Source organism: Dyella silvae (assembly GCF_026421305.1).
In the GTDB taxonomy this organism is placed as follows: Bacteria; Pseudomonadota; Gammaproteobacteria; order Xanthomonadales; family Rhodanobacteraceae; genus Dyella; species Dyella silvae.
Map to the genome: position 1 here is coordinate 743925 of NZ_JAPJBQ010000001.1, position 114419 is coordinate 858343.

At 62.8% G+C, this 114419-nt stretch carries 109 protein-coding genes, 1 tRNA gene and 1 other RNA gene (2 of these 111 cut by a window edge); 45 read left to right on the forward strand and 66 right to left on the reverse strand.

Annotation, left to right across the window (positions count from 1 at the left end; genetic code table 11):
- The 5 genes from OQE56_RS03390 to OQE56_RS03410 all read right to left on the reverse strand — a co-directional run.
- A protein-coding gene (locus tag OQE56_RS03390; protein WP_267221536.1) for an amidohydrolase crosses the window boundary here: on the reverse strand, nt 1-1803 show its 5' portion. Its footprint begins 78 nt before the window's first position; only the first 1803 of its 1881 coding nucleotides appear in the window; the start codon lies at nt 1801-1803; its stop codon lies off the left edge, out of view.
- On the reverse strand, nt 1800-2075 hold the full coding sequence (locus OQE56_RS03395) for a XapX domain-containing protein (protein WP_267221538.1): 276 nt from the start codon (nt 2073-2075) through the stop codon (nt 1800-1802). The genes OQE56_RS03390 and OQE56_RS03395 overlap by 4 nt, the downstream gene beginning before the upstream one ends.
- 82 nt (nt 2076-2157) lie before the next feature.
- On the reverse strand, nt 2158-2811 hold the full coding sequence (locus OQE56_RS03400; protein ID WP_267221540.1) for a hydrolase: 654 nt from the start codon (nt 2809-2811) through the stop codon (nt 2158-2160).
- A 68-nt stretch (nt 2812-2879) separates the two neighbouring features.
- Nucleotides 2880-3701 carry an alpha/beta fold hydrolase gene (locus OQE56_RS03405; protein ID WP_267221542.1) on the reverse strand — a complete coding sequence of 274 codons (822 nt, stop codon included), beginning with the start codon at nt 3699-3701 and terminating at the stop codon, nt 2880-2882.
- Nucleotides 3702-4161: 460 nt separating this feature from the next.
- On the reverse strand, nt 4162-4794 hold the full coding sequence (locus OQE56_RS03410; RefSeq protein WP_267221544.1) for a response regulator transcription factor: 633 nt from the start codon (nt 4792-4794) through the stop codon (nt 4162-4164).
- Between the two features lie 221 nt (nt 4795-5015).
- Between OQE56_RS03410 and OQE56_RS03415 the strand changes: the two genes are divergently transcribed.
- From OQE56_RS03415 to OQE56_RS03425, 3 genes are all read left to right on the forward strand, one after another.
- Nucleotides 5016-8066, forward strand: a complete 3051-nt coding sequence (locus tag OQE56_RS03415; RefSeq protein WP_267221546.1) for a sensor histidine kinase — start codon at nt 5016-5018, stop codon at nt 8064-8066.
- Between the two features lie 129 nt (nt 8067-8195).
- Nucleotides 8196-9272 carry a catalase family peroxidase gene (locus OQE56_RS03420; RefSeq protein WP_267221548.1) on the forward strand — a complete coding sequence of 359 codons (1077 nt, stop codon included), beginning with the start codon at nt 8196-8198 and terminating at the stop codon, nt 9270-9272.
- On the forward strand, nt 9272-9940 hold the full coding sequence (locus OQE56_RS03425; protein ID WP_425601589.1) for a cytochrome b: 669 nt from the start codon (nt 9272-9274) through the stop codon (nt 9938-9940). Before OQE56_RS03420 ends, OQE56_RS03425 begins: the two co-directional genes overlap by 1 nt.
- Before the next feature lie 14 nt (nt 9941-9954).
- Here the strand turns inward: OQE56_RS03425 and OQE56_RS03430 are convergent, their stop codons facing one another.
- Complete coding sequence (locus OQE56_RS03430; RefSeq protein WP_267221550.1) at nt 9955-10908, reverse strand: LysR family transcriptional regulator; 954 nt, start codon at nt 10906-10908, stop codon at nt 9955-9957.
- 117 nt (nt 10909-11025) lie between these two features.
- Here OQE56_RS03430 and OQE56_RS03435 point away from each other — a divergent pair, with 117 nt between their 5' ends.
- From OQE56_RS03435 to OQE56_RS03445, 3 genes are all read left to right on the forward strand, one after another.
- The gene (locus tag OQE56_RS03435) at nt 11026-11463 is read left to right on the forward strand and encodes a DoxX family protein (RefSeq protein WP_267221552.1); all 438 of its coding nucleotides are present in this window, start codon (nt 11026-11028) and stop codon (nt 11461-11463) included.
- A gap of 61 nt (nt 11464-11524) precedes the next feature.
- Nucleotides 11525-12151, forward strand: a complete 627-nt coding sequence (locus OQE56_RS03440; RefSeq protein WP_267221553.1) for a glutathione S-transferase family protein — start codon at nt 11525-11527, stop codon at nt 12149-12151.
- Nucleotides 12152-12206: 55 nt separating this feature from the next.
- A complete protein-coding gene (locus OQE56_RS03445; protein WP_267221555.1) occupies nt 12207-12572 on the forward strand; it encodes a nuclear transport factor 2 family protein in 366 nt (121 codons plus the stop codon).
- Nucleotides 12573-12599: 27 nt separating this feature from the next.
- Here the strand turns inward: OQE56_RS03445 and OQE56_RS03450 are convergent, their stop codons facing one another.
- Complete coding sequence (locus OQE56_RS03450) at nt 12600-14114, reverse strand: HD domain-containing phosphohydrolase (RefSeq protein WP_267221557.1); 1515 nt, start codon at nt 14112-14114, stop codon at nt 12600-12602.
- 412 nt (nt 14115-14526) lie between these two features.
- On the opposite strand from OQE56_RS03450, the gene OQE56_RS03455 reads away from it, so the two are divergent.
- Nucleotides 14527-15321: an alpha/beta fold hydrolase gene (locus OQE56_RS03455; protein ID WP_267221558.1), complete on the forward strand. Its 795-nt coding sequence runs from the start codon at nt 14527-14529 to the stop codon at nt 15319-15321.
- A 107-nt stretch (nt 15322-15428) separates the two neighbouring features.
- Here the strand turns inward: OQE56_RS03455 and OQE56_RS03460 are convergent, their stop codons facing one another.
- The gene (locus tag OQE56_RS03460; RefSeq protein ID WP_267221560.1) at nt 15429-16352 is read right to left on the reverse strand and encodes a bestrophin family protein; all 924 of its coding nucleotides are present in this window, start codon (nt 16350-16352) and stop codon (nt 15429-15431) included.
- 158 nt (nt 16353-16510) lie between these two features.
- Here OQE56_RS03460 and OQE56_RS03465 point away from each other — a divergent pair, with 158 nt between their 5' ends.
- Nucleotides 16511-16738 carry a hypothetical protein gene (locus OQE56_RS03465; protein WP_267221562.1) on the forward strand — a complete coding sequence of 76 codons (228 nt, stop codon included), beginning with the start codon at nt 16511-16513 and terminating at the stop codon, nt 16736-16738.
- A 9-nt stretch (nt 16739-16747) separates the two neighbouring features.
- On the opposite strand, the gene OQE56_RS03470 is transcribed toward OQE56_RS03465, so the two are convergent.
- Genes OQE56_RS03470 through OQE56_RS03480 form a run of 3 tightly spaced genes read right to left on the reverse strand, consistent with a single transcriptional unit; the run spans nt 16748 to nt 20840 of the window.
- On the reverse strand, nt 16748-18046 hold the full coding sequence (locus OQE56_RS03470) for a c-type cytochrome (RefSeq protein WP_267221564.1): 1299 nt from the start codon (nt 18044-18046) through the stop codon (nt 16748-16750).
- A complete protein-coding gene (locus tag OQE56_RS03475) occupies nt 18043-20316 on the reverse strand; it encodes a xanthine dehydrogenase family protein molybdopterin-binding subunit (protein WP_267221566.1) in 2274 nt (757 codons plus the stop codon). Before OQE56_RS03475 ends, OQE56_RS03470 begins: the two co-directional genes overlap by 4 nt.
- 44 nt (nt 20317-20360) lie before the next feature.
- Entirely contained in the window at nt 20361-20840 is a 480-nt protein-coding gene (locus tag OQE56_RS03480) for a (2Fe-2S)-binding protein (protein ID WP_267221568.1), read from the reverse strand.
- Nucleotides 20841-21083: 243 nt separating this feature from the next.
- Between OQE56_RS03480 and OQE56_RS03485 the strand changes: the two genes are divergently transcribed.
- Nucleotides 21084-22178: an XdhC family protein gene (locus tag OQE56_RS03485; protein ID WP_267221570.1), complete on the forward strand. Its 1095-nt coding sequence runs from the start codon at nt 21084-21086 to the stop codon at nt 22176-22178.
- Nucleotides 22179-22189: 11 nt separating this feature from the next.
- On the forward strand, nt 22190-22807 hold the full coding sequence (locus tag OQE56_RS03490; protein ID WP_267221572.1) for a nucleotidyltransferase family protein: 618 nt from the start codon (nt 22190-22192) through the stop codon (nt 22805-22807).
- A gap of 263 nt (nt 22808-23070) precedes the next feature.
- Here OQE56_RS03490 and OQE56_RS03495 read toward each other — a convergent pair whose 3' ends face one another.
- On the reverse strand, nt 23071-23544 hold the full coding sequence (locus OQE56_RS03495; protein WP_267221573.1) for an Lrp/AsnC family transcriptional regulator: 474 nt from the start codon (nt 23542-23544) through the stop codon (nt 23071-23073).
- A 161-nt stretch (nt 23545-23705) separates the two neighbouring features.
- Here OQE56_RS03495 and ald point away from each other — a divergent pair, with 161 nt between their 5' ends.
- Nucleotides 23706-24824, forward strand: coding sequence for an alanine dehydrogenase (ald, locus tag OQE56_RS03500; RefSeq protein ID WP_267221575.1), 1119 nt, complete (start codon nt 23706-23708; stop codon nt 24822-24824).
- Between the two features lie 115 nt (nt 24825-24939).
- On the opposite strand, the gene OQE56_RS03505 is transcribed toward ald, so the two are convergent.
- On the reverse strand, nt 24940-25524 hold the full coding sequence (locus OQE56_RS03505) for a Dps family protein (RefSeq protein ID WP_267221577.1): 585 nt from the start codon (nt 25522-25524) through the stop codon (nt 24940-24942).
- Between the two features lie 201 nt (nt 25525-25725).
- Here OQE56_RS03505 and OQE56_RS03510 point away from each other — a divergent pair, with 201 nt between their 5' ends.
- Nucleotides 25726-26607: an AraC family transcriptional regulator gene (locus tag OQE56_RS03510; RefSeq protein ID WP_267221579.1), complete on the forward strand. Its 882-nt coding sequence runs from the start codon at nt 25726-25728 to the stop codon at nt 26605-26607.
- Nucleotides 26608-26622: 15 nt separating this feature from the next.
- On the opposite strand, the gene OQE56_RS03515 is transcribed toward OQE56_RS03510, so the two are convergent.
- Nucleotides 26623-27216 carry a TetR/AcrR family transcriptional regulator gene (locus OQE56_RS03515; protein ID WP_267221580.1) on the reverse strand — a complete coding sequence of 198 codons (594 nt, stop codon included), beginning with the start codon at nt 27214-27216 and terminating at the stop codon, nt 26623-26625.
- A gap of 230 nt (nt 27217-27446) precedes the next feature.
- On the opposite strand from OQE56_RS03515, the gene OQE56_RS03520 reads away from it, so the two are divergent.
- The 4 genes from OQE56_RS03520 (at nt 27447) to OQE56_RS03535 (ending at nt 31566) form a co-directional block, all read left to right on the forward strand.
- The gene (locus OQE56_RS03520) at nt 27447-27848 is read left to right on the forward strand and encodes a nuclear transport factor 2 family protein (protein WP_267221582.1); all 402 of its coding nucleotides are present in this window, start codon (nt 27447-27449) and stop codon (nt 27846-27848) included.
- A gap of 27 nt (nt 27849-27875) precedes the next feature.
- Nucleotides 27876-28634, forward strand: a complete 759-nt coding sequence (locus tag OQE56_RS03525) for an SDR family oxidoreductase (protein ID WP_267221584.1) — start codon at nt 27876-27878, stop codon at nt 28632-28634.
- A 224-nt stretch (nt 28635-28858) separates the two neighbouring features.
- A complete protein-coding gene (locus OQE56_RS03530) occupies nt 28859-30214 on the forward strand; it encodes a glycoside hydrolase family 2 (protein ID WP_267221586.1) in 1356 nt (451 codons plus the stop codon).
- A gap of 785 nt (nt 30215-30999) precedes the next feature.
- The gene (locus OQE56_RS03535) at nt 31000-31566 is read left to right on the forward strand and encodes a lipocalin-like domain-containing protein (protein ID WP_267221588.1); all 567 of its coding nucleotides are present in this window, start codon (nt 31000-31002) and stop codon (nt 31564-31566) included.
- A gap of 15 nt (nt 31567-31581) precedes the next feature.
- Here OQE56_RS03535 and OQE56_RS03540 read toward each other — a convergent pair whose 3' ends face one another.
- The gene (locus OQE56_RS03540; protein ID WP_267221590.1) at nt 31582-32436 is read right to left on the reverse strand and encodes a LysR family transcriptional regulator; all 855 of its coding nucleotides are present in this window, start codon (nt 32434-32436) and stop codon (nt 31582-31584) included.
- Nucleotides 32437-32770: 334 nt separating this feature from the next.
- Between OQE56_RS03540 and OQE56_RS03545 the strand changes: the two genes are divergently transcribed.
- From OQE56_RS03545 to OQE56_RS03565, 5 genes are all read left to right on the forward strand, one after another.
- On the forward strand, nt 32771-33334 hold the full coding sequence (locus OQE56_RS03545) for a TetR/AcrR family transcriptional regulator (protein WP_267221592.1): 564 nt from the start codon (nt 32771-32773) through the stop codon (nt 33332-33334).
- A 57-nt stretch (nt 33335-33391) separates the two neighbouring features.
- The gene (locus OQE56_RS03550) at nt 33392-34252 is read left to right on the forward strand and encodes an SDR family NAD(P)-dependent oxidoreductase (RefSeq protein ID WP_267221594.1); all 861 of its coding nucleotides are present in this window, start codon (nt 33392-33394) and stop codon (nt 34250-34252) included.
- Nucleotides 34253-34457: 205 nt separating this feature from the next.
- Entirely contained in the window at nt 34458-34787 is a 330-nt protein-coding gene (locus tag OQE56_RS03555) for a hypothetical protein (RefSeq protein WP_267221596.1), read from the forward strand.
- 148 nt (nt 34788-34935) lie between these two features.
- A complete protein-coding gene (locus OQE56_RS03560; RefSeq protein WP_267221597.1) occupies nt 34936-35244 on the forward strand; it encodes a HigA family addiction module antitoxin in 309 nt (102 codons plus the stop codon).
- Nucleotides 35245-35426: 182 nt separating this feature from the next.
- On the forward strand, nt 35427-35798 hold the full coding sequence (locus tag OQE56_RS03565) for a VOC family protein (RefSeq protein WP_267221599.1): 372 nt from the start codon (nt 35427-35429) through the stop codon (nt 35796-35798).
- Between the two features lie 89 nt (nt 35799-35887).
- Here OQE56_RS03565 and OQE56_RS03570 read toward each other — a convergent pair whose 3' ends face one another.
- From OQE56_RS03570 to OQE56_RS03680, 23 genes are all read right to left on the reverse strand, one after another.
- Nucleotides 35888-36100 carry a KTSC domain-containing protein gene (locus tag OQE56_RS03570; RefSeq protein ID WP_267221601.1) on the reverse strand — a complete coding sequence of 71 codons (213 nt, stop codon included), beginning with the start codon at nt 36098-36100 and terminating at the stop codon, nt 35888-35890.
- A 13-nt stretch (nt 36101-36113) separates the two neighbouring features.
- Nucleotides 36114-37940, reverse strand: a complete 1827-nt coding sequence (locus OQE56_RS03575; protein WP_267221602.1) for an ATP-binding protein — start codon at nt 37938-37940, stop codon at nt 36114-36116.
- The gene (locus OQE56_RS03580; protein WP_267221603.1) at nt 37940-39199 is read right to left on the reverse strand and encodes an SIR2 family NAD-dependent protein deacylase; all 1260 of its coding nucleotides are present in this window, start codon (nt 39197-39199) and stop codon (nt 37940-37942) included. Before OQE56_RS03580 ends, OQE56_RS03575 begins: the two co-directional genes overlap by 1 nt.
- A gap of 54 nt (nt 39200-39253) precedes the next feature.
- Nucleotides 39254-39487 carry a hypothetical protein gene (locus OQE56_RS03585; RefSeq protein WP_267221605.1) on the reverse strand — a complete coding sequence of 78 codons (234 nt, stop codon included), beginning with the start codon at nt 39485-39487 and terminating at the stop codon, nt 39254-39256.
- 339 nt (nt 39488-39826) lie between these two features.
- Nucleotides 39827-41131, reverse strand: a complete 1305-nt coding sequence (locus OQE56_RS03590) for a hypothetical protein (protein WP_267221606.1) — start codon at nt 41129-41131, stop codon at nt 39827-39829.
- A gap of 226 nt (nt 41132-41357) precedes the next feature.
- On the reverse strand, nt 41358-42143 hold the full coding sequence (locus tag OQE56_RS03595; protein ID WP_267221608.1) for a hypothetical protein: 786 nt from the start codon (nt 42141-42143) through the stop codon (nt 41358-41360).
- A 727-nt stretch (nt 42144-42870) separates the two neighbouring features.
- Nucleotides 42871-43164 (reverse strand): hypothetical protein, encoded by a 294-nt coding sequence (locus tag OQE56_RS03600; protein WP_267221610.1) that lies wholly within the window; start codon nt 43162-43164, stop codon nt 42871-42873.
- Nucleotides 43165-43707 carry a hypothetical protein gene (locus OQE56_RS03605; RefSeq protein ID WP_267221612.1) on the reverse strand — a complete coding sequence of 181 codons (543 nt, stop codon included), beginning with the start codon at nt 43705-43707 and terminating at the stop codon, nt 43165-43167.
- A gap of 288 nt (nt 43708-43995) precedes the next feature.
- Nucleotides 43996-44085 (reverse strand) — tRNA-Ser (locus OQE56_RS03610).
- A 120-nt stretch (nt 44086-44205) separates the two neighbouring features.
- Nucleotides 44206-44565 (reverse strand): LrgA, encoded by a 360-nt coding sequence (locus OQE56_RS03615; RefSeq protein WP_267221614.1) that lies wholly within the window; start codon nt 44563-44565, stop codon nt 44206-44208.
- Between the two features lie 10 nt (nt 44566-44575).
- Entirely contained in the window at nt 44576-45856 is a 1281-nt protein-coding gene (serS, locus tag OQE56_RS03620) for a serine--tRNA ligase (protein ID WP_267221617.1), read from the reverse strand.
- Nucleotides 45857-46142: 286 nt separating this feature from the next.
- On the reverse strand, nt 46143-46715 hold the full coding sequence (locus OQE56_RS03625; RefSeq protein WP_267221619.1) for a hypothetical protein: 573 nt from the start codon (nt 46713-46715) through the stop codon (nt 46143-46145).
- A gap of 69 nt (nt 46716-46784) precedes the next feature.
- A complete protein-coding gene (locus OQE56_RS03630) occupies nt 46785-48134 on the reverse strand; it encodes a replication-associated recombination protein A (RefSeq protein WP_267221621.1) in 1350 nt (449 codons plus the stop codon).
- A 79-nt stretch (nt 48135-48213) separates the two neighbouring features.
- Entirely contained in the window at nt 48214-49509 is a 1296-nt protein-coding gene (locus OQE56_RS03635; RefSeq protein WP_267221622.1) for a TolC family protein, read from the reverse strand.
- Nucleotides 49506-49817: a DUF3240 family protein gene (locus tag OQE56_RS03640; protein WP_267221624.1), complete on the reverse strand. Its 312-nt coding sequence runs from the start codon at nt 49815-49817 to the stop codon at nt 49506-49508. Before OQE56_RS03640 ends, OQE56_RS03635 begins: the two co-directional genes overlap by 4 nt.
- A 10-nt stretch (nt 49818-49827) precedes the next feature.
- A complete protein-coding gene (locus OQE56_RS03645; protein WP_267221625.1) occupies nt 49828-52893 on the reverse strand; it encodes an efflux RND transporter permease subunit in 3066 nt (1021 codons plus the stop codon).
- Nucleotide 52894: 1 nt separating this feature from the next.
- Nucleotides 52895-53920: an efflux RND transporter periplasmic adaptor subunit gene (locus OQE56_RS03650; protein WP_267221627.1), complete on the reverse strand. Its 1026-nt coding sequence runs from the start codon at nt 53918-53920 to the stop codon at nt 52895-52897.
- A 97-nt stretch (nt 53921-54017) separates the two neighbouring features.
- Nucleotides 54018-54093, reverse strand: a non-coding RNA gene (locus OQE56_RS03655) — sX9 sRNA.
- 90 nt (nt 54094-54183) lie between these two features.
- The gene (locus OQE56_RS03660) at nt 54184-55569 is read right to left on the reverse strand and encodes a sensor histidine kinase (RefSeq protein ID WP_267221630.1); all 1386 of its coding nucleotides are present in this window, start codon (nt 55567-55569) and stop codon (nt 54184-54186) included.
- A complete protein-coding gene (locus OQE56_RS03665) occupies nt 55553-56218 on the reverse strand; it encodes a response regulator transcription factor (protein WP_267221632.1) in 666 nt (221 codons plus the stop codon). The genes OQE56_RS03660 and OQE56_RS03665 overlap by 17 nt, the downstream gene beginning before the upstream one ends.
- A gap of 112 nt (nt 56219-56330) precedes the next feature.
- Complete coding sequence (locus OQE56_RS03670; RefSeq protein ID WP_267221634.1) at nt 56331-56993, reverse strand: YoaK family protein; 663 nt, start codon at nt 56991-56993, stop codon at nt 56331-56333.
- Between the two features lie 7 nt (nt 56994-57000).
- Nucleotides 57001-57660, reverse strand: a complete 660-nt coding sequence (gene lolA, locus OQE56_RS03675; RefSeq protein WP_267221636.1) for an outer membrane lipoprotein periplasmic chaperone LolA — start codon at nt 57658-57660, stop codon at nt 57001-57003.
- Between the two features lie 234 nt (nt 57661-57894).
- A complete protein-coding gene (locus tag OQE56_RS03680; protein WP_323748552.1) occupies nt 57895-60222 on the reverse strand; it encodes a DNA translocase FtsK in 2328 nt (775 codons plus the stop codon).
- 559 nt (nt 60223-60781) lie between these two features.
- Between OQE56_RS03680 and trxB the strand changes: the two genes are divergently transcribed.
- Together trxB and OQE56_RS03695 are read left to right on the forward strand one after the other, a co-directional pair.
- The gene (trxB, locus tag OQE56_RS03690) at nt 60782-61747 is read left to right on the forward strand and encodes a thioredoxin-disulfide reductase (RefSeq protein WP_267221638.1); all 966 of its coding nucleotides are present in this window, start codon (nt 60782-60784) and stop codon (nt 61745-61747) included.
- A gap of 168 nt (nt 61748-61915) precedes the next feature.
- A complete protein-coding gene (locus tag OQE56_RS03695) occupies nt 61916-63058 on the forward strand; it encodes a GNAT family N-acetyltransferase (protein WP_267221641.1) in 1143 nt (380 codons plus the stop codon).
- A gap of 4 nt (nt 63059-63062) precedes the next feature.
- On the opposite strand, the gene OQE56_RS03700 is transcribed toward OQE56_RS03695, so the two are convergent.
- Nucleotides 63063-64460 (reverse strand): serine hydrolase domain-containing protein, encoded by a 1398-nt coding sequence (locus OQE56_RS03700; protein ID WP_267221643.1) that lies wholly within the window; start codon nt 64458-64460, stop codon nt 63063-63065.
- A 109-nt stretch (nt 64461-64569) separates the two neighbouring features.
- On the opposite strand from OQE56_RS03700, the gene aat reads away from it, so the two are divergent.
- Nucleotides 64570-65301 carry a leucyl/phenylalanyl-tRNA--protein transferase gene (gene aat / locus OQE56_RS03705; protein ID WP_267221646.1) on the forward strand — a complete coding sequence of 244 codons (732 nt, stop codon included), beginning with the start codon at nt 64570-64572 and terminating at the stop codon, nt 65299-65301.
- Here aat and OQE56_RS03710 read toward each other — a convergent pair.
- Nucleotides 65287-65925: a cysteine hydrolase family protein gene (locus OQE56_RS03710; protein WP_267221648.1), complete on the reverse strand. Its 639-nt coding sequence runs from the start codon at nt 65923-65925 to the stop codon at nt 65287-65289. The two genes, aat and OQE56_RS03710, sit on opposite strands and share 15 nt — an antisense overlap.
- A 114-nt stretch (nt 65926-66039) precedes the next feature.
- Here OQE56_RS03710 and OQE56_RS03715 point away from each other — a divergent pair, with 114 nt between their 5' ends.
- The gene (locus tag OQE56_RS03715; RefSeq protein ID WP_267221650.1) at nt 66040-67008 is read left to right on the forward strand and encodes a GlxA family transcriptional regulator; all 969 of its coding nucleotides are present in this window, start codon (nt 66040-66042) and stop codon (nt 67006-67008) included.
- Nucleotides 67009-67059: 51 nt separating this feature from the next.
- Here the strand turns inward: OQE56_RS03715 and OQE56_RS03720 are convergent, their stop codons facing one another.
- The 8 genes from OQE56_RS03720 to ispG all read right to left on the reverse strand — a co-directional run bounded on the left by OQE56_RS03720 (nt 67060) and on the right by ispG (nt 73060).
- The gene (locus tag OQE56_RS03720; protein ID WP_267221653.1) at nt 67060-67731 is read right to left on the reverse strand and encodes a MarC family NAAT transporter; all 672 of its coding nucleotides are present in this window, start codon (nt 67729-67731) and stop codon (nt 67060-67062) included.
- A gap of 64 nt (nt 67732-67795) precedes the next feature.
- Complete coding sequence (locus OQE56_RS03725) at nt 67796-68905, reverse strand: glutathionylspermidine synthase family protein (protein WP_267221655.1); 1110 nt, start codon at nt 68903-68905, stop codon at nt 67796-67798.
- Entirely contained in the window at nt 68905-69381 is a 477-nt protein-coding gene (locus OQE56_RS03730; protein WP_267221657.1) for a hypothetical protein, read from the reverse strand. The genes OQE56_RS03725 and OQE56_RS03730 overlap by 1 nt, the downstream gene beginning before the upstream one ends.
- 6 nt (nt 69382-69387) lie before the next feature.
- Nucleotides 69388-69789 (reverse strand): DUF350 domain-containing protein, encoded by a 402-nt coding sequence (locus OQE56_RS03735; protein ID WP_267221660.1) that lies wholly within the window; start codon nt 69787-69789, stop codon nt 69388-69390.
- Nucleotides 69790-69873: 84 nt separating this feature from the next.
- Nucleotides 69874-70692, reverse strand: coding sequence for an HD-GYP domain-containing protein (locus OQE56_RS03740; RefSeq protein WP_267221663.1), 819 nt, complete (start codon nt 70690-70692; stop codon nt 69874-69876).
- 113 nt (nt 70693-70805) lie between these two features.
- On the reverse strand, nt 70806-71099 hold the full coding sequence (locus tag OQE56_RS03745) for a DUF1905 domain-containing protein (RefSeq protein ID WP_267221665.1): 294 nt from the start codon (nt 71097-71099) through the stop codon (nt 70806-70808).
- An 11-nt stretch (nt 71100-71110) separates the two neighbouring features.
- Complete coding sequence (locus OQE56_RS03750; protein ID WP_267221666.1) at nt 71111-71794, reverse strand: class I SAM-dependent methyltransferase; 684 nt, start codon at nt 71792-71794, stop codon at nt 71111-71113.
- A 9-nt stretch (nt 71795-71803) separates the two neighbouring features.
- The gene (ispG, locus tag OQE56_RS03755) at nt 71804-73060 is read right to left on the reverse strand and encodes a flavodoxin-dependent (E)-4-hydroxy-3-methylbut-2-enyl-diphosphate synthase (RefSeq protein WP_267221668.1); all 1257 of its coding nucleotides are present in this window, start codon (nt 73058-73060) and stop codon (nt 71804-71806) included.
- 324 nt (nt 73061-73384) lie between these two features.
- On the opposite strand from ispG, the gene OQE56_RS03760 reads away from it, so the two are divergent.
- Nucleotides 73385-74002: a helix-turn-helix domain-containing protein gene (locus OQE56_RS03760; protein WP_267221670.1), complete on the forward strand. Its 618-nt coding sequence runs from the start codon at nt 73385-73387 to the stop codon at nt 74000-74002.
- 46 nt (nt 74003-74048) lie between these two features.
- On the opposite strand, the gene OQE56_RS03765 is transcribed toward OQE56_RS03760, so the two are convergent.
- On the reverse strand, nt 74049-76022 hold the full coding sequence (locus tag OQE56_RS03765) for an acetyl-CoA hydrolase/transferase C-terminal domain-containing protein (RefSeq protein WP_267221671.1): 1974 nt from the start codon (nt 76020-76022) through the stop codon (nt 74049-74051).
- A gap of 122 nt (nt 76023-76144) precedes the next feature.
- Here OQE56_RS03765 and OQE56_RS03770 point away from each other — a divergent pair, with 122 nt between their 5' ends.
- The 6 genes from OQE56_RS03770 (at nt 76145) to OQE56_RS03795 (ending at nt 85165) form a co-directional block, all read left to right on the forward strand.
- A complete protein-coding gene (locus tag OQE56_RS03770) occupies nt 76145-77611 on the forward strand; it encodes a phospholipase D-like domain-containing protein (RefSeq protein ID WP_267221673.1) in 1467 nt (488 codons plus the stop codon).
- Nucleotides 77612-77727: 116 nt separating this feature from the next.
- Nucleotides 77728-79089 (forward strand): exodeoxyribonuclease VII large subunit, encoded by a 1362-nt coding sequence (gene xseA, locus OQE56_RS03775; protein WP_267221675.1) that lies wholly within the window; start codon nt 77728-77730, stop codon nt 79087-79089.
- A 94-nt stretch (nt 79090-79183) separates the two neighbouring features.
- On the forward strand, nt 79184-80827 hold the full coding sequence (locus OQE56_RS03780) for an acetolactate synthase large subunit (RefSeq protein ID WP_267221677.1): 1644 nt from the start codon (nt 79184-79186) through the stop codon (nt 80825-80827).
- A gap of 15 nt (nt 80828-80842) precedes the next feature.
- Nucleotides 80843-82273: an aldehyde dehydrogenase family protein gene (locus OQE56_RS03785; protein ID WP_267221679.1), complete on the forward strand. Its 1431-nt coding sequence runs from the start codon at nt 80843-80845 to the stop codon at nt 82271-82273.
- Between the two features lie 103 nt (nt 82274-82376).
- Nucleotides 82377-83960, forward strand: a complete 1584-nt coding sequence (locus OQE56_RS03790; RefSeq protein WP_267221681.1) for an inorganic phosphate transporter — start codon at nt 82377-82379, stop codon at nt 83958-83960.
- A 176-nt stretch (nt 83961-84136) separates the two neighbouring features.
- Nucleotides 84137-85165: a TraB/GumN family protein gene (locus OQE56_RS03795; protein WP_267221683.1), complete on the forward strand. Its 1029-nt coding sequence runs from the start codon at nt 84137-84139 to the stop codon at nt 85163-85165.
- Nucleotides 85166-85245: 80 nt separating this feature from the next.
- Here OQE56_RS03795 and OQE56_RS03800 read toward each other — a convergent pair whose 3' ends face one another.
- Entirely contained in the window at nt 85246-86799 is a 1554-nt protein-coding gene (locus OQE56_RS03800) for a S10 family peptidase (RefSeq protein WP_267221685.1), read from the reverse strand.
- 198 nt (nt 86800-86997) lie between these two features.
- Here OQE56_RS03800 and OQE56_RS03805 point away from each other — a divergent pair, with 198 nt between their 5' ends.
- From OQE56_RS03805 to OQE56_RS03825, 5 genes are all read left to right on the forward strand, one after another.
- Nucleotides 86998-87642 (forward strand): RNA polymerase sigma factor, encoded by a 645-nt coding sequence (locus OQE56_RS03805; protein WP_267221688.1) that lies wholly within the window; start codon nt 86998-87000, stop codon nt 87640-87642.
- Nucleotides 87639-88271, forward strand: a complete 633-nt coding sequence (locus tag OQE56_RS03810) for a zf-HC2 domain-containing protein (RefSeq protein ID WP_267221690.1) — start codon at nt 87639-87641, stop codon at nt 88269-88271. Before OQE56_RS03805 ends, OQE56_RS03810 begins: the two co-directional genes overlap by 4 nt.
- Nucleotides 88272-88339: 68 nt before the next feature.
- Entirely contained in the window at nt 88340-89545 is a 1206-nt protein-coding gene (locus OQE56_RS03815; RefSeq protein ID WP_267221692.1) for a S8 family peptidase, read from the forward strand.
- Between the two features lie 9 nt (nt 89546-89554).
- A complete protein-coding gene (locus tag OQE56_RS03820) occupies nt 89555-90253 on the forward strand; it encodes a TorF family putative porin (RefSeq protein ID WP_267221694.1) in 699 nt (232 codons plus the stop codon).
- 197 nt (nt 90254-90450) lie between these two features.
- A complete protein-coding gene (locus OQE56_RS03825) occupies nt 90451-91536 on the forward strand; it encodes an NHL repeat-containing protein (RefSeq protein ID WP_267221695.1) in 1086 nt (361 codons plus the stop codon).
- A gap of 82 nt (nt 91537-91618) precedes the next feature.
- Here OQE56_RS03825 and OQE56_RS03830 read toward each other — a convergent pair whose 3' ends face one another.
- Both OQE56_RS03830 and OQE56_RS03835 read right to left on the reverse strand, forming a co-directional pair.
- On the reverse strand, nt 91619-92227 hold the full coding sequence (locus OQE56_RS03830) for a hypothetical protein (protein WP_267221697.1): 609 nt from the start codon (nt 92225-92227) through the stop codon (nt 91619-91621).
- A 327-nt stretch (nt 92228-92554) separates the two neighbouring features.
- Nucleotides 92555-93493: an AraC family transcriptional regulator gene (locus tag OQE56_RS03835; RefSeq protein ID WP_267221699.1), complete on the reverse strand. Its 939-nt coding sequence runs from the start codon at nt 93491-93493 to the stop codon at nt 92555-92557.
- A 171-nt stretch (nt 93494-93664) separates the two neighbouring features.
- Between OQE56_RS03835 and OQE56_RS03840 the strand changes: the two genes are divergently transcribed.
- Nucleotides 93665-94726 (forward strand): NAD(P)-dependent alcohol dehydrogenase, encoded by a 1062-nt coding sequence (locus OQE56_RS03840; protein WP_267221701.1) that lies wholly within the window; start codon nt 93665-93667, stop codon nt 94724-94726.
- A gap of 20 nt (nt 94727-94746) precedes the next feature.
- Here OQE56_RS03840 and OQE56_RS03845 read toward each other — a convergent pair whose 3' ends face one another.
- Together OQE56_RS03845 and OQE56_RS03850 are read right to left on the reverse strand one after the other, a co-directional pair.
- Nucleotides 94747-96510: a chloride channel protein gene (locus tag OQE56_RS03845; protein ID WP_267221883.1), complete on the reverse strand. Its 1764-nt coding sequence runs from the start codon at nt 96508-96510 to the stop codon at nt 94747-94749.
- 172 nt (nt 96511-96682) lie between these two features.
- The gene (locus OQE56_RS03850; protein ID WP_267221703.1) at nt 96683-97438 is read right to left on the reverse strand and encodes a YdcF family protein; all 756 of its coding nucleotides are present in this window, start codon (nt 97436-97438) and stop codon (nt 96683-96685) included.
- 140 nt (nt 97439-97578) lie between these two features.
- Here OQE56_RS03850 and OQE56_RS03855 point away from each other — a divergent pair, with 140 nt between their 5' ends.
- The 6 genes from OQE56_RS03855 to OQE56_RS03880 all read left to right on the forward strand — a co-directional run bounded on the left by OQE56_RS03855 (nt 97579) and on the right by OQE56_RS03880 (nt 103638).
- Entirely contained in the window at nt 97579-99012 is a 1434-nt protein-coding gene (locus tag OQE56_RS03855) for a phospholipase (protein WP_267221704.1), read from the forward strand.
- 131 nt (nt 99013-99143) lie between these two features.
- Nucleotides 99144-99644, forward strand: coding sequence for a hypothetical protein (locus OQE56_RS03860; protein WP_267221706.1), 501 nt, complete (start codon nt 99144-99146; stop codon nt 99642-99644).
- A 170-nt stretch (nt 99645-99814) separates the two neighbouring features.
- Nucleotides 99815-100369 (forward strand): RNA polymerase sigma factor, encoded by a 555-nt coding sequence (locus OQE56_RS03865; RefSeq protein ID WP_267221898.1) that lies wholly within the window; start codon nt 99815-99817, stop codon nt 100367-100369.
- Nucleotides 100366-101211: a hypothetical protein gene (locus OQE56_RS03870; protein ID WP_267221708.1), complete on the forward strand. Its 846-nt coding sequence runs from the start codon at nt 100366-100368 to the stop codon at nt 101209-101211. The genes OQE56_RS03865 and OQE56_RS03870 overlap by 4 nt, the downstream gene beginning before the upstream one ends.
- Entirely contained in the window at nt 101204-101800 is a 597-nt protein-coding gene (locus tag OQE56_RS03875; protein WP_267221710.1) for an IMPACT family protein, read from the forward strand. Before OQE56_RS03870 ends, OQE56_RS03875 begins: the two co-directional genes overlap by 8 nt.
- Before the next feature lie 68 nt (nt 101801-101868).
- Nucleotides 101869-103638, forward strand: coding sequence for an ABC transporter transmembrane domain-containing protein (locus OQE56_RS03880; RefSeq protein ID WP_267221712.1), 1770 nt, complete (start codon nt 101869-101871; stop codon nt 103636-103638).
- Between the two features lie 39 nt (nt 103639-103677).
- Here OQE56_RS03880 and OQE56_RS03885 read toward each other — a convergent pair whose 3' ends face one another.
- From OQE56_RS03885 to OQE56_RS03935, 11 genes are all read right to left on the reverse strand, one after another.
- The gene (locus OQE56_RS03885; protein ID WP_267221714.1) at nt 103678-104424 is read right to left on the reverse strand and encodes a copper homeostasis protein CutC; all 747 of its coding nucleotides are present in this window, start codon (nt 104422-104424) and stop codon (nt 103678-103680) included.
- Between the two features lies 1 nt (nt 104425).
- Entirely contained in the window at nt 104426-105460 is a 1035-nt protein-coding gene (locus OQE56_RS03890; protein ID WP_267221716.1) for a glycosylasparaginase, read from the reverse strand.
- Nucleotides 105461-105564: 104 nt separating this feature from the next.
- Nucleotides 105565-105768 carry a cold-shock protein gene (locus OQE56_RS03895; RefSeq protein ID WP_114826723.1) on the reverse strand — a complete coding sequence of 68 codons (204 nt, stop codon included), beginning with the start codon at nt 105766-105768 and terminating at the stop codon, nt 105565-105567.
- A 161-nt stretch (nt 105769-105929) separates the two neighbouring features.
- On the reverse strand, nt 105930-106673 hold the full coding sequence (locus tag OQE56_RS03900; RefSeq protein WP_267221720.1) for an S-methyl-5'-thioinosine phosphorylase: 744 nt from the start codon (nt 106671-106673) through the stop codon (nt 105930-105932).
- A gap of 18 nt (nt 106674-106691) precedes the next feature.
- On the reverse strand, nt 106692-107252 hold the full coding sequence (locus OQE56_RS03905; protein WP_267221722.1) for an NADPH-dependent FMN reductase: 561 nt from the start codon (nt 107250-107252) through the stop codon (nt 106692-106694).
- A gap of 50 nt (nt 107253-107302) precedes the next feature.
- Nucleotides 107303-107851, reverse strand: a complete 549-nt coding sequence (locus OQE56_RS03910) for a hypoxanthine-guanine phosphoribosyltransferase (protein ID WP_267221723.1) — start codon at nt 107849-107851, stop codon at nt 107303-107305.
- Nucleotides 107848-108870, reverse strand: coding sequence for a beta-N-acetylhexosaminidase (gene nagZ / locus OQE56_RS03915; protein ID WP_267221725.1), 1023 nt, complete (start codon nt 108868-108870; stop codon nt 107848-107850). The genes OQE56_RS03910 and nagZ overlap by 4 nt, the downstream gene beginning before the upstream one ends.
- Nucleotides 108864-109391 carry a CYTH domain-containing protein gene (locus OQE56_RS03920; protein ID WP_267221727.1) on the reverse strand — a complete coding sequence of 176 codons (528 nt, stop codon included), beginning with the start codon at nt 109389-109391 and terminating at the stop codon, nt 108864-108866. The genes nagZ and OQE56_RS03920 overlap by 7 nt, the downstream gene beginning before the upstream one ends.
- Nucleotides 109392-109456: 65 nt before the next feature.
- A complete protein-coding gene (gene rlmD / locus OQE56_RS03925) occupies nt 109457-110770 on the reverse strand; it encodes a 23S rRNA (uracil(1939)-C(5))-methyltransferase RlmD (RefSeq protein ID WP_267221729.1) in 1314 nt (437 codons plus the stop codon).
- A 73-nt stretch (nt 110771-110843) separates the two neighbouring features.
- Entirely contained in the window at nt 110844-111449 is a 606-nt protein-coding gene (locus OQE56_RS03930; RefSeq protein WP_267221732.1) for a YdbL family probable chaperone protein, read from the reverse strand.
- Between the two features lie 48 nt (nt 111450-111497).
- Nucleotides 111498-113519 (reverse strand): translocation/assembly module TamB domain-containing protein, encoded by a 2022-nt coding sequence (locus OQE56_RS03935; protein WP_267221733.1) that lies wholly within the window; start codon nt 113517-113519, stop codon nt 111498-111500.
- A gap of 44 nt (nt 113520-113563) precedes the next feature.
- Here OQE56_RS03935 and OQE56_RS03940 point away from each other — a divergent pair, with 44 nt between their 5' ends.
- The gene (locus OQE56_RS03940) at nt 113564-114319 is read left to right on the forward strand and encodes a response regulator (protein WP_267221735.1); all 756 of its coding nucleotides are present in this window, start codon (nt 113564-113566) and stop codon (nt 114317-114319) included.
- 16 nt (nt 114320-114335) lie between these two features.
- Here the strand turns inward: OQE56_RS03940 and recO are convergent, their stop codons facing one another.
- Nucleotides 114336-114419: the end of a DNA repair protein RecO gene (gene recO, locus OQE56_RS03945; protein WP_267221737.1), read on the reverse strand. 630 nt of this gene lie beyond the right edge of the window; the window shows 84 of its 714 coding nt (coding positions 631-714); its start codon lies beyond the right edge, outside the window — the gene reads right to left on this strand; the stop codon is at nt 114336-114338.

The window sequence follows — 114419 nt, forward strand, 5'->3', positions numbered from 1 at the left end:
GGTCGCATGATCGTGGCCGTGTACACCGCACGAGTGGCTGCATCCGCACGCCACGGGCGCCACCACCGGCGACGCGTTGCGCTGCTGAACCCATGCGCCATAACCGCCATAGGCGCGCACGGGCGACCACTCGGGCATGGCAGGCGGCACGGAGATATCCTCGTACTGGCTGAATCCACCGCTGCCGTACACCACGCGGCCACCGACGATGGTAAGCAGCGAGGTGGTGTCCGCAATATCCGCTTCCGGGCAGCCGAAGAAATCGCGATCCGGCACGATCAGGTCGGCCAGTTGCCCGATCTTGATCTGGCCCTTTTTGCCCTCCTCGTTGGAGAACCAGGTGACGTTTTCGGTCCACATGCGCAGCGCCGTTTCGCGATCGAGACAGTTGCTGCGCGGGTACATCGACAGGCCGCCCACGGTCTTGCCGGTAACCAGCCAGGACAGCGACACCCACGGATTGTAGGAAGCCACTCGCGTGGCATCCGTACCGGCCGAGGTGCGCAACCCCTTTTCAAGCATGCGCTTGACGGGCGGAGTTGCCTGCGCAGCGGCTGCGCCGTAGCGCTCCACGAAATACTCGCCCTGATAAGCCATGCGATGCTGCACCGCCACGCCACCGCCCAATGCCGCGATGCGATCGATGGAGCGCTCGGAAATGGTTTCGGCGTGATCGAAGAACCAGTTCAGGCCCTGCAGCGGGATATCGCGATTGACCTTTTCGAACACGTCCAGTGCACGACTGATCGTTTCGTCGTAGGTGGCATGCATGCGCCACGGCCAGCGATTTTCGGCGAGCACGCGCACCACTTCTTCCAGGTCGCCTTCCATCTGCGGCGGCATGTCGGGGCGCGGCTGGCGGAAGTCTTCAAAGTCCGCGGCCGAGAACACCAGCATTTCGCCGGCGCCGTTATGACGGAAATAGTCATCGCCCTGCTTGTACTTGGAAGTACGCGTCCAGTTGAGGAAGTCGTCCTTCTCCTGCTTGGGCTTCTGCGTAAACAGGTTGTAGGCAAGGCGAATGGTCAGCTGATTGTCCGCTGCCAACTTCTCGATCACCGCGTAATCATCGGGGTAGTTCTGGAAGCCGCCGCCGGCGTCGATGGCACCCGTGACACCAAGACGATTCAGCTCACGCATGAAATGACGCGTGGAGTTGAGCTGGTAGTCAAACGGCAGCTTCGGCCCCTTCGCCAGCGTGGCGTAAAGGATCGCGGCATTCGGCTTCGCCAACAGCAAACCTGTGGGATTGCCCGAGCCGTCGCGCGTGATTTCGCCACCCGGGGGCTCCGGAGTGTCCTTGGTGTAACCCACGGCGCGAAGCGCCGCGCCGTTGAGGATGGCGCGATCGTAAAGATGCAGCAGAAATACCGGCGTATCCGGCGCGACAGCGTTGAGCTCGTCGATCGTCGGCAGGCGCTTCTCGGCGAACTGATGCTCGGTAAAGCCACCCACCACACGCACCCATTGCGGCGCCGGTGTGATCGCCACCTGCTGCTTGAGCATCGCCATGGCGTCGGCGAGCGAACGCACGCCATCCCAGCGCAGTTCCAGGTTGTAATTGAGCCCGCCGCGAATGATGTGCAGATGGTTGTCGATCAGCCCCGGCAGTACGCGCTGGCCCTTGAGGTCGATCACGCGCGTATGCGGGCCGGCCAGGGACATGACATCCGCATTGCTCCCGACGGCGGCGAAGCGACCGTCCGCGATGGCGACAGCCTCTGCTTCGGGGTGGCCGCGATCGAGGGTGGTGAAGCGCCCGCCGCGGAGAATCAGATCAGGATGCTTGTCGGCGATGGTCATGTTTGAGACTCCTCGGCATCTTTTGTCTTGCTGACGACATGTGCCTTAGGCAACTCGCCGCACATATGGGGTTTCACTTGCTGCGTCCAGACCGTCGAAACGGTCTGTCGCTGCCACAGGTTTTTCACCAGCGGCGGCAGTTGCTCGCCCACCAGGATGCCTAGCAGGCCCACCAGCGCCACGATGGGCGGCGCCGGCGAGCGGACATTCAACAAGCTATAGATGACGCCGACCAGAACGCCGGTAGCCAGTGAAATCAGGTAGATCTTCATATCCAACTCCTAGGGGTGCCCTGATCAATTCGACATGGGCAACATGATGTCGAATTGATCAGGGCACCCCTAACACCAGCAATCAGCCTTCGTGCGCCCCGAACATGCTCTTGGCATAGGTGATGCCCAGGCCGTACGAACCGCCAAACCGCTTGGCGACGCCGGTGGTGCTGTCGTAAGTCTCGGTGCGTGCCCAGTCGCGCTGAAGTTCCAGCAGGTACTGCAAAGAGGTCATCGGATGCGCGCCCACCTGAATCATGCGATCCACGGCGCGGTTGTGTGCTTCTTCAGACACGTCGCCACAGGCATCGGTGATCACGTAGACCTCGAAGCCCTGATCGATCGCTGACAGCGCCGGACCGACGATGCATACCGACGTCCAGAGGCCCGCGAGCACGATGCGCGTCTTGCCGATCTCGTTGATGCGCTTGATCACGGCCGCGTCTTCCCAGGTATTCATCGAGGTGCGGTCCAGCAACGCCTGACCCGGGAACGCATCAGTGATTTCACTGTACATCGGGCCGGAAAAGCTCTTCTCAGCCACGGTGGTGAGGATGGTCGACACCTTGAAGCTCGCAGCAGCGTTCGAGACGAGCGCCGCGTTGTTGCGCAACATGATGGCGTCGATGGAATTCGTGGCAAACGACATCTGAGACTGGAAGTCGATCATGATCAACGTGTGATCTTTCGGCGTAAGCAGCTGCTTGCCCGGGGTCGGCGTGGCGGTAATGGACATGAGGGGAGCCTCCAGGGTGAGGATGAGTGCGCGCCACCGGCAAAGGGCCAGTGGCGCGCCGGAATGAATTACGAACGGATGAAGTCGAGCAGATCCTTGTTGACCTGCTCCGCGTGCGTCGACGTCAGGCCGTGCGGCGCGCCCGGATAAACCTTTAGCGTGGCGTGCTTGACGATCTTGGCGGTGAGGCGGCCGGAGTCGTCAATCGGCACGATCTGGTCGTCGTCGCCGTGAATGACCAGCGTGGGCACCTCGATCTTCTTCAGGTCGTCGGTGTAGTCGACTTCGGAGAACTGCTTGATGCAGTCGTACTGCCCCTTGAGGCCGCCCATCATGCCCTGCCCCCAGAATGAGTCGCGCATGCCCTGGGTGGCCTTGGTGTTGGGGCGGTTGGCGCCGAAGAACGGACCGGACAAATCCTTGAAGAATTGCGAACGATCGGCCAGCGTCTTCGCGCGAATGTCGTTGAACACATCGATCGGTAGGCCGCCGGGATTGTTGGCAGTCTTCACCATGATGGGCGGCACGGCGCCAATCAGCACCGCCTTGGCGACGCGCGCGTTGCCGTGACGACCGATGTAGTGCGCCACCTCGCCACCACCGGTGGAGTGACCCACCAGCACGACGTTCTTCAGATCCAGCTTTTCGATCAGCGCGGCAAGATCATCGGCATAGGTATCCATGTCATTGCCGTTCCACGGCTGGCCCGAACGGCCATGACCGCGACGGTCATGCGCAATGGTGCGGAAGCCGTGCGAGCTGAGAAAGAACATCTGCGCATCCCACGCATCGGCGCTCAACGGCCAGCCGTGCGAGAACACAACAGGCTGCCCCTGCCCCCAATCCTTGTAGTAGATCTCGGTGCCGTCTTTCGTGGTGATTGCGGTCATGTTGTTTTTTCCAGGTGACGGGTGCGTAGGCGCCGCCGCAGTGGCGGCCATGGAAGGCATCGAGATTCCTGCGATGGGCAGAGCCAGCGCCGCTGACGCAGCGGCCATGCCACCAAGGAAGGCTCGCCTGGCCGGATCGATGTCCGCTCCAGGATCTCTGTTCGACATACGGACTCTCCTTGTGCACGGCTTGAGCACGGCACGCGATGCGCAGCAGTGCCGCATCTGCATCGCCGTGCGATGCAGCCATGACGTGGTAGTGGGGTGAACCGGGCCGGCCCTGATGTCCGTTGCCCAGGAACATTCTGGTTCACCTCACCGCGGAGACGTACACCAATCGTGGCAAATCTTGCCTACCCGATCAGGTAGATGGTGTGAAGCGCGCGTCTGTCGCGCGTGTGCGCCGACTTTTGCTAAAGGTCGGTGTGTCGCACCTGTTACAACGGCGTGTCGCGCAGACTCAGCCTTCGAAGAAACCACGGTTTCGCGCAAGCGTGACGGCATGCGTGCGATCGAGCGCGCCAAGCTTGGTCATGATGTTCTTCAGACGCGCCTTTACCGTGTCCTCGGATACGCACAGGATGTCGGCGATACGTTTGTTGGTGTGTCCGGTGGCCACCAGACGGAGCACGCTCAATTCGCGGTCGCTCAACATTTCCGACCACGCATGCGAGGCGATTTCACCAGCAACCTCGGCGGCAACCACCCGGCGCCCGCCCCTGACCGACCGGATGGCCGCCAGAATCTCGTCACGGCTGGCCGTCTTCAGCAAGTAAGCGGTAGCGCCGAAGCTGAGCGCCCGCTTGACGCGAGCGTCGCCGGGGTACGACGTGAGCACGATGATCCGCGCCTCGGGAAACTCGGCACCCAGCGTTGAAATGGCCTGCAAGCCGTCGACCCCTGGCATCTGCAGGTCGACAAGCGCCACATCGGGGCGCAGCTCGCGGTAGCGCACGATCGCTTCGGCGCCGTCGGCCGCCTGGCCCACCACGGCCATGTCCGGCGCGGTCTCAATCGCGGCGACGATACCGTCACGCATGATCGGGTGATCGTCCGCAATGAGAACGCGGATGCGTGTTGCATCGACTGTCACGGTTTATGCTCTCGGCGCATGGCTGCTTTCCCCGCACGGACGGAGGCGGGGATTCGTCCGGCATCGTGCGCCACTATCCCGAGCCGCCTTGCGACGATCAATGCCCATTCGGGTGAATCTGTGTTCACGCGGCGATACCTATGGTGGACGCGCGCAGAAGGATATGCTGCAAACTGTTACGACGCACCATGCTATGTGCACTTCCTGGGAACCTTATGCCGATGCTCGGATGGCTCGCCTTTGCCGGCCGTCGCACCTTGTCATTGCTGGCTGCAACGGTGCTGGCGTGCGCCTCCATGGCAAGTCAGGCCAGCGACTCACCGGGCTTTCGCCACCGGCTATGGACGACCGAAACGGGCACGCCCGCCGATATCTGGTCCATGACCCAGGGCAAGGACGGCTACCTGTGGCTGGGAACAGGCGGCGGACTCTATCGCTTTGACGGTTTCCGCTTTGAGCGCTTTCAGCCACCCGCCGGCGAGCGCTTCGCGTCCAACAACATCACGGCCCTGGCCACGCTGGACGGCGGGTCGCTGTGGATGGGTTTCTATTACGGCGGCGCCAGCGTCATGCGGAACGGCCACCTGCACCACTATGCCGAGCGGGACGGATTCCCACGCGGCATGGTGCTGGCCTTCGCCCAGACCCCCGACGGCACCGTGTGGGCCGCCACCGAAGGCGGCCTTGCGCGATTCGATGGCACCCGGTGGCAGACCGCGGGCGCTGACTGGGCTTACCCGACGGAACGAGCGGACTGGCTCATCGTGGGGCGCGACGGCACACTCTGGGTCACCACGGGCGAGTCGCTGATGTACCTCCGCCCGGGGGAGCGGCACTTTCAGCGCACAGATCAGCCCGTCGCCAAATACGGCATCGTTGCCCAGGCCCCGGACGGCACACTCTGGCTTTCCGATCACCTGCATGGCACGCGCGCCTTGCCCGGGCTCACTGCCGAGCACCCCGAAAGCTCGGCTCGCGAGCGCCCGGCTGAGACAGAATTCGCCTGGGCCAATCGCCTGCTGTTCGATCGCTACGGCAATTTGTGGGGCACCTGCGTCGACAAAGGCGGCATCTACCGCGTGGCCTCGGTGAAACAGCTCGCTACTGGGCGCTCGCTGCGCCCCGGCGACTTTGCGGAAGTGATCGGCCGCACCAATGGGCTCGTTTCCGAGCGCGCCGTGCCCATGCTGGAGGATGCGGAGGGAACAGTATGGGTCGGCACCAACATGGGCCTGGCCAGTTTTCATCACAACAGTTTTCAGACCCCCGCACTGGTCTTGCCCGGCACGGCAGCGAACTACGCGATGGCCAGAGATGCCACGGGCGCGGTGTGGATCGCCAATGGCGGCACGCTGTTCCGATTCGATGGCGATGAGGGCAAGGTGGTGCGGCGCGACCTGCATGACGCGGATGGCATGTTGTTCAATCGCGCAGGCGATCTATGGGTGGTCGGCAGAAGCCATCTCTACTGGCTGCACGGCAATGTACTGAATGCCACCGACTGGCCTGTCTCGCCGGATATCACCCGCGTCAACGCGTTCGCCTTTGACAGCCGGGACCAGCCCTGGATGGCGCTTGCCGAGCACGGTCTGTACCACTTGCAGGAAGGCCGGTGGCAACAGGTGATACCCATTGCCGCTGTCGCCCATGAAACCCCTACATCACTGGCCAGCGACAGCCACCATGCGCTCTGGATCGGCTATGCCGGCAACCGCCTTGTGCGGCTCGACGACAGCGGCGCGCAGCTGTTCACCGAAGCGAACGGCCTGCACGTAGGCACCGTCACAACCATCGACGCGCGTGGCAACGATGTGCTGATTGGCGGCGAACAAGGGCTTGCCCGGTGGAGCGACCACCATATCGCCACGATGAACGTAGCCGACGACGATGCTTTCAGCGGCATCACCGGCATCGAGCGTGCAGCTAACGGTGACCTGTGGCTCAACACCGGCAAAGGCGTGGTGCGCATCGACGCCGCCGAGGCATCGGAAAGCTTCGGGGAGCAAAGCCATCGTCCTGTCTATCGCCTGTTTGATTACCGCGATGGGCTGCCCGGCATCGCCAAACAAGCGGCGGTGCTACCTACCACCCTGGCCGACGGAGACCAGCGGCTGTGGTTTCTCACCAATCAAGGCCCGGCATGGATCGAACCCGGCATCTTGAGCGAGAACCCCCTGCCGCCACCGGTAGCCATTGTCGATATGGTCGCCAACGGCAAGCATTACCCCGCCGGTAGCCAGATCGATCTGCCCAAGGGCACTACCAATCTGCAGATACGCTACAGCGCGGCCAGCCTGGCCATTCCCGATCGCGTGCATTTCCGCTATCGGCTCGACGGTGCGGATACCGGCTGGCAGGACGCCGGGAACCGGCGCGAGGCGTTCTATTCCAATCTTGGCCCGGGGACCTATCGCTTCCGAGTCATCGCCGCCAACGACGACGGCATCTGGAACACGCAAGGTGCAGAAACCCGCCTGACCATCGCACCCTGGTTCTACCAGTCGGCATGGTTCTACGCCTTTTGCTTGCTCAGCTTTGTAGCGCTCATTGTTGCGTTCTTCATCTGGCGCACGCGGCTGGCCGCAGACCGCGTGCACCTGCAGCTGACGGAGCGCATGAACGAGCGAGAGCGTATTGCCAGGGAGATTCACGACACCCTGCTTCAGGGCGTGCAGGGACTATTGCTTCGCCTGCAGGCGCTGATGGCCACGCCAGCCAGAAACGAAACCCATGACGATGTTCTCAAGGCATCGATCGATCAGGCCAGGGAGATGGTGATCGAAGGCCGCGGCAAGATCATTGCGTTGCGGGGCGAGCCACCCCGGTACAACGAACTGGTGCAGTCGATTCTGGCGGTCGGCGAGGATCTGGCCTCGTTTCACCCGCAAGTGACGTTTCGCATGACGACCGATGGACAGCCACGACACATCCTTGCCAGCGCCCGCGACGAGATTCTGGACATTGTCCGCGAGGCGATTCGCAATGCCTTCCTGCACGCGCAGGCCAGCCATGTGGATGTGCATGTCGACTATGAGCAACGCGCACTGCGCGTACGCATTACCGACGATGGCATCGGCATCGACGAAGACGCACTGAAGGCGGCAGCCGAGTCGGGCCATTGGGGCGTCGTAGGTATGCGCGAACGCGCCGTACGCCTGGGCGCAAAACTTTCCTTGCGGCGCTTGCGCCCGTACGGCACCGAATGGCAGCTGAGTGTGCCCTGCCGCGCGGCTTACCATCCACGCGGACGGCATAGCTTCGGCATGTCATGACAGTGGCGGTGCTCTCAAGGGCTCCCTGAAAGCGGTGCCGGAGGTGAAGGCCGGCACTGCCTCATCGTGACGTAACCTTCGGCTACGTGCAGCGAAGATAGTTGGGTACCCTCGCCCACTGGAGCGCACATGTCCGAACCCGCCCCCAAGCCTCAACACCTCCTCTGGCGTTGGTGTGCCATCGGCTCTGCCGTCCTGTTGCTTGCGGTGGCCTTTGGCTATGTGGGCGGATGGCTGGCCCCAAAACGGCTGACAGCGCAGCGCATCGTCGATGCCTTGCAGCACAACGGCGGCGTCCACCCCGGCTATCGCCGCAACCACGCCAAGGGCATTTGCGTGGCCGGTTATTTCGAGGGCAATGGCGCGGGATCGGAATTTTCGCGGTCCGAAGTGTTCACTGCGGGCCGCACGCCGTTCGTCGGGCGCTTTGCGGTTCCCGGCGGCAATCCGTATGCGCCGGATGGCAGCGTGCCGATACGCAGCATGGCGTTGCGCTTTTCATTGGCCAACGGCCAGCAGTGGCGCACCGGCATGAACAGCATGCCGGTGTTTCCGGTGTCGACGCCACAGGCGTTTTATGAGCAACTGCAGGCGAGCCAGCCCGACCCGGCCACCGGCAAGCCCGACCCCAGCCGCCTCAAAGCGTTCTTTGGCCAACACCCCGAAACGGCCGCGTTTCTTGCCTGGGTCAAGACAGCAAAGCCGTCGGCCAGCTACGCCACCGAGAGCTACAGCGGACTGAATGCGTTCTACTTTGTCGAAGCGAAGGGTGTGCGTCACGCAGTGCGCTGGCAGGTGGTGCCGGAAGCAAAAGACGCCGCGCCGGGCCCCGCGGGCGACACGGATTATCTGGCCAACGATCTGCGCACACGCCTCGCCGCGGGTCCGCTGCGTTGGCATCTGATGGTGACGCTGGCCGCGCCCGATGACCCTGTCGACGACGCCACCAAGGTGTGGCCTGCGGATCGAAAGACCCTTGATGTGGGCACGCTGGTCATCGAGAGCGAGCAGGCACAAGAAAGCGGCCCTTGCCGCGACATCAACTACGATCCGACCGTGCTGCCCGATGGCATCGAAGTGTCTGGCGATCCGTTGCTTCCTGCACGATCCGCCGCCTATGCCGACTCCTATCTGCGCCGCACCGGTGAGGAAGCGCATGTCCCCGGCGCTGCTCATGCAGACCCGTCCAGGCAGGAGCACCCGTGATGAACGCGCCACACGCCTTCCATCCGCTGGCACGCCTGCTGCACTGGACCATGGCCGTGCTGATCCTCGCCATGCTGTTCATCGGTGTCGGCATGGTCACGACCGTCTCCGGCAAACATCAATGGCTGTTGGCCATTCACAGGCCACTCGGCGCCACCTTGTTTGTATTGGTGCTACTGCGCCTGTGCGTAAGACTGCGCTTCAAGCCACCCGCCCTGCCCGCTGATATGCCGGCGTTGATGCAGTTCGTCGCGCACGCATCCCACTGGGTACTGTACGGACTGATGCTGGCCATGCCTCTGGTTGGCTGGGCCATGCTGTCGGCCGGCGGCTATCCGGTCATGCTGGGAAGCGCATGGCACCTGCCGCCTTTGTTGCCGGCCAACGGTGAGGTGTTTGCCTGGCTGCGCCTGACGCACCGCTATCTTGCTTATCTGCTGTTCCTCACCATTCTGGGGCACATGGGCGCCGCGCTGTATCACGCATTGATTCGCCGCGATGACGTCTTTCCGAGCATGACGTTTCCATCGCTCGCACATGCTCCGTCGCCGGAGCCAGTCATCACCGCAGACGATGCTTCATCGATTCCTGCCAATGAAGCGGAAGGGCATATTGTTGAGCCTGCGGCGCCGGCGCCAACGCGCCCACCAGCCGCTCCCGAAGAATGATCTCGCTGACCGGACTATTTCCTGCGCCGGCCTGGTGACTTCCAACCGATAAGTTTTTTCGCACTCCACTCGGCCTCGCTGAGCTTCGATATGAAGAACTCAGCGAGCGCCGTGACTTTCGCCGGCCGTGTGCGGGCGGTAGGCGTCACGAAGTACAGGCCTCCCTCGGGCAGACGCCAGTCGGCCAGAATCGGTTCGAGCTGTTTGTCCAGAAAATAAGGCGTTGCGACGAATTCCGGGAGCTCCGCCACCGCCAATCCCGCGAGCACCGTGGGCAACAACGCTTCCACACTCGTCCCTCGCAAGACACCGGTGGGTGCAACGGTGCATTCCTCGCCGCCCGGGTGGGTAAAGCGCCAGATATCGCGCTTACTCCGATTGGCGTAACTGACGCACTGATGAGCAGCCAGCTCATGCGGATGCTGCGGACGACCGTGGCGTGACAGATAGGAGGGAGACGCCACGATGAATCGGCGCACGGGAGCGATGAGTCGCGCAACCAGTGATGAGTCTTCCATGACCGCGATGCGAAGCGCCGCATCGAAGCCTTCGCCAATCAGGTCCGCATGGGCATCCGTGAGATGAAGGTCGACGGAGATCTCCGGATAGGCCCGAAAGAATTCAGGAAGCAACGGAGCGACCCAGCGAGTGCCAAAGGAAAGCGGCGCCGCGAGCTTCACCAGGCCGCGCGGCCGGCTTGAGGTTTCGCGCGCAAAATCTTCGGCCTCTTCCGCATCGGCACAGATCTTTGTAGCGCGCTCGGCAAGCGCGTGGCCGTAGTCGGTGAGTGCGAGCCGTCGCGACGTCCGGTTGAACAGCCGTCCACCTAATCGCTCCTCCAGCCGGGTGACGGCTCGGGAAACCGTGGCGACCGAGACGCCCATGGCAGTGGCCGCGGCGGCGAACGATCCCTCCTCCGCGACCTTCGCGAACATCGCGAGCCCTTCGAAATCTGGCAGCTTCGACATCGACAATCCTGCAACGATGGTTTGCATTCATTTCTATTTCGAAAACAAGCATGCCGCCATAGATTGGTCTCCGTCAAACCCCGCCGCCAACGGCGATCAATCACTGAGGATATTCGTATGAGCAACCAGACCTATGCTGCAACCGAGGTCCTCCCCTCGGCCCTCCCCAGCGCCCTCACCACCATCGTTCCGGCCATTGGCCGCGCGTTGATCAGCACTCTGTTCATCCTTGCCGGGCTTTCAAAGCTCGCCGCCCCGGCCATGACCATCGGCTATATCCAGTCGGTCGGGCTGCCGCTGCCATCCATCGGTTTCGGCTTGGCGGTGCTCGTTGAGCTCGTCGGCGGCATCACCCTTTTGCTCGGCTACCGCACGCGCATCGTTGCAAGCGTTCTCTTCGTATTTGCGCTCGCAACCGCGGCGCTCTTTCACCACAACTTCGGTGACCAGGACCAGTTCATCCATTTCTTCAAGAACGTCGCGATGGCTGGAGGTCTTCTGCATGTGGTCGCCTTTGGCGGTGGTCCGCTGAGCCTCGACGGCCGCCGCTCCTGACAACCCGACTGGAGCGACTTCCGTCGCTCCAGTGTTCTCTCCGCCAGTAAAGGGCACCACCATGCTTGAAGTACTTGCCTTTGCCACACCCAACAGCGTCAAAGTCCCCATCGCACTGGAAGAAATGGGACTCGACTATCGACTCGTTCCGGTCAATCTGCGGCGGGGCGAACAGAAAACTGACGCGTTCAGAGCCTTGAATCCCGGCGCCAAAGTGCCGGTGCTCATCGACCGCTCCGCACCAGGCGGCGATACAGTGATCAGCGAATCTGCGGCGATCCTGGTCTACCTCGCGGAAAAATCCGGGCAGCTGCTGCCGAAGCATGGTGCCCATCGCAACAAGGTGTTCGAACAACTGTTCTTTCACGCCTCGGGCCTGAGTCCGGCGTTTTTGCAGGCATTCCTCGTTTCCATGCAGCCGTCGCCACCGGCGGAGGCCAGGTCAAACGCGCTATCGGAAGTCGATCGCGTGCTGGGGCTGCTCAATCACAGCCTCGAGCACCATCCGTACGCTGCCGGCGACACCTACAGCATCGCAGACATCGCTCACTTCGGTTGGGTGTGGCGCCACCAGGCCGTGGGCGCATCGCTCGACAAGTTCCCGCTCGTGACGCGTTGGTATGACGACATTTCGGCGCGTCCCGCAGTCGTCAAGGCCATCGGAAAGACGCTCGCCCTCGCCGCGTAGCAGCACCCCACAACGTCCTACCCCACCGATATCACGTCCATCCAGGAGACATACCGTGACCAACCGTATCCATGAACTGCTCTATCGCAATCTGCAGGAAGTCTTTGGCGAAGGCGATGCCGCGCGCCGCCGGGCTGCCATCGACGAGCTCTATACCGAAGACTGCGCACTCTACGTACCCAATGGCATTTTTGTCGGGCGGGATGCCCTGGACAAATTTGCAGGCGATCTTCGCGCGACGCATCCTCACTTTGCCTATACACCCCATGGCGAACCTCAGGCCCTGCACAATGCCGGCCGCCTCGGCTGGGGCTCGGGTCCGCGCGGTGCGGCACCTGACTATACGGGGCTGGATGTGATCATTGTCCGGGACGGAAAGATCGCGGCGCTTTACGTGTTCCTCGACGCCATGCCGTCATGACATCCCGTTGAGATAGCGCGCGCCCATCTAACTTCCGAACTCTTTGAGACGTTCATCCGGTAGTGTCACCGGCTCAAGCAGGCCAAGCTGTGCGGCTTTCAATGTCGCGGCGGCGCGGGTGGTGCACTCCAGTTTGCGAAACACACTCTCGACATGCGTGCGAACCGTACTCGCGCTTATCGACAGCTTGAGCGCGACCGCTTTATTGCTTGCGCCAAGACTTATGTAGCGAAGCACTTCCCTTTCACGATCGGTGAGTATGGAGGGGGCTGAGAACGTTGCCGGTTTAGCCATCAATCCTTGTTGTTCCTCAGGAAGCAGTGCCCGCACGACGCTCTTTTCAAAGCGCCCGTTGTTTGCTTCGGCCAAAAGCAGTTCGCCCGCCTGACGCGATGTGAAAGCATCGCGCCATGGGCGTGGTCCGCGAAGCGCGGCCATCGCAACAGCCGCCGCCAGAATGCGGCCTTCCAGCGGGATGTCAGGCGCCGTCAATCCACGGAAGTAACCGGAGCCATCCAGCCGCTCGTAGGCGAACGACGCAAGCCGAACTTCATCTTCCAGCGACCGAAGCAACTTTCCCGCGCGCGATGTCCAGTAAGGCACGAGGCGCACACGCTCCCACGCGGACTCGGAAAGTTTCGCGGGGGTATCCCAGATCATGTTCGGCACGGCCGTCCGCCCGATGCCATGAATCAGCCCGGCGCCATAGAGCCGCTGCTGCATACGTTCGTTCAGACCCAGCCGCCGTGCGGCATCCCGCGCGAGGGTTGCCGCAAGCCGTGAATGCCCAGTCAGCCACGGCAACTTAAGGTCGACCACATCCGCCAGAACCTCCAGCGGCGCCCTCGTTGCCGGCAATGAATGCGCAAAGAACTGTGCTTCTTCATGCGCCCCATCGGCTTCCAGCTCCATAAGCCACTCTCGCGCATGCGCCATCGCAGCCTCCGCCACGTGGTGCGGATACTGGCGGCCCGCTCGCTGACCGATCAGATAGCAGGCCTGCTGCAGACCATAAATGCGATGGAAGATCTCCAGATCACCTGCAGCCGCCGCGAGATAAACGGCAGGCGGAACCGCGTCACCTGCCAGTCCGTCAGGCGCTCCGTGGCCATCAAAACTTTCAAACAGATGCCTCAGCGCGAATTGTGTGGACTCGCTGAGGCCGAGTAGACCCGCAATATCCCCGGCCACTTCACAATGAATTTTGGACAGTGCAAAAAATGCGGCGACGTTCTCCTGGGTGCTTTGGCGAAAACCGCTCCCGGATGACGGTAAGGCGAGCAGCGACTCGCGCTGCGCCACATCGTCGCCAAACAACTGAGCAAACTCGTGCGCATTCGCGGTGCAGCCCGACCAGCGGAGCAAGGCCACGATCGATGCTTCCGCGCAGAGCTCGTCACTGCCTCCAGTGACCCGGGCGAGTCGTCGGGCCAGGCAACTTGCGCGCCACGAATGATCGGTCGGCTGACCCATGGCCAGATCGCCGACGAAAGCAATCGTCCGGATGGCTTCCAGTACTGATACAGCACACGTGTCGCTCATTCAGCAGGTTATAGCCCCGTTGGGTGTGTCAGAAAAGTCTACGGGGGTCTTGCGCCGTGCCGGCATCGGATATTTGACCGATGCCAGTCCAGGCCTGGGCCTAGCAAGCTTGTCCCCAACGCGGGACCCGATGGCGATGCAAAGCCACCACCTCGCACAGACCTCCAACGCCCTACCCGGCGCCATGGTGTTCATGGCCACCGAACGTTGTCCCCTTTCAACAAAAAGGCAGTCCCTTTCAGGCAAGACCCGATAACCGGCAGGGAAAACACTAGCGTCGCGGGGGCGTAAGCCACACCAGGCACCACTTGCCGCGTCGCAGGAATACCGGGCACCTCAAATGGGCCACGTGCGGACAGCGCAGCAGCGCCGTTGGCCGTACACACCATGTCGCGCTGCAGGAGTTTCGTTTATGAATCTCGGTAAATACCTGGCGGGTGCCGTCGTTGGCGGCGCAATGCTCATGGGTGGTGCGTCGGCTTTGGCGGCCGATGCCAAGCCTGCCGTTGTACTCGTCCATGGTGGCTTCGTCGACGGCTCGGGCTGGGAGGGGGTGTACAACATCCTCAAGCACGACGGCTATGACGTGACGATTGTGCAGAACCCGACCACCTCATTGTCGGATGACGTCGCGTTCACCAAGCGCGCGCTTGAGAAGCAGAACGGCCCCGTCGTTCTGGTCGGCCACTCTTACGGTGGCGCGGTTATTACGGAGTCCGGCAACGCGCCCAACGTCAAGGCGCTGGTCTACATCACCGCGTTCGCTCCGGACGCTGGCGAGTCGGTGCAATCGCTTATCAAGGACCCGCCGCCGGGCGCGCCTGTGCCGCCGATCCTGCCGCCGCAAGACGGATTCCTGCTGCTGGACAGCAACAAGTTTGCCGCGTCGTTCGCTGCCGACGTGCCGCCGCAGAAGGCCGCGTTTATGGCGAACTCGCAGGTTCCGTGGGGCGTGAGCGCGCTGGCAGGCGCCATTACGCAGCCGGCGTGGAAGAGCAAGCCGAGCTGGTATCTGGTGGTCACCGATGACCACATGATCCCGGTGGCCGCACAGCGCTCGATGGCGAAGCGAGCCAATGCAACGGTCAAGGAGACCAAGGGCAGTCACGCCATTTACGTGTCCAACCCCAAGGTGGTCGCGGCACTGATCGAGGATGCGGCGAAGAAGGTCGGGAGCCAGCCGGCGGTCGCCATGCAATCGCGCTGAGTATCGGCCGTTGTTGAAGAAGGCCCCATAAGGGGCCTTCTTTTTGCCATATCGGTGATCTCAAAGGGCGCGTTACCGACTCGCTGCATCAGGCGCCGTGCTCAGCACTAGAAAAGCACGCCATGCTTGGCTTGCAAGGGCTCCGGCAGGTCGGTATCGCCGAGCAGGCTGCAGAGATTGATTTCAATCCCCCGGCTTATCGCATCCAGCGGCAGATCATTGGGCAGCAGATCGAATGGATCTTCGATCTGCGCACCAATGGCGTCCAGACCAAAAAACGTATACGCCAATATGCCGACAGCAACGGGTGTCAGCCAACCCAATGTTCCGAACAGGCAAAACGGCAAGATGAAGCAGTAGACGTGTACCGTGCGATGCAGCAGCAAGATGTAAGCGAACGGGATCGGCGTGTTCTTGATCCGTTCGCAGCCGCCAAGCACGTGGGACAGCTGATTGATCTCGCGATCCATCGAGGCAAGCAACATGCTGTCGGTTCCGGCCTCACGCGCGCTTCGCGCATACGCATCGCCAATGGCACCCAGAATGGTGTTCGGACGGTTTGGCGATGCCATGGCAGCGGCACACACCGCGGGCGGCAACCATTTCTGCAGATCCATGTCGGCGTTCGTATCGCGCAGATGGTGCCGCAAGGCATGCGTAAAGCCGATCAGGTGGCGCACCAGCTCGCGCTGCTGAGCCGCCGCCAATCCGGGCATGAACGCCAGGGCCTGACGTGTGAGGTTGCGGGTCGAGATCACCAGATCACCCCACAGGGTGCGCCCTTCCCACCAACGCTGATACGCCACCGTATTTCGAAAGCCGAGAAAAATGGCCAGCGTCAACCCGAGCAAGGTGAGAAAAGCCGCATTCAGCGAGAACTGGAGACTCACGCCTCGCTGCTCTGCAATCACCACCGCCAGCGACAGCAGCATGGTGTACAGCACGCGCGGCCAGATGACCGGAATGATCGAACCCTTGAGCGCAAACAGCAGGGTGAACACGGAGTGGGCATTGTGGGGGCGTACGATCATGGCGTGGCACTTATCATCGGAACTGACGGGCGTAGCTTGCGACTCGCACCACCCGCCAGAGGCGGCATGGCGTTCCCTGGGAGGGTGGCGCATTCACGTTCTTCCGCGGTGCGCCGCGGTACGTTGGTCGCGCAGCCACTCTCGCGGAAAATCATCTTATGAACGCGAACACCATGCATCTCGGACAGGGTGACATCGAGCCCCTCATTCTACGGGCACTGGTACGCAAGCTGATCGCCAAGAACGTACTTTCACCCGACGACCTCAAAAGCCTGCTGCTCGACGCGGCCAGACACTCCGATCTGGTGGTGGGCAACAACCTGACCGAGCAGGAAGCGCTTCACATCGTCGAAGGCGATCTGCTGCCCACCTTCCTCAGCCCTTGATCCACCGCGCTACCGCCGCGCTGCCACATCCGCCGCGCTCAGCGCACCCTGCTGTCCGCCAAAGTGTTTGACGATGTAATTGGAGAGCGCGGCGATTTCCGCATCGGAATACGCCTGGCCGAACGACGGCATGGAGACCGGTTGGTGCCCCACATTCAACTGCGAGCCATGCAGGATGATCTGCGTGAGATTGGTGGCATGTGGATCACTCACCGCCCGCGTACCCATCAAGGCCGCATAGTCGGTCTGACGTCCCTGCCCGTTGTCGAGATGACAACTCGCGCACGCGCCGACAAACAGCTCCTCGCCAAGACCTGCTTCGGTACCGCTCGCCGCCACCGTGTTGCCGGGCTGACCCGATGATACGGGCGCACCGATGGGCTGCGGTTTGACATCGCGAAGATAGGTGACCAGCGCCGAGATATCGGAGGGTGTCAGATACTGAAGACTGTGTTCCACCACTTCGCCCATCGGCCCGGAAGCCGTGCCGCGTCCTGCAACATGCCCTTTGGACAGATAATCAGCAAGCTCCTGATCACTCCACCCGCCAATGCCATGCGTCTTGTCGGACGTGATGTTGTAGGCCCGCCAGCCTTGCAGCTCCTCGCCAGCCAGCGCTTCGCCGTCTTTCATGGCAAACGCCGCATTTCTCGGCGTATGGCACTCGCTGCAATGCCCCAGGGCGGTTGCCAGATACGCGCCGCGATTCCACGCCTCAGACTTGCCATGCTCGGGCTGGAAACGCTCCTTTTTGAGAAACATCACGTTCCACAGGCTGAGCGCCCAGCGTTGGTTGTACGGAAACGAAAGGTCATTCGCACGTGCCGGCGATTGCACCACCGGCAGGCTGAAGAGATACGCCTTGATCGCCAGAATGTCGTCGCGGCTCAGCGCCGTGTAGGACGTATACGGGAACGCCGGATACAACAGATGGCCTTCCTTATCGACGCCGGCATGCATGGCGCGAACAAAATCCTCGTCGCTCCAGTCACCAATGCCGGTCGCCTTGTCCGCCGTGATATTGGGCGAATAGAGCGTGCCAAAGGGCAGCTTGAACGCTACACCGCCCGCAAAGTCCGCCCCTCCGGGCACCGTATGGCACGCCGCGCAATCGGCGGCGCGCGCGAGGTATTCGCCGCGGGCAAGCACTTCCTTGACAGCGAGATCCGGCGGTGTGCCGGTGCCTTGCGTCTGAGCCGTGCGCTCGTCGCCGGTATGGCTCGCCGTCATGAATGCATAGCCGCCGAAGATGATCGCCGCCAACACGACGATGCCGACCACCCGGCCAAGCGCGCGCCCGATCTTCATGAGAGGTTCCTCGCATTAGCCGGCGCACCATCCACCGGCGCCGTTGCCGAAAGCACCTCGTTGAGGGCGCCCTTGTCCTTCACCAGCAACGAGGTGTCGATGGGCAGCTTTCTGAGGCGCACGCCAGTGGCGGCGAAAATAGCGTTGGTCAGCGCCGCCATGGCCATGACGGTACCGGGCTCGCCGATGCCGCCGGGTTTCTCCTTGCTCGGAACGATATGCACCTCGATCGGCGGCGTCTCGTTGAGGCGCATGACACGGTAGTCGTTGAAGTTGCGCTGTTCGACAGCGCCCTGCTTCAGGGTGATGCCGCTGTAGAGCGCAGCGCTCCAGCCAAATACCAGCCCGCCCTGAATCTGCGCTTCGACTGTGTTCGGATTGACCACGATGCCGCAATCGACCGCAGCGACAGCGCGCTTGAGGCTGACGACACCCTGTGGCGAGACTTCTACATCGACGATCACGCAGAGATAGCTGCCAAAGGGAGCGGCAAGCGCGATACCACGACCGTGGCGCGGCGGCAGTGTTTCCTTCCCCCAGCCGGCTTTCTCGGTGGCCAGATCGAGCACACCGCGCACACGCGGATCTTCGCCAAGGATCTCGCGGCGGTACGCCACGGGGTCCTTGCCGGCGGCGTGAGCGAGTTCGTCCACAAAACTCTCGACGACCATGACGTTGTGCGTGGGCCCGACGCCGCGCCACCAGCCGACTCTCATGCCCTCCGGAAAATCATGGCGCACCCATTCCGAACGCAAATTCGGAATGGCGTAGGGCAAGTCGGCCGCGCATTCCACCAGATCCGGATCGAGACCGTTCTTGCCCATGGCAGGCGGCGCAAATGAGGCCAGCACCGATGCACCGGTGGTGCGATGGGTCCACGCCACGGGCTTGCCGTTGTCGTCCAGCGTAGCCGAAATTCGGTCGTAATACGCCGGGCGATAACAGTCCTGCGCAATGTCTTCTTCGCGGGTCCACACGACCTTGATGGGATAGTCCACCTGCTTTCCAAACGCCACGGCCTGCCCCACCGACTCTTCGAACAGGCGACGCCCGAAGCCGCCACCGAGGTATTGGTTATGGATGGTGATGCTTTCCGGTGGCAATCCGGTCACTTTCGCAGCGATGTCGGCGCAGCGCGCCACCACCTGCGAGCCGACCCAGACATCGCACGCATCAGGCCTTACATGCACGAGCGCATTGATGGGCTCCATGGTGGCGTGTGCGAGCAGCGGGAGTTCATAAGTGGACGAGATGGTTTTGCCTTTCGCACCGTCAGGGTGCCCCACCTCTTTGGCCACAATCGGCTTGCCATGTTCAGACGCATGCGCCATGTCAGCAAAGAATTGCTCCGTGCTGAGATGTGCGTTGGCCCCGCGATCCCATTGGATAACCAACGCATCCAGCCCTTGCTTGGCCGCCCAGTAATGTTCGCCGACCACCGCGACAGCGTTGTCGATCTTCAGAACTCTCAACACACCGGGAATGCTGCGCGCATGCGAGTCGTCGACCGAGGCGAGGCGTCCGCCAAACGTAGGGCACGCACGCACAGTGGCGATCTTCATGCCCGGCACGCGCACATCCAGGCCAAAAATCAGCGAGCCATCCACCTTGCCCGAGCTATCCACCCGGCGCATTGGCTTGCCGATGAGCTGGAAATCCTTAGGATCTTTCAGCGGTGCCTTCTCGGGTGGCGTTACCTTGGCCGCCGCATCGGCGAGCTCGCCGTACGGCAACGTGCGACCGGTGGGCGCATGCGTAACCACCCCACGAGCCACCGTGCATTGCGAGGGGTCTACCTTCCAGCGCTGCGCAGCTGCGTTCACCAGCATGTAGCGAGCCGCCGCGCCGGCATCGCGCAACGCAGTCCAGCAGTACCGCACCGTGGTCGAGCCACCCGTGGCCTGATCACCGAGCAAGGGATTGAGATACAGCTTGCGGTTCGGCGGTGCATGTTCGACGGTGATCTGGTCCAACCCGACATCCAGCTCTTCGGCCAGCAACATCGCCTGCGCCGTGTAAACGCCCTGCCCCATCTCCACATTCGGCATGACCAGCTGCACGCTGCCATCGTTGCCGACTCGCACGAAGGCATTGGGGGCGAACAGCGGATGGTTTTCGCCAATGCGCGTACTGTTATCCAGGCCCAGCACGCGTGTGGCGCCACCCAGCCACATGAACGCCACCACCAACCCGCCGCGCTTTAGCAGCTCTCGCCGGGAAGGGTTTGGCAGATCGGCATCATCGTGAGCGGGACGGACGAATGAAGTCATGACGGTCTCTCGATCGATAAACGATGAACGTGCCGGTCAAACCCTCAGGCGATGGTTTGCGGCAACGTGGCCTGACCTGTGGCGGCTTGCTTGATCGCCGCGCGAATGCGTACATACGTGCCACAACGACACAGGTTGCCCGACATGGCCGTGTCGATATCCGCGTCGGTCGGCGAAGGCTTCTCCGCAAGCAAGGCCGTGGCAGACATGATCTGTCCGCTCTGGCAGTAACCGCACTGCACCACCTCGATGCCCAGCCACGCCTGTTGCACGCGCTTGCCGATGTCGGTGGCGCCGATGCCTTCAATCGTCGTGATTTTCTTGCCTACGGCGCTCGCCACGGGCAACACGCACGAGCGCACCGGCTGGCCATCCAGATGCACAGTGCATGCACCGCATTGGGCGATGCCGCAACCGAATTTGGTGCCGGTCAAACCGACGATGTCGCGCAGCACCCACAACAGGGGCATCTCGTCGGGTGCATCGATCTGCCTGTCCTGACCGTTGATGGTAAGAACAATCATGCGGATCTCCCTCGCATAGGATTTTCATCATCCCGCATCTAAGGCCGCAAAAGGGCGTAGACGCAGAATCGTCGTTTCCCGCGCTGTGTGCAGCTCACAAGGCCGCATTCGCAAGGCTGCATGTTGACTCATGCCGACGAAAATACAAGTGAAGATGCTGCAGTTTGCCCGGCTCACGATCCGCTGGCGTTTCAGCCCCCTGATGACCGAACATCGCGCTCGAACCACGTGCAAAGGCCAGCCATGAACGTCACCCAGGAGTTCGAGCCGCTCTACCGGGCCGCCATGGCGCTGGCATCGGTGCGCGGCTCGGTGGAAGCAGCCCTGGTCACCATTACCCAAACGCAGGGCTCCACCTTCCGTCGTGCCGGTGCAAGCATGCTGGTGCTGCGCGACGGGCGCCTGATTTGCGAACTGTCCGGCGGCTGTCCCCAGCGCGATATTGCCTTGCGCGCCCAACAGGTCATGGAAAACGACCAGCCTGCGCTCGTGGCGTACGGGCGTAACTCCAACTACGACGTGATGATCGAAACCGGCTGCGGCGGCGAGCTGCAGGTCCTTATCGAGCCCTTGCGTGCCGGCGACGACCTTCGCTTTCTTGAAGCCGTCGCCACACTGCGTGCCTCCCGTCAGCGCGGCACGCTGGTGACCCTGTATGCGATGGATGACGCACCCTTGTCGCCGCGTCCCCAACGCTTGCTGCGCGGCACTCGGGACCTCTGGAACGACATTGCCGACAGTGCGCTTCGACAGCTCATCGACAGCGAACTTGCCTCCATGCCTTTCGGCGCACCGGCATCCCGCCGGCAGGTGGTGCATCAGGGCAAAACGTACGACCTGCTGCTCGAATCGCTGGGGCCGCCGCATTCGCTGGTCATCGTCGGTGACAGTGCGGGCGCACACCTGCTGGCCGAACTTTCTCTCCAGCTTGGTTGGGAAACGACGCTGGTGGATCCCTCGCAACCCATGGCAAACCTGCCCGAGGGTGCGCGGCATATCATTGCTCCGCCGTCATTGCTTGCATCCCAACTGATGCTCGACAACACCACCTCCGCCGTCGTGATGACCCATCGGCTTGAGCGCGATATCGCTTACCTCGGCGCGTTACTGCAAACACCCGTGAGCTACCTGGGCGTGATTGGCTCGCGCCAGCGCGCAGCGCAAATCAAAGCCGCATTCCCTCAGGCCAACGGCCGCCTGCACGTGCCGGCCGGCCTGGATATCGGGTCGGAAACGCCACAGGAGATTGCCGTAGCGATTGCGGCGGAAATCCTCGCCTTCCGCAGTGGCCGCCAGGGCGGGCCGCTATCCCACACGCAGCGCCCTATTCACCCGTGATGCACAAGACCATGGACACCGGTGTCGTGCTTCTCGCCGCAGGTAACGCCAGCCGCTTCGGTTCCGCCAAGCAGGTGCTTTCGATCGATGGCTTGCCGATGGTCCGACGCGCCGCCGTCACGGCCCTGGCGGCGGGTCTTGCACCCGTCGTCGTGGTGGTCGGCGCGCACGCGCAGCAAGTGCTCGAAAGCCTGAGCGGTTTGGACATCCATCTCGTCCACAATCCCGACTGGTCCGGCGGCATGGGTGGCTCACTGGCTTGCGGTGTCAGGGCGGCCTTGAAGCACTCACCTTCGCTACGGGCGGTGATGGTGCTGCTTGCCGATCAGCCGGCCATTCAGGCGGCCGACCTGCATACGATGCTTGAGCAACAAGCTCATAGGCCCGATCGCATCCTGGCCGCCTACTACGATGGCCACACCGGCCCGCCGTGCATTTTTCCGGCCGGCATGATTGAAGAGCTTGGCGCGCTGAGTGGGTCGGAGGGCGCACGGCAGGTGCTCAAGCGTCACGCCGATGCGGTCGACACCTGTGCGATGCCATCCGCCGCGCTTGATATCGACACACCAGCCGATCATGCCGTGTGGTTGGCGAACCATCGAACGAGCGAGCCCGGCGACGGTGGGTAGCGGGGGCGCCTTCGCAGCCCTCGCGGGGCCACGCTGTGCCTGTTGAAAATCTTCGTATCGTCTAGTTTTTTCCTCACCGTCATCCCCGCGAAAGCGGGGATCCAGTGCCTTTTAGGCGCTACGCCAGGCCGAAAGGCGCTGGATTCCCGCTTTCGCGGGAATGACGGTGAGGTACCAACAAACGGTGGGATACCAACAAACGGTGAGGTAGCAACAAGCGACGCCAGCATCTAGAGCAACTCCGCAGCGCCCCTAAGCACCCCTCACACCGGCAGCGCCGTCGTCTTCTTCACCGTGCGCAACGCCAGCGTCGACTGCACCCGCACCACACCGGGCAACTGAGTCAGGATTTCCGTGTGGATACGCTCAAAGTCCGCCGAATCCGCATAGGCCACCCGCACCATGTAATCGGCGGCGCCGGCCAACAAGCAGCACTCCGTCACCTCCGGATGGTCCTGAATGGCCGCCTCGAACGCATCGAGCGCCGCGCGTCCCTGTTGGTCCAGCGTTATCAGCACAAACGCCGTGCCCGGAAGGCCCGCCACCTTCTCGTCCACCAGCATCACGTAACGCGAAATCAGTCCCCGCTCCTCCAGCAACTTCACGCGGCGTAGGCACGCCGAGGGGGACAAATTGATCTGTTGCGCCAGCTCCAGGTTGGTCAGTCGCCCGTCCTGCTGGAGCAGCCGCAGGATTGCCCGATCACGGTCGTCGAGGGTGGTTTCTGGATGCAGCATAAAATTTCACGATTGAGGGTGAAAGTCGCCAGATATTCTACATCCAAGCCCTTGGCGGCGTTAAATCAGCACGCTATTGCTTGATATCTCAATCATACTGCTGCACCGGCGCCCACCCCATCGGGCCCGAAAACCTTCCCTACCTAGAGAGCATTCAAGCCATGCGCATCGGTGTGCCGAAAGAAATCAAGAACCACGAATACCGCGTGGGCCTTATCCCGTCGTCCGTGCAGGAACTGGTGCACAACGGCCACCAGGTGATGGTGCAGGCTGGCGCCGGTCTGGGCGCAGGCATCACCGACGCCGACTACGTCGCGGCGGGTGCCTCCATCATCGACAGCGCCGACCAGATCTTTGCCGAAGCCGACATGATCGTGAAGGTGAAGGAGCCGCTGGCCGTCGAGCGCAAGAAGCTCCGCAAGGGCCAGATTCTCTTCACCTACCTGCATCTCGCTCCGGATGCCGAGCAGACCCACGACCTGATCAACTCCGGCGCCATCTGCATTGCCTATGAAACGGTCACCGCGCCCAACGGCTCGCTGCCGCTGCTGACGCCGATGTCCGAAGTGGCCGGCCGTCTGGCTCCGCAGGTGGGTGCGCACTCGCTCGAAAAGGCTCAGGGTGGCCGCGGCGTGTTGCTCGGCGGCGTACCGGGCGTGTCGGCCGCTGAAGTGGTGATCCTGGGTGGCGGCGTGTCCGGCACCCATGCAGCCACCATCGCCGTGGGCATGGGCGCGAAGGTGACCGTGGTCGATCGTTCGGCCGACGCCCTCAAGCGCCTGGCCTCCCAGTTCGGCACCGCCATCTCCACCGTGTTCTCCACCCGCTCGGCCATCGAAGAGCTGGTGCGTCGCGCCGACCTGCTGATCGGCACCGTGCTGGTGCCGGGCGCTGCTGCGCCGAAGCTGGTGACCCACGACATGGTGCGCACCATGAAGCCGGGCTCGGTCATCGTGGACGTTGCCATCGACCAGGGCGGCTGCGTGGAAACCTCGCACGCCACCACCCACTCCGACCCGACCTACGTGGTCGACGGCGTGGTGCACTACTGCGTCGCCAACATGCCGGGCGCCGTGGCCCGCACCTCCACCTTCGCGCTCAACAGCGTGACCCTGCCCTTCACCCTCGCTCTGGCCAACAACGGCTGGAAGAAGGCGCTGCAGCAGGACGTGCACCTGCGCAACGGCCTCAACGTGAGCGAAGGTCAGGTGACCTGCGAGCCGGTGGCCCAGGCTCACAACCTGCCGTACGTGAAGGCGGAAACCGCGATCGGCATGTAATGCCTCGCCAACGCTGCCTCTCTTCGCGCTACGACAGAGAGGCAACGATCCAAAAAAGCGGGCACCTCAGGGTGTCCGCTTTTTTATGGGCGCAAAGATACTTTTGATAAAGGCGTCATGAGCCGCCTTCACTATCCCGGTCCGGCATGCGGGAAATCCCGCCACTCAAGGAAGGCATCGCAGAATCGATAGCGCCACTCGAATCATGCAGATGCCACAAGCGCGCTTCGGCCTCATCGATCCACACACCCAGCAGGCTCATCGTCGCCACATCACCGTAGCCGTCACACAGTCCGTGCGCTTCGCGCAGGCAGCAAAGCAACTGCTGATTGTCGTCGCGAAGCACGGCGAACATGCGCTGCGCACTGATGTCCGTCACCTGACTTTTTGAGATGCGTTGACGGCGAACGATGTCCTCCACGGAAAACAGGGATGTGCCGCCAAGCTTCCGCACTCGCTCACCGAGCGGGTCGATTACTTTGAACAGGCCGGCCGCATGCGCCGCGAGCAAAGTGCGGTGCTCGAGGAAGTTCGGCCCGGTGACATGCCAGCAAAACCCTTTGGTTTTCACGAACAGCGCAAAGTAATCAGCCAGCAAGCCGTTCAATGCTTCCGTCAGCTCATGGGTCGCTAAAGCACTGAACTCCGGATGGACATAGCTGGACGTCCTTCCTGGCTCAAAGGGCGGGCGATCGGACATGGCTGAAATCCATGCGGTCTGTGTCAATCCCGAGCTTCCGCCAAGGCCGATGCGATGTATGTCAGGATTCGGACGGCTTTGGATCGTTTGCGCCAAGCGCCAACACCCGCGGGATTGACCCACCCGCCGCGAAGCCTATGATGCCCCACGTTGCCGCCGATGGTGGCTGCCGCTGGTTCCGCCCCACACGCCGGAGGATCCATGCAAGCGTTTCGCCTTCCCGAAGCACCAAGGCTCGTACTCGGCTCTTTTCAGCAGTCAGCTGTGACCTTTTGTGAGGTTCAGGGTGAAGCACCCCACGAGCTGACGACCGTCATTCCGCGAGACGATTCGTTTCTCATCCAGCTTCGCCTGATCGACTGCCCGCGCGTGGAGTATTTCGCCGAGGGGCGACATCTCGATGGTATTGAACGAAATGCCGGGGTTATCCAGATCCACGACCTTCGGCGGAATCCCGTCGCCGTCATCCGCGATCCGTTCCACATCCTGCACGTCCACCTGCCACTGCTCGCCATCAACGCGGTGGCCGAGGAAATGCAGTCACCGTGGATTGACGAGCTGCAACTGAAACCGAGCCAGACCTTGCGCGACTCGGTGTTGCGGAACATGTTTCTTGCACTGTGGCCCGTGCTGAAGAGGCCACAGGAAACCAATGCGCTCATCGTCAGCCATATGGCGCTCGCCATGACAGCGCACATTGCGCAGCGTTATGGCGGCGCATTCGACCGGATGACGTTTCAACGGGGCGGACTGGCCGGTTGGCAACGGCAACGGGCGATGGAACTGCTCGACGCCTCGCTGGACGGCGATCTCTCCATGGGCCAACTGGCCGTGGAATGCGGTTTGTCGACTCGTCATTTCGCGCGGGCTTTTCGCCAATCCATGGGTATGCCGCCGCACCGATACCTACTGAAGCGACGGATCGAACGCGCCAAGCATTTACTCGAGCGCGGCGCCCTGTCGTTGCCGGAGATCGCGCTCGCCTGTGGTTTCGCGGATCAAAGTCATTTCACGCGGGTGTTTCACGCCAGCGCGGGCATCCCGCCCGGCCAGTGGCGGCGCCTGCGTTCCGGCGCCAAGTAAAGCAAGCCGCCCTGCTCAGCCGCCGATGTCCCGCCGCAATTGCTGGCGTCCTTCTTCGAGTATCTCGTCGGCGAGCGAAGGATCGGCCTCGGCTACCGCGCGCGAAAGCACCAGTGAACCAACCATCTGACTAAAGAGCACCACCGCCTTCTTTCGTTTCTCGTCCGCGTTGTCGCCTTCGATCACACCCGCAAGCTGATCGAGATTCCACGCCAATCCCTGCGCATACGACTGTCGCGCCTCCTCGCCGAGCCGCCGCACATCACCGGCGTACGCGGTCAACGGACACCCCGTCTCGATATTGGCGAGGTGCGCCGGCGACAGATACCACTGGGCATGCTGGCTCATGGGGTCGGCGTTCGCTGCCTTCGACGCCTCGAGCCCGGCGAGAAGCTGGGCCGCGCCATCTTCCATCGCCTTTTCCATGACCGCGGCAACAAGGGCGTCCTTCGACTTGAAGTGGTTGTAGAAGCCGCCCTGAGTGAAACCCGCCGCCTTGGTCAGCTCGGCCAGACCCACGTCGGCCACCCCGCGCTCCCGAAACAGCTTTTCGGCGGCGGCCACAATAGCTTCTTTATTTTCAACGGCTTGCTGCTTGGTGACGCCCATGGGCTCGCTCCTGTTTTGCGGCTGAGTGCCAGCATACCCGAAAACAATGGTGATCACCATTGACATTTGATCTCGACGGGTCCAGTCTGTGCTGCGTCAATGGCGATCACCATTGTCATTGAACCCCCTAAGGGCAGCCGTTGAACGCAGGGCGCAAGCGACTCCATCCGCCACCCCGCATCCAGGTACACCGCTGCCGAAGCCATCAGCCATCGAAGAGGAAAACGACCATGTCCAAGACCTCGCCCGAACAGAACAAAACCCTCGTCCTCGAAGCGTTCCACACCCTGTTCAACAAGCGTGACTACGCCACTGCCGAACGCTTCTGGTCCAACAAGTACATCCAGCACAGCGCGCACATCGAGCCCGGACGCGACGGGCTGTTCAATCTGATTCGCAGCATCCCCGACACCCTGCACTACGAGCACGACCTGATCATGGCCGAAGGCGACTACGTGATCGTGCACGGGCGCTTCTCCGGCCACGGCCGTCCGGCCGCCTGGATCGCCGCGGATGTCGTGCGTATCGAAGACGGCAAGCTCGCCGAGCATTGGGACGTATTGCAAGACGAGGCAACGCAAGCCGAATCCAAGAGTGGATTGCCCATGTTCGGCAATCACTTCCCTGCTTGATCCCCATCCCTTCTCAGGAGAATCCTCATGAAACTCACCGGCAACACTATCTTCATCACTGGCGGCGGCTCTGGCATCGGCCGCGGACTCGCTGAAGCCCTGCACAAGCGTGGCAACAAAGTCATCATTGCCGGCCGGCGGCGCAGCCATCTCAACGCCGTGGTCGCCGCCAATCCCGGCATGGAAGCGATTGAACTCGACATCACCGACCCCGCGAGCATCGATCGCGCAGCGGCCAAGCTGATCGCCGATCATCCCGAACTCAATGTGTTGATCAACAACGCTGGCGTCATGCAGCCCGATAACGTGGGCGGAAAAATCGACGACGCGGTGTTGACCTCAACGATCACCACCAATGTGCTTGGGCCGATTCGCATGACATCGGCACTCATTGAACACCTGAAGGGCAAGAAGAACGCTGTCGTTGCCTATACGAGTTCAGTGCTTGCCTTCGTGCCGATGGCAGTTACCGGCATCTACTCGTCCACCAAGGCGGCCATTCATTCGTACGTGCTGTCGCAGCGCTTCATGCTCCGCAACACCGGTGTCCGCGTTCTCGAAATCGCCCCGCCGTGGGTGCGAACCGAACTGATGAACAGTCAGGAAGCCGAACAAGCGATGCCGCTGGATCAGTTCATCGCCGAAACCATGACGGTACTGGGCACCGACGCGGATGAGATCCTGGTCGACGGCGCCAAGCAGTTCCGCGCCAACGTCGGCCCGGACGAGCATGCGCTGGTCAACGGTTTTAATGAGCACGCGCTTGCGCTGTTTGCTCCAGCCTGAATGAAACGAGGAAACGGGGCCAGGTTCACTTCCATGCTTTCTATGGGTGAACCCGGCCCCGCCGCGCATGGATGGGCGATGGATTCGCCCAAGAGAGGCGCGGTCAGCAGCCCGATATCGGTCGGCAACACATCATAGGACCATCGTTCCGGAACCAGACTCTTGAACGTTCTCAGTCCCGATGCCGTCACGTAGACTCCCCTGAGGAACCAAGGGGAAGTGGCATGACGCGACGCTCAGGGCTTCTGATTTCCATTTACATGCTGATGGCCCTGATGCTCTGGAGCCCTCTGGCATCGACAGAGCCCGCACCCAATGCACGCATCACCCTTGGTCATTCGACCATCGCCATCAACGGACCGTGGCGATTTCATGTCGGCGACGATCAACGCTGGTCCTCACCCGACTTCGATGACAGCGCGTGGGAAACCGTCGACCTTACGCCTGCACCAGGCGCGCATGACGGCGATGTCGGATTACCGGGCTACGTATCCGGATGGAGCCGACGTGGCCATGCGGGGTACACGGGCTACGCGTGGTATCGCATCAGAGTCACCGTCGATAGCGACAAGGGCACGCCGCTCGCATTGGCCGGGCCGACCTTGGTCGATTCCACCTACCAACTTTACGTAGACGGAAAGCTGCTCGGCGAAACAGGTGAGTTCTCGGGTACGGTGCCAACCGTGTTCGGCGTGCGGCCACGTGTATTTCCGCTGCCAGCTTCATCACCGGCAGGTGCGCAAACTTACGTTATTGCCTTTCGGGTATGGATGGATCCCCTCGATGCCGGCGAAGACAACGGCGGCATTCATGTCGCGCCGACCATCGGCGATGCCGATGGCATCGACCGTCTGCATCAGGTGCAATGGCTGCAAACCTTCAAGGGTTACGTGGTAGATGCGATCGAACCGATCGCATTCGTTCTGCTTGCGCTCATGGTGCTCGCACTGATTGCGAGCCGAACGAATGACGCCCATTGCTGGCTGGTGGTTGCGCTGGTTCTCCTTGCACTTCTGCGCGTCAATCAGGTGCTGTTTTACTGGACTGACGTTGTGAGTTTGCGCAGCTATGACATGGCAACAGCCGTGCTACTCAAGCCCCTCAACCTCGCAGCATGGACGTTGGCATGGCGCGACTGGTTTCGCTTGAGCAGGCCATCATGGCTGCGCTACGTCATCAGCGTACTCACCGTGAGCTACGTGGTCCTCGCATTCATGGGCCGCCCGTGGTTTGCGCCGGAAGCAACCCACGGCCTCAAGGCAGCCACCGACATCCTTGTCGAAGGCGTTCGCCTGACTTTCGCCGCGCTCTATCTATGGATTATTGGGTTGGGCGTGACCCGATCAGCAAAGCCTTCCACCTGTCTGGCCGCCCTATCCGCGATGCTGGTCGGCGTCGGACTGTTCGCGCCGGAGCTCAGCACCCTGGGAGTCCCGGGTATCTGGTTTCCTTTTGGTGTGGGCGTATCAAGGAGCCAGTACGCGTATGCCGCCTTCATCGCACTTATGTTCTTGCTGATTTTGATGCGGTCTGTGGGCTACGCACGAAGAAAGCTGAACGCCGCGTGCGTGAGCGGCTGAGTAGCCTTTCGGACCCGCCCAAAGTCTGGGGCACAGCGAAATAACCGGGCGAAGGGGGAGTAAGCTACTAAAGGCTTCGCGGAGATTAACGTCCCTCCGCCCGGCCTCTCATGATGTTGTCCAACCTGTCACATGGCGGATTCCCTAGGAGGACCCAGTGGATCACGGACAATTCTCACCAGCTAAGAACGTAGCGACCAACTGCCGTTTGCAAATAGGCATAGCCGCGATGGCATTGGTCATCGGCATGTCTTCCGCGGCTGCCGCCCCGAGTACGCAAGCGCCACAGACCCCTGCGGCCCAAGGGGCGAGTTCGAACGTTGAGGATGGCATTCCCAGCCGCTGCAACACTTACACCATGGACGAACGAATCAAGCACGAGCTGCCCCACGTCTTCAATCGTGCCGGGAATGCTACGACCGTCGACAATGTGGAATTCTTGACGGACGCCCGGCGCACGACGTATGCCCCGGCTGCGGGTCAGGGACCGGAACTCCACATGCTGCAATGCCCGGTTCGCATCACCTGGAACACTGGGCATCAGGACTTCGGCTATTACACGGAGTGGGAGGACCACCACCAACAGGTGCGTGCTTCATTTACACCGAGACCGACGCAACCGCCTGGGCAGGATCAGTGAAACAAAAACCCCGCTTCGGCGGGGTTTTTCATACGCCCATGCATCATGTCGAATCGCAATCACTGAAATAGCGCTCTGCCCTCTTTTGCCAGCCCTTCCGCGCGAATAGGCTGCTCACGCACGTTGTGCCTAAAGAGGAATCCCCATGCATCCCCGTAAGCAACTCTTCGTGTTGGGCGCATGTGCGCTCGCATTGGCGGTATCCGTTGCTCCGGCGGCAACCTCGCCGCAGGAAAAAGAACAAGCACGCGCCGACATGGCAACCAAGACCGACAACCCGCAGGTGCCCGCATGGTTGGTCGGCACATGGACGCTCGTGCGTTGCGACAATGTCTACCCCGACGGGCACCGCATTGAACTCTATGGGCCGCACCCGCAGGGCCTGTGGATGATCGATGCCCGTGGTCATTACCTGATGCAGATCGCTCGAGCGCAGCGCACGCCCTTCGCTGCCGGTGACAAATCGAAAGGCACGCCCGAGGAATATCGCGCGGCGTCACTGGACAGCAACGCGCACTTCGGCACCGTCAACATTCAGAACAACCAGCTCGCGACGCATATCGACCAAGCCTCTTTCCCCAACTGGAACGGCCGCGATGGAAAGACCAGCTACACGCTCAACGACAACCAGCTCACCTACATTGTCGCCAAACCCAGCAGCGGCGCCTCGGAAGGTGCGCACGGCGAAGTGGTCTGGCAACGCGTGAACTAAGTTCGACAGCTCGCCTCAGGCCGCGGAAAGACTTTTGAACGCCGCAGCCAGCGTGTTGAGTGCCTGACGCGAACGGCGATCGTTCAGCGCCGAATACAGCACGACCTCCTGCCGCGGCAAGGCGGGCAAGGACAACAGCGCTCCCATATCGACGGTACCGCCCGGCGCTGTGCGCCGGGCAATCACCGCAATCGCAAGCCCGGCAGCGGCAGCCGCGCCTACCACGGCTGCGCCCTTGCCGATAAACACCTCGGTCCAGCCAATGCCCGCCTCATCGAGCGCCTGCACGGCCGCCGCGCGAATACTGCAAGACTCGCCCTGCGTCGCCAGCGGCAGCGGCTGCCCCGCACCCGGCATCCAATCGGCAGCACCGATCCATGCAAAGTTTTCAGTAAAAATCGTCTCGCCTTGATGGCGACGATTTTCCGGCTGAATCACCAATGCCGCATCGAGCGTGCCTTCCTCGTAGGCCTGCATGACCTCGCGCGAACCCGCCACGCGCATCTCGATAAGCAGTTGAGGATCGTGCTCGTTCATCCGGCGCAACAGCGCCGGCAATTCACTGCCGACCAGCTGATGACTGATGCCAATGGTCAACCGCCGCTGCTCAATGAGGAAGGAAGAAACCGCACGCTCATGCGCACCCACGAGCGAACGCGCCGCCTCCAGAAATACGGCCCCTTCCGCCGAAAGACGCACCTGCCTCGGCGTACGCTCCAGCAACCGCCGGCCCAGGTGATCCTCCAGCCGCCGCAACTTCAGGCTTATCGCGGACTGGGTGCTACCGAGCGCCTCCGCCGCGCGCGTGAAGCTCTGCAGGTCCACGACAAAGACGAACGCTTTGACTGCATCGAGATCCAGGGCTTTCATATGCCTGCATGCCTTGATGGGGTGATGGCCATCTATCGCTAGGGGCCGAAGGCGGACATTTCTAGCAGATATCCGTCAAGGCAACGGAGAGCGTTTCGCCCTGTCAGGGGTTACATAACCATCACGCGAGCCATGCTGATGGCCCCAGAAGCCGTGAAAGAAGTGTCGGATTCGCCTTCTCGCAGTAGAAGTGAACCCGATCCCGTTCTGGACCACCCCAGCAAGGGCCCCTGCAAATACGGCCCATACACGGCGATGCCCATCTGTTGACGAGCGGTTCCGCCGGGCGTATAAATGACTACTCACTCATTTATAGCCTGAAACCCAACGAGCCATGGCACGCGCGAAAAGTGAAGATCGACGTCAGGCCATTCTGTCGGCGGCTACCACCCTCATTGCCAGTGAGGGGCTAGGGGCGGCAACGGCAAGTATCGCCAAGGAGGCGGGGGTCCCAAGCGGATCGGTATTCACTTATTTCGAGACCAAGAATGATCTGATCAACCAGCTCTACCAGGAGTTGAAACTTGAACTGGTTTCCGCGGTGTTGTTCCAGCTGCCAAAGAAAGACCCCAAAAAGCAGCTCCACCATATCTGGACCCAATGGACCAACTGGGGCGTCGCTTTTCCTGAAAAACGACGAGTCCTGGCACAGCTAATGGTTTCGGATGAGATCTCTGCGGCGTCACGAGAGCACGCCTTGAAGGCTGCCTCGCCGACGCTAGGCGTCATTGATCAAGTTCGGCATCAAGGCGTTTTGAAAAACAGGAGTTTGGCTTTTGTTGGTGCCATCGTCGAAGCCACGGCGACCACCACCATGGATTTCATGATACGCGAGCCCAAACAAGCGGCTAACTATCGCGAAGCAGGCTTCGAGACCCTCTGGAAAGCCATTAGCTAATGGCTTTTTTTAAACATCATTAAATGACTGCCTAGTCAGTTGTTATAGGAGTATTTCATGTCGAAAGTTTGGTTAGTAACAGGAAGCGCAAGCGGCTTGGGTCGTGACATCGTCGAGGCAGCTTGCGCGGCCGGCCACAAGGTTCTCGCTACCGCGCGAAACACGGGCCCGCTCGGGGAGCTGTGCGCGCAATACGGCGACAACATCCTTACCACGCAGCTCGACGTTACGAATGAAGCCCAGGCGCAGGCGGCCGTCGCCTTGGCGGTTGAGCGTTTTGGACGTCTTGATGTGCTGGTGAACAACGCCGGCTACGGCGACGTTCGACCTTTTGAAGAAACCAGCTCGTCTGATTTCAAGACACTGGTCGATACCGTCTTTTATGGTGTCGTCAATCTGACTCGCGCCGCGCTGCCGATCATGCGCACGCAGCGCAGCGGAACCATCATGCAGATCTCCTCCGTGGGTGGGCGCCTTGCCACCGCCGGCTCGGCGTCGTATCACGCGGCGAAATGGGCGGTCAGTGGGTTCACGGAGAGTCTGGCGCAGGAGACTGCACCCTTCGGCGTCAAGGTGGTTGCACTGGAGCCCGCGGCCATTCGAACCAACTGGGGCACGCGTGCGACGCAGCAGCGGCCGGCGGTCATGCCGGACTATGAGCCGTCTGTCGGGGCTGCCATCAAGTCCATGGAAGGCCTGTGGGGTAACGAACCCATCGATCCCGCGCGCATCGCGCAAATCATGCTTCGCCTTGCTGACGCCGAGCAGGTGCCCGCGCATCTGCTCATCGGCACCAGCGCTCGTGACTACTACGCAATGGTTGAGGGTCATCGCTCCAGCGAGGCTGAGCGTTGGCGCGATATCAGTGAATCTGCCGACTTCAACGCAGGACCCATCCCGCTGCTGCCTGCCACCTGACGCTGATGGTGGCCGCCACAGGGGGGCGCGTCGGGGCAAATCCCTACAGCGGGCGGTAGCCGTCCTGAGTACTCTCGAGGGGTCGCTCGCGGTGTCTGTGAACCGGTTGCCGCGAGTGACCATGGCAGTGATGTCATGAAGCGCGGGCCGTGAGTGTAACGAGCACTCACGACCCGCTGACCAAAACCAACGTTAGGAGTTGATCTTGGCTACCCACGATCATACGGCACGCGCACGCCTGCCCGTTCCCGCCGGCAGCACCCACACTCCTCCACCCGACACCCTCACGGGGTCGGCGTCGGCACTCCCCTCCTCGCTCGTGTACACCCGCGAAGACCTCGCGCTGGCCGCGTATGCCCTGACGCGGCTACGCATCGATCACGAGCAGTGCCTGCACGCCCACGCCCAGGGGTTTCCCCACAAGTCGTTGGAATGGCCGCTTTCGGCCTCCGTGGCCATTGCAGTGGCCACCGCTATCCAGTGCCTTGAACGTCTGGTGGATGGGTACGGTGAGGCGTTGAGAGTGAACGCTTAGCCCCGTCCTGTGATCGTTCCCCGTGGCGCGTCGATCTCCATCGATGCGCCACACCTGGGCGATCACGCACACAGTCGCAGGACATTCCCCGACACGCATCGATGTCATCCCTGATGCGTCGCCTTGCCGTGCCTGACCGGAAAATCCGATGAACCTGATTCGCCCCGACCCGCATCTGCGGGTGGACCCTTCATGGCGCCCACGCACACCGGGCGAAGTGCTGCGGGACGACTACATGCTGCCCCGAGCCATGACCCTCTCCGCCCTCGCCCGCCGCACGGGGATCAGAGCGCCACGCCTGCGTCGGCTCGTGCTCGGCGAGGTACCCATGTGCGCCAATGTCGCCCTTCGCCTCGCCGTGGTACTCAACACCAGCGCGCTCTACTGGATGCTGCTGCAAGTGCAGTGCGACCTGGAACGGGAAAGACGCGGACGCGAATTCGGGACCGTGGGTTAAGGTGCCTCATGAAACCGCCCGTGACATCGGGGACTTCGGTGGACAAAGAGGTGATGCGTGCTTAATTAACGTGCTCGAAAAAGCCGGGCCATCGCAACCTGACCCCGTTCCCGGCTCTCCTTTGCGAACGGCCAGCGACCGGCACACAATGCTCCCCGGTGTTTGAACTGAGGGCATGCGACATGACCAAGTTTCAGCCAGACGGATGGCACACCGTTACACCCCGAATCGTCGCGCGAGATCCGGAACGCCTCATTGCCTTCATCAAGGCAGTCTTTCAGGCGCAGGGAGGACTCCATCCCGGGCGACCTGCCGAAATAAGAATCGGCGATTCCGTCGTGATGATCAGCGATGGTGGCGGCATGCGCGAAACCATGCCGGCGTTTCTGTATGTCTACGTTGAGGATGCAGACGCGACCTATCAACGCGCGATGGCCGCAAATGCAATTTCACTCGAAGTGCCGACGGACACGCCATACGGCGATAGGCGGGCCATGGTGAGAGATGCGTGGGGGAATACGTGGCAGATTGCAACGCACGGGCGCGATGCTTGATTGAGGCGGCCGTTCGATATTGACTGGAAATAGCGGGGTCAGGCTCACTTTCTAAAAGGCAGAAGTGAACCTGACCCCGTTCTTTGTCGTCAGCCGACCCTGGAATACGGGTAGGCGTTCTTAATGTAGACATTGAAGAACTGCCCTTTGGAAGACGCGGCGAGGAACTCGTCATAAGTTCCTTGGGAGATGTTGTAGAACTGATACACAGTGCCGTTTGAAAACTCGACTTCCAGAGTTTCGGAGGGCGCGTCATAGCCCACCGATGAAATATTTGACGAAGCCACCGGTTCTCGGATCATGCCGCTCCCCTTCCTATGCCTCTTCGTCCGCAACGGGCGAACGTTGAATGTTGACCTCGTTGACGACCGCCGTCGTACTCTGACTACGCCAGGACGCCACAACGCGGTCATAGCCCTCTGCCACTCGCCGGACGGCCCATGCCTCAGTCACTTGAGGGTCGGAGCTTCGGGGAAGATGTTCCGCACCCGGCAGTGTTATCCGACAACGAACGGGGAGTCTCGCCGCTTCGCCAGTGATGATGGCCTCTCCCGTGCGCAGTACTGGCAGGAGATCCATGAGCCCAGCCAAGTTATCTGGAAGCGTCCCTTTCACCCGGCTTCGGTCCACTGGATTGGAAAGCCGCAACGCAATGACCGTTCCACATTGTGAGAGCACGGTTTCGTCCACTTCGGCTGGGCGCTGGGATACGACCATGGCACCAACGCCGTATTTGCGACCCTCCTTGGCGATACGTTTAACCACCTCAACGGCATCGGTGCCCGCATCCGGGCCGAGATATCGGTGTGCTTCTTCCATGACGACCAGTAATGGCCGCTGCACGCCCCCCTCGGACTTTTCTCTGCTCCAGAAAAGAGCCTCATACACGACCCGGAGAATCGAACCGATCAGTTGAGTGAGCACCGAACTTGGTACGCCTGACAAATCCAGAATGGTGATTTGGCGGTCATGCCCGAGCCAACCCCGCAAGAGTTTGTCCAAATCGGAATGGACGCTTCCATCTAGCGCAGGCTCCCATTCACCCGGATGCAACGCAAAATCGTATCGGCGGTCCAATAGCCTCGAACGGAGCAAGTTCAATGGCCGCCGTATTCCCTTGGCAGCGCTATTCATGAATGGGCCAACGGCACCCATCGCATGAGGTGTATATCGAGGAGCAGCGAGCGTATCGGCGCTCCCAGAGTCTTCACGAGCAGGAACATCTCGCTGAGGCCCAGTAAACGTCATTGTTTCGAAATCAATTAGTTCGTACCAAAGTTGTTTCAGACTAAACGGGACTGGGCTGTCTACCGTCAATGACTTCGGGTCAAGGCCTGCCAGCGGCTGCGCCGCAAGGCTCTTTGCCTTCAACTCAAAAATCTTGTCCGTGAAGGCAATCTCGTGCGCGTCTGACAGTCCCCCTACTGTGAAATCCAGCAACTCCCTAGCCTCCAGGGCCCAGTAGGGCACAAATAGCGGCTCCTCCCCGGGGGCCGGCGTCGCGCTAAATACCCTTGCCAAATCGCCCAGAGCCTTGGTGTATTCGCCGTGGATATCCAGCATGAGGATTCGCGCTGCGGGTGAACCGTTGGACTCACCGTTTCGGACGATAGAGCGGAGGAGACTCGCTACCGTCGTTGACTTACCCGCTCCGGTTGAGCCAAGAATGGCTGAGTGCCGCGTGACCAAAGCGTCTAGCGATAGCCGAACGGTGACGTTCTCGGCGCTCGCCAGACTTCCTATTACCACCTGGTCATCGCCGCCGGCGCCATAAATGCGGCGCAAGTCCGATTCGGTCACCAAATGGACGGAGTCGTTGATGTTGGGGTGCTGGCTCAACCCACGCTCGAACATTCCCCCGATAGCCTCGCCCGCCAGTTGAACCTTCATCCAGCGGCCTGAATCAATGCCCTGTGCTGCAGATGTTTCCGGGGCTGCGGTCGCGCCAACCTCAGAAACAATGCCGAATAAATCCTGGTACCCCTGCGGTATACGAACGAAACTGCCGACTTGGCCAACCCGATAGGTATGTCCCTTGATGACGGCAAGGCCCGAATCCAAGGATTCGGCCAACTTGATAGTAAGCGTCGCGCCAGTGACTGCGCTCACCACACCGAGAAAAGTAGGGTCGCTCCCGGTCATTAGCCGGCGCCCGCTGTCGGTTCAAGAGCGACGGGATGTTGCCCGCCATCGCCCTCCGAACTGTCATTACCAACGCCATTGGTCGATGCCTTTGTGTTTGCTAAGTCAGTCGCCTGAGCTAGCGCGCAGAACCGCGCAAATTCCACAAAGTCTCCCAGCAGGAACACAGGAGGCAGGTCGTGCTTTCGTCGCCCCCAGAAACTGCGTCGGATGCTCTCCCAGTTCTTTGGTAGTTCACCCGGCACCCATTTCCCGTGAACACCACCAATGACCGCACCATCGGAAGCATAGACGCTCAGGTTAGGTCGGTCGCCTGCGAGTTTGACTGCTGGCGCCTCTTTCTCAAGACTTTGATACTGGAAAGCAAGCACCGCGCTATTGGCATTCATCGCCAGGCTTTCGTCTAGAACGGCACAAATGTGCGCATCCCGAAATGAAAATCCAACAGCCAACAAGAGCGAGTCTGGCGTCAGCAAAAAGTTCTTGAGCCTCTCAAACAGAGCCGAATAAGGCTGTTTTTGGGTCAGGTCGTACTTGAGATGGTCCGGGTACACAAGTTCGGCGGCGTCTTTCCCCTTACCGCGAACCACCATGCCATCTTCGACACCCCATCCCAATGAACCATGGAGTTTCCACAACCTTGTCCAACGTGGGGGTAAGTCATCACTTGCCACGGACACTGGGTCGAAGAAAGGCGTACTCCCGCCCGAGAATCCATCGAAATACGGAAGCCTCGCCCGCTCAAACGCCTCTTCGAACAGGAGGTCATAGTTGGTCGTAAACACCTCGACCGCGTGCGTTCGAACGGCGCCACCTATCCATGACACGAGTTCGGAGTACGCATTTCGCTGTTTTGGCAAGGCGACGCCGACTACTTTGCCGATACGACTACAGATTTCGTTAGCGAGCCCCTTAAATCCGTTGCTATCGAGACCGTGGACCTGCACTCCACCCAGTGCCTGATGGAGTAGACGCACACGAGACAATATTGACTCAACGTTTGCTCCAGCGCCGAGTTCCTGCTTGATGGCTTCAATTGCAGGTTTTAGATTCGCGGGCACGTCGGCAGTGGCCAGTTCCGTCAGGTCGTCTACGCCTGGCATCAATGATTTGCCGTTTTGGTCCAGTTCCCCCTTCTCGTTCACGCGGATTGCCATCGGCGCACCTGCGCCGACAAGCAAGCCTATGCGCTTCCGTCCCTGCGAAATCACCTGTCGAAGATCCGACATGAAGCGGTCAGGATTGTGGTACGTCTCCATATGCAACTGCTCCTTGCTTTTTCATCGAACTGACAAGCACTCAATCCAAGGCGACTATCGCTGTACTGGATATACCAAGAGCTGCCAGTTAATGGGGCCGTTCAACGGATTGTGTTGGCGATGGTTCTGCGGCGGAAGAATGTGTCCGCCCGCAATTGCAATCTCGTCGCCACAGTTGGTGCAGCGGTAGATGCCGGGATGCGGCGCAGCGGTGCCGGGAGTGTGATTCGCATCAAAGGCTGGATCATTGATTAATTCCAGCCGGGCTCCGTACTTGTAGAGTGCCATTGGTTGCTCTCCCCTGTATCGAGCAGCACTACGGTCTTTTTCACATCAAATGAAGATTGAACGATGATGCCTCGCCCAGAGGCAAGTCAGACGAATGGCCTAAAGGGTAGGCAACGTTTGATAGCCATCTACGGCCGAGAAACTAACGAACACTCATTCTCATAGAACTTGATGACCGAGGCTGATGAGATCAAAACCCGAGTCAGAGTGCACTTTCTACTCCACCCCGCCCCCTAAAACAAAACCGCGAAAAGGGGACGGAGGTAGTTAATTCCCGATTTTACTACCTCCGCCCCCTTTTTCCGCTCTAAGATGCCCCCCCTTTTATTGCGTCACGCACTACTCCGTCGACGTGAGCACGGGCGCAAAACCTCCGCCCGGCGTTCTGAAATTGGTGGTCTGCCCCTGATACAAGCGTGCTGCGTACAGCAAGGGCTGCCCTTGATAGGCGTAGACCCGGATATCGGATTTCAGAGGTCCGTTGTCACCGCGGGTATGCCGCTCGCTGGGTGGCACTAGCTCTTGGGCGATGTACGCACTTACGCCGATGTCTTCCCACACGCGCCGGGTCAGTTTGTCGCCGCGGTAGCTTGCCTTGCTACCGAAGCCTGCGGCGGGCTTGAAAAATAGTCTGCGGCGCTGACGCCAAAGTTCGTCGCGGTTCTCGATCGTCACCAGCGTGGTTGTGGGTACCGCGGAGGTCAGCGTATCGATGACGTCGAGGGTGGCCCCGGCACGGCTCAGAAATTCCCGATCACCCAGCAGAGCGAGATTTCGTTTGTCGGCATACAGCGCATGTGCTCGCGGGTGAGGCGTTACTACGACCTCGCCGGCCAGATAGCTCGCACGGATCGTTTCGTGCGTGGATGCGGCCAAGGGAAAATCGGTCAGACGGTTGTAGATCATGTCCACCGCCTTGCCGTGGACCCACAGGCGACCATGCCGACGCTCAAGCTCTGCGGGATCGCAGATCGTAGCGTCGATTCCGTGGCGCATGAAAAGCTCGCGGAACAGCAGGAATTCGGGATAGAGGTACTGGGTCGCAGGGGCCTCATCGACGATAGCGACCGAGACGAGCGGCCGGCTACCGGCCTGATGCATCCACTCCTGCCGCATTACCTGCAGAACGTGTTCCTCCGCCTCCTCCATATCAGTCGGGGAGGTAACGATATCGGGCATGCATGAGTGCAATGCCTGGCCGACAAGTGCGTTCAGCAGTGCGCCACCGGGATTGGTGTTGATCTCGATGAGCCGAGGACCGTCCGGCGTGATGTGAAAGTCCAGTCCAAGCATCCCACCGGGTGTTCCGGGGTCGAACTGCGCAATCTCCGGTGCCCAGGCCAACACCGCTGCCTGGTAGTCAGGCAACACCACCGTCGCGTGCACCGCAGCGACGACACGATCCAGCTCCGCCAAGTGCTCCCGGGACACATAGACGGGCAACGCAGCAAACAGATTCTGGTGCGAATCCGTAAACGTGCTTGGCAGTCCATGAGCGCCGACAGCCAACGCCAGCGCCTCATGCATCGCTTCGGGCGCTACGGCAACGCAGTGGCAGTCCCGATTAAGGGCCTCCATGGAGCGCACGTTCGCGCACATGGCGTCACAGGCAAGCGGTTGTGGAGATGACGGATCGACGATCATGGTGGCTAGAAGATACGGCTGGTCTCTCTTCAAGTTGCCGGTGCCACCTTAACGAAGGACCAGATGCGATGCGTCACGTCAGGTGAATGCTTCGGTCGAATGACGATGCTACACCAAGGTCATGGCGGGCATGGACGCGAATGACTTCTTTGCGGAAGGACCAAGCAAGACGCTCACCGAAACAGGGAGCGGAGATGGTTAATTCGCGACTTAACTACCTCCGCCCCTATTCCGGGACTGTTCCGCTTTTACGAGCAGCGAGCTCTTCGGCGACTAGCTTGCCAAGCCCTTCCAACAATCCATCGCTATTCATGCTGTGCGCTCGCCAGTCGAAGAACGGAGAGACCACAAGCGTTGTGATCTGGTCACGGTATATGGAACACGTCCTGCTTCTACTTCCGTCGACAATCGACTTCATCTCTTCGCGTGAGGTGTTGTAGCCAAAGGCTTCTGCAAACAAGCGGCGAAGTGTCCTGCCGGTTCCAATGATGACCGAAGGCTTATGGCGCTCCTTCAGTGATCGTAGTTCGGGAAAACGGACTTCCCTGCATAACTGAATATAGCTCTTACGCGTGGCAATCTCGGGGACGCCACCATAGGTTTGTGCCCAATCAGCTGCGCTGGTCGATCGCACAGAAAGTGGGAGAAGGTTCAATTTGAAGCTAGAGCCTTGAGGCTGATATAGGTGGTTCAGATGGTAGTTCCGCCAACCATCAACGCTCGCCGACCGCGTTGGGTCGTCTTGCACACTCTCAATGGCCGTCATGAGCTTGGCCACTTTTTGATGATACGGCCACGACTTCCATTCCTGTCCCGGCTTTTCGTGATCTTGTTTGAATTGAGGGGTCCAATAAGACATTACCGACTCAGGTTCGAGCTGAGAGACGTCGAACGCCTTGTCGCCATCATCCGGGCCGCCCCCATGTTCAATACCGCATACCCACACCTTTGCGTCGGGGTTGCCGCCATCATGCCCGGCATAGGATTTCAAGTAGGCCTGCAAATTGCTCATAGACCCCCTCACTTGCCAACACTCCAGACCTTGAAGTTCGGGCTTAACTGCATTTGGTGATCCTTGGCGTACCAGTCTCGAGCGGAAACGGGTTTGGCCACCCGGCCACTGCCAACACTTGCTCTAAGTCAAAGCCTTCGTGGTCGCGGCATTGCTTGTCATACACGCTAGCGCACCGCGCATTCTGCTCCTCGGTATCCAAGAACGGACGCGTCAGAGCGTCGAGCATATCCTCGAAATACTTCGAGACGGAAGCTTGCCCTTCAAATCGATAGGCTGGCCATTGGCTTTCGTCCGCTGGTACGCCGACGAGGTCGCACACCCTGTCCCAGCCAAGCTTCTTTGCAGTGCACACGCTTGAAGTGAGCAACACGGTGTTCTCCGCGCTGTAGCCCTCGAGGCGGTACAGCCGGCTCAATGCGTAGGCCGACCGCACGCTTAGGGGCGGCGTGTCTGTCGGAACCCCTGCAATCCACCTTCGCATTTCACCGGTGCCAATGGCAGGGTGCACGTGCCACCTTCGCAGGTTCGCCCACCTGAAGTGGTGAATCTGTTGCTGCACCCACGGCCGGCGATTTGGTTTCACCTTCTTCCCTTGGAAGTTGCACCACCATTTTTTACGTCTTGTGCGTCTCGTAGTCAGAGACGGTACTTGCTGTCCGGCGATAGCGCACCCCGCACGCGCGCGTCCTCTTTTGGTCGGAAGTGGACCTCCCGAAATGAAGCTCTACTGATCAAAAAATGTGACCGGAGCAACATCGTCTGGCGAACCAATGAGTGCTTTTACTTGAGCATCTGCAGTAGGGAAAATGGTCGAGTAGTCGGCGGCAAGAAAATCGATTACCGCCTCGGCTTCCCAGGGGCCAAGAGACGTCTTGTACCCTGGATATTCATTCTGGATTTCACGCCAAGATGAATACGCATCCTTCGACAGAAACATGCCTTCTTCCGTGTAGATGACGTACAACTGCATCGCAATTGCTCCGATGACCAAAGGTTTGCTCTGGGTCGCAAGCGTCATTCAGTGAACTACTGATGCCGAGCCCCTTGGCCTGCATGGATTCCCATTCGGCGCATCCGCCAATTCGGAGTCCAGCGGGACCATTCCGCCGAACTTCTTGCCGACGGGCGCTCCACTATTGCCAATCTGCTGATACACCCAGAAGACCACGAATCCGTGGAGATCCTTGATTCTGCCAAGACCGAGAAAGTAGCCATCGAGAGCAATTCTGCCGGCAACGTTCCCTCCGCCAGGAATTGTGTAGATCTGTTCCGGAAAGTCCTCGACCGGATAGACCTGTTCCAAGGTTTTGCCAGAGAAGGCGTGATAGATAACGAGTCCTCTGCCAAGTGATCCACCCCAAGGCAGATAGACGCCGTCCACGCTGATCTGCTTGTCCGAACAATTCCAGACCAGCATGTCCAAATTGAGGTGGCCTCCGATTCTCTCGACTCCCCTGGCCTCCACTGCAATTGGATAGCCCGAATCAGGCTCCTTCGCAGATGCCACACATATGGACGACGCCAGAAGCAGAGCCGCACACGCAAGTGTCCATAGTTTCATCGCCACTCCATAGCCAATGATCGAGCAAAACCCGGGTCAGAGTGCACTTTCTACCCCATCCCCTCTTCCAAAACAAAACGCCTTATCAAGAACCCACTTTGAACTCGACGGAGAGAGTGGGATTGTTGGGTGCATCCATGCACCCAACCCTTCCGCGCTTCGCGCTACAGGGCCAGCCTGCGGCTGTCCGAATTCGTTCCAGACGAATTCGTCGAACCAGTGGGTTCGTCCACACCACTCTCTCCGCCAGATACGCAAAACGCCCCACTAGGGGGCGTTTTGCGTATCTGGCGGAGAGAGTGGGATTCGAACCCACGGTAGGCTTACACCTACGGCAGTTTTCAAGACTGCTGCCTTAAACCGCTCGGCCATCTCTCCGGGTTTGGTTGTTCCAGCCATTGAAAGGCGCTGGATGACCAGCCTTGCGGCTGTTTTGAAGCTCTTCCCGCCTTCGCAGGAATGACGAGCAAGGAGCTCGCCATTGGGGTCGTCATCCTATCAGGAATGAGGGGCTATGCCCCGCCCTTTCTTCGACAAAGCGATCATGGCCCACAGCATGATGCCCACGGGAATCGCGGCACCAACCAGCGGCAGCAGCAACACCGGCTGGCGGATGACCATGGGCACCAGCTGCGTTGCGGCGGCGAAGCCGATGATGCTGAAGCGCAACGCGCGGCTTTGCCGGGCGAACCAGAAGGCGCCGATGACCAGCACGGTGGCGATGATGCTGAGCACCAGGTCCACCGTGGGTACGGGGAACATGGTGATCAGGCCGAGTCGCGTCAGCAGCTCCGTGGCGAGAATCGCCAGCAGCGTGTAGCTGGCGGTGAGCTCGACCTTGTCCCAGCGTGTGCTCATGCCGATGGCCTCAGGCGATCTGTTCCAGGCCACGCATGAACGGGCGCAGCGCTTCGGGCACGGTGATGGAGCCGTCGGCGTTCTGGTAGTTCTCCATCACGGCGACCAACGTGCGGCCGACGGCGAGACCGGAGCCGTTGAGCGTGTGCAGCAGCTCGGGCTTGCCGGTTTCCGGGTTGCGCACGCGGGCCTGCATGCGGCGGGCCTGGAAGTCTTCGCAGTTGGAGCAGCTGGAGATTTCGCGGTACGTGTTCTGGCTGGGCAGCCACACTTCCAGGTCGTAGGTCTTGGCGGCGGAGAAGCCCATGTCGCCGGTGCACAGCATCACTTTGCGGTACGGCAGGCCGAGCAGCTGCAGCACTTTTTCGGCGTGGCCCACCATTTCTTCGAGCTGCGCGTAGGAGTCGGCCGGGCGCGCGAGCTGCACCATTTCGACTTTTTCAAATTGGTGCTGGCGGATCATGCCGCGCACGTCGCGGCCGTAGCTGCCGGCTTCGGCGCGGAAGCACATGGAGTGCGCGGTGAGGCGCATCGGCAGTGCATCCGCTTCTTGAATGGTGTCGCGCACCAGGTTGGTCAGCGACACCTCGGCGGTGGGAATGAGGTAGCGCTTGGTGTCGCCCACCTGGGTGGAGAACAGGTCTTCTTCGAACTTGGGCAGCTGGCCGGTGCCCTGCATGCTGTCGGCATTGACCAGCAGCGGCACGTTGCATTCCAGATAGCCGTGCTGGCTGGTGTGCAGGTCGATCATGAACTGCGACAGCGCACGATGCAGCTGCGCAAGCTGACCGCGCATGACGGTGAAGCGCGAACCGGAGAGCTTGGCGCCCGCCTCGCCATCCAGCCAGCCGTGACGCTCGCCCAGGTCGACATGGTCTTTGACCGGGAAGTCGAACGTGCGCGGCGTGCCCCAGCGCAGGATTTCCAGGTTGTCGTTTTCGTCCTGGCCGACCGGCACGGACTCATTGGGGATGTTGGGCAGACCCAGCGCGATGTCGGCAAGCCTGGCCTGTACGTCGGCAAGTGCGTGCTCGTTGGCCTTGAGCTTGTCGCCGATGCCGGCGACTTCGGCCATCAGCGGCGCGACGTCCTCGCCCTTGGCCTTGGCCTGACCGATGGCCTTGGACCGCGTATTACGCAGGTTCTGCAGCTCCTGCGTTTCCGTGGACAGCTGCTTGCGCTGGTTTTCGAGCGCCTCGATGGCAGCCACGTCGAGCACGTAGCCACGGGTCTCCTTGAGTCGCCCGGCGGTTTCGGCCAGGCGCGAACGCAGCAATACGGGGTCCAGCATGATGGGTCCAGGTGATGACTCAGAACGCCGGATTATCGCTGCCGGGGTGGTTGGGGGGCAATGCGGTGGGCTCCCCGCATGGGGTCGCCTCGGTTTCCACTGCCGTCATCCCGGCGCAGGCCGGGATCCAGAGCCTTAGTTATCAGTTGTCGCCGGGCGCCACAGGGTCTCTTCGCAAGAACGGCGGGCACTCAGACGCCTCAGGCCCCGGCGTGCCGGGGCGACAGACTGAGGCGCTGGATCCCGGCCTGCGCCGGGATGACGAGCAAAAACGGGGGCGCTCCCGTCATGCTCTCCGCCCATCCCGCCCCAGCCACCAGGCCATCACCGCGCCGGCCAGCAGCCAGCCGACCAGTTGCTCGATGAGTGCGGCCACGGTGAAGTCGGTGGGGAACCGGTACCAGTTCCAGTACGGCACAACGCTGGTGAGCCACGCGAACACCGCGCCGGCCAGGGCAATGCTCAGTCGCGTGATGAAGCTGAACGAGGCGAGCCCCATCACGAACGCCAGTGCGAGCGCGGCGAGCGTGTCCGAGGCCCATTGGCGCGGTAGCTGCCCGCTCATGTCGGAGAGGTCGTCGCCTTGCGGCAGGTAGACCACCCAGGCGTAGGGCGATGCCTTGGCCTTCGCCCCATAGGCTTCCATCACGGCCTTGTCGTGCATCTTCGCGGGTTCGACGGAAGGGAGGATGTAAACGCCGGGGCGGTCACCCAGCCCCTGATGCAATGTGCTGAGCACGGTGTCTTCATTGGCGGGCTGGCGGATACCCACGTTCCCCAGGCTCAGCGCGACATGGGCGATGGCGCCCCAGAGAAACATCACGATACCGCCCATCAATGCTGCAACGAGTACCCGCATGACTGCACTCCCCGCTTAGCTGTCGGTGGAGCGAATCTATGCCTGTGACAGTGGAGCCAGCAAGGGCCGCTACTTGCGCCCTGCCCGCTCGCGCGCTTCGCGGCGCATCTCGCGCAGGCTCAGCAGCTTCTCGCGCAGCTTCAGCTCCAGACCACGCTCGACGGGCTCGTAGAACACGGTGCCCTCGATCGCCTCGGGCAGGCATTGTTGATCGAGCGCGACACCGCCTTCGGCATCGTGGTCGTACTGATAGCCCTGGCCGTAGCCCAGGCCTTTCATGAGTTTGGTGGGCGCATTGCGCAGGTGCATGGGTACGTCGAGCGTACCGGTGCTGCGCACGAGATCGCGGGCCTGGTTGTAGGCCTTGTAGGCCGCATTGCTCTTGGGGGCGATAGCCAGCCATATCGCGAGCTGGGCCAGGCCAAGCTCGCCTTCGGGGCTGCCCAGGCGCTCGTAGGTATCCCATGCGTCCAACGCCATGCGCCACGCGCGCGGCTCGGCCAGCCCGACGTCTTCCACTGCCATGCGGGTCATGCGCCGCGCGAGATAGAGCGGGTCCACGCCGCCATCGAGCATGCGGCACAGCCAGTACACGGCGGCGTCGGGGTCGGACGAGCGCACCGATTTGTGCAGTGCCGAGATCTGGTCGTAGAACTGCTCGCCGCCCTTGTCGAAACGGCGCGTGCGGTCGGCCAGTACCTGGGTCAGCGTGGTTTCGTCGATGCGGCCGTCTTCGGCGAGTTCGGCAGCGATTTCCAGCAGGGTCAGGCCGCGGCGCACGTCGCCGTCGGCAGCCTGTGCGATGAGGCGCAGCGATTCATCGGCGATGTCCAGCTGCATGCCGCCGAGCCCGCGCTCGCCGTCTTCCAGTGCGCGCCGCAGCGCCACGGTGATGTCGTCTACCGTCACCGCCTCCAGCACGTGCACGCGGCAGCGCGAGAGCAACGCGGAATTGAGCTCGAAGGACGGGTTTTCCGTGGTGGCGCCCACGAAGATGATGACGCCGCGCTCGATATGCGGCAGGAACGCATCCTGCTGCGCTTTGTTGAAGCGATGCACTTCGTCGACAAACAACACGGTACGACGGCCTTGCGCAAAGTTCGCTTCGGCCTCGGCCAGTGCCTTGCGTACTTCGGGCAGGCCCGACAGCACGGCGGAGATCGCCCGGAAGTCGGCATCGGCGTAGCGCGCTACCAGCAGGGCCAGCGTGGTCTTGCCGCAACCGGGCGGCCCCCACAGCACCATGGAATGAACGCGCCCGGCCTCCAGCGCCCGCCGCAACGCCTTGCCGGGCGCGAGTACGCGCTGCTGACCGACAATTTCATCGAGGGTGCGCGGCCGCATGCGTTCGGCCAGGGGTTTCAACTCGTCGGACTCGGCAAAAAGGCCCGGAGCGTCGTACATATCGCGGCGTGACATGGGGCGAATGATAGGACATCAGGGCCTGGCGGGCCTGAGGGCGCGTTCACGTGCGCCAAAAACCCCGTGTCGGCCGCGATCAGCCGCCCATGTCGGGCAGCCGCGGCAAGTCCGTGCGGGTGGCCGGTGGTTCGTCGTCATCATGGCGATGCCAGAGCTCATGGGCATCGACCTGGACTCGCGTCACCGCATTCAGCGCATCGATGGCCGTCTGTCGCTCAGCCAGCGATGCCTCCTGTTCCACGCGCCGCGCTGCCAGCAGTTCGGCCATGCCGCTTTCGCCCAGTGCGTAGGCTCGCGCGGCTTTCGCTGCGTTGTCGCGGGCGGCGCTCAAGGCCTGCCGCTGACTGATCCAGATCTGGCGGTGGGCACGGGCCGCGGCCACTTCCGCTCGCGCTTCGCGCTGGATATCACGCTGCACCACGGCGAGATCAGCCTCCGCTGCCATGGCGTCCGCACTCGCCGAGGCGGCCTCCGCGCGCCGGTACGACCCACCGAGCGGCACGCCAAGCACCACACCATAAGCGCGCTCGCGTCCACCAAGGTCGTTGAGCACGCGTATGCCGACACTGGGATCCGGTACGCGATCAGCCCGTGCGCGACGTGCTTCCGCATCCTTCTGACGCGCCAGTGCGGCGCTGACGCCGATCTCATGACTGCGCGCCACGATCTGATCGACCCACATGGCGTCCCCGCCTTCGAGCGCCGGCGGCGAGTAATCGTCGACGGGGTCGCGCTGTGGCAGGGGCAGCGTTGGAAACAGGCTGGTCCAGGTGAGTTCGGCCTGCGTCTGCGCGGATTGCGCACTCACTAGTAACGCCTGTACTTGTGCCAGTGCGGCATCGGCGGCCACGCGCTCGCGCTCGGCGGCGTCACCCAGGGTGACCCGCCGCGCCACCGCGTCGCGGTCGCGACGGGCGATGTCGGTCAGTTGCTCAAGACGCCAGCGTTGCGCCCGTGCGCGTTGCCAATCCGTCCATGCCCCAAGCAGTCGTCGCGCGGCGGCGTGATGGGCATCTTCCAGCCCGAGCTGCGCGGCTTCTTGCCCTCGTGCGCCAATCTCCCGATCAAGCCGCGCCTTGTTGGGCAGGCGAATGGAGCGCGTGAGATCGAGCTCCCATTCGTTATAAGTGCGGTCGCCTTCCACCTTCCTCCGCTGCGGAATGACGGTGGCCTGCGCCTCATAGCTGCCTGTGGTCCGCATGCGCGCCTGCGCATCGGCACGGCCGAGATTGGCCTCGGCAAGGCGCACTTCGGGCGTCTGGCTGATGGTACGCAACACCAGCTCCTGCGGAGGCAGCATGGCGTCGTTCGCCTCGTCCGCCCAGGAGGGCATGCACGCAAGTGCCAGCCAGAGAGCAAGCTGACGCTTCATGCGAGCCTCCCCATGGTTTCGACTGGCTCGATCCACCACACCACGTCGCTGTTCGGCAGCGTGCCGGTAAGCGTGGTCACCACGCGCATCACCGCATCGGCGGGCAGCACCAGCCAAAGCAACACGCGATCGATGCGGCCACGCACGCGCTCGTGCACGCTGGCGCCATCGAAGTTTTCGCCATGACCCGCCACCGGTGTGGTGGTGAATCCGGGCAACGCCGGCTGCATGCCGAGCAAGATCGTCACCAGTTCTTCTTCCAGATTGCGCGGAGCCACCAGGGTCAGGCGCTTGAGTTCAGTGGGCATGGCTCGGTCCTCAGCGGGCGCAGAAGCGCCGGAACAACACGGGTAGCAACAACAAGGTCAGCGCGGTCGACGTGACCAACCCGCCGATCACCACCACGGCAAGCGGGCGCTGCACCTCTGAGCCAGGGCCACTGGCGAACAGCAAGGGCACCAGCCCCAGCGCAGTAATCGAGGCCGTCATCAACACCGGACGCAGGCGGCGCAGTGCGCCTTCGCGCACCACCTCCGGCAACGCCATGCCGGTGGCGAGCAACTGATTGAAGAACGACACCAGCACCAGACCGTTGAGCACGGCGATGCCCAGCAACGCGATAAAACCCACCGACGCCGGCACCGACAGGTATTGCCCAGACAGCCACAGCGCCACCACGCCACCCACCAATGCAAACGGCACGTTGCAAAGAATCAGTACCGCCTCGCGAACGGCACCGAACGTGAAGAACAACACCAGGAAGATCATGCCGAGCGCGATGGGCACGACCAGACCCAGACGCCCCGCGGCACGCTGCTGGTTTTCAAACTGCCCGCCCCAGCTGATGCGGTATCCCGACGGAAGATGCACGTCCCGTTCTACGGCGGCGCGCGCCTCATCGACAAAACCCACCAGATCACGTCCGCTCACGTTGGCCTGCACCAGCGCGAAGCGCGATGCGTTCTCGCGGCGCACCTGCACGGGGCCGCTGGTTGGCTTCAGCGATGCCAGGCTTTCCAGCGGCACCGCGCCGCCGTCGCCACGCGCGACGCTGATCTGGCCGAAAAGCTCAGGCGCCGCCGCAATCTGCTCCGCGCCACGCACGACAATCGGAATGCGGCGTTGCCGCTCGATCACGGTACCTGCCTGACTTCCCTCGAGTTGTGCGCGCAGTTCGTCCTGCACCGCACTGACATCGAGTCCGTAGCGCCCGGCGGCCTGACGGTCAATCTGCACGCCGAGGTAACGCATGCCCTCCTGCGTTTGCGCCAGCACGTCCTGGCTGCCGGTCGTGCGCTCCAGAATGGACGCCACCTGATTCGCGAGACTGTTGAGCACGCTCAGGTCCGGCCCGAACACTTTCACCGCGATATCACCACGACTGCCTGTCAGCATCTCCGATACGCGCATCTGGATCGGCTGGGTGAAACCGAATTCCACCTCGGGAAAAGCCTTCATCACATCGCGCAGCTGTTCTTCCAGCCATGCCGTATTGGGCTTGCGCCACTGTGCGCGAGGCTTGAGCTCGAGGAACATGTCGGTTTCGTTGAGCCCCATCGGATCAAGGCCGAGCTCGTCGGAACCGAGGCGTGCCACGATGTGCTCCACCTCGGGCAGCTTCGCCTTGACCGCGCGCTCGATCTTCAGATCCAGATCGCGCGATGCATCGAGCGAAATCGATGCGGGCTTGACCAGCTGCATCAACATGTCGCCTTCATCCATAGTCGGCATGAAGGTCTTGCCGGTATGGAAGTAAGCCGCCGCGCCCAGCACCAGCCCCACGGCAGCCAGCACACCCATGGTGCGGCCGTGCGCGAGGGACCAGTCGAGCATCGGGCGATAGCCACGCTCGATCTGACGCATCAGCCACGGATCACGATGCGCGCTTTCGCGGAGCATGAGCGAGCACAACACCGGGATGACGGTCAGCGACAGCAACAGCGAAGCGGCGAGCGCGAACACAATCGTGATCGCCACGGGCGCGAACAGCTTGCCCTCCAGCCCTTGCAAGCTGAGCAGCGGCATGAAGACCAGAACGATGATGACGATGCCGGCCGTCACCGGTGCGGCAACTTCGCGCGTCGCGCGGTAGACCCGGTAAAGCTTCGGCAGCTCCGCCGTGTCGCCAGCATGAGGCGCGAGGCGGCTGACGGTGTTCTCTACAACCACCACGGCCGCATCGACCAGCATGCCAATGGCAATCGCCAGCCCGCCCAGACTCATCAGGTTGGCGCTCATGCCAGCAACATGCATAAGCAGGAAAGTGAACAGGACGGCCAGCGGCAACGTCACCGACACCACCACGGCAGCCCGCACGTCGCCCAGAAACAGCAACAGCAAAATGACCACCAGCACGCTGGCTTCCACCAGCGCATCCTGCACGGTGCTCACGGCGCGCTTGATCAGGCTGCTGCGGTCATAGAACGTTTCGATGCGCACGCCTGCAGGCAGGCTGCGCTGCAATTCGGTGAGACGCTGCTGTACAGCCGCAACGGTTTGCGAGGCATCGGCACCGCGCAGGCCCACCACGAGCCCCTCCACGGCTTCGCCCTCACCATCGCGCGTGACGGCGCCGTAGCGTGTCAGTGCGCCATAGCTGACCTTGGCTACGTCGCCCACGCGTACCGCAACGCCATCGCGCACAGTCACCACCACCTGGCGCAGGTCGTCCAGCGTCGCGATTGCGCCGGCGGCACGCACGATCAATGCGCTGTCGCCATCACGAAGACGCCCTGAGCCGTCGTTGCGATTGTTGCGCTCGATGGCATCCGCCACGTCACGAAAATGCAGTCCCGCCGCAGAAAGTTGGGCCCGGTTCGGCGTCACAAGAAAACTGTGTACTTCGCCACCCAACGCATTGAGATCGGCCACGCCCGGAATCGTGCGCAACGCGGGGCGGATGGTCCAGTCGAGCAAGGTGCGCCGCTCGGCAAGCGACAGACCGCCGCCTTCGATGGTAAACATGAACATGTCCGAGAGCGGCGTGGAGATGGGCGCCAATCCGCCGGAAACGCCGCCCGGCAGATCGCCCGCGACGCCGGCGTAGCGCTCGGAAACCTGCTGCCGCGCCCAGTAGATGTCCGTGCCTTCCGCGAAATCGAGCGTGATATCCGCAATGGCGTACTTGGCAGTGGAGCGCAGCATCACCGCCTTCGGGATGCCGAGCAATTCCATTTCCAGCGGCACCACCACGCGATTCTCGACCTCTTCCGGCGTCATGCCGGGGGCCTTGAGAATCAACTTGACCTGCGTCGGCGCAATATCGGGATAGGCATCGATGGGCAGCCGCAGAAACGCCCACACGCCCGCGACGATCAAGCCCAGAGCGGCCACCAGTATGAGCAAGCGTTGCGCCAGCGAAAACGCGATCAGCCGGTGCAACATGTCAGCGCCCTTCCGTCGCGGCCTGAGCCTGCAGCACGTCAAGCGAACCGGTGGCGATGTTGTCGCCTGGCTTCAGGGCGCCACGCACGATACGGCGCGCGTCGCCATCCCGGGCCATTGACACGACCTCTACCGCGCGGAAGTTCGCACCATGGCGCACATACACGCGCGCGCCGCCGTCCTCGCCTTGCAGACTGTTTGCCGGTACCGAGACCACGTCGGCCGGCGCTGGCATCCACAGCGTGGCGCTGGTTTGCATGCCGGGCAGCAGGCTGCCGGCTTCGCCTTCGGCGCGCACCAATACCGTCTGACTCGCCGGATCGAGTACGCCGCCGGTTTCACTGACCCGCGCGACTTCGCCTTCGGGTGTGCGCACTTCTTGTCCGCGCCGCACGCTGCCCGCCCATGAGGCAGGCACGCGCATTTCCAGCAGTACCTTGGTACCTGCCGTGAGCACAAACGCCTTGGCCAGCGCCTCTGTCGTTGCGCCAGGCTGCAGCGCGCGCTCCACAACGCGCCCTTCCTGCGATGCACGCAGTTCGTAGACGCCCGCGCCTGCGCCGCTGGCAGGTGCCCACGCCCGCGCTGCCTCCAGCTCACGCAAACGCGCGGCCGCCGCGTCGCGCGCGGCCACACTGGCCTGCACCCGCGCCTGCGGCACGATGCCTTCCGTCAGCAATTGTTGATCGCGCGCCGCCTGCGCGGCGGCCACTTTGTACGCGCCCTGCGCCGCGACGAGATCGGCGCCGAGCGTCATCGCATCACGGCTCTGCAGGCGTGCCAGCGGCTGCCCCCGTTTGACGACATCACCTTCGCGCACCAGCACGCTCACTACGACACCAGGCAGCGGCGTGGTGACCACTGCGGTGCCCTCAAGCGGCAATCGCACCGTGACGGGCAGCTGCTCCAACGGCATGCGCTCGACGCGCGTAACGGCCGCCACGGGTATGGGGGGCGCCGACTCCGCCGCGAAGGCCGTGGCTGACGCCAGCGCAAACCAACTGAAACCCGCAAGCCAACGCCGCATTCCAACGCCTCCCATGTCACATGAGCGGCGAGTATCGGAAGACGGAGCTTTGGCTCTGCTTAAGAATGCTCGGGTATTTGCGGCTGCGACTAAGAGCCGCTAACAAGACGTAGCGAGCGGCCGGCTGGTGGGCGTGGGCGGCGCGCAGGAACCGGAGTGTACTGGTCGTACATGAGGATTCCGAGCACCGAACGCGCCCGCCAGACGGTCGCGCAGTAGTTTTGTTAGTGGCTCCAACCGCCACGTCGCGGGCAACCCGCGCATCACATCTCGGTCAGCGCGATGGAATCGATATCCGGCATGGCATCGAGCGTGGCCCACAGCAGGCCATCACTCAGTTGAAAGCTCAGGCGCAGGCTCAGCACATTGGCGAGCGTGCCGGCCAATGCCAGACCTAGCCCGCCATGTCGGTTGGCCTCGCGCGCGGGCGATTTGCGCCAGAAGCGCTGACCAAGATGAGCGAGATCGCTTTCGTTCAAGTCGGGTGCGGCATTGCCGATGCGCAGCGTCCATGCTCCCGCTTGCCGGGCGAGCACCACCTGCACCGCGTCGCCCGCCGGGGCGTACTCCATGGCGTTGAGCATCAGATTGTCGATGATGCGTTCTAGCAAGGCAGGATCGGACTGCACCCAGGCTTCGACCGGGAGTTGCGCCTGCACCCGGGGGTCTGCGCTTGCAGCGCGGCGAATCAGCGGCACCAGATTCATCGGCTCGAGTTCGGGCACGGCAAGGCCCGACTCGTAGCTCGACACCGCCAGCAGGCTATCGATGCAACGCTGCATGCGGTCGATGGCCTGATTCACCCCATCCAGCCTCGCTGGCGAGACAGAGTCCCGCTGCGCCAACTCCACCGCCGAACGCATTTCCGCCAAGGGCGTGCGCAATTCGTGCGCGACATCGCGCGAAAAGCGACGCTCTCGCTCCATGCCCGCCTGCAATTGCGCCAGAGCATCGTTGAGCGCCTCGGCAAACGGAATCAGTTCTTGCGGCAACTGCTGTGGCGGCAACTGCAATGCTTCGTTGGGCTGGCGCGCCGCCGCGCCGAACGTCAGCAAGGGGCGCAAGCCCCGGCGCACTGTGACGATAGCCAGCAGCGCGGCTGACAAGGCCGTGCCCAATACGCCGCCCAGCAAGGCCACATGCACGCCGCGCTCAAAGCGGTCGACATGCTCACGCTCTTCGGCCACCGCGATCATGGCGGGCCGATCGGTGCCCGGGAACAACAACTGCAAGGCCGCGGCGCGGCCATGGTGGTTGTCCGGCAGGGCCAGGTCGTAGAACAGCGGATGGTTGGCGGGCACCTGGCCAGGCGGCGTCAGTCGCCCGGCCGCATTGCTGCCGGACACCAGCAGTGTCTTGCCGCCCGCATCCCACACTTGCAGAAATTCCGTGTGGCCGCCGCCGGCGTAGGCTGGATGCAACGTTTGCAGACGCGCCATGGCCACATCGGCGGGCGGTGTTTCGAGCAAGGCCACGATACCGCGGGCGCGCTGCAGCAGATCTTCGTCGAGCCGGCGATAGATGCGTTTATCGATGTTGTAATCGAGGCCGACGAACATGGCGGCCATCAACACGCTCAGACCGACACACAACGTGAGCAGCAGACGCCCATGGATGGAGCGGAACAACCAGTTACGCAGCGATGACATAGCCGAAGCCCCGCCGCGTTTCGATCAGATCAGGCAAGCCGGCCCGCGCCAGCTTGCCTCGCAATGTGCTCACCAGTACCTCGATCACCTTGTCCGAGGCCTCGCTGTGTGCGTCGTACAGGTGTTCAAACAAGGTGCCGCGTGCGAGTACCGTGCCCCGCTGATTGAGCAGGGTCTCCAGCAGCGAGTATTCCTTCGGGGTCAGTGCCAGTACCTGCCCATCGACGCGTGCAAGACGCGCACGCGGATCCACCTGCAAGGCGCCTGCGCGTAACAGTGGCACCTGCCCGCTACTGCGCCTCGATACGGCAAGAATGCGTGCCAACAACTCGTCGTAGGAAAATGGCTTGACCAGATAGTCGTCGGCACCCAGATTCAGCGCTTCGACACGGTCTGCGACCTGATCGCGGGCGGACAGCACCAGCACACCGGGCGCGCCCGCCCCTTGCTTCACCCGCTGCAGCACCGACCAGCCATCGACCTTGGGCAGCATCAGATCCAGCACGATCACGTCGTAGACGTACGACGTGGCAAACGCCAGCGCCTGCGCGCCATCGGCAGCGAGATCGACGGCATGCCCATCCCTTATCAGCGTCTCGCGCAAGTCGCGCCCGAGGACGGGCGAGTCTTCGACAATCAGCAGGCGCATGGCGGGAATGCGCAAACCAGCCCGACGTCGCGCGAGGTCCACGCAACCGGATCAGGCGTCAGGGTCAAGGAAGCGTCGAGAAGCATCCACGCATGATAGGGCATGCGGCGCGTCAGGCCCGGCTCCGATGCCGATAGATCGCGTAGCCGACGCCGACCAGCCCGGTAAGCGTGGCTGGCACCAGCAAGACATGCTCCTGCCATGCCATGAAACCGATGGCACCCAGCGTGGCGCCGATAATGAAGTTGCTCGCCACCAGCAGGCACACATGGATGCGCAGCATGTCCACTTCGAGCCCGCGCAGCCGCTGGCCGAGATAGATGCCAAGATCGGTGAAGATGCCTGACAGGTGCGTGGTGCGGAACGTGGCGCCGCTATACGTGCTCACCATGGCGTTCTGCAGGCCGCAGGCTGCAGAGGCGAGATAAAGCCCCAGATCCTGCTGCTGATGAATGAGCGGCGTGGCGGCAAACAACAGTGCCGACTCGATCATCAGCACTACGCCATAACGGCGGCCCAGTTGCAGCGTGCTCTGCTGCACGATGAAACCGCTGAGCACCGCGCCGAGCAGAAAGGACAGGATGGCGAGACCCCAGTGCGTGATCTCGCCCATGTCCAGCCTGGCCAATGCCAACCCGAGCTCGGTGCTGGTGCCGGTCAGATGTGTGATGGGCTGATGCCGGAAGCACAGATAGCCAACCGCATTGATGCTGCCCGCAATCAGCGCCAGCAGGCCACCGCCCACCCAGGCCCAGCGTGGCAACTGACGCAGCATCGCGCGATCAGTTCTTGATGGGTTGCGTCTGGATCACCGGCAGATCGCCAATCACATCGGCGCCCGGCGGCGGCACGAAGTTGAAGGTTTCCGCCGGAATCGGCACGTTGCGCTGCCAGCTGGAGAAACGGATATCGGTGACGGCACCCAGTTGATCGCGAAACATCATGCGCGCGAGACCGTTCGCATCAAAGCCAAGGTCGGCGTAGTCGAACTGCGGATCTTTCGCTTTGGACGTCAGACGCAGCCAGACCAGGCCATCGTGCTCGCCCTGCTCCACCGCGTTGAAATCCTTATCCATCTGCTTGACGTCGGTGAGCACGGTCAGCGGACTGTGGGATTCCTCGCTGCTCTGCATGCGCACGGTCACCTGCTGCAGATCCGGGTCGTACAACCACACGCGACTACCGTCGGCCACGATGGTCTGCTTGGACGGCGCCAGCGTTTCCCAGCGGAACTGGCGCGGCGCTTCGAGCGCCAGAGTGCCATTGCTGGGCTTGCCCGGGTTGCCGTTGGCGTCCTTCAGGGTCTGGCTGAACTTGCCGGAGAGCGAATGCAGGCCACCGGCAAAGGCGTCAAGCCGGGTACGCGCAGGGCCGGCGGCCATGGCGAGGCTGCTCAGGGATAGCGCGAACGTGGCGGTGGCGAGGAGGAGCAAGCGTTTCATGGGTGCCCTGAGTGGGAGGCGGGTAGGTGAATTTTGGAGCGTGACGGCTTAATGGCAAGCAGCCAGTTTCTTTTGACCGTCATTCCGGCGCAGGCCGGAATCCAGTAGCGGAGCGGTCAGGTTGTCGCGACAAAGCTCGTCGTTGTTCACACTGAGGTGAAAACCGCACCTTGTCTCTACTGGATTCCGGCCTGCGCCGGAATGACGATCAAGAACATTGGCAGTGCTGCCCAATCAATTTTTCGGCGGCGGCGGCGCCAACACTTCCCGGTTGCCGTTGTGCTGCGGCGCGCTGACCACCCCATCCTGCTCCATCTGTTCAATCAGACGAGCGGCGCGGTTGTAACCGATGCGCAAATGGCGCTGCACGCCGGAGATCGAAGCACGGCGCGTCTCGGTAACGATGCGAACCGCCTTGTCGTACAGCTGTGCGTCGGCATCGCCGCCTTCTTCGCCTTCCTGCGGCAGGCCGGAGTCGTTGATGAACTTGCCGTCGCTGGTGGCCTGCACCTCTTCAAGCACGCCCTCGATGTACTGCGGCGCGCCCTGCGCCCTGAGCCAGTTCACCACGCCGTGCACTTCATGGTCGTCAACGAACGCGCCGTGCACGCGCTCAGGCGTCGCGGTACCCGGCGGCAGGTAGAGCATGTCGCCGTGGCCCAGCAGCGCCTCAGCACCTGACTGGTCGAGGATCGTGCGAGAGTCGATCTTGCTCGACACCTGGAACGCGATACGGGTGGGGATGTTGGCCTTGATGAGACCGGTGATCACATCCACCGACGGACGCTGCGTGGCCAGCACCAGATGCACGCCAGCTGCGCGGGCCTTCTGGGCCAGACGGGCAATCAGCTCTTCGACCTTCTTGCCGACGATCATCATCATGTCGGCGAACTCGTCGATGATGATCACGATGTACGGCAGCGGCTCCAGCGGCTCGGCCGCCAGATTCGGCATCTCGGGATTGGGGCGGAACAACGGATCCAGCAGCGGCTGGCCGGCGTTCTCGGCTTCCTTCACCTTTTTGTTGAAGCCGGCCAGGTTGCGCACGCCCACGGCCGCCATCAGCTTGTAGCGGCGCTCCATCTCGGCAACGCACCAACGCAGCGCGTTGGCGGCTTCCTTCATGTCGGTGACCACCGGCGCGAGCAGGTGCGGGATGCCTTCGTAAACCGAAAGCTCCAGCATCTTCGGGTCGATCATGATCATGCGCACGTCTTTGGCGCTGGCCTTGTACAACAGGCTGAGCACCATGGCGTTCACGGCGACGGATTTACCTGAGCCCGTGGTACCCGCCACCAGCAGATGCGGCATCTTGGCCAGATCGGCCACTACCGGGCGGCCAGCGATGTCCTTGCCCAGCGCCAGCGCCAATGGCGACTTCATGGCGTCGTACTTGTCCGAACGCAGAATCTCGGACAGATAAACGATCTGCTTCTTGGCGTTGGGAATTTCCAGGCCGATGACGTTCTTGCCCGGAATCACATCCACCACGCGGACGCTCACCACCGACAGGCCGCGGGCGATGTCCTTGTCCAGGCTCGACACCTGCGAGCCGCGCACGCCAGCGGCGGGCTCCAGCTCGAAGCGGGTGATGACCGGACCCGGATAGACGCCAACGACCTTGGCTTCGATGCGGAAGTCTTTGAGCTTCAGCTCGACCTGGCGCGAGAGCACCTCGAGGGTTTCTTCCGAATAACCCGGCCCCTGCTCCGGCGCTTCGTCCAGCAGCGACAGCGGCGGCAGTTCGCCCGGCGCCGCGGCGCCGGTAAACAACGGAATCTGGGTTTCCAGCTTGGCGCGTTCGCTCTTCACCACCGGCGCGGGTGGCGTCTCGATGCGCACGGGTTCGCGCTTGGCCTGTTTCACGGCCTCGGTCTTCTTGACCACTTCGCGCTCGGCACGCGCCTGACGGGCGGCGAGCACTTCCGGTGCCTCGCGCAGCTTGCCGCCAAACCACCCGGCGATCCTGAGCACGCCCTGGCCAGTCACGTCCATTACCCGGAACCAGGACAGACCGGTGGCCAGCGTCACGGCCACCAGGAACAACGCAAGCAGCAACAACGGTGCGCCCTTGTCGCCCAGCCCGTGCAACAGGCCGCGACCCACCCACATGCCGATGATGCCGCCCACGCCCTGCGGCAGGATCGGTGCATCGTTGAAATTGAGGTATAGCAGCGCCGGCGCGGTGATGAAAAAGAACACCGAACCGATCAGGCGCAACGAAGGCTCCCACGGCTGCACGCTGCGCTCGCCGCGGTTGCGCAGCACCTGTACGCCCAGCGCCAGCAGCAGCAACGGGAAGCAGTAGGACACCAGCCCGAAGATGTAGCGCAACACGTTGGCGATATTGGCGCCGATCGAGCCACCAAAATTACGGGCGTGGTCGACCGTGCCGGCATGACCCCAGCTCGGGTCCTGATCGTTGTAGCTGAACAGGCAGACCAGCAGATACAAGGCCAGCGGCAGCAACAGCAATGCCCCTGCTTCACGCAGACGGCGCTTCAGCTCCTCGCTGAGGCCTTCGCGCTCCTTTTCCTTCTTGACGTTCGCGCTACGCGCCACCGTGATCCTTATCCCGTTCTGTTGCCAAAGAGCGGCCGCCCTGCTGGCGCCCGCCCGTACCGTACCCGCCAGAGCGGAGGGCTGACCTTAAATCATGCCCATAAGCGCTGGATGAACCAGCGCGACGCACTGGCCTGGATGCCCCTGCTCCACGGGTGGAAGGATAGCGGCAGAGTACGTCACCGACGAGGTCCAACCTGCAGTTCCTGATTCGGCTGGCGCAAACCGTCCCCCGATCTTGAATCAGCCGGGTCACTTCCCCATGCTTGCCCGTTCGAACGCCGCATGGCTATCCGTGTGGCACCGGGAAACCCCTACGGGGGACGGAGCGAATGACACTATGAAGCCGAGACCCAGCCTGCGGGCCGCTGCCACATGGCGCATTGCCTGAAAACTCAACAAGATAGCCACGATCCCGGTGAAAACCGGCTGTCCAGCCCCCATCTGGGTCGTTGCCTGCGTACCATTTGCCGGGTCGCGGCCGTCCCCCACGGATGACCCGCCCCATCCACCCGAACACTACCGATACCACCGCCACCAACGCGGATAGAAGGAACGCATGAACACAGCCACCAAGCACAGCCGCCTGCTGATCCTGGGCAGCGGCCCCGCCGGTTACACCGCCGCCGTCTACGCTGCCCGCGCCAACCTGAAGCCGACGCTGGTTACCGGCTTGCAGCAGGGTGGCCAGCTGATGACCACGACGGAAGTGGACAACTGGCCGGGCGACGACAAGGGCGTGCAGGGTCCGGAGCTGATGCAGCGCATGGCGCAGCATGCGGAGCGTTTCGAAACCAACATGGTGTTCGACCATATTCATAGCGTGGACCTCAAGCAGCGCCCGTTCCGCCTGAAGGGCGACTCCGGCGAATACACCTGCGACGCGCTGATCATCGCTACGGGCGCCACGGCCAAGTACCTGGGCATCGCCAGCGAAGAGCACTTCAAGGGTAAGGGCGTGTCCGCCTGCGCCACCTGCGACGGCTTCTTTTTCCGCGAGCAGGAAGTGGTGGTGATCGGCGGCGGCAACACGGCGGTCGAAGAGGCGCTGTACCTGTCCAACATTTGCAGCAAGGTTTATCTCGTGCATCGCCGCGACAAGCTGCGCGCCGAGAAGATCATGCAGGACAAGCTGTTCGACAAGGCGGCTGCCGGCAAGATCGAGCTGGTGTGGAACCACAGTGTGGACGAAGTGCTGGGCGACAACTCCGGCGTGACCGGCGTCCGCGTCAAGGACGTCAACACGGGCGCCACGCGCGACATCGCCGCCACGGGTTTCTTTGTCGCCATCGGCCACACGCCAAACACTGGCATTTTCGAGGACCAGCTCGAGATGCACGACGGCTACATCAAGATCCGCAGCGGCCTGAGCGGCATGGCCACCATGACCTCGGTGCCGGGCGTGTTTGCTGCCGGCGACGTGGCCGACCATGTTTATCGCCAGGCGGTGACCTCCGCCGGTTTCGGCTGCATGGCCGCGCTGGATGCCGAACGCTGGCTGGATCAGCAGGGTCCGGCGAGCTAAAGCGTTTGCCCGTCATTCCGGCGCAGGCCGGAATCCAGTTTCCGCACCACCCAGTTGTCGCGATGAGATACAGCTTTTTCGACCACATCGCGAAAACCTAGCAATGTCGATACTGGATTCCGGCCTACGCCGGAATGACGATCAAAAAGCACACCGCATCATCATCACGTGATCGAAGCACGCTTCCACGACAGTATCGAGCGCATCTCCGCCACGGCGTGGGATGCGCTGCGCCCCGACGACAACCCCTTCGTCTCGCACGCCTTTCTCGCTGCGCTGGAACGCACGGGTTGCATCCGCCCCGACTGGGGCTGGCAGGCGCATCATCTCGGTCTTTATGAGAACGATCAGCTAATCGCTGCGGCGCCGCTTTACCTCAAAGGCAATTCGCACGGCGAGTTCGTGTTCGACTGGAGCTGGGCCAGCGCGTGGGAGCGTGCGGGTGGCGACTACTACCCCAAGCTGCTCAATGCCGTGCCCTATTCCCCCGTACCCGGCCCCCGCCTGCTGGCCGGCACAGGACCGCAGGCACCCGCGCGCCGGGAGGCGCTGGTCTCAGCCATGCGTGCGTTCGCAGAGCGCATGCAGCTCTCTTCGGTGCATGCCAACTTTCTGCGCGATAACGAACTGGCAGCGTTCGACGACCACTGGCTCACTCGTTCCGATGTGCAGTTTCACTGGCATAACCGCAACTACACCGACTTTGCGCAGTTTCTCGGCACGCTCAATCACAAGAAGCGGAAGAACATTCGCCACGAACGCAACCAGGTCGCCGGCAGCGGTCTGGACATCGGCCTGCACGGTGGCAGTTCACTCAGCACGCAGGAATGGCGGCGCATCCACGCGCTGTACGAATCCACGTTCGATGCCAAGGGCAATCACGCCGCGTTGACGCGCGAACTCTTCCTCGCGTTTGGCGAAACCCTTGGCGACCATGTGCAAGTGGCTCTTGCGCGACATCATGGCGACATCATCGCCATGGCGCTGTTCCTGCAGAGTCATGACACCTTATACGGCCGCTACTGGGGTGCCGCGATGGATGTACCCGGCCTGCATTTCGAGCTGTGCTACTACCAGGGCATCGAGCATGCGATTCGCCACGGGCTTCAGCGTTTCGAGCCCGGCGCGCAGGGCGAGCACAAACTGGCCCGCGGCTTCCTGCCCGTGCGCACCCATTCGCGCCACTATCTGGTGAACGCCAGCTTTCGCACGGCGGTGCGTGCTGCTTTGGCCCAGGAGGCCGAAGCCATGGACGACTACGCGCGGGAGCTACTGCTGCACAACCCCTACGCGCACGTCCAGAGCCCCTGATTTTCTAGCCAATGGAAATGCCGACCACCTTGCCCTCGGCATCCAGCGCTACGCCGAACTGCAGATTGTTTCCGGGCCCGAACTCAATCCTGTAATCGCTCCAGGTCTTGTCCTTGTCCTGCCGCTGCCCCTTGAAGATGAAGGACGAGGGTTCGCCGAACACTGACAGCTGTTTGGCCAGGCGGCCGGACAAGCCGGCGCTCATCTTTCCTTTCAGCTTGTCGCCGAACAGGGAGAGATCCTCGTTCCCTCCTTGCAACTGGGCAAAGACTTTGCGCGTTACTGCCGTTGTTGCCGGGTTTTCGCCGGCAGCAGACGTGCGGGCCGCCGTGGCAATGTCCGGATACAGCGCTTCGAACGTCGACGTCACCAGCATCTGGCCGGGCTCGGGATTATCGCCGGAGTTGGTGAACGCGATGATCTGAATGCCCTGCTTGGGGAAGTACTGGTTCGACGTCGTAAAGCCGAACGAACCGCCGGTATGGCCAACGCGCGGCTGATCGTCCAGCGAATCGATGAACAGGCCAAGACCATAATCCGTACTGCCCTGCACGGGTGTCGTCATCAACGCATAGTCCGCGGGACGAATGACCTTTCCGCTGCGGAGCGCCACGTTCCAGCGTTCCAGATCGTCCACCGTGGACACCAGATTCCCCGCCGCCCAGCCCACCGTGGCATGGATGACCGGCGCAGGCTCCAGCTTTCCTTCCGTGTGGCGATAGCCCTTCGCCATGCCCGGCAGGCGTGACTCGTCGGCGACGGTGTATGTGTGAGTCATGCCGGCTACCGTCAGCAGATGCGTCTTCACGTAGTGCTCGTAGGACTCGTGCGATGTCACCTCAATCACCCGGCCCAGCAATGCATAGCCGGTGTTGGAGTACGACCAGCGGCTGCCCGGTGGAAAATCCAGCGGCTTGTCCTTGATGCGAGCCATCAGTTGGCCGAACGTCGCTGGCTTGACCGCCCATGGCTCGACATCCGGTCCATCCAGATATTCCGGCATGCCACTGGTGTGCGACATCAACTGTTTCAGCGTCACTTCCTTCGCGTGCGGCGCGTCCGGCAGGTAAGTGGTCAGCGTGGCGTTGATGTCGAGTTTCCCGGCCTCTTGCAACTGCAAGATGGCAGCGACCGTGAATTGCTTGGTGATCGAACCAATCTCAAACCAGGTATCCAGCGTGGCAGGCAGACGGCGCTCCCGGTCGCGATAGCCATAGGCCTGGCTGAAGACCAGCCGCCCATCCTTGTAGATCGCCATGACGGCGCCCGGCGTACCCGTACGCTGCAACAGTGCGCCTGCGTCGGTGTCGATGCGTTTGGCGGTGGCCGGATCGAGGGCGTTCGCAACGGCCGGCGCCAACGCAACTAGCAACAACGAGGAGACCAGGGCAAACAGGCGCATCGTCGTCCATCCATGGCTGAAAGAGGTGCGCCATCCTAATCACAGCGACATACCATTAGCATGTGTCCCGCGGCTCTCACCCTGCCCCCGGTATCCGTACCCGCTCTCAATGATTCGACTACCCCTGCTCGATACGACCAAGCCGGACCATTTTCCCGATCCGCGCAAGGCGCTGATGGACCCGAATGGCCTGCTGGCCTTCGGTGGCGATCTATCGCCCAGACGGTTGTTGGCGGCCTACGCACAGGGCATCTTCCCCTGGTTCAATGAGGACGAGCCTCTGCTGTGGTGGTCACCCGACCCTCGTTGCGTGTTTCACACAGCGTTGCTGAAGGTCAACCGCAGCCTGCGGCGCCGGCTGGCCGAGGTGTCATGGCGGGTCACGGTGGATCACGCCTTCCGCGACGTAGTGGAAGCCTGCGCGGCGCCGCGGCCCGGCCAGGCGGGCACCTGGATCGTGCCGGCCATGATTGGTGCGTACACCCACCTGTACGACATGGGGCACGCGCACAGTGTCGAAGTATGGCAAGACGATCAGTTGGTAGGCGGCATCTATGGCATCGCCGTTGGCCGCCTGTTTTGCGGCGAATCCATGTTCAGCCGCGAGAGCGGTGGATCGCGGGTTGCGCTGACTGCGCTTGGCCAGCTGCTGCAGCACTGGGACTTTCCCCTGATCGACGCCCAGGTCACCAATGCCCACCTGCTTCAGCTAGGCGCGGTGGAATATCCCCGCACCGAGTTTCTGCGCATGGTGGCCCAGCTGGCCCACCTGCCAGGTCAACCCGGCAGCTGGGCCGGGTTCACCCATCTGGCGCAACTGCCCGGGTTACGCGGCAGCTGAACGACGCTGTTTGGCGGCACGGTAGGACTCGAGAATGGTCTCGCGTACCGGTGACTCTCCGGTAGCCAGCACGTGTAGCCATTCGGTCGTACTCAACACCGCAGCGAACCGCGACTGCTCCACCACGCTGAACACGCGATGGATTTCTTCCGCAGTCGCGTAACCCGCATGATTGGCATAGGAGACGGACCCCGAGGCGTCGTGCACAAACTCCACCTGCATGCCGCGATCGAAGGCGTGTTTGATCGTGGTGTCGTTGCAGTTGTGCGTCATGTAGCCCACCACGGTAAGCGTGTCGATGTCATGTGCGACCAGCCAATCGGCGAGGCCGGTTTCGCTGAACGCACTCGGCAGCGGCTTCTGGAAGAACGCATCGCGATGGCGCTTATCCACCGTTTCATGCAAGCGCCAGCCGTCAGTACCCTGTGCGAACGCCGGCGCATCGGCGGGCGAGTGTTGCTGGATCACGATCACCGGCACACCGGCGGCCGTAGCGGCATCCATGACGCGGCCGATGTTGGCCAGCGACTGCGACGGCGGCGGGTATTCGATCTGCAGGTTGCCGGTGAAGTACTCGTTCTGCACATCGATCACGATAAGGGCGCGGCGCGGCTTCTGGGACATGGCACAACTCCTGTCGGGTGAAAAGGTGTGCACATGGTGCCCGCCGGCACTCTTGCGAACGAGTGGCCCGAAGGACAATATTCGATGGTATCGGGCCACGCAGGAAACATCGCCATGAAGTGCATTCGCATCGCCGTGGTTGCCTTCGAGGGCATCCTGCCCTTCCACTTGTCCGTGCCGTGCGCGGTATTCCAATATCCGTCGCCGGGCCAATCCTCTCCGTTTCGGGTACGCGTGTGCTCGGCCGAAGGTCCGCAGATCAGCACATCCGCTGGCTTCACCATCGGCACGCCCTACGGCATGGAAGAACTGGCGCGCGCTGACCTGATTGTGGTGCCTTCGTGGCGCGATCCTGCAGAATCGCCGCCCGCCGCTTTATTGGCGGCGCTGCAGCGCGCATCGCGGCGTGGCACCCGTATCGTCGGGTTGTGCCTGGGCGCATTTGTACTCGCCTACGCAGGTCTGCTCGATCATCGGCGTGCCGCCACGCACTGGGGCTGGTCACAGGAGCTGGCGGAGCGATTCCCCGAGGTCGAGGTCGACGCCGACGTGCTGTATATCGACGAAGGTGCCGTCGTGACCTCGGCCGGCGCAGCGGCCGGCATTGATTGCTGCCTGCACCTGGTGCGCCAACTGCTTGGCAGCGAAGTAGCAAACCGCATCGCACGCCGGATGGTCGTGTCGCCGCTGCGCCGGGGTGGCCAGGCCCAGTTCATCGAGCAACCGCTACCGGAGATGCCCGCCGACCGGCGGCTGGCTCGCTTGCTGGAGAACGTGCAGCGACACCTGCACGAGGATCACCACCTCGACGACATGGCGACCAAGCTGGCGATGAGCCGGCGCAGCTTCACCCGGCATTTCCGTCAGCTCACCGGCAGTAGTTTCGGCGACTGGTTGCTTACCCAGCGATTGAGCCAGGCTCAACGCTTGCTGGAGACAACCAGCATGCCATTGGAGCGCATCGCGCAAAGCATCGGCCTCGGATCGCCGGTCACGCTGCGCCAGCATTTTCAGCGGGCGTATCGCACCTCGCCGGCCAATTACCGTCGCAGCTTCAACGCGGCGCGGGCGGAAGCCGGCTAAGGGACGCTGACAAAACCCGATAGCACCAACGAGGCCCCCGTGTTTCGGGTCTCACTGCACAAGGAAACCCCATGCCTTCAACAGCTCGTGCACGCCGTTGATGACGAACTGCACGCCAATGCACACCAGCAAAAAACCCATCAGCCGGGAAAGCGCGTCGATGCCCGTTTCGCCGAGGAAATGCATGATCCTGGTGGCGCCGCGCATGCAAACCCAGAACACCAATGCGAACAGCAGAATGGTGGTCACTACCACCACATGCACCATGGGCGTCAGCGCGCCCCCGGGAATTCCAGCGGCCGCACTGATGATGAAGGCGATGGTGCCGGGGCCGGTTGTGCACGGCATGGTGAGCGGAATGAAGGCAATGTCCTGCAGTTTGGTCGTGTGCTCCTGCGAAGCCATTTCCGCCTGCACTTCGTCTTCTTTTCCATGCGCGGGAGGAAACAGCATGCCGAAGCCGATGTACGCCACAATCAGGCCGCCCGCCAGGCGCAGGCCGGGAAGGGAAATACCAAATCCGCTCATGACCGCGTTGCCGGCGTAGAAACAAATCAGCAACACGATGCTCACATAGATCGTCGCGCGATTGATCTGCCGGTTACGTTCTGCCTCGGGGTAACGGCCGGTCAGTGCCAGCAGCACCGTGGCGCTGGTGATCGGGTTGGCAATGGGCAAAAGTCCCAGCAACCCGAAACCTACGTAATCGAGGAAGGCGTGCATGGGCATCCGTTCTCGCGCGGGAAGCCCATAGCCTACCCCCATGCATGCCCGCAGAGAAGCGTTTCTACGCCGGCTGAAACAGGTGTGGCACGAAGCAACTCGTGTTGCGGGTGATGCGATCAGCATCCTCGCGTATGCCCATGCCGACTGCCGTGTGCCCCACCACCCACGAGCCCACCAATGCATGACGGTTGTCGTAAACGGGCAGCGGTGCAAATGCCTGGTAGATGCAGGACTCATCCGTAGCGGGACCCGCGTCGCCACGATCGAGCACGATGACACCCGCGCCCTCCCTGCCCCAGCACGGCTTGCGTACCGCCATGCCATCGATGGCGTCGCGCCGTCGGCTGGCCGGCAACAGATTGGGATGCCCGGGAAAGAACTCCCATAACAACGGCAGAATCGCTTTGTTCGACAGCAGCATCTTCCATGCCGGCTCGATCCAGCGCAGCCGCACGTCAGGCAAGTGGGCCGCAAACGATTCGGCGAGCATCCATTCCCACGGATACAGTTTGAACATCCGCTCGATCGGATTGTTTTCCATATCGATGAAGTCGCGCCCCGACCAGCCTACCTGCTCGATATCCAACGCCGTCGTGCGATGCCCGGCCTGCATGCAGGTGTCGAGCAGATAGTCGGTGGTTACCGCATCTTCGGTGTTGTCATAGCACGCAGCGAAATGCACGTGAGATACGTTGGGCCACACCTTCCATCGTTCGACCAGCGCCTCGTGGATCGCGTTGAACTGATCCATGTCGGGCGCGACGTCCTGCAACCAATACCATTGCGCCACCGATGCTTCGAACAGCGCCGTGGGTGTATCCGCGTTGTATTCAAGCAGACGCGGCGGAGCGCTACCGTCATAGACCAGATCCATGCGGCCGTAGAGCGCGGGCTCGCGATCCCACCAGCTGCGCTCGACCAGCGTGGCCGCGCGGGTGTCGAGACCAAGCTCGGCATATCGCCCGGCGCGTACGATCCGGTCCACCGCCTCCAGGCATAGCGCGTGCAATTCGTTGGTGGCGGCTTCGATCTCATCGATCTCCCGCGCTTCGAACACGTAACGCGCGTCCTCTCGCCAGTAGGGCTGCCCATCGATGGTATGAAAAGCAAAACCCAGCGACTCGAGCCGCGTACGCCAGTCGGCGCGTGGCACGCATGTTTCGCGGCGCATCAGCTGCCTCGCGCGGAAACGCGGCCGCTCGAGCCGAAGCCGCCACGCGTACCCAGCTCGACCGACTGCGGCCCGCCGGCGAAGCCGCCCATCGGCACGCTACGCGCTGCCGAACCCAGGGTGCGTCCCGCCCCGGGATCAGAAGCACCGCCACGTCCGTCACTGCGATACCACGGCCCGTAGTAATACAGGGCGCCATGACCGGTGGAGCCGACCTGGTTATCGATCTCGCATTGACCGGTGGAGTAGTCGTGCACGCAGTCTTCCAGCGAGCCGTAGCGATTGCGCTGCACATCGTGGCCGCCACTGAACATCGACAGCCCCACCACCGCCGCACCGCCCAGCGCGAGCAAAGGCACCGCCATGGAGCGCTTTTGTGGCCGCAGTGCCGAAGCGCTGAAGTGCGCGTCACGCCGGGGCGTGGTGCCGGCATAGTGTGGCGTTATCGGGTTATCAGGTTTGCGCGGAGAATTCATGGCGAGTTACCACGTCATCGCCGCGGCATTGATCAGGCCCACGCCGATCGCCACAGCGGCCGCAAGCACGGCGACGGCGCGATTGTCTTCTTCGACGTGCCTGGCCAGATCATGGATGACCAAGCGCACGGCACTGTGTGCCAGCCATTGCACGACCATGGCCACCACGCCCCACAGCGCGAGGTCCGCGAGACTGACGCTATGCGCGATGGCACTGACCAGAGGCGCCACGAAACCGATCAGCGCACCCGCCAGACTGATGGCCGCCGCCTGATTGCCATGACGGATCAACAGCATCTCGCGCTGAGGCGTGAGCCAGATATGCACCGTGCAAAACACTGTGAAAAACAGAACGCCAAGCCCAAAGTACGCCGCGAACGCTGGCAGCGTGGAAAAGTCCGGCCACACGGTGCTGTCCCCTGTCGATACGCCTGCTGCAGGCGCCGCCTCAGTTTAGCGTGAAGGTGGCTGGCGCCGTCCAGCCGTTCGCAGTCAGTCCGGTTCCATGCCATCCACGCCGATCACTTTCAGCGCGTCGTAATGTTCCAGAAACAAAGCGACGATCTGCGGATCGAGCTGCCCGCCGGCTGCATTGCGCAGATAGTCCAGTACTTCTGGCTCGGGCCACGCGTGTTTGTAGACGCGTGGAAAACTCAAGGCGTCCCACACGTCCACCACGCTGAAGATACGCGCGGCCAGTGGGATAGCCTCGCCGCTCAGGCCGCGTGGATAACCGGTGCCATCCCAGCGCTCGTGATGGGCATAGGGGATATCGATAGCGGAACGCAGAAAGGCGGTGCGCATCAGCAGGTCCCTGCCCAGAACGGGATGCGTGCGCATCACTTCTGTTTCGTCCGCCGTCAGTGGGCCAGGTTTGATCAGGATGGTATCCGGCAAGGCCAGCTTGCCGATGTCATGCAGCAGCGCACCGAAACGCACGTGCCGCAGCGCATCGCCGTCGAGGCCCGCATGGCGGGCCAGCGCTACAGTCATGCGCATCACGCGCTCGGAGTGATCGCGCGTTTCCTTGTGGCGCACATCCATCGCCGACACCAGCGCCCGCAACGATTGCTCGTTGCCGTTGAGCAGCATGTGATTGAGGCGATCCAGACGGCGCACGTCGCGGCCGATCAGCCAGTACAACAGCAGCCCGGTGCACAGCACATAGAAGCTGCCCTTGACGGTGTGCAGCATGCTCAGCGTGTGCTTATCGTAGCCGAGCGAAAACAGCAGGCGATCCGAAAAGAACACCCACACCCACGCGAGCAACATGTAGATAGCGGCAATGCGAACTTGCGGCTTGAGCGTCACCCAACCTCCCCCACCGCAGACGCAGGGAACGATTCATCTGCGGACTTAACGACACCCCGAGCATACCCGCAGAATGGCGTGCCGTAAGCGCTACTGGCTCACGCCCGGGGGTATCAGGCGTCTTCGGGCTCGATCAGCACATCCACAGGCTGGCCGGCATCCAGACCCGCAGCGGTGGCCGGCGATTCTTCCAGCATCAGCCAGAACCCACCTCCGCGTTCGACGACGGCTCCATGAAAGTCCTGGCCATTCAGGCTGCCGCGAACGCGATGCCCGTGCCCGCATTTCCACAAAGGACGTGCAGGCGTCGACCACTGCGTGACCGGATCAAACGGCAGCGGCAACAGCCAAGGCTTCTGGCCGCTCTGGATGGTGGTGCGAAACGCTACGGCACGGTGCCTGTTCATGCCCGCTCCCCTTAAGAGCCTGCCCTTAGCCCCGCCATGAAGATAACGGAGGCCGGCCGTTCTGTGTGCGGATGCAACGGTTCGATCATACGCTTAAGTTGCAACCCGGCAGCCTCGAAGGCCGCCACCCAGCTACCAAGGGTGCGGAAGTACCACGGGGCAGGCTCACCAAAACCATCGCCGCAACCGATCCATGAGCCCTCGCGCCAGCCATCGCGATAGGGCTCCACCCCTGTCGCCAGCGGGTGCAGCGTCTGCACCACCAGTGCGCCGTCAGCTTTAAGCAAGCCAGGCACGGCGACCAGCAGCGCATGCACCGACGACTCACCGAGCAAGGAGAAATTGCAGATCACCACATCGGCGCGCTCTTGCAGCGCACCGCCCGACACATCCGCGTAGGACATCACCTGGAACGTCCCGCCGCCCTGCGCCTGTGCCGCATCGACCAGCGCGGGTATCGCATCGATCCCGGTCACCTGAACACCGGCCTTTGCCAGCGCTCGCGCGAGCCAGCCTTCGCCACACCCCAGATCAATGGCCGTGCGTGGCGCTTGCGACAGCACGGCATCGATGATGGCCTGATCGGTGACCAGCCGGCGGCTTTCGATTTGGCCACTGCGCACGGCACGTTCCCATGCCTGCGCGTTGGCGTGCCAGGCATCGAGGATCTGTGATTCACCCGAGCCGGCGGTCATGCGGAGATCTCAGCCCGCGCGACTGGCGTACTTGTTGGCAACGTAGTTGTCGAGAATGCCGATGAACTCGTTGGCGATGTTGTCGCCACGCAGCGTCATGGCTTTCTCGCCATCGATAAACACGGGCGCCGACGGCGCTTCGCCATTGCCCGGCAGCGAGATGCCGATATTGGCATGCTTGGACTCGCCGGGACCGTTCACCACGCACCCCATCACCGCAAGCGTGAGGTTCTCAACGCCGTCGTACTTCACCCGCCACAGCGGCATCTGCTCGCGCACATGCGACTGCACCGTGCGCGCCAGCTCCTGGAAGAACTCGCTGGTGGTGCGGCCACAACCGGGACATGCGGTGACGAGCGGCGTAAACGCGCGCAACCCCATGGTCTGCAGCAGTTCCTGCGCCACGATCACCTCGCCCGTGCGCGACGCGCCCGGCTCCGGCGTCAGCGAAATACGGATGGTGTCGCCAATGCCTTCCTGCAGCAGCACCGCCAGAGCAGCCGACGATGCCGTGATGCCCTTGGAGCCCATGCCCGCCTCGGTGAGGCCCAGATGCAACGCGTAGTCGCAGCGCCCCGCGATATCGCGGTACACCGCAATCAACTCCTGCACGCCCGACACCTTGCAGGAAAGAATGATGCGATCGCGCGGCAAACCGATTTCTTCGGCGCGATGCGCCGAATCCAGCGCTGAGCGAATCAGTGCTTCGCGTGCGACGTGCGACGCGTCCCAGGGTTCGGCGCGCTGATGGTTTTCATCCATCAGCGTGGCGACCATGCTCTGGTCCAGCGAACCCCAGTTGGCGCCGATGCGCACCGGTTTGCCGTAACGCAACGCCATCTCGATGATGGAAGCGAACTGACTGTCCTTCTTCTTGCCGAATCCGACGTTGCCGGGATTGATGCGGTACTTGGCCAGTGCTTCGGCACAGGCAGGCTCCGCTTCGAGCAGCTGGTGACCGTTGTAGTGGAAGTCGCCGATGATCGGCACATCCACGCCCATCATGGCCAGCTTGTCGCGAATACGCGGCACTGCGGCAGCGGCAGCCGGCGTATTCACCGTGATGCGCACCAGCTCCGAGCCCGCGCGCGCCAGTTCCGCAATCTGCCGGGCGGTGCTGGACGGGTCCTCGGTGTCGGTGTTGGTCATCGACTGTACGACGACAGGCGAGCCACCGCCCACCGTGATCTTTCCGATCTGGACGCCGACGCTGGGGCGGCGCGGCAACGGCTGGGCGGGACGCGGAGTGGATTTCGAGTCGCTCATGGGTGATGGGTTCGCGAATCAGTGCCCGCCGGCGGCGGAGCTAATAAGGAGAAGGATAACCGAATGGCTATTGCCGCCCTAGCAAGCTTTCCGCCCCTTGTTCCATTGCGGCAAAACCGCGCAGCGTAGCCATTCCAGGCCCGTAAGCGAGGATCATGGACGCCATGGTAACGATCAAAGGCTAAGGAGGCCTCACCTACCATGCTCACGACACTACAACGCCAGGATGGCGTACATCGCATGTCCCCCTCTCCCTCATGCGCCGGCTGCGGGCACGCGTCCGTCTGCCAGGCCAGTGGCTACGACCGCCCGGAGCTTTCCGGGATGCGTCATATTGCTGAACGCATCGGGCCGCTGCGCACCGGAGAGTATCTCTATCGCCCCATGTCGCCCTTCCGCGCCATCTACTCGGTGCAGTCCGGCATGGCCAAGACGGTAGCGGTGGATATCGCCGGCCGCGAGCAGGTGGTGGCATTTCATCTGCCCGGCGAGATGATCGGCCTGGACGCCATCGATCGCGAAGTGCATGAGAATGCCGTCGTTGCCTTGGGCAAGACGCAGTTCTGCCGCTTCCCGTTCACCGCGGTGAAGCAGATCTCTGTCGAACAGCCGGACGTGCCCTGGCACCTGGTTCAGGCAGCGAGTCAGCGCATCTCGCGCCTGCAACTGACCGGTGGCAATTACCTCGCGGAAGAACGCTTTGCCGCCTTCCTCGTCGACCTGCGCGACCGACGCGCCACCCTCGGCCTGTCGGCTGACTATCTGCCGCTGCCGATGTCACGCGCCGATATCGGCAACCACCTGCGCCTGACCACGGAAACGGTGAGCCGGCTGCTCGGCCGCTTCAAGCAGCGCGAACTGATCGCGCTCGACCGCCACGGTCTGTACGTCAAGGACCTGGATGCCCTGCGCGAGCTCGGGCAGTCGCTGCTGGTGCAATAAGCGTTACCAACATTCAGGAGCAGGCCGCCTGGCCTGCCCCTGAAAATTAAGCCTCGCGAGCCGATGAAGCCAGCGTGCTACCGGTACGGCGCAAAGCCGTCACCAGCAGGCGGCGCAACAAGCGCTGATTCATTCCGGCAGGCTTCGACAAATCCATACGCGCCAGCGCCTCATCCTCACCTTCCACAGGCTGGCCGGGCTGCCATACCGCTTTCAGCAGACCCGCTTTGCCACGCCACGTGGTACTGCGCGATTTCAACCAGTCCAGCGCAGGCACCAGGCGCTGTTCCACCTCGGAGAAGTCGCTGCCAAAAGGAAACGCAGGCAGGGCACCTTTGGCTTCCCACGGACCCAGTGCTTCGCGCAGGTAGTCCGGACGGTTGTTGCGCCAACGCTCCGGCACCTGGAAGTCCGCCGCCAGCTTGCCGTGCGATTTGGCCTCCGCGCACAACGCGTCGATAAAGCGCGCATCCGCAATGGACAGCATGGCTTCGACGCATTCGCTGTCCGTCTTGCCGCGCAGATCGGCGACGCCGTACTCGGTCACGTAAATATCGCGCAGGTGGCGTGCGATGGTGGTGTGGCCGTAGTTCCAGCGGATGTTGGTTTCCACGCCACTGCGCCCGTTTCGGGTGGAGCGCAACATGAGCACGGAACGACCATCGGTCAGCTCGTGTGCCATCGCCACAAAGTTGTACTGCCCACCGACACCGCTGACGACTTCACCATTCTCCAGGCCGTCGGACACGGCCGAGCCCAGCAGGGTAGCCATCATGCACGTGTTGAAGAAACGCGCACCGCGCCGCTGCAGCGCCGCCAGCGCCTGATGGTCGCCATACAGCTGGTTGACGTTGGATACGCGGCACATGTCCAGCGCATCGGGATCCTCGGCCTCCAGCGTCGCCAGCCATTCGTACAGCTCGCGGGAACCAAGAAAGAACGCGCCGCGCAGATAGTGCCCGCCCGGCGTCTCCGGAGGCAGCCGGCCACAGGCCGCGGCACGTTCAAGATCGATATCGTCCCAGGCGCGGCGCTTGAGAATGCCGGCACGCTGAAGGTGCATGAAGCCATCCATCACCATTTCGCTGGCGCCGTAGAGGCCCGCACGCAACGGCGCAAGTCCGCCAAAACGGGCCGCCAGTGCGTGCGTGCCGCCACGCGGATCGAGCGCCACCAGCGCGCGGCGCCACTGCGTATTGTCCTGCTGGCGCCAGCGTAGTGCGTGCACCAGCGCGTCGGAAAGGCTGCCGATGCCTACCTGCAGGCAACCGCCATCCCTTACCAGAGCGCTTGCGTGCATGCCCAGCGCGTACTCGACGATATCGACAGGTTGGCGCGGCAGCGCAAACAGCGGAGCCTCCGCATCGGTACGCAACTCGATATCGAAGTAATCGCGATCGACTTCCGCGTGACCGCTGACATACGGCAAATCGGGGTGCACAACCGCCACACACAGCGGACGCGTCTTGCCGGACTGCACCACCTGATCAATGAAATCGAGGGTCAGGTCGGGATTGCACGAGAGACTGTAGCGTACGCCTTCAGCCGTCTCGCGCCTGGCCACCAGCTGCACCAGCAGATTGATGTCCTGTACGGCGAGATCGCGCGCAACATGCGTGTAGTTCTGACTGATGTAGTTGCGTTGCGCGCTGCCGGAATGCAGTAGCGCACCCGACTGCATGTAGAACTCGTGCACAGCAACATTCGTCGGCAGTTGATTGCGCGCCTGGTCGATCGCGTACTCAGGGTCCACCGCATCAGCGCCAAAATGCCGTTCGATAAAGGGGGACAGAAAGCGCTCTTCCAGTCCCGGCGCCGGATGGGGGCGGGTCAGTGACAGCGCCGTATAGAGCGCCAGCGAGCGCGACGTGTCAGCCTTGGTCAGCCGATACAACGCATTGAGTAGCGCATGCGGCTTGCCCAGCCCCAGTGGTGCCGCCACACGCAGATCCGGGCCGAGCTGATCGGCGATCTGCTGTGCGCAGGCTTCGGTGTCCGTATGGCATTGCTCAGGCGACATGGAGCGAGCATGACAGAAGGTTCATCGGGGCGGCTCGATCAAGTGAGGCGGCGCGTATTGGTGGCACGATGTGAGTGAACATGACTTGAAGACCCCCCAAAGTCATGCCCTACACTCAGGCCATGAATCAGAAGCGATCGCTGGCGCCCGCCCGTATCCGACTGCACGCCGAACAGGCGCTGAGCCGGGCCGCGGGTGCCCCGCTGCTTGGTGGCAACACCGCGGATCTGCTGATTGACGCAGCCGCGCATTTCGATGCCTGGCTTGCCGCTATTCGCGGCGCCCGTCATCGCGTGCTGTTGGAGAACTACATCATCCGCGACGATGACGTAGGCCGCGCCTTTCGCGATGCGCTGATCGAGTGTGCGGAGCGCGGCGTGTTCGTTGCCGTGGTGTACGACTGGCTGGGTTGCAAGGGCCAATCGCGCGACAGCTTCTGGACGCCCCTGCGTGCCGCGGGCGGCCAGGTGCGCGCGTTCAACCCGCCGCAATTCGGCAGGCCGCTTGGCTGGATCAGCCGCGACCATCGCAAGCTGCTGGTCGTGGATGGCGTGCACGGCTTTCTCTCCGGCGTCTGCATCAGCCAGAAGTGGCTGGGTGATCCGGCCCATGGCGTCGCCCCATGGCGCGACACCGGCGTCGCCCTGCGTGGGCCGGCCGTGGCCGAACTGGAAAACGCCTTCGCAGAGAGCTGGGCCAGCATAGGCTTGCCATTGCCCGCCCTCCCTTCACCGATGGCTGACCCCATTGCCGGCGCCGTGACGCTGCGCGTTATTGCGACCCAACCCGCCACGGCAGGCATGTATCGCCTTGATCAGCTCATTGCCGCCATGGCGCGCAAGACCCTGTGGCTTACCGATGCCTATTTTGTCGGCGTGGCGCCCTACATGCAGGCGCTGGCCGCGGCGGCACGCGACGGTGTGGACGTTCGCCTGCTGGTGCCGGGCAGCAGTGATATCCCGGTGGTCGCCGGCATGTCGCGTTCGGGCTACCGCCCCTTGCTCAAGGCCGGCATTCGCGTGTTCGAGTGGAACGGCAGCATGCTGCACGCGAAGACAGCTGTGTCCGATGGGCAGTGGGCGCGAGTCGGGTCGTCGAACCTCAATCTCGCCAGCTGGGTCAGCAACCGCGAAATCGACGTGGCGGTCGAAGATGTGGACTTCGCCCGCCGCATGGCCGAGCAATACGAACGTGATCTGGGCCATGCCACCGAGATTGTGCTCGCGCCCCATCGCGGGCGGCGGGCCGATCACATACAAAGACAGCCCGGAGGCGCGCGCCGTCCGCAGCGTATGGGTGGTAGTTCCGGCCGTGCGGCAGCGGGTGCGTTGCGCCTGGCCAACACCTTTGGTGCCGCGCTGACGGATCGCCGCGTGCTTGGCGACACGACCACCAGCCCGCTGGTCATCGGCACCCTGGTGCTGGCCGCGTTTGCCGTCGTGGCCATCGTTTGGCCGGCCATCATCGGCTGGCCGCTGGGCCTGCTGTCGGCCTGGTTTGCGCTGAACCTTGGCGCGCACGCGTGGCGGCTGCGCCAGCGCTTCCTGCGGCGTCAGGCTGAATACGACGACACTGACCAATCTTCGTAATTTGTTTTATTTCAATTGACTAGACTCCATGCCTCACGATCTTGCTGTGTTTGATCGGGCAAGCGGATGTAATGCAAGCAATCAGGGCGGCGCGGTCGTGTTAGGCTCCCGCCCTCATGCGCTCGCCCGACGACTACAGCTCCGATCAAGGCGGCTCCCCGCCGCGGCAGATCCTCACGCCCAGCTCGCTTAACCGGTTGGTGCGCGATCTGCTGGAAGACGCGCTGCCGCTGATCTGGATCGAAGGCGAGCTGTCCAACGTGGCCCGGCCAGCCTCGGGCCACCTGTACTTCACGCTGAAGGATGCCGGCGCCCAGGTGCGCTGCGCGATGTTTCGTCCCAAGAGCGGCTGGCTGAAGTTCCGCCCCGCCGATGGCATGCACGTGCTGATTCGGGCACGCGTGGGTTTGTACGAACCGCGCGGCGAGTTTCAGCTGGTGGCCGAACACATGGAGCCCGCTGGCGAAGGCGCCTTGCAACGCGAGTTCGAGCAACTCAAGGCGCGTCTGGATGCGGAGGGCCTGTTCGATCCGGCGCGCAAGCGTGCCCTGCCCCATTACGCTCGCCGCATCGGCGTCATCACCTCGCCCACCGGCGCGGCGATCCGTGACGTACTGAGTGTGATGTCACGCCGCTGGCCATTGGCCGAAGTGGATGTGTTGCCGGTTCCGGTACAAGGACGCGAGGCGCCGCCGGCGATTGTGCAGATGCTGCGCAAAGCCTCGGCCAGTGGCCGCTACGACGTGCTGCTGCTCACCCGTGGCGGCGGCTCGCTGGAAGACCTGTGGGCGTTCAATGACGAACAGGTCGCCCGCGCCATCCATGCCAGCGCCGTGCCCGTGGTTTCCGCCGTAGGTCACGAGATCGATTTCAGCATTGCCGACTTCGTGGCGGATCTGCGTGCCCCCACGCCTTCCGCCGCGGCCGAATTGCTGGTGCCTGACGCGCATGCACTGCGCCGCCACCTCTATCAGTTGCAGCAACGGCTTGTCACGCTGGAACAGCGCCGCTTGCAATCACGCATCCAGCGCGTGGATCAGCTGCTCGCCCGCCTGCAGGCGCAACGTCCGCAGGCGCGTCTTGCGCGCGATCGCGAACGCCTGATGCATCTGCATCACCGCATGCGGGGACTGCAGCGCGAACAGGCGCAGCGGCGCCGTGCTGCACTCGATCGGGTTCACGCGCGCCTGCTGGCCCAACATCCTCGTCTGCGGCTGATGCTGCTGCGCCGGCAACTGACGGGGCTGTCGCAACAGTTGCGCCAGTCGATCGAGCGGCGGCTCGAACGCGATCGCCTGACGCTGCAGCAAACCGGCCGCGCACTTCACGCCATCAGCCCGCTAGCGACGCTGGATCGCGGCTACGCCATCCTGTTCGATGCCGATGGCAAAGTCGTGCGCTCCGCCCAGAACGTGCCCGAAGGCTCATCACTTCGCGCGCGCCTCGCCGATGGCGAGCTGAAGCTGCGAAGCGAATAGACCCTCGCAAGACGCACGACGCGCCCACGACCCGGCTCACGTGCTTTCAACAAGCCCTATCGCATCCTGCCCGTCTTGACCTCGGGAGCGCGGCATGAAGGCAGCCACACTGTTTGTGAAAGCGCTGGAAGCGGAAGGCGTGCACAGTATCTTTGGCGTGCCAGGCGAGGAGAATCTGGATCTGGTCGACGCGTTGCGCGAGTCATCCATCCGCCTGATTGTGACGCGCCACGAACAGGCCGCCGGTTTCATGGCGGCGACCTGGGGCCGTCTTACCGGCGAAGCCGGCGTCGCCCTGTCGACACTGGGCCCCGGCGCCACCAATCTCGTCACTGCGGCCGCCTATGCCCAGCTCGGCGCCATGCCGATGCTGATGATCACCGGCCAGAAGCCGATTCGCGAGCACAAGCAGGGCCTGTTTCAGCTGGTCGACGTGGTCGACATGATGCAGCCGCTGACCAAGTACACGCGCCAGCTGGTATCGGCTTCGACCATCCCTGCCCGTATACGCGAAGCCTTCCGCCGGGCCGAAGAAGAACGCCCCGGCGCGGTGCATCTGGAATTACCCGAAGATATCGCCCGCGACACGGTCGAAGACGCTGTCCTGCTGCCCACCGAGTACGCACGCCGGCCTGCGCCCGATGAAGCGGCGCTGGTGCAGGCCGCCGAAGCGATCACGCGCGCCAAACATCCCATCTTGATGATCGGCGCCGCCGCCAACCGCCAACGCACCACGGTCGCTTTGCGCGCCTACATCGATAAGCTGGGCATTCCCTTCTTCAGTACGCAGATGGGCAAGGGGGTGGTCGATGAGGACCACCCACTGTGGCTCGGTAATGCGGCACTGACGGATGGCGACTTCGTACACCGCGCCATCGACGCCGCGGATGTGATCATCAACGTCGGTCACGATGTGGTGGAGAAGCCACCGTTCCTCATGCGCAAGGGACGGCGCACGGTGATCCACATCAACTTCTCCAGCGCGGAGGTGGACGCGGTTTATTTCCCGCAGATCGAGGTGGTGGGAGACATCGCGCATACCGTGGAACGGCTCACCGACGCGCTGCAGCCGCAGGCGCACTGGAACTTCACCTTCTTCGATCGCGTGCGCGAGGCATTCCTCGCGCAGCTTTGCGATCACGCCAATGACGATCGCTTCCCGATGCACCCGGTGCGCGTGGTGGACGACACGCGCCAGTTCATGCCCGATGACGGCGTGCTGTGCCTGGACAACGGCATGTACAAGATCTGGTACGCGCGCTACTTCCGCGCACGTCAGCCCAACACGATTCTGCTGGACAACGCGCTCGCCACCATGGGCGCAGGCCTACCCTCGGCCATGGCCGCCAAGATGGTGTATCCCGACCGCAAGGTGCTGGCCATCTGCGGCGACGGCGGCTTCATGATGAATGCGCAGGAGCTGGAAACCGCGGTGCGGCTCAAGCTCGACCTGGTGATTCTGCTGCTGCGCGACGATGCCTACGGCATGATCCGCTGGAAGCAGGCCGAGATGGGCTATCCCGACTATGGCATGGTGTTTGGCAACCCTGATTTTGTGAAATTTGCCGAAGCCCATGGTGCGCATGGTCATCGCCCCGGCAGCGCCGCCGAGTTTCTTCCCACGCTCAAGCGCGCGTTCGATGCCGGCGGCGTGCACCTGATCGACCTGGCCATCGACTACTCGGACAATCACCGCATCCTCAACGAAGAGATCCGCCGGCTGAGCGCAGCCGTCTGATCGCCGGAGTGTTTCATGCTTGCAAAAAGCTACCCCTACTATCTCGCCAATCAGCCACAGACCTCGAAGGAAACGATGGATGTGCTGGACAAGTACAGCGGCAAGGTCGCCACGCGCGTGGCCGTGCCCGATGCCAAGGCCACGGAGAAAGCCATCGCCGCCGCGGTGAAAGCGGCCGGCCCCATGCGCGACTTCAAGCCATGGGCACGCCAGCAGGTGTTGCAGCATTGCGCCCGGCGCTTTACCGAGCGTCGCGACGAACTGGCCTACGCGTTGTGCGTGGAAGCAGGCAAGCCGATCAAGGACTCCGACGGTGAAGTCACCCGCCTGATCGAAACCTTCACCATCGCCGCCGAAGAAGCCGTGCGCATCAACGGCGAAACCATCACGCTGGAGATCGCCAAACGATTGAATGGCTATCACGGCTACACCAAGCGTGTGCCGCTGGGTCCGGTGTCCTTCATCACGCCCTTCAATTTTCCGCTGAACCTGGTCGCGCACAAAGTGGCGCCGGCGATCGCGGCGGGCTGTCCGTTCGTGCTCAAGCCGGCGGAACGCACGCCCATCGGCGCACTCATCATCGGCGAGATATTGGCCGAAACCGATCTGCCCAAGGGCGCGTTCTCGGTGCTCACGCTGGACGGCAAGCATGCCAACCCGTTGGTGGAAGATCCGCGCTTCAAGCTGCTCTCCTTCACCGGCAGCCAGATCGGATGGGATCTCAAGACGCGCGCGGGCCACAAGAAGGTGACGCTGGAACTCGGAGGCAATGCCGCCTGCATCATTGATGCGGATCAGGGGCCGCATCTGGATCGTGTCATCGAGCGACTGGTGTTTGGCGCGTTCTATCAATCCGGCCAGAGCTGCATCAGCGTGCAACGCATTTATGTGCACGAATCGCTGTACGACGAACTGAAGAAGCGTCTGGTCACGGCGGTCAAGAAACTCAAGGCGGGCGACCCAAAGAAGAAAGACACCTTTCTCGGCCCCATGATCGATGAGGCCGCTGCCGAACGCCTGCATGGCTGGATCGAGGAGGCGCGCAAGGGTGGCGGCAAGATCCTGTGCGGCGGCAAACGCCAGGGCGCCATGCTCGACGCCACGCTGATGGAGAACGTACCAGCGAGCGCCGATGCTTACCGGAAGGAGGCGTTCGGTCCGTTCGCCCTGCTCGCTCCGTTCCGCAGCTTTGATGACGTGGTCGCCATGGTCAACGACTCGGAATACGGCCTGCAGGCAGGCATTTTCACCGACAGCCTGTCCAATGCCATGCGCGCATGGAACGAACTGGAGCAAGGCGGCGTGATCGTCAACGACGTGCCGAGCTTCCGCGTGGACAACATGCCTTACGGTGGCGTGAAGCTTTCCGGCATTGGCCGCGAGGGCATTCGCTGTGCGATTGAGGATATGACCGAAGTGCGCCTGATGGTGATGCGCGAACTGTAAACACGGGCGTGGCGCCCGCCTGCCGGGCGCCACGCATGTCAGCTGTCACCGGACTGTCTTGCGCAAGTGTTTTGCTTCCCGGGGTCGACCTGGAGCGTATGTCATGCAGACTGAAGCCGCTGTCGCCACGCCCACCTCTGGCACGCCATCGTCCGGACGGATATTCGGCCTCGTTTTCGGCGCTATCCTCGTCATCGGCATGGTCTACGCGGGCATGCATCTGGTGCAGGATCTCTCCATCGTTCGCGTGCATTCCCTCGGCCCGTTCGTGCTGCTGGGCATCGCGCTGGTGATTGCGCTGGGCTTCGAATTCGTCAATGGCTTTCACGACACCGCCAATGCGGTGGCGACGGTGATCTACACCAACTCGATGCCACCGAACCTGGCGGTGATCTGGTCGGGCACCTTCAATTTTCTCGGCGTGCTGATGTCATCGGGCGCGGTCGCCTTTACCGTGGTGTCGCTGCTGCCGGTGGAGCTGATCCTGCAAGTGGGCAGCCAGGCTGGCTTTGCGATGGTGTTTGCGCTGCTGCTGGCGGCCATTCTGTGGAATCTGGGCACGTGGTATTTCGGTTTGCCCAATTCGTCGTCGCACACCTTGATCGGTTCGATCATCGGCGTGGGGCTGGCCAATCAGCTCCTGGCGGCCAAATCGGGCACCAGCGGTGTGAACTGGGATGCGGCCATGGGCGTATTCCGCGGACTGATCTTTTCGCCGATCGCGGGATTCCTGCTGGCGGGCCTGCTGATGCTGTTGCTCAAGGCGCTGGTGAAAGTTCCTGCGCTATACCGTGCACCGGAGGGCAAGCGCCCGCCGCCGTGGCCGATCCGCGCCCTGTTGGTGCTTACCTGCACCGGCGTGAGCTACAGCCATGGCTCCAACGATGGCCAGAAAGGCATGGGTCTGATCATGCTGATCCTGATCGGCACGGTGCCAACCGCCTACGCGCTCAATGGCGCGGTCTCCGGCGGTCAGGTCAAAACCTTCCATGAGGTTTCGGTGGAGACGCGGCAAGTGCTGCAAGGTTTCGGCGGCGCGGTGACGGTCAGCGGCAATCCGCGAGAGCTGGTCACCGAGGCGGTACAGCAGCGCCAGTTGCTGCCCACCACGGCGCCGGCCCTGGCCCTGTTGATTGGCGAGATCGATCACCAGGTAGGCAATCGTCCGTCGCTGCGATCCGTACCTCCGGAGCAGATGGGCAACGTGCGCAACGACATCTATCTGGCGAGCTCCGCCATCCCACTCGTGCTTGCTCAACCTGGCCTCAGCAAGCAGCAGACGGCCACGCTTACCAGTTGGCGAGGGCTCGGCACGCAGGCGATCCAGTTCATTCCGCCCTGGGTGAAGGTGGCGGTGGCGCTCGCGCTGGGCCTGGGCACCATGGTGGGCTGGAAACGCATCGTGGTGACGGTAGGCGAGAAGATCGGCAAGGAACACCTCACCTATGCGCAGGGCGCTTCGGCCGAGCTGGTCGCCATGGGGCTGATCCAGGCCGCCGACATGTACCACCTTCCGGTCAGCACCACCCACGTGCTCACTTCGGGCGTGGCCGGCACCATGGCGGCGAACGGGTCGGGCCTGCAATGGGCCACCGTGCGCAACCTGTTGATGGCCTGGGTGCTGACCCTGCCCGCCTCGATCGTGCTGGCTGGCCTGCTCTACGTGGTCCTCCGCCACGTCTTCTGAGCGTTAACCACGCTGCGGGTGCCTCGCCTCCTGCCGGTCCACAAGCGTGCGGTCGGCCCTGCGAGATGGTCCTGCCTCCGGAGACCGCGTCTGGCGTCGCGGTTACAGGTATTGTTCAATCTTGGCACCTGCCCGGCAGGGTGACAGTCGTCGCGTCCTTATAAGGAGCTTCGCGGATGCACGCAAAAAGAATCCTATGGCTTGCTGCTCTCCTGGTTGCCACAAGCACCCGGGCCCAGACCATCCCGCCGTCCGCCAGCACCAGCCCAGGCGCACCGACACCCGACACAGCCGTCAATTTGCAGACGGTCACGGTGCATGGCGAGCAACCGGGTCCCGCGCTTTGGGAGGTACGTCGAGGTGACCACGTCATGTGGATCATCGGCACGATGTCGCCTCTACCCAAGAACGCTGAGTGGCAGTGGACGCAACTGGAAAAGGCCCTGGGCCGATCGCAGGAGCTGCTGGAGGCACCTTCCGCGCGCCTCAAGATGCCCACCAGCTTGTTCTCGCGTCTGGCACTGCTGCCATCCGCCAAGCTCAATCCCGGTGGCGGCACGCTGGAACGCCTGCTGACGCCCGATATGTATGCGCGCTGGCGCGTACTGCGCAAGCAGTACATGCAGGATGACGACGCGCTCGAATACATGCGCCCCATCATCGTGGCGGAGCGGCTGTACCAAGACGCCCTCACCGCCAGCGCGCTTACCGACCAGACCGATCTGGAAGGCATGATCGAGAAGCTCGCGCACAAGCACGGCACCCGCGTCATCGGTGTGCGCTACGAGCTGGTGGTGACACACGCGAAACCCGCCACCACTGCCGACCAGGACCAAAAACAGGGTATCGCCTGCCTGGACGAAACCATGCAGACGGTGGAGCGTGATCTGCCCGCGCTGACCCAACGCGCCAACGCCTGGGCCACCGGTGACATGAAGACCCTGCAGAGCCTGGTGCAACAGACGCACTACGACCCTTGCGTAGTCGCCGCCATCAATGGCGACTTCGAACACCAGCTCAATGTGCCCGACCTGCCCAAGCGCATTGAGGATGCGTGGATGGACGCGATGGATCACGCCCTGGTACGCAACCGCAGTACAGTCGCCATCCTGACCATGGAGCAGCTGATGGCGCCGGATGGCTATATCGCCAAGCTGAAATCGCGCGGCTTCATCATTCGCCCGCCTGCAGGCGTTACGCAGTAGAAGCTATCCAGCACTTATAGCCGTCCATAAAAAAACTGCGCCCTGAGGGCGCAGTTTTCGTTTGGCGCAACGTCAAAGCTTTACTTCGAGCCGTACATCGCCGCCGCATCCGACTTGAACGACGCTGCACTTTCCGGCCGGCTGTAGAACATGTGTCCGCCCGGATACACCGACAGCTTCACCCGCTGGGTCTGGCCGAAGGTCGGCATCTGGTCGATGATCAGCCGCGAGGTAAAGAACGGGCATGACAGATCGTTGTAGCCATGCACGATCAGCACCTTCATGTTGTGATCGTTGCCGATGGCCTTGCGCAGATCCGCCACCGGCTTGTCGTCGGCATTGCCGCGATCCCACTCCTTGTTGACCGTGTACGACAGCGCCTCGTAGTGCGCATCCGTCTTCCAGCCCACTTCGCGCGTGACGAAATCCACCATCGCACTGGTGGTGGGGGCGAGCAATGCTTCGAGAATCGGGTCACCCGACTGGCGTTCAGCGGAGCCCGGGAACGGATCGAAGGCGGTCACGTTAGCGTCGTACACGCTGCCGATCTTCTTGTCGTTGCGGTGCAATTCGCGCAGGAAGGTAGCGATATCGACACGACCGTCGAGCTTGGACACCAGCGCCGGATCGAGCCCCGTATAAGCCGACACCTTCTGCACCATGCGGCCGATGGCACCCGGATCGGAACGCCCCGCCAGGAAATCGGTGACGAACTGCGTGCGCACATAGTTCTCGACGTCCGACATCGCAGCCGGCGTCAGCTTGCCCTGCGCTTCAAGGCGCGCCGCCGTCATCGACGGCAGGTTGATCATCCACGGCAACGGCGAGAGCGCGTCGCCATCGCCAATCGCGGCGGGGTCAAGATACGGCGACACCATCACCAGACCATTCACGCCCACGCCCATGTGGGTCTGCAATTCATACGCGACGCGTGGCGCGCGATAGCCGCCGTAACTCTCGCCCATCACATACTTCGGTGCGCGCAGGCGGCCATGCTTGACCAGCCAGTCGTACACCACCCGCGAGAGGTATTTGATGTCCGCCTCGGTGGCATAGAAATCTTTCTTGGTCTGATCCTCGTCCTCCAGCGAGCGCGAGAAACCGGTGCCTACCGGATCGATGAACACCAGGTCGCTCATATCGAGCCAGGTGTTGGGGTTGTCCTTGGTCGTCGCGCTGTCGGACGGTGCATCACCATCGACGCCGAACTGAATGCGCTTGGGACCGATCGCCCCCATGTTCAGGTACACCGACGAGGCACCCGGGCCACCGTTGAACGCGAAGGTCACCGGCCGGTTCGGATTGCTACCGGGCACCGTGTAGGCCGTGTAGACCACATCGGCGATCTTCTTGCCCTTGGCATTGCGCACGGGGATGGTGCCCACCGTAGCCTCATAGGAGACCGTACGCCCACCCACCCGCACGCTCTGCTTGATGGCTTTGTCGGCCGGCAACGGCGGCAGATCGATATCGGACTTCTTCTCGGCACCGGCTTCCGCGGCCGGTTTGGCGTCAGCCGCCACGGCAAACGACCACGGCGACAGGGCCGCTCCCAGGGCCAGCACGGCCGCACACCAGGCGGCGCCGCGCTTCACGCGGGCTACACGGCCCCCAACAGGCAGATCACGCTTCATCAGAACTCTCACGAAAAGGTCAAACGACAGGAAGCCAGCCGGCTCCCAAGCACTCCCCACAACACCCGGGCGGCCCCGGATGCGAACGCCATAGATGCGTAAACCCGAACGCATCCACCAGTGCCGTTAGGCACGGATACCCGCCCAGGCAGCAAAGGAACGCCACCCGAATGGCCCCCGTCAGGCATTTGAACCAGAATGGCGTTCGAGGGTATGGACGCCTGGGCATTGCACCAGTTTCCGGGAGCGGCCATGCACGGCGGCGATTCAGGCACGGGCAAGTGGAGCAACGGCGTCTCTGACGACGACGAGGCAGTGCTGCTCGGCCGTGTCGCCGCCGAAGAAGTGGCTGCGTTCGAGGACCTGTACCGCCTCTATAGCCCACGTCTGCAGCGATTCGTTCGCGGCATCACCAGGCAGCCAACGCTGATCGAGGAAATTCTCGATGACACCATGATGGTGGTCTGGCGCAAGGCGTATACCTTCAATCATTCCGCCAAGGTGTCGACCTGGATCCTGGCGATTGCTTATCGGCAGTCTTTAAAGGCATTACGTCGATCGGGTGACGCGATCCACGACGAGGTCGCCGACCATGCCGACCTCTCTGCCGCCGGGCCCGACGACGTATTGCTGCAGCAGGAGCTGCGCAAGCATCTGGACGCTGCGCTGAGCACGCTTTCGACCGAACAGCGCACGGTGATGGAACTTACCTACTACTTCGGCTACGCCTGCCGCGAAATCGCCGAGATCATGGGTTGCCCGGTCGACACCGTCAAAACGCGCATGTTCTATGCGCGACGCAAACTCAGGGCGTGGCTGTCCTCACGCAGGGAGGCCATATGAATGGCCGCATCATTAAATTCGAAGGGCCGGTTCACGCCGAAGTGGACCGCCTGCTGCCCTGGTGGGTCAACGGCACACTGGACGACGACGAGCGTACGCAAGTCGAGCAACACGTCGCCGAGTGCGTGGCATGCCAACGGGAGATAGCCTGGCTCAGGGCGATGCAGCATGCCTATGACGCAAAGGATGTGGCCGCCAACGACGCCACGCCTGCCCTGCGCCGGCTTCGCCGCCGCGTTGCTCATGAACATGCCAACGCCATCGCCTCGCCCATCACGAGCTGGTGGCATCGGAATCGCCGTGTGGCCTGGGTGATCGCCGCTCAGGCGGTGCTCATGCTCGTACTGGGTGGCGCCTGGCTGCAACAGCGTGCGCCCTCGTATCACACGCTCAGCACTCCCACAGCGAAGAGCGAACTACTGGTCGTGACGTTCGACCCCAAGACCAGTGAAGCGCGACTGCGTGAACTGCTGCGCGCCAACCACGCGCGCCTGGTTGGCGGTCCCTCGCAGACAGGCGCTTATCTGCTCAGCGTGCCGGATGAGAATGCCGATGCCGCACGCCAGCGGCTACGTCATGCCCCGGAAGTGACTCTGCTGGAAAATCTCGACTCGGGCGGTTCACCGTGAACAGGCACTGGCGAAGCTTCATCGCCGTGTGCGCACTTGCCGTTGCAGGATGCGCCTCCAACGCGACCATGGCCGTTCACGCCGGCGACGCCGTGGGTAACGAAGCATCGCAAGTGCTGGTGATGTTGCCTTCGGTACCTCCTCATCTTCATGCCTCTGCCGATTACGGCGGCCATTACAGCGCTACAACGGGAAGCACTAGCCGACTGCGTGTCGCCCAACAACTCGCGCACGAGTATGGGCTCGAACTTGTCAGCGACTGGCCGATGCCTGCGCTGGGCCTGGACTGCTTTGTCATGCGTACCGCGCCGGGGAAATCCGTAACGCAAGTGACTCAGGCGCTGGCACACGATGCACGCGTGGAGTCGGCCGAGCCGATGCAGCTGTTTCATGTACTGGCCAAGCGTGACCCGCTTTACCCCTTGCAACCCACGGCGTCCCAGTGGCATCTCGCCGAGCTTCATGCCACTACCACCGGCAGGGGCATCACCATTGCGGAACTGGATAGCGGCGTCGACACATCGAATCCCGACCTCGCCGGACAGGTCACGCAAACGCAGAACTTTGTAGATAACGGCCCTTATCGTGCAGAACTGCATGGCACAGAAGTCGCCGGCGTTATGGTTGCCATCGAGGGAAACGGGTTGGGCATCGCCGGTGTTGCACCCGACGCCCGCCTGCTTGCCTTGCGGGCCTGTTGGCAGGAAGCCGCCAACGCTGCTGCGATGTGCAGCAGCTTTACGCTCGCAAAGGCGTTGCAGTACGCACTGGAAAACCACGCCCAGGTTGTCAATCTGAGTCTGGCTGGCCCCTACGACAGGCTGCTTGAACGCCTGCTGGAGATTGCCCTCTCGCGCAATGTCACGGTTGTCAGCGCCATCGATGGCGCGGCGGCCGATGGCGGCTTTCCCGCCTCGCTGCCGGGCGTGCTGGCGATTGCCGATGAAGGCACGACATCCGCGGCGATCACCGGTGCCATGCGTGCCCCCGGACAGGATGTTCCCACCACACTGCCGGGGCGGCGCTGGGACTTCGTGACGGGTTCATCGTTCTCCGCCGCAGAAGTCAGCGGGCTGGTAGCGTTGATTCGTCAGCTGTCGCCGGACATCCCGGCAGGTCAGCTACGCGACGCTCTGGCGACGAGAACTGCGCTAGGCTTGGTCGCAATGCGGCCGACCATGATCGATGCATGTGCGGCTGTGGCGCGAGTCCGGGGGAACTGCACGTGCGACTGCGCTACGGCCCATGCTTCCATCGGGGAGCTGCGCCAATGAGAACGCCCCGTGTTACGAGCGATGCTAGCCGCCGGTGTCGCGTTATTTGCGATCGCAGCCCACGCGCAGGTTGCGGGCAGCGTATCGCTGGCATCCGACTATCGCTTTCGCGGTATCTCGCTCAGCGACGATCGCCCGTCGGCTCAGGCTTCGATCAGCTACGACCCACCCACGAGTGGCTGGTACGCAGGCGGCGCCGTGTCATCGGCGCGGATCGACCAACAGACGGCAGCGCAGCTACTTGGCTATGCGGGCTTCGTGCAGCGGCTGCGGCCCAACCTGAGCTGGGAGGCCGGCGTGACCTACAGCCGATTCACGGGACACGAATCGTATGCGTATGCAGAAGCCTACGCTGGCATCACCTATCGGCAAATCGTGGCGCGTTTGTACTACGCACCCGACTACTTCAATTCCGGCGTGCCCGTGTTGTACGGCGAACTCAATGGGAGTCACGCATTGCACGGCAACTGGTACCTGTTTGGTCACCTCGGCTTTCTGCGGCGCAATGGCAACCTGACCATGGATCACACCAGCCGCTATCGATCGGATCTGCGCGCGGGCATTGGCGTGACCCTCAAGCCTGTCGATATCCAGCTCAGCTGGTCGGGCGTTCACGGTGGTCATGGCTCGGGCTATCTGTTTGGTTATCCAGTGAGCAATGAGGTGACACGCGACGCCTGGATCATCAGTCTTTCGTACAACTGGTAAGAGCACCAACAACGTTCCAACGCCTCGCCTTAGCGAGCCACGGAACGGGTAAACATGGAAAGGAGGACGCGTTCGCAGACCATCGCGAGGCCCTCACGCGCCTTACTCACCGACACCGTCCCGGATTGACGTCATCCGGACAAGGTGCGGCACGCATGGACTTGCCCCTGGTTTTTCACCGAATGGAGGAGTCCCTAATGACATCTACCCCTCGTCAAAAGACGTTGGTTCGGCATCTGCTAGCCGCCATGGTGTCGGTACTCGTCGCCTCGAGCGCCCTGTACTCGCTACCGGCGGTCGCGCAGAACGACAACGCCCACATACTCATCGCCGATCAGTTCAACAACCGTGTTATCGAGATCAACCGGTTTACGCATCAGGTCGTGTGGCATTTCGGCAATGGCTCGGACATTCCGGGCCCGCAGAGTGTCGTCGGCGTCAATGATGCCGAACGCATCGGGCCTTTCACTCTCATATCAGGTACCGGCACACCGCCGGGGCTGCCCGGGTGCGCAGACACCGTCAACGGCTGCCCCGACAACCGGGTGTTCATCGTCGATCAGAGCGACCACATCCTGTGGCAGTACGGCCAGGCAGGCGTCGCCGGCGCAGGCCCCAACCAGCTCAATACGCCGGTCCACTCGCTTTACCTAAACAGCTTCCCCTATCACCTGGGCCCTCACGTGCTGATCACCGACCAGGGCAATCAGCGCATCATTCTGGTCAACTTCGGTCGCCAGATCGTCTGGCAATACGGCACCACCGGCACGGCCGGCAATGGCGCCAACCAGCTCAACAATCCCAATAGCGCCGAAGTGCTGCCAAACGGGCACATTCTCATCGCCGACGAAAACAACAACCGCGTCATCGAGATCAGACCCAATGGGACTATCTTCAAAACCTTCACCGCAGGAGGCACGGTGAGCGGAGCGGCGTTTGCAAGCCGCCTGCCTAATGGGCATACGCTGATCACTGACTCCAACAACAACCGCATCGTCGAAGTGGACGGCAACGACAATGTAACGTGGCAGTACTTCACCAATACGCAGGCGGGCAGCAACCCCTCGCCGCTTCCCACCCGCGCGATACGGCTGAGCAATGGCCACACGTTGATCAGCGATCAGTTCAACAATCGCGTCATCGAAATCACCATGGGTAAACAGATTGTCTTCCAGCAGGGTGCACTCAACGTTGCTGGCGACGGCTTCAATCAGCTCAATGGGCCGTATGACGCCAAGGTGATCGGCGACTTCAATGGACTGACGCCACCGTTCGTGTTCTGACCACCACGCCGGCCATTGGCCAACTGCGCAGAGCCCCACGTCATGTGGGGCTTTGCGTGAGCGCGTTTCAATAGATGGACGATCAGTGCGCGGCAGCGACTGACGGCGCTACTCGCTGGAAATCCATGGTCCAGTTGGTTTCCCAGGTTTTGCCGTCGTCAGCGGAATAAGCCTGCTCCCAATGCGCCGTGGTCGGCGTGATCTTCGACCACACGAAGCGGACGAGAATAGGTTTTCCACGTAACGTGTCATGGGCATAGAACGTGCCCACGCCATGCTCGAAGTGACCCTTCACTGGCGGATCGAGATTGCCGAACGGGTCGCGGCCATCCATCCACCAGATCGCCCATTGTCCCGTTTTCGGATCGTACGAACGAAGACCCACACCGCGGTAGGTGCCGTCGGGTGTGTTGAACATGTTGTCGTCGACGTTGGCATAGCCGTCCATCAGCTTACGCATGCTGAGCGTGCCTTCGAATTCCACCCATTCGTGGCTGTTGGCGAGCTTCTCCTTCAGCTTGCGGTGATGCCCGTGCCAATCACCCACCAGAAAATCGAAGTCGTGAAGACCCGAGAGATTGGCAACACCCTGCTGGGCCTTGGGCGTGTCCTGGGATGCGCGAACGGCCACCCCCGTAGCGAACAACAGCGTGGCCAGGATGGCCGTAAACACAACGCGGAAACCCTTCATAGGATGGTCCTTCGGCGATGGTGTCCGGTCATCATCGCGCTGTCAGATGACGTGTGCCACCTCGATTCGGTCACTAACAGATGAACCCATAGCGAAACGCCGCGCGCTTCTTTTGCTCCCTCTCCCCTGCGGGGAGAGGGTTGGGGTGAGGGGTGGGTGCTCGCGGGAAAGTTTCTTAGTGGTGAAACCGGGTGCGAACAAATTGCACGGAAGCCCGCTTCGATCCATCCGTATCGCAAGGTTGGCCCCTCACCCCAGCCCTCTCCCCGCTGGGGAGAGGGAGAAGTGGCGTGCACGGCACCCCAATAGGCAGCTGCTACCCACTCCTTACGCCGCAGACCCCGCATCCTCCCACCGCAATCGCGCCACGTCGCGCAGCGGCGGCGCACCGAAGTGACGACTGTACTCACGGCTGAACTGCGACGGGCTTTCATACCCCACACGATGGGCCGCCGTGGCGACATCGCACTGCCCTGCCAGCAGCAATCGCCGCGCTTCATGCAGGCGCAGTTGCTTCTGGTATTGCAGCGGACTCATCGCCGTGATGGCGCGAAAATGATGATGCAGGGACGACGCGCTCATGTTGACGCGTCCCGCCAACGCCTCGATGCGCAAAGGCTCGTCGAAGTGCCGGCGCAGCCAGTCGATGGCGCGCGACACCTGGTGACTCTGGCTGCCCGAGGTGGCGATCTGCGCCAGCTTGATGCCCTGTTCACCGGTCAACAGGCGATAGAGCAGTTCGTGCTCGATCAAGGGCCCCAGCACTGCGAGATCCTTCGGCGCCTCCAGCAGTCGCGCAAGACGCAGCAGCGGGTCCAGCAGACTGTCTTCCAGCGCGCTGAAGGAAAGCCCCGGCGAAGACACGGCCGCAGCGCGCGCCAACGCCACCTCGGGCAGCATGTCGCGGATACGCTGCAGATCGAGCCGGAAGGTCAGACAGAGGCATGGCTGCTCCGCGGAGGCCTGCATGACCTGGGCGGACACCGGTACGTCCACCGAGGTCACCATGTAGGACGCAGGCTCGTGGACGAAGCGGTGCTGGCCCAGCAGGATCTGTTTGGCCCCCTGCAACGCCAGCCCCAGGCTGGGCTCATACATGGCGCAAGTCGGCACACCGGCCGAGTCCGCGCGAAACAGGGTCAAAGCAGGCCAGGCCGTGACATGCACGCCCTCGGTGGGCGTCAATCGTTCAACGATGGCTGTCAATTCCTCGCGATCCTGTTCCAGTCGCGATGACGGCGTGGGGCTGTATGGCTTGCTGCTCATGGACCTGCCTGCGGAGCTCTGGCAGCAAGATTGCCTGTTCCTCCGCGCCAAGACGAGTAGCTCACGCGGCGCCTTGCAGGATCAGGCAAGGATTCCGCAGGATCCGGCTACCCGACGCCCCACCCGGCCGACCATACTGCGCCCTTCGCCGTCCCCTCCAAGGAGTTACGCATGGCCCTTTCGATTCGCGGCTACGCCGCACAGAACGCCACATCGCCGCTGGCCGCGCATCAGTTCGAGCGCCGCGACCCGCGCCCGGACGATGTGGTGATCGACATCCTCTATTGCGGCGTCTGCCACTCGGATATCCACCAGGCCCGCAACGAATGGCACGGCAGCATTTATCCGATGGTGCCGGGTCACGAGATCGTGGGCCGCGTCACCGCCGTGGGCAGCCAGGTGACCCGGTTCAAGGCGGGCGACACCGTCGGCGTCGGCTGCATGGTCGACTCGTGCCGGCACTGCGCGTCGTGCAACGCCGGTCTCGAGCAGTACTGTGAGGAAGGCCCGACCTGGACCTACAACGCGATGGATCGTCGTGATGGCCTGCCGACCTTCGGTGGCTACTCCGAGCGCATCGTCGTGTCGGACAAGTTTGTGGTGTCCATTTCCGACAAGCTGGATCTCAAGGCGGCGGCACCGCTGCTGTGCGCCGGTATCACCACCTGGTCGCCGCTGCGCCACTGGAACATCGGCAAGGGCAGCAAGGTGGCGGTGATTGGCCTCGGCGGTCTTGGCCATATGGGCCTGAAGTTCGCCAAGGCGATGGGTGCTGACGTCACCTTGTTCACTCGCACGCCGGGCAAGGAAGCCGAAGCACGCCGCCTTGGTGCGGACCACGTGGTGCTTTCCACCGATGCCAGGCAGATGTCGGCGGCGGCCAAGCAATTCGACTTCATTCTCGACACGGTGCCGTCACCGCACGATCTGAACCCCTACCTCGCCACGCTGAAGCTCAACGGCGTGCATTGCCTGGTGGGCCAGCTCGAACCGCTCGATCCGCCGGTGCAGGCAGGCATGGTGATCCTGGGTCGCCGCTCGATTTCGGGCTCGGCCATCGGCGGCATCGCCGAAACGCAGGAAATGCTGGATTTCTGCGCCGAGCACAACATCGTGAGCGACATCGAGATGATCGACATCAAGGATATCAACCACGCTTACGATCGCATGCTCAAGAGCGACGTGCACTATCGCTTCGTGATCGATATCGCCTCGCTCAAGCAGCCTGCCTGATGAGACTGGCAAGAGCGCGGTCAGGTCGCGCTCTTGCCACCCAGGTGACGGCTAGGCTCATGCGCTTCGCGCAAACGCTGCGCATGTGCTTTCAGCAAATCACCACGCGTGATGATGCCTACCACCTGCTGCATATCCTTGCCGCCCACCACTACCAGACGGCCCACATCGGCCTCGACCATGTGATCAGCCGCTTCGCGCAAGGTGTGATCTTCGCGCACCACCAGCGGCGCGCGATGCACCAGCGACTGGACGATGGCATCGCCGCCCACCGCACCATTGAGCAGATCCCTGCGCGTCACTACGCCGAGCAAACGACCACCCTCATCAAGTACCGGGAAGCCCTGATGGCGGGCTGCTACCTGCTCCGTGGAAAGCCACTCGCGCACCTCGCCGAGACGCTGTGATGCACGCAGGCTCACCACGTCGCGGCTGCAGGCATCGGCCACGCTGATGCGCTCCAGGTAATCCGCCGCATACTCCGTCGGCACGCGCACCCCGCGGCGCGCAATCTTCTCGGTCATGATGGTGTTGCGCATCATCAGGCCGGAGACCAGATACGCAGTCGCACAGCCGCACAGCAGCGGCAGCAGGCCATGCGGTTGCTGCGTGGTCTCAAAGGCAAACACCACCGAGGTGAGGAAGGCGCGCGACGCGCCCGCAAAGATCGCGGCCATGCACACCAGTGCCGCCACCTTGGCATCTACCTGCAGCCACGGCAGCCATGCCACACAAAGCAGACCCAACACGCCACCCAGCGCACCGCCGATGGTGAACAAGGGCGCCAGCGTACCGCCCGATGTGCCGCTACCCAGGGCGACCGACCAGGACAGCAGCTTCATCAGGCACAACGCCAACATGCCGCCGAGACCGATCTGGCCGGCGATGACCGCCGCGATATTGGTGTAGCCCACGCCCAGCGTTGTGGGCATCAGATAACCGACGACACCCACCACCACGCCACCGATGGCAGGCCACCACATCCAGTGGATCGGCAGCTTCTCGAAGCCATCCTCGATGGCATACGTGAGCTTGGTGATGCCGACGCTGGCCACGCCAACAATGACGCCCATGACCATGTACGCGATCAGTGCACTGAAGGCCGGCGTGGCAATGTCCGGCATGGGGAACATCGGCTCGTTGCCTTCCAGCACATAGCGCACGCCGGTACCAATCGCCGCCGCCAACGCGACAGGAATCAACGAACGCGCACGGCGTTCGAACAAGAGCAGTTCGATGGCCAGCAAGATCGACGAGATCGGCGCAGAGAACACTGCGGCCATGCCGGCTGCGGCGCCAGAGGCGAGCAGCGTCTTGCGCTCATCGGCCGTCACATGGAGCAACTGCCCCACCAGCGAACCCAGCGCGCCGCCGGTCGCGATGATGGGACCTTCCGCACCAAACGGGCCGCCCGTACCAATGGCGATGGCGGACGACACCGGCTTCAGCCAGGTGATGCGCGGCGGGATGCGGCTTTCGTTGAGCAGCACCTGCTCCATCGCCTCAGGAATACCGTGGCCGCGAATGGCACGCGATCCCCAGCGCGCCATCACGCCGACGATAAGACCGCCTACCACCGGCACGCCGATCACCCAAAGGCCAAGATGATTGCCGGCCGGGCTGCTGAATTCAGTGCTCACGCGGCCATAGAACGCCAGGTTGGTTACCAGTCCGATCAACCCGGTGAGCAGGCGTGCAACCAGCGCCACCACGGCGCCGAGCATCATCGCCAGCGTGGCGATCCATAGCACGCGCCGCCCCAAGGGACGGAAGTGCCGCGGCATATGCGCCGCAGACAACGTGGGGTCCAGCGAAGGGGCAAGCGGAAGCGCCGCACGCGAGTGCGGCTCAGACGACGGATCGGGATGCATCAGGAAAGTGTCAGCAAGAGTGGCCGCGCAAGGTTACGCAAAAGCGCGTGCAGTAGCTGGCTGGAAAATGAACGGAAAACGCAAGTTAGTGCGATAACAACGGCGCCTTCGGCGCATTCCAACCCAACGCGTTGTAGACGCGGTAACGCAGGATGCCCAGGTACTCGTGCATGGCGGCGTCAGCCAGCAAGTAGTTCCACGAATCGGGGATGACTTCGCGGCGCGCATTCATCCAGTCCCCGGCCACCGGTTGTGGCGTGATGCCGAAATGCTCGAAGTACAGCAACGACCGGCGCAGATGAATGCCCGACGTCACCAGCACCGTGTGTTGCGGCGCGTAGTCGACCAGCAGCGGACGGCTGAATTGCGCGTTCTGCCAGGTGGACATGCTGCGTGTTTCGTACGACAGATCGGCTGACGGAATGCCCAGCTTCTCCAGCGCGCGGCCGTAGACGACGGACTCGGGTTCGCCGTGGTCCTGCGAATCGCCGCCTGACACGAGCACGCGGCATTCCTTGCCGGCGGCCTTGCAGGCGACATACAGCTGCGCCGCGCGCAACACGCGACCATCCGCGAAATACGAAGGCTGCAACGGTTCATCGCCCGCCACGGTAGTGCCGCCACCGAGCAGCACGATGGCATTACGCGGTGCCCACGCGATCGCAGGCTCCACGTCATAGGGACTCTGCAGGCCACGGATCAACCAACGCGGCACCGCCCCGCAACCCACGGCGAAGAACAGCAGCGTCGCCATGGCGATCAGCACATGCCCCGTCCGGCGCCAGCGCCGGCGATAAAGCAGCGCCGCCACCAGCAGCATGACAAACAGGAGAGTCAGCATGCGGATTCCCAAGTCCGTGGAAAGTCATGGCATCTTAGGGCCTTACCGCGACACGAGGCGATAGCGCACGCCATAGAAGGGCCATCCCCTATGGACATGCCAGCCACCAGGAAGGCGGAACCCAGGCAAGGAACCGGACCATGACTACGCTCGTTTTCGTGCACGGCTGGAGCGTCACCAACACCTCGACCTATGGCGCCCTGCCCCTGCGGTTGCAGCAACAGGCGGCCGCCCAGGGAGTGGCGCTGAAGGTCGCCGATATCTGGCTTTCCGAATACGTGAGCTTCGACGACACCGTCACCATGGCCGACGTGGTGCGCGCGTTCGACCACGCATTGCGCGACCTGCATCTGCTGGATAGCCGCTTCGCCTGCATCACGCATTCCACCGGCGGGCCGGTCGTTCGCGAATGGCTGCGCGCACAACGTGAACGCCCCGGCGCTTTCAGCACCATCCGCCTCACGCATCTGATGATGCTGGCACCCGCCAACTTCGGGTCAGCGCTGGCGCAACTTGGCAAGGGTGTGTTGGGACGGCTGCATGCATGGGTCGACGGCGTGGAACCGGGCCAGCGCATCCTTGACTGGCTGGAACTGGGCAGCGCCGAATCGCTGTCGCTCAACCTCGATCACATCCACGGCGGCGACCTCGCACAGAGCGGCCAATATCTGTTCGTGCTGACCGGCGACCGCCCGGACCGCTCGCTGTATGACCATATCAACAGCTACACGGGCGAGGATGGATCTGACGGCGTCGTACGCATCGCCGCGGCCAACCTCAATGCGCGGCATGCCGTGCTTGCACGGCCTGATGGCCAGTCAGCCGACATGCTGGCGCTGAACATCACGGCCTCGCCTCGCACCGCCTTCAAGTTGATTCCCGGCGCGGCGCACTCCGGCGTTGAGCAAGGCATCATGGCCGCCGCGCCGCACGCCACTATCGATGCCTTGCTGCGTTGCCTACGCGTCGATCATGCCGATGCCTATGCGCAGTTGTGCGACGACTTCGATGCGGAAAATGCCGCGCGCGATAGCGACATGGTGGAGTTTGAGCCGGTCGGACCGTTCCCCGCTCGCGTGCATTTGCACGACCCGCGCAGCCTGTTGATCGTCCGCCTCGCCGACGAAAGTGGCGAGGCGCTGCATGGCAGCCGCCTGTTGCTCAATGCAGGCACGCCACCGAATCCCGACTGGATGCCGCAAGGCTTCATGCTCGACCGGCAGGCCAACAGCCGCCACGGCAATGTGGTGTCGTTCTTTCTCAACCATGCGCTGCTGGCAGGCGCGCCGCGCGTGAGTCATCCGGACAACAGCCGCAAGACGCTGCGTGCGACTGTCGAAGCGCACCGCCCCTACAGCGCGACCGTACAGCCGGCCAACCTGCGTGGACTGGTGCATCACGCCGTGGCCACTACCGAGCCAGGCCATGACTTGTTTCACGCGCTCGCCGCCCATCAGACCACCGTGCTGGACATCGTATTGCCCCGCAAGGTGCATGAAGGCGTGTTCCGCCTCACCCAGAAGCTCGCGCCCGAAGACTTCAGCCGCCCGGTAGCGGGCGACCCCATTCCCTGAGTCCGGTACCGGGTACTTGCCAGCCCGGATGACACCACCTTCCCGTCGTGCCATAGTCGCAAGAAGTTGCGCTACTGATGGACAGGCGGCGCCGACCGTCCGACAACGGCTCGTACCAGGGGAAGGAAACCGTGAAGAAGCTGATACTGCTGGCCCTGTTGGCCGGCCTGGCATGGTGGTATTTCGATGCCAGCCGCCGCATGACCGATGCGCAGATTCGCGAAAGCTACGCGCAACAGACCGAAGCGATCCGGCAGTTCGACGCCGAGAGCCTGTGCAAGCGTCTGTCGGATGATTTCCATGGCAGTCAGTTGACCCAGATGGGTGGCCAGTCCGTCGAACAGACCTTCGACAAGAAGGCGCTGTGCGATCAGCAGAACAAATCCATTGCCCTGATGAAGCGCATCAGCGACGCGTCCGGGGGCCTCGTCGCACTCGATATCGAGCTCGAGATCAAAAATATTGAACTGTCGGCTAACCGCAAGCAGGCCACGGTACAGACCATTTCCACCGCGCGGCTGGGTGACAGGACGCTGAGCCGTGACCGCACCACGGAGCAACTGATCCGCCGCGACGGGCGCATCCTGAGCACGGGTGGCGAATCCAAAGTCTGGGCCTACACACCGCAGTAGCCCAGTCCGTGTGGCCCGGTTAACCCCACCGGCGCCGGCCGTGCGTTTCACAACCATGAGCCATCGAATGGATCCACTTGCCCATGCGCTGGTCCCAACCGTGCGCCCCATCACTGCCGGTCGCCCCTGACGCTTACCGGCGCGGCCGGTTTGGCTTAACCTCGCCGCCCATGGATGCTCCTGTGGACGACGATGCAACACTGATGCTGGCCTATGCAAAGGGCCAGATGTCGGCGTTTGACACGTTGTATGCGCGCCACAAGGGCACGCTGTACCGGTTTCTACTGCGCGCGGCCCGCGATCCGCAGCTGGCAGACGAGTTGTTCCAGGAGACCTGGAGCCGTGTCATCGCCGCGCGCGCACGCTATACCCCACAGGCCAAGTTCACGACCTGGCTGCTGCAGATCGCACACAATCTTCTGATCGACAGCCATCGGCGCAAACGCCCCGTGGCGACCGGAGAGGATGCGGAGCAGGTCTTTGAGACTCTGGCCTCGCCCGACCACGAACAGCCGGACCATGTACTGTCCGACTTTGAACGTCGCCGCAAGCTTCAGTTGGCTATTGAGCAATTGCCCGAGGAACAGCGCACCGCTGTGCTGCTGCGCCTCGAAAATGATCTGAGCGTGGAGGAGATTGCCGACATCACCGGCGTGGGACGCGAAACGGCGAAGTCGCGCCTGCGCTATGCCATGAACCGATTGCGCGAACAGTTGGCCGAATGAATACGCACGATCACCACGACGACGAACCGCTGCCCGGCGAAGACGAGCTCAAGGCGCTGTACCGCAGCCTGCCGCGCAAGGAGCCGAAGCCGGCACTCGACGAGGCCGTGCGGCAAGCGGCGGCTGGTGCCGTGCGCCCATCTCGCACGAAGCGCATGCCGAGGTGGCCCGTCGCTGCCGCAAGCGCCGCCGTGCTGGTTCTCGTGGCGGGGGTGAGCTGGCGCTGGTACGAGCAGCCTTCCAGCGTGCCGCAGATACCTGCCCAAGCCGAAATGAAGGAAGGTGCGCCAGCGCCACAGCCGGCCGCTACCTCCCCTGTGGCTGCCGCCGAACAAGCGGCACCACCGGCGGCAGCCGCAGCGCCGTCTGCTGCGCAAAATGCGCCCCAGATGCAGGCATCTGCGCGCCCGGTAGCAAAAGCACGTGTCATGACACCCGCACTGGCAACCCGCGAGGCCACACCACCTGTCGCGGCACCGGCCCCGATGACCATCACCTCGCAGATCGCCGAACCGGCACCCGCGCCACGCGCTGCCATGCCGGCCCCGGCCCCTCCGTCAGCGCCCGCGCCGGAAGTCGCCTCCGAATCGCGCGCTGACTACAGCAGCCACGCGGTGATGGCCATGAAGGCGGCTGCCGCCTCCATGCGCGCCGCGCCTGTCATCGATCCCACAGCGCCTAATCCGACGGACACGCCTGTGCAGGAGCTCGACAAGATCCGCCAACTGTTCGCGCAACAACGTCGCGACGAAGCCCTGAAACGGCTCGCTGCTTTCCAGCAGATGCATCCCGACCAGCCCTTGCCCGACGATTTGCGAGCCCAGTTGCCCGATCATGAGTGACACGCTGTACACCCTCGCCACGGCCTGCCAGCACAGCGAGGACATCAAGAAGAGCCGTTTTCTCGCGCAGGCCGCACCGGTGCAGACACCCGAGGAGGCACTGGCGTTCGTGCGCCAGGTGAGCGACCCGGCAGCCACGCACAATTGCTGGGCCTATCGCATTGGCCAGGACTATCGCTTCAACGATGACGGCGAACCCGGTGGCACTGCCGGCCGCCCCATCCTTCAGGCCATCGAAGGCCAGGGCATCGACCACGCCGTGGTGGTGGTGACCCGCTGGTATGGCGGCATCAAGCTCGGCGCGGGTGGCCTGGTGCGCGCTTACGGCGGCACGGCGGCCGAATGCCTGCGCCGGGCCGAGCGTCTGCCCATCGTGGCGATGGCACGACTTGGCATGCGCTGCGACTTCGCCGAGCTCACCCTGCTCAAGGCACGCCTGCGTGAACTCGACGCCAGCGTGCTGCAAGAAACCTTCGGCGCCGAGGGCGTGACACTGGAAGTGCAGTTGCCCGAAAGCCAGGTCGCAGAGGCGCAGGTACGCCTTACCGATATCACGCGCGGCCGGCACAGCGCTCGCAGGCTGGATTGAATCAGCCGGAAACTCCCCCAAACTTGAGGGTCATGCGCCCATCCGGCGCCCGCCCATCACAGGACGCCATGAGCCAACCCGCCGACACCCCTCGCCCCTCCAAACGTGTCGGCGCCCTGCTGAAGCTATGGCCCTTCCTCAAGCCGCATCGCCGCCTTGCCGTTGGCTGGCTGGTGTTTCTGGCCATTTCCTCGTCGGCCACCCTGGCACTGCCCATGGCCGTGCGGCACATGATCGACCAGGGCTTCGTCCACTCCAATGCCAGTGCGATCAATGCCACGTTTCTTGGCCTGTTCGGTGTGGCGCTGGTGCTCGCGTTTGCCACGGCCGCGCGCTATTACTGCATCACGCTGCTCGGCGAACGTGCCCTCGCCTCACTGCGCGCCAAGCTGTACGCGCATGTGATCAGGCTTGACGTCAGTTTCTTTGAGCGCAGCCGCGTCGGCGAATTGATCTCGCGTCTGGGCACCGATACCGAAGTCATCCAGGCGCTCATCGGCTCCGGCATTTCGGTGGCCTTGCGCAGCGCCGTCATGCTGCTCGGCGCCTCCGGCATGATGATCTGGACCAGCCCGCGCCTGGCCGGCCTGACAGCGCTGGTGATTCCCGCGGTGATGCTACCTATTCTGCTATTCGGCCGCCGCGTGCAAAAGCTGTCACGCGCCAGTCAGGACCGCCTCGCCGACACGGCCGCCATCGCCAATGAAACGCTCAATGCCGCCCCGGCGGTCAAAGCGTATGCACGCGAAGATATCGAAAGCACACGCTATGGCAGTGCCATCACGCGTGCGCTGGCGACGGCACGCAAGCGCATCGGCATGCGTTCGATGCTTACCGCGACCGTCATCGTGTTGTTCTTTGGCGCGATCACGCTGGTGCTGTGGGCCGGTGCACGCGACGTGATCAACGGCACGCTGGGCGCAGGCGTGCTGGGCCAGTTTGTGCTGTATGCCATCTTCGCCGCAGGTTCGCTGGCGGGCCTGTCCGAGGTATGGGGCGATGTGCTGCGCGCAGCAGGCGCGATGGAGCGCATCGGCGAGCTGTTCGAAGAACGCGCTGATATCACCAGCCCGGCGCAACCCTCGCGGCTCCCCAAACCGATGCATGGCGCGTTGCGTTTCGAAAATGTCGCGTTCCACTACCCCACCCGCCCCGAGGCACCGGCACTCCACGATTTCGATCTGGACATCAAGCCGGGCGAAACGGTGGCACTGGTAGGACCGTCGGGCGCAGGCAAGAGCACCGTGTTTGCGCTGCTGCTGCGTTTCTACGATCCCCAGAGCGGCCGCATCACGATTGATGGTGTCGATCTGCGCGCGCTCGCCTTGCCCGAACTGCGCGGCGCTATTGCGCTGGTGCCCCAGGAGACGGTGATTTTCAGCGGCAGCGCAGCCGACAATATTCGCTTCGGCCGACAGGACGCCGGCGACGACGAAGTACACGATGCCGCCCGTGCCGCCGAGGCACATGAGTTCATCAGCGCCCTGAGTAAGGGTTATGACGAGGAACTGGGCGAACGCGGAGTGCGTCTCTCTGGCGGTCAGCGCCAGCGCATTGCCATTGCCCGGGCCATCCTGCGTGACGCGCCGCTATTGCTGCTGGATGAAGCGACCTCGGCATTGGATGCTCAATCCGAGGCCGCCATTCAGCAGGCGCTGGAACGCCTTGAGAAGGGCCGTACGACGCTGGTGATCGCCCACCGCCTTGCTACCGTGCAGCGCGCCGATCGCATCGTGGTGATGGATGGCGGCCGCATCGTGGCGCAAGGCACGCACCAGAGCCTGCTGGCTGAAGGTGGTCTCTATGCCGAGCTAGCCAGGTTGCAGTTCACTGCCTGAGCCGCCCGGCGTTCTGATGACCGGCTACCGTGGCGAGCATCACGCCACGGCTAGTTGCTGCACCAGCGCACGCACTTCGTTCTCGTCGGTGCGTGTTTCGCCACCTGCCATGCCCAGCGTATCGGACGGCGCGTAATGCATGCCCGAGTCATGAACGCGCTTGGCCGAAGCATGGAACTCCTGCGCTCCGGTAAGCATCGCCAGCTCGGCGATATTGCCGGCGTCGATGCCCGCCCCCGGCATGACCACGATGCGCCCACGCGCCTGCTCCATGAGCACCTGTATGCGTCTGGCGCCTTCTCTCGCGGTCCGTCTGGCGCCTGAGGTGAGCACGCGCTCGGCCCCCAGCGCGATGACATCCTCCAGCGATCGCGCCTGATCGCGCACCAGGTCGAAGGCGCGATGGAAGGTGATGCCCATGCCTGCGGCCGCACCGATCAGCGTTCGGCAACGGGCCGTGTCGACATCGCCGCCCGCATCGAGCGCACCGATCACGACGCCGTCGCATCCCAGTGCCACGCAGGCTTCGATGTCGCGCCGCATGGTGTCCAGCTCGTCATCGTCGTAGAGGAAGTCGCCCGCGCGAGGCCGGATAAGTACGTACAGCGGCAGCTGCACCCGCTCCCGCACCAGGCTGATCTCTCCATGCGAGGGCGTAAGCCCGCCCAGTTCCAGCGCCGTGCACAGTTCGATGCGCCCCGCACCACCGGCCTGCGCAGCGAGCGCGGAGGCCAGCGAGTTGGCGGCGACTTCCAGCAAGCGTCGTGGCGCTTCAGAGCGTGACATCTCAATACACGCTCTTCGCCGGCAACAAACCATCCTGTCGCTGGGCATCGCATACCGCATAAGAGAAGCCCGGCTGGATCGCGAAGGCGCCGACCTCGCCGTCGCGATTCATCGCGAGAAATCCCACCTGCAAATCTTTCGATGCATGGGGACGCTTCTTGACGATACGCATGACAGCTTCGCGGCAGGCCTCCTGCGGTGAACGCCCTTGCCGCATGAGCTCCACGACCAGAAAGCTACCAGCGTTGCGGATGACTTCCTCGCCCACACCGGTAGATGTGGCGGCGCCCACCTCGCCATCGACGTACAGGCCCGCGCCGATGATCGGGCTGTCGCCCACGCGGCCGCGTAATTTCCATGCCATGCCACTGGTGGTGCACGCGCCCGCCAGACGTCCCTGCGCATCGATAGCCAGCATGCCGATGGTGTCGTGATTGTCCTTGCCGCCAGGCAGACCCGTCTTGCCGTAATCGCGCACTTCGCTATTGGCAGAAGGCTGATAGTGCGCGGTCTTCAACCACTCCTTCCAGGCCAGTTCGGATTCGGGCGTCAGCAGCTCCTCTTTCTTGAAGCCCTGCTCCAGTGCGAACTGCAACGCGCCATCACCCACCAGCAACACGTGCGGAGTACGTTCCATCACGCGGCGCGCCACCTGGATCGGATGCGCAATGTGCTCAAGCGCCGCCACGGCACCACAACTGCCATCGGCATCCATGATGCTGGCATCCAGACTCACATGACCGTCGCGATCGGGATAACCCGCGCGACCGACACTGTGATTCTTCAGGTCGGCCTCCGGCACCATCACGCCCGTTTCCACGGCGTCCAGCGCATGGCCGCCTTTAGCCAGTACCGACCACGCAGCTTGGTTGGCCGCGACACCAAAGTCCCAGGTCGATATGACGCGGGGCCCCTTGCCCTGCCCGGCGGTCTTGCCAGTACCTGTCGGCCCCGTCAGCGCGTTCGCGCCACTCGCCAATGCCACGGCTGAAGCACCCAGCAACGATGCTTTCAGAAAATCCCTGCGATCTGCCATCAGTGGTTCCTGTATCCCCGTTCCAGAAACAAAGAAACCCCGCGCCTTGCGACGCGGGGTTTCCTTTTACATCGATGACCGGCGTACGCGCCGGCTCGCCTTCATCAGGCGATTTCGACGCCCGAAGCCTGGGCACCCTTGGGGCCCGTGGTGACTTCGAACTTCACGCGCTGGCCTTCCTGCAGACTGCGGAAGCCCTTGGCGTTGATCGCCGAAAAGTGGACGAACACGTCCTCCCCACCGTCCTCGGGCGCGATGAAGCCGAAACCCTTGGCGTCGTTGAACCACTTGACCGTACCGAAACGCATTGCGTGAACCTCTGAATCATGGACTGGATGCACCACGGTATAGCGCTGAACCACCTTGACCCCTTGGTCCGCCGCCCCTGGCACAGCGGAAGTATCAACATGTTTTATGGCAAAGCGCAATACGAAAGATGCTTTGACACGATCAAAACCCAAACCGCTGCTCAGGATTTGAGCAGAACGCTGAGGATACGGGGTACTTCGGCGGTAGCTGCAGCCAGATGGGCGAAAATTTCTTCGATGCTGATCTCCGCCTCGTCGCCGCAGCCGGCAGCAAAATTAGCCACCAGCGCCAGGCAGGCGTACTCCAGATCCAGCTCGCGCGCGAGCACGGCTTCCGGCATGCCGGTCATGCCGACCAGATCGCAGCCATCCCGCTTCATGCGCGCGATTTCTGCCCGGGTTTCCAGTCGTGGCCCCTGCGTTGCGCCATAGCAACCACCGTCCAGCACCGCGACACCAGCCTTGTTGGCGGCGATCATTAACTGCTGACGCAATGCCTCGGTATAGGGTTCGCTGAAGTCGATGTGGCGAACTTCCGCGCCTTCGATGTCACAGAAGCTGGTGTAGCGGCCATGGGTGTAGTCGATGATCTGGTCGGGCACCACGATCACGCGCGGCCCCATGTCCGCCCGGATGCCGCCCACGGCATTCACGCCGATAACCCGGCGCGCTCCCAGTGAATGCAGCGCCCACAGGTTGGCCCGGTAGTTCACGCGATGCGGTGGCACCGTGTGGCTTTCGCCATGACGCGCAAGGAAGGCGACCCGGCGACCGGCGAACTCGCCGACCACGATGTCACCCGAAGCCGCGCCGAACGGCGTTTCGATGCGATGGCGGGTGGTGTTCTCCAGCCCGGGGAAGTTGTACAAACCGCTGCCGCCAATTACGGCCAGATCGATAGTCACGGGTCGTTCCTGTTTCAATTAGAGATGGTTGGCCGTCGCCGACAGGCGTTCGGCAAATCCTTCCAGATGGCGGCCCAACGCTTCGCGCGTACGCTCGTCGGTAAGCCGCCCATCGATGATCTTGGTGTGTGCCTGAAATACCAACACGTCGCCCTGCGGCTCGGAGCGTGCACCGGCCCGGCGCAGCACCTGACGCAACTGGTCCTGCGCCCGCACCGTACCGGTAATGCCTGGGCTGGCACCCACGATGCAGATGGTCTTGCCCGTGAGCGGCGCCACCTTGCGCGACTTGCCTGCGCGCGACGCCCAGTCGACGGCGTTCTTGAGCACGCCGGTGATACCGCCGTTGTATTCCGGGCATGCGAACAGCAGGCCATCCGCGTTATCGATCGCCTCCTTGAAGGCGATCACGGCGGCGGGGTCGCCCTGCTCTTCCACGTCCTGGTTGAACAGCGGCAGATCATGCAGATGATGGATGACGATATGCATCCCCGCCGGCGCCAGCTCCTGCGCAGCATGCAGTAGCACGGTGTTGAAAGAAGCCTGCCGCAGGCTGCCGGAGATACCCAGAATGTTCATGCGTCACCCACAACGTCACGGTGCCGGCCATCAGGGCCAGCCGGATGGACTCACTTCAGCGCGTAAATACCCGGCAGGTTACGGCCCTGCTCGTGGTAATCCATACCGAAGCCGAACACGTAGCGATCGGGCAATTCCACGCCGTTGAAGTCGGCAGCGATCCCTTCGACCAGACGGTCATGCTGCTTGGTGCACAGGCTGGCGATCAGCACGCGGCGTGCACCACGACGGGTGCAATCGTCGCGCACCGCTTTCAGCGTGTGCCCCTCGTCGAGAATGTCGTCTACCAGCAGCACGGTGCGACCGGTCAGGTCCACCGCCGGCTCGCGCAGCCAGTGCAGCTCGCTGCCGGACGTCGCGCCGCGGTAACGGGTGGCATGCACGTAGTCGAACTCGACGTCCGTGCGAATGGCCAACGCCAGGTGGCCGGCGAAGATCAGTGCACCGTTCATCACGGTGAGAAACACCGCTCGCTCGCCATCCAGCGCCGCATCGATGTGGCGCCCCATATCGGCAATCACCGATTCCAGTGCCGGACGATCAAACAGCAGATCGGCGTCCGCGAGCGCTGCGGCCAAAGAAGGGGTTTGAGTAGTCATGCCAGAGAGTGTCCTTCCACGGGATAGAGCGCCGTGACGCGCGCGATGAATCGATCGCGCTGGGGATTGTCGAGTAGTCCTTCCCAGGTGGATGCCACAGCGCCGCGCAACGCAGCCAGCCGCTCGGGCGAGGTGGCCGCCCGCCCCTGCACCGCTGCCAGGGCTTCTTCGACCACGTCGGGAAAACAGGCCAGTACCAGGTCGCAACCGGCATCGAGATGCGCGGCCACACGCGCCGCCACGCCACCCGCCGCACCGGCCGCGGCCATGCTGATGTCGTCGCTGATCACGGCACCGTTGAAACCAAGCTCGCTGCGCAGGATGTCTTTGATCCAGCGGCTGGAGAACCCGGCCGGCTGCGGATCGACCTCGGGGTAGATCACGTGCGCCACCATCACGGCCTCGGCATGGGCCGCCAGGCTTTCGACGAATGGCACCAGATCGTCGCGACGAATCTCGTCGAGCGAACGCGGGTCGATGGCAGCGGCCTTGTGCGTGTCCACCGCAACCGAGCCATGACCCGGGAAATGCTTGAGCACCGCAGCCATCCCGCCCAGATGCATACCGCGCACGTAAGCCTGCGCGAGCTCGGCGGTGATCGCGGGGTCCGCATGAAAGGCACGTAGCCCAATGGCAGCATTACCGCGAGCCAGATCAACCACGGGCGCAAAACTGAAATCCACGCCGCTGGCACGCAGCTCGCTGGACATGACCCAGGCATGCTCTTCGGCCAGACGTATCGCATCCTCCGGATCGCGGTCGTACACCGCGCCGATTGCGGACAGCGGCGGCAAACGCGTGAAGCCCTCGCGGAAACGCTGCACCGGACCGCCTTCCTGATCGACGGCGATCAACATGTCGTCGCCACCGGCGCCGCGAATGTCGTCGACCAGCGCCATCAACTGATCGCGCGACTGGAAGTTACGGGAAAACAGCACCACGCCAGAGACGCCCGGCGACGTCAGCCACGCATGTTCGGAGGCGGCCAGGGTGGTACCGGCCAGACCAATCATCAGCATGACATCGATTCCCCGGCGGCGTGCCGCTCGTCCGCAGACCACTGTGCATACGGATGGGCAATCAGATTGACGTTGTAGTAACGGGGCAGATGACTGACTTCGCGCCCGAGCCAGGACGGCCGGGGAAACGATGCGTCCACCGTGACAAGTTCTACCTCGGCGACCACCAGCCCGGCGTTGTCACCGAAAAATTCGTCGATTTCAAACAGTACGCCATCCACGGTGACATGGTGCCGGATCTTTTCCAGCACGCCGTCGCACAGTGTGGCAAGCATCTGCTCGGCATCCGCCATCGGCATCGGGTATTCGAATTCAGCACGCTCGATACCCAGTTGCGCCGACTTGATGTTGAGCCACGCATGATCGCCTGTACGGCGCACGCGCACGGACGCGCGTGCGGTGCCGTCACGCAGTGCTTGCGCGCCCACCAGATAACCCTGCGCGATGCGTTCGCTGTGCGTAACCGAAGCACGCCAGCTGTCGTCACTCAGAAGAAATTTGCGTTCGATCTCAATGCCCATGCTGCAACCGATAGTGGGGTATGTGATGTGGCCATGAAGGAAGCCAGACCCTTCACGCCTCGGACTTAGCGCTCGAACAGCGCAATCGACTCCACATGGGCCGTATGCGGGAACATATCCATCACGCCCGCCGCACTCAAGCGAAAGCCGTGCTTCTGAACCAGAATACCGGCGTCACGCGCCAACGAGCCCGGGTGACACGAAACGTACACAATGCGCTGCGTTTCCTTATGCGGCAAGTAGTCGAGCACCTTGTCGGCACCTGCACGCGGCGGGTCGAGCAACAGCTTGTCCCACGGCTGCTTCGCCCAATGGGTGTGCCGCTGGTCTTCGAACAGGTTGGCCACCTCGAAGCGTGCGTGGGTGATGCCATTGCGCGCTGCGTTTTCCGCTGCGCGTTCGACCAGGCCGTGCTCGCCTTCCACGCCCACCACCTCGGCCACGCGGCGGCCGATCGGCAAGGTGAAATTGCCCAGCCCACAGAACAGGTCCAGCACGCGATCGTTCGGCTGCGGATCGAGCAGCTCCATTGTGCGAGCCATCATGCGGCGGTTCATGCCGGCATTGACCTGCACGAAGTCCAGCGGACGGAACTCCAGCTCGACATCTTCAATGGACGCATCGCCACTGGGAATGCGGAAGGCAAGACGCGGGTGCTCCGGCCACAGCGGATGCACGCTCGTTACACCACCGGGTTGCAGGTAAATGGCAAAACCGTGCTGCTTGCCGAACGCGATGAGCGCAGCCTGGTCGCGCTCACTCAGGGGCGACATGTGGCGAAACACCAGCGCCACGGTATCGTCGCCCGCGGCAAATTCGATCTGCGGAATATCGTTGGCCGCATCCATGCTGCTCACCAGCTCTGCCAGCAGCCCGATCTTAGGACCGAGAGCCGGATGCACCACTTCGCACCGGCTGATGTCGGCGACAAAGCGAGGGTTGCTCTCTTCGCGAAAACCCACCAGCACGCGGCCTTTCTTGGCCACCGAGCGCACTGACAAACGTCCCTTGCGGCGATAGCCCCACGGCTCGTCGGTGAGTGGCGGCAGCCACATTGCCGGTTCAACCTTGCCGATACGCTCGAAGTTATCTTTCAGAACCCGCTGCTTCACTTCGATCTGCGACACGGCATCCAGATGCTGCAACGAGCAGCCGCCGCACTGGCCGAAATGCTGGCAACGTGGTTCCACGCGATGCGGTGAGCGGGTGATCAGTTGCACCACCTCCGCTTCGTCGTAATGACGGTGGCGCTTGCGGATGCTGAGCTTCACTTCCTCGCCGAGCAGCGCGCCGCTGACGAACACGGCCTTGCCGTCGATGCGCGTAACGCCTTTACCGTCGTGGCTAAGGTCAGTGATGGTGGCTTCGAATTCTTTCATGGGGTCTCAAAACGCAGGCGCCCGGGTCATGAGGATCCCGGGCGCGACAATCGGGTAAGGCGGGGCGAACGGCTTACTTCTGCTTCCAGGCGCCCGAAGAGTCCTGATAATACCAGCCCGCACGTGCCCGCTCGATCCAGCCCTTGGCGAACGTAGCGCGGATCTGCGCCTCCCACTCCGGATGGTTGTTGGCGTTGGCCACTTCACGGTAAAGCGCGTTGCGGTCGCGGTTCTCGTCGGCAACGGCAGCACTCACGCTCGCACGCTGGTCGAGAGGCAGCTTGGCCGCGTCGCGCACGGCCACCAGGCCATCTTGCGTAAAACCGATGACGCCACTGTTGAACAGGGGGGCAAGCGTATTGCTGAAGCGATCGCGCATGCGGCCATGGATGGCGTCGGTCGTCGGGGTCTGGATACGGATATTGGGCGCGTCGGCCGCGTAAGCCGCAGGAATCAGCAGATCCAGCAACATGGCCGACGGCTGGCTGCTTTTCTTGGGCGGTGCGGGCGGCTGATCGCTCTTGGGTGCGGGCGCCGGCGCAGTATTTTCGAGCACGGTACCAATGAACTGGTCGGCGGCCTTCTGCGCCGCAGCCTCAGGGAAGTACACATTGATCGTGACGCACCCCACCAGTGCGACCAGGCACGTGGTCAACAATCCATAGATGAGCTTGCGCATGTTCTACAACTCCTTCGGGGGTGGAGACTCACCGCTGGGTGAGAGCGTTCAATGGACTTCCGGTCCGTTGCCTTGAATGGCGGCTTTCACGCGCCGGACCAAGGTGGGCCAGTCCACCTGGGTCTGATGGCCAATCACCTGCAAATGCGGCAGGCCGCTACCTTCGACGATAGTGTAGCCATCCGCATCGTTATCCAGACCACCCATATGACATACGGAGGCCTGCAAGGTGCAATTGAGGCCGATACGTTTGTAACCAAACGTTTTGAACAGCTTCAGCACCGCGCCCTGCAGACCCGCTGCCATGCCGCCACCGCCCACCGCCGTGAGATTGTTCACCGCGCGCTGACTGATGCGCCCGCCGCTACCGGCGAGCAGATTGGCTTTGAACGCCACAGGGTTCCAGTTGACCAGACGTAGCTCGTCGATGGAGCCGTCCATACGTCCGGTGATACTGCCGAAATCGAACACGCTGGTCATCGCCCCCAGATCGAGCTGACGCAGTTGTACGTCACCGGTGAGCACCGGACTGGGACCAAACGGCCCTTGCAAGGTAAGCCGCGTGATATCGACAAAGCCGTCGAACACGCTCACCGACAGGCCGCCATCGAGCTCGATGCGGTCATCGACGAGGCGCAGCGCAGGAATGGCGCCACCGAGCGTACCCGGGAACTCCGGCCAGCCCATGGCTTTTGAGAACGCCGCCATGTCGATGCCCGTGAAGGCCAGTGACGTGGTCAGTCGACGCCCCCTTGCGGCAGCCGGGCGCCACTCCAGATCGCCCACGCGTACACGGCCATTGAGCAACGGTACTTCGACCGCGCGCTGCAGGCTCAACGAGCCACCTCGGCTCTGCCAGCGGGATTGCGCCGCGCCGTTGGCCATCTTGTAGACCTGCAATGACTGCCAGCCCAGGGTGGTCGCCGGGCGTTCGCCATCGGTGGTCCAGTCCATCCCGCCACGCAGGCCTTTCGCTGCGAGCCGCCCTTCGCCATCCGCGAAATCCAGACCATCGGTATCGAAAGCGAAGCTGCGCAATCCGCTGGCTTCGAGATCGAGGCTGCCGCTCAACTGCCCGGCCACATGCATATCGCGCATGCCCAGCGTTGCCAACCAGGCCTGACCGTACCGCTGATACGCGGCTGGGAACCGCGCCTGCACTCGTTCCAGCTTGAGTTTCTGCAACTCGCCCTTGGCATTGAAACTCATGGCGCCATCCAGCTGGAGGGCGTCGGCGTCAGCCACGCGCAGCCGCGTCAACTCCACGGCACCGTTACGCGTCGTAGCCGCCAGGCCCAATTGCACGGGGTGATCAGGCAGATGGGCAAAGATGGGGCCAAGCAGCAGCTCGCCACCGCGCAGGCTGGCATCCAGGTCGATGCGCGACGGGGAACCCGTGGTGTCGATGTTGAGCCGGCCGTTGCCATTGACCGACTGCCCAGCCAACGTGCCGCTGGCCGTATCAAACCCGCCCCCGCTCAGCGCGAACTGGCCGGACGCCTGCAGACCCTTATCGGCCAGATCCAGCGCCATATCCGCATCAAGCTTGCCGCCTGTGGCGCGACCGGACCACACCGTGCTCAACAAACCCTGCAGCCAGACGGCAGGCACGCCCTTGAGGCTGATTTGCGCGTGGGTAGGCTGATCCAGCGGCAACGCCGTGCTGGCCTGGGCCGCCCCCTGGGTGATATCGATTTCCAGCGTATTGGCGGCCTCGTCAATCACCATGGTGACTTTGGCGTTGCTCAACGCGCCGCCCGGCGCACCCGCCAGCTGCGCGGTGCCATCGAACAGCCAGCGCATATGTGTGTCGCGCTGCAAGACGCCCTTGAGATCCACGCCGATGCGCTTCCAGCCCATCGATGGCACGTCGGCTTTGGCGGCTTTCAGGTTGAGCATCAGCCCACCCTGGCCGTCCTCGCCGATCTGGGTCTGGACGTCCTGCATCTTCAGGCCGGGTATGCTGACCGCCTTGGCGCCCAACGCGATGTCAGCCCGGGCGGGCAGCACGAGACCCATCCAGATCAGGATGCCGAGACTGAGCAATAGGTAGCTTGATGTGGAACGCATGACGCGCCATTCTGCCAAAAACAGCTGAACGACACGGACTAGTCATGTTCAACACGCTTCCTGGCGACCCTTCGCAGGCTCCTGCCGCACCCGAAACCGTCCGCGCCCTCGTGGCGGATGATGACGCCAGCAGCCGTCTTTTCCTTGTGGAGGCCTTGCGGGGCCTGGGTCTGGAGGCCCGGGCCTGCAACGATGGCCAGGCTGCTATCGCCTTGGCTCACGACGAAGCGTTCGACCTGCTGCTGCTGGATTGCCGGATGCCCGGCGCCGGTGCCGAAGAAGTGCTTGCCGCGTTGAGGCGGGATCCCGAGGCGCTCTCCAGTGACTGCACGGCCGTAGCCACCAGTGCCGAGATGGATGCCTCGGAGCGACAGCGCCTGCTGGCGGCCGAGTTCAGCGAAGTGCTGCAGAAGCCCTGCAACGTTGCCGATCTGCGCCGCATCCTGACCCTGGTCCAGGCAGGTGCCGGCGCGATGCCTCTACTGGATGACGCGCAGGCCTTGGCGACCATGGGTGATTCGGATGTAGTGAAGGCCATGCGCACGCTGTTGCGTGCCGAACTGGTAGGCCTTTATCAGGATCTGGACGCGCTGCGGGAAGACACCGAAGCCCTTGCCGGACGCCTGCACCGACTGCGCTCTTCCTGCGGATTCTGTGGCGCGACCGCCTTGGGCACCCAGGCCACCGTGCTGCAACGCCATCTCAAGCTCGGTCACTCGGGATCGATGGCGCCACTGTCGCGCTTCCGCCGTTCGCTACTGGCCACGATCGAGGCACTCGAATCCAGCGGCGCGGCCTGAGCCACATCCCCGTCCGCTAACGCTGTCGCGACAACGCCACGCCCAGCACCTGCCAGGCACGCAACTCGCCGCCGCCCAGATGATGCCGAATCACTTCGCG

Bases quoted from the DNA above. Each gene is read 5' to 3' on its own strand.
- OQE56_RS03395 (WP_267221538.1), bottom strand. From the start codon at position 2,075: ATGAAGATCTACCTGATTTCACTGGCTACCGGCGTTCTGGTCGGCGTC.
- OQE56_RS03400 (WP_267221540.1), bottom strand. From the start codon at position 2,811: ATGTCCATTACCGCCACGCCGACCCCGGGCAAGCAGCTGCTTACGCCG.
- OQE56_RS03405 (WP_267221542.1), bottom strand. From the start codon at position 3,701: ATGACCGCAATCACCACGAAAGACGGCACCGAGATCTACTACAAGGAT.
- OQE56_RS03415 (WP_267221546.1), top strand. From the start codon at position 5,016: ATGCTCGGATGGCTCGCCTTTGCCGGCCGTCGCACCTTGTCATTGCTG.
- OQE56_RS03420 (WP_267221548.1), top strand. From the start codon at position 8,196: ATGTCCGAACCCGCCCCCAAGCCTCAACACCTCCTCTGGCGTTGGTGT.
- OQE56_RS03425 (WP_425601589.1), top strand. From the start codon at position 9,272: ATGAACGCGCCACACGCCTTCCATCCGCTGGCACGCCTGCTGCACTGG.
- OQE56_RS03430 (WP_267221550.1), bottom strand. From the start codon at position 10,908: ATGTCGAAGCTGCCAGATTTCGAAGGGCTCGCGATGTTCGCGAAGGTC.
- OQE56_RS03435 (WP_267221552.1), top strand. From the start codon at position 11,026: ATGAGCAACCAGACCTATGCTGCAACCGAGGTCCTCCCCTCGGCCCTC.
- OQE56_RS03440 (WP_267221553.1), top strand. From the start codon at position 11,525: ATGCTTGAAGTACTTGCCTTTGCCACACCCAACAGCGTCAAAGTCCCC.
- OQE56_RS03450 (WP_267221557.1), bottom strand. From the start codon at position 14,114: ATGAGCGACACGTGTGCTGTATCAGTACTGGAAGCCATCCGGACGATT.
- OQE56_RS03455 (WP_267221558.1), top strand. From the start codon at position 14,527: ATGAATCTCGGTAAATACCTGGCGGGTGCCGTCGTTGGCGGCGCAATG.
- OQE56_RS03460 (WP_267221560.1), bottom strand. From the start codon at position 16,352: ATGATCGTACGCCCCCACAATGCCCACTCCGTGTTCACCCTGCTGTTT.
- OQE56_RS03465 (WP_267221562.1), top strand. From the start codon at position 16,511: ATGAACGCGAACACCATGCATCTCGGACAGGGTGACATCGAGCCCCTC.
- OQE56_RS03470 (WP_267221564.1), bottom strand. From the start codon at position 18,046: ATGAAGATCGGGCGCGCGCTTGGCCGGGTGGTCGGCATCGTCGTGTTG.
- OQE56_RS03475 (WP_267221566.1), bottom strand. From the start codon at position 20,316: ATGACTTCATTCGTCCGTCCCGCTCACGATGATGCCGATCTGCCAAAC.
- OQE56_RS03480 (WP_267221568.1), bottom strand. From the start codon at position 20,840: ATGATTGTTCTTACCATCAACGGTCAGGACAGGCAGATCGATGCACCC.
- OQE56_RS03485 (WP_267221570.1), top strand. From the start codon at position 21,084: ATGAACGTCACCCAGGAGTTCGAGCCGCTCTACCGGGCCGCCATGGCG.
- OQE56_RS03490 (WP_267221572.1), top strand. From the start codon at position 22,190: ATGGACACCGGTGTCGTGCTTCTCGCCGCAGGTAACGCCAGCCGCTTC.
- OQE56_RS03495 (WP_267221573.1), bottom strand. From the start codon at position 23,544: ATGCTGCATCCAGAAACCACCCTCGACGACCGTGATCGGGCAATCCTG.
- ald (WP_267221575.1), top strand. From the start codon at position 23,706: ATGCGCATCGGTGTGCCGAAAGAAATCAAGAACCACGAATACCGCGTG.
- OQE56_RS03505 (WP_267221577.1), bottom strand. From the start codon at position 25,524: ATGTCCGATCGCCCGCCCTTTGAGCCAGGAAGGACGTCCAGCTATGTC.
- OQE56_RS03510 (WP_267221579.1), top strand. From the start codon at position 25,726: ATGCAAGCGTTTCGCCTTCCCGAAGCACCAAGGCTCGTACTCGGCTCT.
- OQE56_RS03515 (WP_267221580.1), bottom strand. From the start codon at position 27,216: ATGGGCGTCACCAAGCAGCAAGCCGTTGAAAATAAAGAAGCTATTGTG.
- OQE56_RS03520 (WP_267221582.1), top strand. From the start codon at position 27,447: ATGTCCAAGACCTCGCCCGAACAGAACAAAACCCTCGTCCTCGAAGCG.
- OQE56_RS03525 (WP_267221584.1), top strand. From the start codon at position 27,876: ATGAAACTCACCGGCAACACTATCTTCATCACTGGCGGCGGCTCTGGC.
- OQE56_RS03530 (WP_267221586.1), top strand. From the start codon at position 28,859: ATGACGCGACGCTCAGGGCTTCTGATTTCCATTTACATGCTGATGGCC.
- OQE56_RS03535 (WP_267221588.1), top strand. From the start codon at position 31,000: ATGCATCCCCGTAAGCAACTCTTCGTGTTGGGCGCATGTGCGCTCGCA.
- OQE56_RS03540 (WP_267221590.1), bottom strand. From the start codon at position 32,436: ATGAAAGCCCTGGATCTCGATGCAGTCAAAGCGTTCGTCTTTGTCGTG.
- OQE56_RS03545 (WP_267221592.1), top strand. From the start codon at position 32,771: ATGGCACGCGCGAAAAGTGAAGATCGACGTCAGGCCATTCTGTCGGCG.
- OQE56_RS03550 (WP_267221594.1), top strand. From the start codon at position 33,392: ATGTCGAAAGTTTGGTTAGTAACAGGAAGCGCAAGCGGCTTGGGTCGT.
- OQE56_RS03560 (WP_267221597.1), top strand. From the start codon at position 34,936: ATGAACCTGATTCGCCCCGACCCGCATCTGCGGGTGGACCCTTCATGG.
- OQE56_RS03565 (WP_267221599.1), top strand. From the start codon at position 35,427: ATGACCAAGTTTCAGCCAGACGGATGGCACACCGTTACACCCCGAATC.
- OQE56_RS03570 (WP_267221601.1), bottom strand. From the start codon at position 36,100: ATGATCCGAGAACCGGTGGCTTCGTCAAATATTTCATCGGTGGGCTAT.
- OQE56_RS03575 (WP_267221602.1), bottom strand. From the start codon at position 37,940: ATGACCGGGAGCGACCCTACTTTTCTCGGTGTGGTGAGCGCAGTCACT.
- OQE56_RS03580 (WP_267221603.1), bottom strand. From the start codon at position 39,199: ATGGAGACGTACCACAATCCTGACCGCTTCATGTCGGATCTTCGACAG.
- OQE56_RS03585 (WP_267221605.1), bottom strand. From the start codon at position 39,487: ATGGCACTCTACAAGTACGGAGCCCGGCTGGAATTAATCAATGATCCA.
- OQE56_RS03590 (WP_267221606.1), bottom strand. From the start codon at position 41,131: ATGATCGTCGATCCGTCATCTCCACAACCGCTTGCCTGTGACGCCATG.
- OQE56_RS03595 (WP_267221608.1), bottom strand. From the start codon at position 42,143: ATGAGCAATTTGCAGGCCTACTTGAAATCCTATGCCGGGCATGATGGC.
- OQE56_RS03600 (WP_267221610.1), bottom strand. From the start codon at position 43,164: ATGACGCTTGCGACCCAGAGCAAACCTTTGGTCATCGGAGCAATTGCG.
- OQE56_RS03605 (WP_267221612.1), bottom strand. From the start codon at position 43,707: ATGAAACTATGGACACTTGCGTGTGCGGCTCTGCTTCTGGCGTCGTCC.
- OQE56_RS03615 (WP_267221614.1), bottom strand. From the start codon at position 44,565: ATGAGCACACGCTGGGACAAGGTCGAGCTCACCGCCAGCTACACGCTG.
- serS (WP_267221617.1), bottom strand. From the start codon at position 45,856: ATGCTGGACCCCGTATTGCTGCGTTCGCGCCTGGCCGAAACCGCCGGG.
- OQE56_RS03625 (WP_267221619.1), bottom strand. From the start codon at position 46,715: ATGCGGGTACTCGTTGCAGCATTGATGGGCGGTATCGTGATGTTTCTC.
- OQE56_RS03630 (WP_267221621.1), bottom strand. From the start codon at position 48,134: ATGTCACGCCGCGATATGTACGACGCTCCGGGCCTTTTTGCCGAGTCC.
- OQE56_RS03635 (WP_267221622.1), bottom strand. From the start codon at position 49,509: ATGAAGCGTCAGCTTGCTCTCTGGCTGGCACTTGCGTGCATGCCCTCC.
- OQE56_RS03640 (WP_267221624.1), bottom strand. From the start codon at position 49,817: ATGCCCACTGAACTCAAGCGCCTGACCCTGGTGGCTCCGCGCAATCTG.
- OQE56_RS03645 (WP_267221625.1), bottom strand. From the start codon at position 52,893: ATGTTGCACCGGCTGATCGCGTTTTCGCTGGCGCAACGCTTGCTCATA.
- OQE56_RS03650 (WP_267221627.1), bottom strand. From the start codon at position 53,920: ATGCGGCGTTGGCTTGCGGGTTTCAGTTGGTTTGCGCTGGCGTCAGCC.
- OQE56_RS03660 (WP_267221630.1), bottom strand. From the start codon at position 55,569: ATGTCATCGCTGCGTAACTGGTTGTTCCGCTCCATCCATGGGCGTCTG.
- OQE56_RS03665 (WP_267221632.1), bottom strand. From the start codon at position 56,218: ATGCGCCTGCTGATTGTCGAAGACTCGCCCGTCCTCGGGCGCGACTTG.
- OQE56_RS03670 (WP_267221634.1), bottom strand. From the start codon at position 56,993: ATGCTGCGTCAGTTGCCACGCTGGGCCTGGGTGGGCGGTGGCCTGCTG.
- lolA (WP_267221636.1), bottom strand. From the start codon at position 57,660: ATGAAACGCTTGCTCCTCCTCGCCACCGCCACGTTCGCGCTATCCCTG.
- trxB (WP_267221638.1), top strand. From the start codon at position 60,782: ATGAACACAGCCACCAAGCACAGCCGCCTGCTGATCCTGGGCAGCGGC.
- OQE56_RS03700 (WP_267221643.1), bottom strand. From the start codon at position 64,460: ATGCGCCTGTTTGCCCTGGTCTCCTCGTTGTTGCTAGTTGCGTTGGCG.
- aat (WP_267221646.1), top strand. From the start codon at position 64,570: ATGATTCGACTACCCCTGCTCGATACGACCAAGCCGGACCATTTTCCC.
- OQE56_RS03710 (WP_267221648.1), bottom strand. From the start codon at position 65,925: ATGTCCCAGAAGCCGCGCCGCGCCCTTATCGTGATCGATGTGCAGAAC.
- OQE56_RS03715 (WP_267221650.1), top strand. From the start codon at position 66,040: ATGAAGTGCATTCGCATCGCCGTGGTTGCCTTCGAGGGCATCCTGCCC.
- OQE56_RS03720 (WP_267221653.1), bottom strand. From the start codon at position 67,731: ATGCACGCCTTCCTCGATTACGTAGGTTTCGGGTTGCTGGGACTTTTG.
- OQE56_RS03725 (WP_267221655.1), bottom strand. From the start codon at position 68,905: ATGCGCCGCGAAACATGCGTGCCACGCGCCGACTGGCGTACGCGGCTC.
- OQE56_RS03730 (WP_267221657.1), bottom strand. From the start codon at position 69,381: ATGAATTCTCCGCGCAAACCTGATAACCCGATAACGCCACACTATGCC.
- OQE56_RS03745 (WP_267221665.1), bottom strand. From the start codon at position 71,099: ATGAACAGGCACCGTGCCGTAGCGTTTCGCACCACCATCCAGAGCGGC.
- OQE56_RS03750 (WP_267221666.1), bottom strand. From the start codon at position 71,794: ATGACCGCCGGCTCGGGTGAATCACAGATCCTCGATGCCTGGCACGCC.
- ispG (WP_267221668.1), bottom strand. From the start codon at position 73,060: ATGAGCGACTCGAAATCCACTCCGCGTCCCGCCCAGCCGTTGCCGCGC.
- OQE56_RS03760 (WP_267221670.1), top strand. From the start codon at position 73,385: ATGCGTCATATTGCTGAACGCATCGGGCCGCTGCGCACCGGAGAGTAT.
- OQE56_RS03765 (WP_267221671.1), bottom strand. From the start codon at position 76,022: ATGTCGCCTGAGCAATGCCATACGGACACCGAAGCCTGCGCACAGCAG.
- OQE56_RS03770 (WP_267221673.1), top strand. From the start codon at position 76,145: ATGAATCAGAAGCGATCGCTGGCGCCCGCCCGTATCCGACTGCACGCC.
- xseA (WP_267221675.1), top strand. From the start codon at position 77,728: ATGCGCTCGCCCGACGACTACAGCTCCGATCAAGGCGGCTCCCCGCCG.
- OQE56_RS03780 (WP_267221677.1), top strand. From the start codon at position 79,184: ATGAAGGCAGCCACACTGTTTGTGAAAGCGCTGGAAGCGGAAGGCGTG.
- OQE56_RS03785 (WP_267221679.1), top strand. From the start codon at position 80,843: ATGCTTGCAAAAAGCTACCCCTACTATCTCGCCAATCAGCCACAGACC.
- OQE56_RS03790 (WP_267221681.1), top strand. From the start codon at position 82,377: ATGCAGACTGAAGCCGCTGTCGCCACGCCCACCTCTGGCACGCCATCG.
- OQE56_RS03795 (WP_267221683.1), top strand. From the start codon at position 84,137: ATGCACGCAAAAAGAATCCTATGGCTTGCTGCTCTCCTGGTTGCCACA.
- OQE56_RS03800 (WP_267221685.1), bottom strand. From the start codon at position 86,799: ATGAAGCGTGATCTGCCTGTTGGGGGCCGTGTAGCCCGCGTGAAGCGC.
- OQE56_RS03805 (WP_267221688.1), top strand. From the start codon at position 86,998: ATGGCGTTCGAGGGTATGGACGCCTGGGCATTGCACCAGTTTCCGGGA.
- OQE56_RS03810 (WP_267221690.1), top strand. From the start codon at position 87,639: ATGAATGGCCGCATCATTAAATTCGAAGGGCCGGTTCACGCCGAAGTG.
- OQE56_RS03815 (WP_267221692.1), top strand. From the start codon at position 88,340: ATGGCCGTTCACGCCGGCGACGCCGTGGGTAACGAAGCATCGCAAGTG.
- OQE56_RS03825 (WP_267221695.1), top strand. From the start codon at position 90,451: ATGACATCTACCCCTCGTCAAAAGACGTTGGTTCGGCATCTGCTAGCC.
- OQE56_RS03830 (WP_267221697.1), bottom strand. From the start codon at position 92,227: ATGAAGGGTTTCCGCGTTGTGTTTACGGCCATCCTGGCCACGCTGTTG.
- OQE56_RS03835 (WP_267221699.1), bottom strand. From the start codon at position 93,493: ATGAGCAGCAAGCCATACAGCCCCACGCCGTCATCGCGACTGGAACAG.
- OQE56_RS03840 (WP_267221701.1), top strand. From the start codon at position 93,665: ATGGCCCTTTCGATTCGCGGCTACGCCGCACAGAACGCCACATCGCCG.
- OQE56_RS03845 (WP_267221883.1), bottom strand. From the start codon at position 96,510: ATGCCGCGGCACTTCCGTCCCTTGGGGCGGCGCGTGCTATGGATCGCC.
- OQE56_RS03850 (WP_267221703.1), bottom strand. From the start codon at position 97,438: ATGCTGACTCTCCTGTTTGTCATGCTGCTGGTGGCGGCGCTGCTTTAT.
- OQE56_RS03855 (WP_267221704.1), top strand. From the start codon at position 97,579: ATGACTACGCTCGTTTTCGTGCACGGCTGGAGCGTCACCAACACCTCG.
- OQE56_RS03865 (WP_267221898.1), top strand. From the start codon at position 99,815: ATGGATGCTCCTGTGGACGACGATGCAACACTGATGCTGGCCTATGCA.
- OQE56_RS03870 (WP_267221708.1), top strand. From the start codon at position 100,366: ATGAATACGCACGATCACCACGACGACGAACCGCTGCCCGGCGAAGAC.
- OQE56_RS03875 (WP_267221710.1), top strand. From the start codon at position 101,204: ATGAGTGACACGCTGTACACCCTCGCCACGGCCTGCCAGCACAGCGAG.
- OQE56_RS03880 (WP_267221712.1), top strand. From the start codon at position 101,869: ATGAGCCAACCCGCCGACACCCCTCGCCCCTCCAAACGTGTCGGCGCC.
- OQE56_RS03885 (WP_267221714.1), bottom strand. From the start codon at position 104,424: ATGTCACGCTCTGAAGCGCCACGACGCTTGCTGGAAGTCGCCGCCAAC.
- OQE56_RS03890 (WP_267221716.1), bottom strand. From the start codon at position 105,460: ATGGCAGATCGCAGGGATTTTCTGAAAGCATCGTTGCTGGGTGCTTCA.
- OQE56_RS03895 (WP_114826723.1), bottom strand. From the start codon at position 105,768: ATGCGTTTCGGTACGGTCAAGTGGTTCAACGACGCCAAGGGTTTCGGC.
- OQE56_RS03905 (WP_267221722.1), bottom strand. From the start codon at position 107,252: ATGAACATTCTGGGTATCTCCGGCAGCCTGCGGCAGGCTTCTTTCAAC.
- OQE56_RS03910 (WP_267221723.1), bottom strand. From the start codon at position 107,851: ATGACTACTCAAACCCCTTCTTTGGCCGCAGCGCTCGCGGACGCCGAT.
- nagZ (WP_267221725.1), bottom strand. From the start codon at position 108,870: ATGCTGATGATTGGTCTGGCCGGTACCACCCTGGCCGCCTCCGAACAT.
- OQE56_RS03920 (WP_267221727.1), bottom strand. From the start codon at position 109,391: ATGGGCATTGAGATCGAACGCAAATTTCTTCTGAGTGACGACAGCTGG.
- rlmD (WP_267221729.1), bottom strand. From the start codon at position 110,770: ATGAAAGAATTCGAAGCCACCATCACTGACCTTAGCCACGACGGTAAA.
- OQE56_RS03930 (WP_267221732.1), bottom strand. From the start codon at position 111,449: ATGCGCAAGCTCATCTATGGATTGTTGACCACGTGCCTGGTCGCACTG.
- OQE56_RS03935 (WP_267221733.1), bottom strand. From the start codon at position 113,519: ATGCGTTCCACATCAAGCTACCTATTGCTCAGTCTCGGCATCCTGATC.
- OQE56_RS03940 (WP_267221735.1), top strand. From the start codon at position 113,564: ATGTTCAACACGCTTCCTGGCGACCCTTCGCAGGCTCCTGCCGCACCC.